This is a genomic window from Pedobacter sp. AC190, from assembly GCF_979258025.1.
This window is the reverse complement of record NZ_OZ409824.1, coordinates 4,325,363-4,440,705: the sequence shown is the minus strand read 5'-3', so window position 1 is coordinate 4,440,705 and position 115,343 is coordinate 4,325,363. Positions and strand designations below refer to the sequence as shown.

General features: G+C 35.0%; 101 protein-coding genes (2 of these 101 running past the window's edge). 49 read left to right on the top strand and 52 right to left on the bottom strand.

Annotation, left to right across the window (positions count from 1 at the left end):
* Window positions 1–2,616 carry the 3' portion of a SusC/RagA family TonB-linked outer membrane protein gene (locus tag ACZZZI_RS19540; RefSeq protein WP_463490851.1) on the top strand. Its footprint begins 552 nt before the window's first position, so only the last 2,616 of its 3,168 coding nucleotides appear in the window; the start codon falls outside the window, past its left edge; the stop codon is at window positions 2,614–2,616.
* 10 nt (window positions 2,617–2,626) lie between these two features.
* Complete coding sequence (locus ACZZZI_RS19535; protein WP_316758222.1) at window positions 2,627–4,060, top strand: SusD/RagB family nutrient-binding outer membrane lipoprotein; 1,434 nt, start codon at window positions 2,627–2,629, stop codon at window positions 4,058–4,060.
* A 439-nt stretch (window positions 4,061–4,499) separates the two neighbouring features.
* Here ACZZZI_RS19535 and ACZZZI_RS19530 read toward each other — a convergent pair whose 3' ends face one another.
* The gene (locus ACZZZI_RS19530; RefSeq protein ID WP_316758225.1) at window positions 4,500–6,584 is read right to left on the bottom strand and encodes an HRDC domain-containing protein; all 2,085 of its coding nucleotides are present in this window, start codon (window positions 6,582–6,584) and stop codon (window positions 4,500–4,502) included.
* Between the two features lie 157 nt (window positions 6,585–6,741).
* On the bottom strand, window positions 6,742–8,190 hold the full coding sequence (locus tag ACZZZI_RS19525; protein WP_316758227.1) for an arabinose isomerase: 1,449 nt from the start codon (window positions 8,188–8,190) through the stop codon (window positions 6,742–6,744).
* A gap of 484 nt (window positions 8,191–8,674) precedes the next feature.
* Here ACZZZI_RS19525 and ACZZZI_RS19520 point away from each other — a divergent pair, with 484 nt between their 5' ends.
* From ACZZZI_RS19520 to ACZZZI_RS19510, 3 genes are all read left to right on the top strand, one after another.
* Window positions 8,675–10,420, top strand: a complete 1,746-nt coding sequence (locus ACZZZI_RS19520) for an alpha-L-rhamnosidase-related protein (protein WP_463490848.1) — start codon at window positions 8,675–8,677, stop codon at window positions 10,418–10,420.
* A 41-nt stretch (window positions 10,421–10,461) separates the two neighbouring features.
* Window positions 10,462–13,134, top strand: coding sequence for an alpha-L-rhamnosidase (locus ACZZZI_RS19515; RefSeq protein ID WP_463490846.1), 2,673 nt, complete (start codon window positions 10,462–10,464; stop codon window positions 13,132–13,134).
* 83 nt (window positions 13,135–13,217) lie between these two features.
* Window positions 13,218–13,406, top strand: a complete 189-nt coding sequence (locus ACZZZI_RS19510; RefSeq protein ID WP_316758234.1) for a cold-shock protein — start codon at window positions 13,218–13,220, stop codon at window positions 13,404–13,406.
* Between the two features lie 171 nt (window positions 13,407–13,577).
* Here the strand turns inward: ACZZZI_RS19510 and ACZZZI_RS19505 are convergent, their stop codons facing one another.
* The 4 genes from ACZZZI_RS19505 to ACZZZI_RS19490 all read right to left on the bottom strand — a co-directional run bounded on the left by ACZZZI_RS19505 (window position 13,578) and on the right by ACZZZI_RS19490 (window position 21,085).
* Window positions 13,578–15,011: a TolC family protein gene (locus ACZZZI_RS19505; protein WP_316758236.1), complete on the bottom strand. Its 1,434-nt coding sequence runs from the start codon at window positions 15,009–15,011 to the stop codon at window positions 13,578–13,580.
* Window positions 15,004–18,174, bottom strand: a complete 3,171-nt coding sequence (locus ACZZZI_RS19500; RefSeq protein ID WP_463490843.1) for an efflux RND transporter permease subunit — start codon at window positions 18,172–18,174, stop codon at window positions 15,004–15,006. The genes ACZZZI_RS19505 and ACZZZI_RS19500 overlap by 8 nt, the downstream gene beginning before the upstream one ends.
* 26 nt (window positions 18,175–18,200) lie before the next feature.
* Window positions 18,201–19,283 (bottom strand): efflux RND transporter periplasmic adaptor subunit, encoded by a 1,083-nt coding sequence (locus ACZZZI_RS19495; RefSeq protein ID WP_316758240.1) that lies wholly within the window; start codon window positions 19,281–19,283, stop codon window positions 18,201–18,203.
* Window positions 19,284–19,597: 314 nt separating this feature from the next.
* Window positions 19,598–21,085 (bottom strand): aminotransferase-like domain-containing protein, encoded by a 1,488-nt coding sequence (locus tag ACZZZI_RS19490; RefSeq protein ID WP_316758243.1) that lies wholly within the window; start codon window positions 21,083–21,085, stop codon window positions 19,598–19,600.
* A 63-nt stretch (window positions 21,086–21,148) separates the two neighbouring features.
* Here ACZZZI_RS19490 and ACZZZI_RS19485 point away from each other — a divergent pair, with 63 nt between their 5' ends.
* Window positions 21,149–23,014, top strand: coding sequence for a TonB-dependent receptor plug domain-containing protein (locus ACZZZI_RS19485; RefSeq protein WP_463490840.1), 1,866 nt, complete (start codon window positions 21,149–21,151; stop codon window positions 23,012–23,014).
* A gap of 141 nt (window positions 23,015–23,155) precedes the next feature.
* Here ACZZZI_RS19485 and ACZZZI_RS19480 read toward each other — a convergent pair whose 3' ends face one another.
* Entirely contained in the window at window positions 23,156–24,637 is a 1,482-nt protein-coding gene (locus tag ACZZZI_RS19480) for a tetratricopeptide repeat protein (RefSeq protein WP_316758247.1), read from the bottom strand.
* A gap of 321 nt (window positions 24,638–24,958) precedes the next feature.
* Here ACZZZI_RS19480 and ACZZZI_RS19475 point away from each other — a divergent pair, with 321 nt between their 5' ends.
* The 4 genes from ACZZZI_RS19475 to ACZZZI_RS19460 all read left to right on the top strand — a co-directional run bounded on the left by ACZZZI_RS19475 (window position 24,959) and on the right by ACZZZI_RS19460 (window position 27,911).
* Complete coding sequence (locus ACZZZI_RS19475) at window positions 24,959–25,324, top strand: response regulator (protein ID WP_316758249.1); 366 nt, start codon at window positions 24,959–24,961, stop codon at window positions 25,322–25,324.
* A 110-nt stretch (window positions 25,325–25,434) separates the two neighbouring features.
* On the top strand, window positions 25,435–25,965 hold the full coding sequence (locus tag ACZZZI_RS19470) for a DinB family protein (RefSeq protein ID WP_316758250.1): 531 nt from the start codon (window positions 25,435–25,437) through the stop codon (window positions 25,963–25,965).
* Between the two features lie 202 nt (window positions 25,966–26,167).
* Window positions 26,168–26,332, top strand: a complete 165-nt coding sequence (locus tag ACZZZI_RS19465; RefSeq protein ID WP_316758252.1) for a histone H1 — start codon at window positions 26,168–26,170, stop codon at window positions 26,330–26,332.
* 607 nt (window positions 26,333–26,939) lie between these two features.
* Window positions 26,940–27,911: a Gfo/Idh/MocA family protein gene (locus ACZZZI_RS19460; RefSeq protein WP_316758254.1), complete on the top strand. Its 972-nt coding sequence runs from the start codon at window positions 26,940–26,942 to the stop codon at window positions 27,909–27,911.
* Here the strand turns inward: ACZZZI_RS19460 and ACZZZI_RS19455 are convergent.
* Window positions 27,901–28,734 (bottom strand): MOSC domain-containing protein, encoded by an 834-nt coding sequence (locus ACZZZI_RS19455; RefSeq protein ID WP_316758256.1) that lies wholly within the window; start codon window positions 28,732–28,734, stop codon window positions 27,901–27,903. The genes ACZZZI_RS19460 and ACZZZI_RS19455 overlap by 11 nt on opposite strands.
* A 251-nt stretch (window positions 28,735–28,985) precedes the next feature.
* Between ACZZZI_RS19455 and msrB the strand changes: the two genes are divergently transcribed.
* Window positions 28,986–29,498 (top strand): peptide-methionine (R)-S-oxide reductase MsrB, encoded by a 513-nt coding sequence (gene msrB / locus ACZZZI_RS19450; RefSeq protein WP_316758258.1) that lies wholly within the window; start codon window positions 28,986–28,988, stop codon window positions 29,496–29,498.
* Between the two features lie 15 nt (window positions 29,499–29,513).
* Window positions 29,514–30,173, top strand: coding sequence for a peptide-methionine (S)-S-oxide reductase MsrA (gene msrA / locus ACZZZI_RS19445; protein WP_463490835.1), 660 nt, complete (start codon window positions 29,514–29,516; stop codon window positions 30,171–30,173).
* A 40-nt stretch (window positions 30,174–30,213) separates the two neighbouring features.
* Here the strand turns inward: msrA and ACZZZI_RS19440 are convergent, their stop codons facing one another.
* From ACZZZI_RS19440 to ACZZZI_RS19430, 3 genes are read right to left on the bottom strand one after another with little or no spacing between them, the layout of a single operon-like run.
* Entirely contained in the window at window positions 30,214–31,005 is a 792-nt protein-coding gene (locus tag ACZZZI_RS19440) for a molybdopterin-dependent oxidoreductase (protein WP_316758262.1), read from the bottom strand.
* Window positions 30,989–31,705, bottom strand: a complete 717-nt coding sequence (locus tag ACZZZI_RS19435; protein ID WP_463490832.1) for a cytochrome b/b6 domain-containing protein — start codon at window positions 31,703–31,705, stop codon at window positions 30,989–30,991. The genes ACZZZI_RS19440 and ACZZZI_RS19435 overlap by 17 nt, the downstream gene beginning before the upstream one ends.
* Before the next feature lie 50 nt (window positions 31,706–31,755).
* Window positions 31,756–32,535 (bottom strand): DUF1223 domain-containing protein, encoded by a 780-nt coding sequence (locus ACZZZI_RS19430; RefSeq protein WP_463490830.1) that lies wholly within the window; start codon window positions 32,533–32,535, stop codon window positions 31,756–31,758.
* Window positions 32,536–32,784: 249 nt separating this feature from the next.
* On the opposite strand from ACZZZI_RS19430, the gene ACZZZI_RS19425 reads away from it, so the two are divergent.
* Window positions 32,785–33,051, top strand: coding sequence for a hypothetical protein (locus ACZZZI_RS19425; protein ID WP_316758268.1), 267 nt, complete (start codon window positions 32,785–32,787; stop codon window positions 33,049–33,051).
* A 138-nt stretch (window positions 33,052–33,189) separates the two neighbouring features.
* Here the strand turns inward: ACZZZI_RS19425 and ACZZZI_RS19420 are convergent, their stop codons facing one another.
* The 14 genes from ACZZZI_RS19420 to ACZZZI_RS19355 form a co-directional block, all read right to left on the bottom strand.
* The gene (locus tag ACZZZI_RS19420) at window positions 33,190–33,678 is read right to left on the bottom strand and encodes a molybdopterin-dependent oxidoreductase (protein WP_316758271.1); all 489 of its coding nucleotides are present in this window, start codon (window positions 33,676–33,678) and stop codon (window positions 33,190–33,192) included.
* Window positions 33,679–33,702: 24 nt separating this feature from the next.
* The gene (locus ACZZZI_RS19415; RefSeq protein ID WP_463490827.1) at window positions 33,703–34,341 is read right to left on the bottom strand and encodes a cytochrome c family protein; all 639 of its coding nucleotides are present in this window, start codon (window positions 34,339–34,341) and stop codon (window positions 33,703–33,705) included.
* On the bottom strand, window positions 34,338–34,811 hold the full coding sequence (locus tag ACZZZI_RS19410; RefSeq protein ID WP_316758275.1) for a (2Fe-2S)-binding protein: 474 nt from the start codon (window positions 34,809–34,811) through the stop codon (window positions 34,338–34,340). Before ACZZZI_RS19410 ends, ACZZZI_RS19415 begins: the two co-directional genes overlap by 4 nt.
* 149 nt (window positions 34,812–34,960) lie before the next feature.
* A complete protein-coding gene (locus tag ACZZZI_RS19405) occupies window positions 34,961–37,111 on the bottom strand; it encodes a xanthine dehydrogenase family protein molybdopterin-binding subunit (RefSeq protein ID WP_316758277.1) in 2,151 nt (716 codons plus the stop codon).
* Window positions 37,112–37,122: 11 nt separating this feature from the next.
* The gene (moaCB, locus tag ACZZZI_RS19400) at window positions 37,123–38,064 is read right to left on the bottom strand and encodes a bifunctional molybdenum cofactor biosynthesis protein MoaC/MoaB (protein WP_316758279.1); all 942 of its coding nucleotides are present in this window, start codon (window positions 38,062–38,064) and stop codon (window positions 37,123–37,125) included.
* Window positions 38,033–38,476, bottom strand: a complete 444-nt coding sequence (locus ACZZZI_RS19395) for a molybdenum cofactor biosynthesis protein MoaE (protein WP_316758281.1) — start codon at window positions 38,474–38,476, stop codon at window positions 38,033–38,035. Before ACZZZI_RS19395 ends, moaCB begins: the two co-directional genes overlap by 32 nt.
* Before the next feature lies 1 nt (window position 38,477).
* On the bottom strand, window positions 38,478–39,584 hold the full coding sequence (locus ACZZZI_RS19390) for a ThiF family adenylyltransferase (RefSeq protein ID WP_463490823.1): 1,107 nt from the start codon (window positions 39,582–39,584) through the stop codon (window positions 38,478–38,480).
* A gap of 2 nt (window positions 39,585–39,586) precedes the next feature.
* Window positions 39,587–39,820, bottom strand: coding sequence for a MoaD/ThiS family protein (locus ACZZZI_RS19385; protein WP_463490821.1), 234 nt, complete (start codon window positions 39,818–39,820; stop codon window positions 39,587–39,589).
* An 11-nt stretch (window positions 39,821–39,831) separates the two neighbouring features.
* Window positions 39,832–40,572, bottom strand: a complete 741-nt coding sequence (locus ACZZZI_RS19380) for a sulfite exporter TauE/SafE family protein (protein ID WP_463490819.1) — start codon at window positions 40,570–40,572, stop codon at window positions 39,832–39,834.
* 3 nt (window positions 40,573–40,575) lie between these two features.
* The gene (locus ACZZZI_RS19375; RefSeq protein WP_316758289.1) at window positions 40,576–41,754 is read right to left on the bottom strand and encodes a molybdopterin molybdotransferase MoeA; all 1,179 of its coding nucleotides are present in this window, start codon (window positions 41,752–41,754) and stop codon (window positions 40,576–40,578) included.
* Between the two features lie 6 nt (window positions 41,755–41,760).
* Window positions 41,761–42,741, bottom strand: a complete 981-nt coding sequence (gene moaA, locus ACZZZI_RS19370; protein WP_316758291.1) for a GTP 3',8-cyclase MoaA — start codon at window positions 42,739–42,741, stop codon at window positions 41,761–41,763.
* Window positions 42,738–43,328 carry a nucleotidyltransferase family protein gene (locus ACZZZI_RS19365; RefSeq protein WP_316758294.1) on the bottom strand — a complete coding sequence of 197 codons (591 nt, stop codon included), beginning with the start codon at window positions 43,326–43,328 and terminating at the stop codon, window positions 42,738–42,740. Before ACZZZI_RS19365 ends, moaA begins: the two co-directional genes overlap by 4 nt.
* Complete coding sequence (locus tag ACZZZI_RS19360; protein WP_463490815.1) at window positions 43,328–44,443, bottom strand: XdhC family protein; 1,116 nt, start codon at window positions 44,441–44,443, stop codon at window positions 43,328–43,330. Before ACZZZI_RS19360 ends, ACZZZI_RS19365 begins: the two co-directional genes overlap by 1 nt.
* Window positions 44,444–44,582: 139 nt before the next feature.
* Entirely contained in the window at window positions 44,583–47,009 is a 2,427-nt protein-coding gene (locus ACZZZI_RS19355) for a glucosidase family protein (RefSeq protein ID WP_463490813.1), read from the bottom strand.
* Between the two features lie 1,343 nt (window positions 47,010–48,352).
* Here ACZZZI_RS19355 and ACZZZI_RS19350 point away from each other — a divergent pair.
* From ACZZZI_RS19350 to ACZZZI_RS19335, 4 genes are all read left to right on the top strand, one after another.
* On the top strand, window positions 48,353–49,240 hold the full coding sequence (locus ACZZZI_RS19350; protein WP_316758300.1) for an AraC family transcriptional regulator: 888 nt from the start codon (window positions 48,353–48,355) through the stop codon (window positions 49,238–49,240).
* A gap of 126 nt (window positions 49,241–49,366) precedes the next feature.
* Window positions 49,367–50,848, top strand: coding sequence for a family 43 glycosylhydrolase (locus tag ACZZZI_RS19345; protein WP_463490810.1), 1,482 nt, complete (start codon window positions 49,367–49,369; stop codon window positions 50,846–50,848).
* 394 nt (window positions 50,849–51,242) lie between these two features.
* Complete coding sequence (locus ACZZZI_RS19340) at window positions 51,243–54,449, top strand: SusC/RagA family TonB-linked outer membrane protein (protein ID WP_463490808.1); 3,207 nt, start codon at window positions 51,243–51,245, stop codon at window positions 54,447–54,449.
* A gap of 16 nt (window positions 54,450–54,465) precedes the next feature.
* Entirely contained in the window at window positions 54,466–55,983 is a 1,518-nt protein-coding gene (locus ACZZZI_RS19335) for a RagB/SusD family nutrient uptake outer membrane protein (RefSeq protein ID WP_463490805.1), read from the top strand.
* Window positions 55,984–56,148: 165 nt separating this feature from the next.
* On the opposite strand, the gene ACZZZI_RS19330 is transcribed toward ACZZZI_RS19335, so the two are convergent.
* A complete protein-coding gene (locus ACZZZI_RS19330; RefSeq protein ID WP_316758308.1) occupies window positions 56,149–56,934 on the bottom strand; it encodes an HAD-IIA family hydrolase in 786 nt (261 codons plus the stop codon).
* 197 nt (window positions 56,935–57,131) lie between these two features.
* Between ACZZZI_RS19330 and ACZZZI_RS19325 the strand changes: the two genes are divergently transcribed.
* Entirely contained in the window at window positions 57,132–58,037 is a 906-nt protein-coding gene (locus ACZZZI_RS19325; RefSeq protein ID WP_316758310.1) for a metallophosphoesterase family protein, read from the top strand.
* 7 nt (window positions 58,038–58,044) lie between these two features.
* Here ACZZZI_RS19325 and ACZZZI_RS19320 read toward each other — a convergent pair whose 3' ends face one another.
* Window positions 58,045–58,773, bottom strand: coding sequence for an esterase family protein (locus ACZZZI_RS19320; protein WP_463490802.1), 729 nt, complete (start codon window positions 58,771–58,773; stop codon window positions 58,045–58,047).
* 41 nt (window positions 58,774–58,814) lie between these two features.
* Window positions 58,815–59,426 (bottom strand): GDSL-type esterase/lipase family protein, encoded by a 612-nt coding sequence (locus ACZZZI_RS19315; protein ID WP_344764279.1) that lies wholly within the window; start codon window positions 59,424–59,426, stop codon window positions 58,815–58,817.
* 171 nt (window positions 59,427–59,597) lie between these two features.
* Here ACZZZI_RS19315 and ACZZZI_RS19310 point away from each other — a divergent pair, with 171 nt between their 5' ends.
* From ACZZZI_RS19310 to ACZZZI_RS19250, 13 genes are all read left to right on the top strand, one after another.
* On the top strand, window positions 59,598–60,941 hold the full coding sequence (locus ACZZZI_RS19310) for a histidine-type phosphatase (RefSeq protein ID WP_463490799.1): 1,344 nt from the start codon (window positions 59,598–59,600) through the stop codon (window positions 60,939–60,941).
* A gap of 119 nt (window positions 60,942–61,060) precedes the next feature.
* Entirely contained in the window at window positions 61,061–63,880 is a 2,820-nt protein-coding gene (locus ACZZZI_RS19305; RefSeq protein ID WP_463490797.1) for a TonB-dependent receptor, read from the top strand.
* 4 nt (window positions 63,881–63,884) lie between these two features.
* Window positions 63,885–65,273 carry a hypothetical protein gene (locus tag ACZZZI_RS19300; protein WP_463490795.1) on the top strand — a complete coding sequence of 463 codons (1,389 nt, stop codon included), beginning with the start codon at window positions 63,885–63,887 and terminating at the stop codon, window positions 65,271–65,273.
* Window positions 65,274–65,422: 149 nt separating this feature from the next.
* Window positions 65,423–66,715, top strand: coding sequence for an esterase-like activity of phytase family protein (locus ACZZZI_RS19295; protein WP_463490793.1), 1,293 nt, complete (start codon window positions 65,423–65,425; stop codon window positions 66,713–66,715).
* A 272-nt stretch (window positions 66,716–66,987) separates the two neighbouring features.
* Entirely contained in the window at window positions 66,988–67,380 is a 393-nt protein-coding gene (locus ACZZZI_RS19290; RefSeq protein ID WP_463490791.1) for a MerC domain-containing protein, read from the top strand.
* Window positions 67,381–67,446: 66 nt separating this feature from the next.
* Window positions 67,447–67,614 (top strand): hypothetical protein, encoded by a 168-nt coding sequence (locus ACZZZI_RS19285; protein ID WP_463490789.1) that lies wholly within the window; start codon window positions 67,447–67,449, stop codon window positions 67,612–67,614.
* Window positions 67,607–68,233 carry an ABC transporter ATP-binding protein gene (locus tag ACZZZI_RS19280; RefSeq protein WP_463490787.1) on the top strand — a complete coding sequence of 209 codons (627 nt, stop codon included), beginning with the start codon at window positions 67,607–67,609 and terminating at the stop codon, window positions 68,231–68,233. Before ACZZZI_RS19285 ends, ACZZZI_RS19280 begins: the two co-directional genes overlap by 8 nt.
* Window positions 68,233–69,444: an ABC transporter permease gene (locus ACZZZI_RS19275; RefSeq protein ID WP_463490785.1), complete on the top strand. Its 1,212-nt coding sequence runs from the start codon at window positions 68,233–68,235 to the stop codon at window positions 69,442–69,444. The genes ACZZZI_RS19280 and ACZZZI_RS19275 overlap by 1 nt, the downstream gene beginning before the upstream one ends.
* A gap of 21 nt (window positions 69,445–69,465) precedes the next feature.
* Complete coding sequence (locus ACZZZI_RS19270) at window positions 69,466–69,906, top strand: hypothetical protein (protein ID WP_463490783.1); 441 nt, start codon at window positions 69,466–69,468, stop codon at window positions 69,904–69,906.
* Window positions 69,907–69,910: 4 nt separating this feature from the next.
* On the top strand, window positions 69,911–70,351 hold the full coding sequence (locus tag ACZZZI_RS19265; protein ID WP_344764266.1) for a hypothetical protein: 441 nt from the start codon (window positions 69,911–69,913) through the stop codon (window positions 70,349–70,351).
* Window positions 70,348–70,797 (top strand): hypothetical protein, encoded by a 450-nt coding sequence (locus ACZZZI_RS19260; RefSeq protein ID WP_344764264.1) that lies wholly within the window; start codon window positions 70,348–70,350, stop codon window positions 70,795–70,797. The genes ACZZZI_RS19265 and ACZZZI_RS19260 overlap by 4 nt, the downstream gene beginning before the upstream one ends.
* A gap of 18 nt (window positions 70,798–70,815) precedes the next feature.
* Entirely contained in the window at window positions 70,816–71,280 is a 465-nt protein-coding gene (locus tag ACZZZI_RS19255; RefSeq protein WP_463490780.1) for a Fur family transcriptional regulator, read from the top strand.
* A 13-nt stretch (window positions 71,281–71,293) separates the two neighbouring features.
* Window positions 71,294–71,740 carry a hypothetical protein gene (locus ACZZZI_RS19250; protein ID WP_463490778.1) on the top strand — a complete coding sequence of 149 codons (447 nt, stop codon included), beginning with the start codon at window positions 71,294–71,296 and terminating at the stop codon, window positions 71,738–71,740.
* 16 nt (window positions 71,741–71,756) lie between these two features.
* Here ACZZZI_RS19250 and ACZZZI_RS19245 read toward each other — a convergent pair whose 3' ends face one another.
* Window positions 71,757–71,927: a hypothetical protein gene (locus ACZZZI_RS19245; protein ID WP_316758342.1), complete on the bottom strand. Its 171-nt coding sequence runs from the start codon at window positions 71,925–71,927 to the stop codon at window positions 71,757–71,759.
* A gap of 223 nt (window positions 71,928–72,150) precedes the next feature.
* Window positions 72,151–73,011: a helix-turn-helix domain-containing protein gene (locus tag ACZZZI_RS19240; RefSeq protein ID WP_316758344.1), complete on the bottom strand. Its 861-nt coding sequence runs from the start codon at window positions 73,009–73,011 to the stop codon at window positions 72,151–72,153.
* A 200-nt stretch (window positions 73,012–73,211) separates the two neighbouring features.
* Between ACZZZI_RS19240 and hxlB the strand changes: the two genes are divergently transcribed.
* Window positions 73,212–73,817, top strand: a complete 606-nt coding sequence (gene hxlB / locus ACZZZI_RS19235) for a 6-phospho-3-hexuloisomerase (protein ID WP_463490775.1) — start codon at window positions 73,212–73,214, stop codon at window positions 73,815–73,817.
* A gap of 37 nt (window positions 73,818–73,854) precedes the next feature.
* Window positions 73,855–74,487: a 3-hexulose-6-phosphate synthase gene (hxlA, locus tag ACZZZI_RS19230; protein WP_316758348.1), complete on the top strand. Its 633-nt coding sequence runs from the start codon at window positions 73,855–73,857 to the stop codon at window positions 74,485–74,487.
* Window positions 74,488–74,655: 168 nt separating this feature from the next.
* On the opposite strand, the gene ACZZZI_RS19225 is transcribed toward hxlA, so the two are convergent.
* From ACZZZI_RS19225 to ACZZZI_RS19170, 12 genes are all read right to left on the bottom strand, one after another.
* A complete protein-coding gene (locus ACZZZI_RS19225; RefSeq protein WP_463490772.1) occupies window positions 74,656–75,354 on the bottom strand; it encodes a sulfite exporter TauE/SafE family protein in 699 nt (232 codons plus the stop codon).
* Window positions 75,354–75,782: a FixH family protein gene (locus tag ACZZZI_RS19220; protein ID WP_463490770.1), complete on the bottom strand. Its 429-nt coding sequence runs from the start codon at window positions 75,780–75,782 to the stop codon at window positions 75,354–75,356. The genes ACZZZI_RS19225 and ACZZZI_RS19220 overlap by 1 nt, the downstream gene beginning before the upstream one ends.
* Window positions 75,783–75,791: 9 nt before the next feature.
* The gene (gene ccoG / locus ACZZZI_RS19215; RefSeq protein WP_463490768.1) at window positions 75,792–77,162 is read right to left on the bottom strand and encodes a cytochrome c oxidase accessory protein CcoG; all 1,371 of its coding nucleotides are present in this window, start codon (window positions 77,160–77,162) and stop codon (window positions 75,792–75,794) included.
* Entirely contained in the window at window positions 77,146–78,093 is a 948-nt protein-coding gene (locus ACZZZI_RS19210; RefSeq protein ID WP_463490766.1) for a cbb3-type cytochrome c oxidase N-terminal domain-containing protein, read from the bottom strand. The genes ccoG and ACZZZI_RS19210 overlap by 17 nt, the downstream gene beginning before the upstream one ends.
* 167 nt (window positions 78,094–78,260) lie before the next feature.
* Window positions 78,261–80,402, bottom strand: a complete 2,142-nt coding sequence (gene ccoN / locus ACZZZI_RS19205; RefSeq protein ID WP_463490764.1) for a cytochrome-c oxidase, cbb3-type subunit I — start codon at window positions 80,400–80,402, stop codon at window positions 78,261–78,263.
* A 63-nt stretch (window positions 80,403–80,465) separates the two neighbouring features.
* Window positions 80,466–80,651, bottom strand: a complete 186-nt coding sequence (gene ccoS / locus ACZZZI_RS19200; protein WP_316758360.1) for a cbb3-type cytochrome oxidase assembly protein CcoS — start codon at window positions 80,649–80,651, stop codon at window positions 80,466–80,468.
* On the bottom strand, window positions 80,648–83,032 hold the full coding sequence (locus tag ACZZZI_RS19195; protein WP_463490761.1) for a heavy metal translocating P-type ATPase: 2,385 nt from the start codon (window positions 83,030–83,032) through the stop codon (window positions 80,648–80,650). Before ACZZZI_RS19195 ends, ccoS begins: the two co-directional genes overlap by 4 nt.
* A gap of 12 nt (window positions 83,033–83,044) precedes the next feature.
* Window positions 83,045–84,391, bottom strand: coding sequence for an oxygen-independent coproporphyrinogen III oxidase (hemN, locus tag ACZZZI_RS19190; protein ID WP_316758364.1), 1,347 nt, complete (start codon window positions 84,389–84,391; stop codon window positions 83,045–83,047).
* Window positions 84,391–84,822: a Rossmann-fold NAD(P)-binding domain-containing protein gene (locus tag ACZZZI_RS19185; RefSeq protein ID WP_424057852.1), complete on the bottom strand. Its 432-nt coding sequence runs from the start codon at window positions 84,820–84,822 to the stop codon at window positions 84,391–84,393. The genes hemN and ACZZZI_RS19185 overlap by 1 nt, the downstream gene beginning before the upstream one ends.
* Window positions 84,823–85,330: 508 nt before the next feature.
* Window positions 85,331–86,362: a response regulator gene (locus tag ACZZZI_RS19180; protein WP_463490758.1), complete on the bottom strand. Its 1,032-nt coding sequence runs from the start codon at window positions 86,360–86,362 to the stop codon at window positions 85,331–85,333.
* A gap of 14 nt (window positions 86,363–86,376) precedes the next feature.
* Entirely contained in the window at window positions 86,377–87,570 is a 1,194-nt protein-coding gene (locus ACZZZI_RS19175; protein ID WP_316758370.1) for a PAS domain-containing sensor histidine kinase, read from the bottom strand.
* A gap of 48 nt (window positions 87,571–87,618) precedes the next feature.
* The gene (locus ACZZZI_RS19170; protein ID WP_463490756.1) at window positions 87,619–89,445 is read right to left on the bottom strand and encodes a hypothetical protein; all 1,827 of its coding nucleotides are present in this window, start codon (window positions 89,443–89,445) and stop codon (window positions 87,619–87,621) included.
* Window positions 89,446–89,719: 274 nt separating this feature from the next.
* On the opposite strand from ACZZZI_RS19170, the gene ACZZZI_RS19165 reads away from it, so the two are divergent.
* The 3 genes from ACZZZI_RS19165 to ACZZZI_RS19155 all read left to right on the top strand — a co-directional run bounded on the left by ACZZZI_RS19165 (window position 89,720) and on the right by ACZZZI_RS19155 (window position 93,569).
* A complete protein-coding gene (locus tag ACZZZI_RS19165) occupies window positions 89,720–92,161 on the top strand; it encodes an outer membrane beta-barrel family protein (RefSeq protein WP_463490754.1) in 2,442 nt (813 codons plus the stop codon).
* 261 nt (window positions 92,162–92,422) lie between these two features.
* On the top strand, window positions 92,423–93,193 hold the full coding sequence (xth, locus tag ACZZZI_RS19160; protein WP_463490752.1) for an exodeoxyribonuclease III: 771 nt from the start codon (window positions 92,423–92,425) through the stop codon (window positions 93,191–93,193).
* 97 nt (window positions 93,194–93,290) lie between these two features.
* Complete coding sequence (locus ACZZZI_RS19155; protein WP_316758378.1) at window positions 93,291–93,569, top strand: hypothetical protein; 279 nt, start codon at window positions 93,291–93,293, stop codon at window positions 93,567–93,569.
* A gap of 543 nt (window positions 93,570–94,112) precedes the next feature.
* Here ACZZZI_RS19155 and ACZZZI_RS19150 read toward each other — a convergent pair.
* Complete coding sequence (locus ACZZZI_RS19150; protein WP_463490749.1) at window positions 94,113–94,409, bottom strand: RNA recognition motif domain-containing protein; 297 nt, start codon at window positions 94,407–94,409, stop codon at window positions 94,113–94,115.
* Between the two features lie 282 nt (window positions 94,410–94,691).
* On the opposite strand from ACZZZI_RS19150, the gene ACZZZI_RS19145 reads away from it, so the two are divergent.
* The 5 genes from ACZZZI_RS19145 (at window position 94,692) to ACZZZI_RS19125 (ending at window position 100,587) form a co-directional block, all read left to right on the top strand.
* Complete coding sequence (locus ACZZZI_RS19145) at window positions 94,692–95,564, top strand: OmpA/MotB family protein (protein ID WP_463490747.1); 873 nt, start codon at window positions 94,692–94,694, stop codon at window positions 95,562–95,564.
* An 846-nt stretch (window positions 95,565–96,410) separates the two neighbouring features.
* Entirely contained in the window at window positions 96,411–96,980 is a 570-nt protein-coding gene (locus ACZZZI_RS19140) for a UbiX family flavin prenyltransferase (protein ID WP_424058259.1), read from the top strand.
* A gap of 97 nt (window positions 96,981–97,077) precedes the next feature.
* Window positions 97,078–98,400 (top strand): tRNA (N(6)-L-threonylcarbamoyladenosine(37)-C(2))-methylthiotransferase MtaB, encoded by a 1,323-nt coding sequence (mtaB, locus tag ACZZZI_RS19135; protein WP_463490745.1) that lies wholly within the window; start codon window positions 97,078–97,080, stop codon window positions 98,398–98,400.
* Window positions 98,401–98,581: 181 nt separating this feature from the next.
* Window positions 98,582–99,736: a prolipoprotein diacylglyceryl transferase gene (locus ACZZZI_RS19130; protein WP_424058261.1), complete on the top strand. Its 1,155-nt coding sequence runs from the start codon at window positions 98,582–98,584 to the stop codon at window positions 99,734–99,736.
* A 59-nt stretch (window positions 99,737–99,795) separates the two neighbouring features.
* Complete coding sequence (locus tag ACZZZI_RS19125) at window positions 99,796–100,587, top strand: inositol monophosphatase family protein (protein WP_463490742.1); 792 nt, start codon at window positions 99,796–99,798, stop codon at window positions 100,585–100,587.
* Between the two features lie 215 nt (window positions 100,588–100,802).
* Here ACZZZI_RS19125 and ACZZZI_RS19120 read toward each other — a convergent pair whose 3' ends face one another.
* The 5 genes from ACZZZI_RS19120 to ACZZZI_RS19100 all read right to left on the bottom strand — a co-directional run bounded on the left by ACZZZI_RS19120 (window position 100,803) and on the right by ACZZZI_RS19100 (window position 103,744).
* Complete coding sequence (locus tag ACZZZI_RS19120) at window positions 100,803–101,354, bottom strand: NifU family protein (RefSeq protein ID WP_316758392.1); 552 nt, start codon at window positions 101,352–101,354, stop codon at window positions 100,803–100,805.
* 87 nt (window positions 101,355–101,441) lie between these two features.
* A complete protein-coding gene (purB, locus tag ACZZZI_RS19115; protein ID WP_316758393.1) occupies window positions 101,442–102,788 on the bottom strand; it encodes an adenylosuccinate lyase in 1,347 nt (448 codons plus the stop codon).
* 133 nt (window positions 102,789–102,921) lie between these two features.
* Entirely contained in the window at window positions 102,922–103,134 is a 213-nt protein-coding gene (locus ACZZZI_RS19110) for a hypothetical protein (RefSeq protein ID WP_316758396.1), read from the bottom strand.
* Window positions 103,135–103,229: 95 nt separating this feature from the next.
* The gene (locus tag ACZZZI_RS19105; RefSeq protein WP_316758398.1) at window positions 103,230–103,430 is read right to left on the bottom strand and encodes a hypothetical protein; all 201 of its coding nucleotides are present in this window, start codon (window positions 103,428–103,430) and stop codon (window positions 103,230–103,232) included.
* A 98-nt stretch (window positions 103,431–103,528) separates the two neighbouring features.
* The gene (locus tag ACZZZI_RS19100; protein ID WP_316758399.1) at window positions 103,529–103,744 is read right to left on the bottom strand and encodes a PG1828 family lipoprotein; all 216 of its coding nucleotides are present in this window, start codon (window positions 103,742–103,744) and stop codon (window positions 103,529–103,531) included.
* A 207-nt stretch (window positions 103,745–103,951) separates the two neighbouring features.
* Between ACZZZI_RS19100 and ACZZZI_RS19095 the strand changes: the two genes are divergently transcribed.
* The 4 genes from ACZZZI_RS19095 to ACZZZI_RS19080 all read left to right on the top strand — a co-directional run bounded on the left by ACZZZI_RS19095 (window position 103,952) and on the right by ACZZZI_RS19080 (window position 106,811).
* On the top strand, window positions 103,952–104,518 hold the full coding sequence (locus tag ACZZZI_RS19095) for an RNA polymerase sigma factor (RefSeq protein WP_316758401.1): 567 nt from the start codon (window positions 103,952–103,954) through the stop codon (window positions 104,516–104,518).
* Window positions 104,519–104,526: 8 nt separating this feature from the next.
* The gene (locus tag ACZZZI_RS19090; protein ID WP_463490738.1) at window positions 104,527–105,621 is read left to right on the top strand and encodes a trypsin-like peptidase domain-containing protein; all 1,095 of its coding nucleotides are present in this window, start codon (window positions 104,527–104,529) and stop codon (window positions 105,619–105,621) included.
* Window positions 105,622–105,781: 160 nt separating this feature from the next.
* The gene (locus ACZZZI_RS19085) at window positions 105,782–106,417 is read left to right on the top strand and encodes a peroxiredoxin (protein WP_316758405.1); all 636 of its coding nucleotides are present in this window, start codon (window positions 105,782–105,784) and stop codon (window positions 106,415–106,417) included.
* A 196-nt stretch (window positions 106,418–106,613) separates the two neighbouring features.
* Entirely contained in the window at window positions 106,614–106,811 is a 198-nt protein-coding gene (locus tag ACZZZI_RS19080) for a cold-shock protein (RefSeq protein ID WP_316758407.1), read from the top strand.
* Between the two features lie 62 nt (window positions 106,812–106,873).
* Here the strand turns inward: ACZZZI_RS19080 and ACZZZI_RS19075 are convergent, their stop codons facing one another.
* From ACZZZI_RS19075 to ACZZZI_RS19060, 4 genes are read right to left on the bottom strand one after another with little or no spacing between them, the layout of a single operon-like run.
* Window positions 106,874–108,058: a THUMP-like domain-containing protein gene (locus ACZZZI_RS19075; RefSeq protein ID WP_316758409.1), complete on the bottom strand. Its 1,185-nt coding sequence runs from the start codon at window positions 108,056–108,058 to the stop codon at window positions 106,874–106,876.
* A 26-nt stretch (window positions 108,059–108,084) separates the two neighbouring features.
* Window positions 108,085–109,350, bottom strand: coding sequence for an aspartate kinase (locus tag ACZZZI_RS19070; RefSeq protein ID WP_316758410.1), 1,266 nt, complete (start codon window positions 109,348–109,350; stop codon window positions 108,085–108,087).
* A gap of 2 nt (window positions 109,351–109,352) precedes the next feature.
* Window positions 109,353–109,820 carry a GNAT family N-acetyltransferase gene (locus ACZZZI_RS19065; protein ID WP_316758411.1) on the bottom strand — a complete coding sequence of 156 codons (468 nt, stop codon included), beginning with the start codon at window positions 109,818–109,820 and terminating at the stop codon, window positions 109,353–109,355.
* Between the two features lie 10 nt (window positions 109,821–109,830).
* Window positions 109,831–110,532: a YggS family pyridoxal phosphate-dependent enzyme gene (locus tag ACZZZI_RS19060; RefSeq protein WP_316758413.1), complete on the bottom strand. Its 702-nt coding sequence runs from the start codon at window positions 110,530–110,532 to the stop codon at window positions 109,831–109,833.
* Between the two features lie 70 nt (window positions 110,533–110,602).
* Here ACZZZI_RS19060 and ACZZZI_RS19055 point away from each other — a divergent pair, with 70 nt between their 5' ends.
* The 4 genes from ACZZZI_RS19055 to ACZZZI_RS19040 all read left to right on the top strand — a co-directional run.
* A complete protein-coding gene (locus ACZZZI_RS19055) occupies window positions 110,603–111,073 on the top strand; it encodes a DUF4296 domain-containing protein (protein ID WP_463490733.1) in 471 nt (156 codons plus the stop codon).
* A 4-nt stretch (window positions 111,074–111,077) separates the two neighbouring features.
* Complete coding sequence (locus ACZZZI_RS19050) at window positions 111,078–113,456, top strand: endonuclease MutS2 (protein WP_463490731.1); 2,379 nt, start codon at window positions 111,078–111,080, stop codon at window positions 113,454–113,456.
* 73 nt (window positions 113,457–113,529) lie between these two features.
* Complete coding sequence (locus ACZZZI_RS19045) at window positions 113,530–114,624, top strand: PQQ-dependent sugar dehydrogenase (RefSeq protein ID WP_463490729.1); 1,095 nt, start codon at window positions 113,530–113,532, stop codon at window positions 114,622–114,624.
* 312 nt (window positions 114,625–114,936) lie between these two features.
* Window positions 114,937–115,343, top strand: partial view of a CoA transferase subunit A gene (locus ACZZZI_RS19040; RefSeq protein ID WP_424059079.1) — the 5' portion only. 295 nt of this gene lie beyond the right edge of the window; only the first 407 of its 702 coding nucleotides appear in the window; its start codon is at window positions 114,937–114,939; its stop codon lies beyond the right edge, outside the window.

Below are 115,343 nucleotides of genomic sequence, written 5' to 3'. Positions count from 1 at the left end.
GGAATTCCAGTAGATAATTCTCAATTAAATTCTGGTGGAGCCAGAGATTATGCAAATACAATTTCTGATATTAATGCAGATAACATTGAATCGATAAGTGTATTAAAAGGTCCAAATGCTGCCGCTTTGTATGGTTCGAGAGCAGCAGCTGGCGTAATCATTATTAAAACAAAAACGGGTAAAAACAAAAAAGGATTAGGGATTACCCTTAATTCGAACATTGTTGCAGAAAGTTTGCTAACACTTCCAGTTTACCAAAATGCTTTCGGACAAGGCTCTGAAGGTAAATTTAGTTACGTTGATGGTAAAGGAGGAGGCATTAATGATGGTGTTGATGAAAGTTGGGGACCAAAATTGGATGGTAGATTAATTCCTCAGTTTTTCTCTAAAGGTGTAGCAGTTCCTTTTGTTGCAAACCCAAATAATGTTCGCGATTTTTTTGAAACGGGATATTCTTTAAGTAATGGCATTGCAATAGCTGATGCATCTGAAAAATTCGATTACCGCTTATCATACAATAATTTACAACAAGGTGGTATTGTTCCAAACTCTGGTCAGGATAAAAATACTTTCTCCCTAAACACAACTTTAAGGGTAACGCCAAAACTAAGTGTTACAGCTAACGCAAATTATAGCAAACTAAACTCCGATAACTTGCCTGGAACTGGTGGTTCAAGATCGACCAGTACGATGTTGCAGTTTACCTGGTTTGGTCGTCAGGTCGATATTAATCAATTAAAAAATTACCTTGATGAAAACGGAAATACCTTTAACTGGAATAATAGCTATTATAGCAATCCATATTGGGTAGCCTACGAAAATACGGTTTCTCAGCAGCGTGGACGTATTATTGGTAGTTTAGGTTTAAACTATAAAATAATTGATGGCTTGGAATTTAACTTCCGCTCGGGAACAGATTATTACAACGATCGCCGTAAAATAAAAATTGCTTATGGTACAAATGGAACACCATTTGGCTCTTATTCGGAAAGTGCATTTACAGTTAGTGAGAATAACACCGATGCAACTTTGAATTTTAACAAACAACTAAATAAAGATTTTAGCTTAGAGGCATTAGCAGGTAGCAACATTCGTACACGTTACATCGAGCAAAACGATCAAAGTGCGCCAAGATTAGCCGTAGCAGGCTTATATTCTTTGAGTAATTCCAGAGACCCGCTTATTTCTTCTAATAATTATAGTAAGCTTAAATCTTATAGTGTTTACGCTTCGGCACAAATCGGTTTTAGAAATTATTTATACGCAAACATTACCGCTCGTAATGATTGGTCGTCTACTTTAGCGGCTCAAAATCGTTCTTATTTCTATCCATCATTTAATGGAAGTTTTATATTAACTGAAGCATTAGATATTAAGAGCGAAGTACTTGATTACGCAAAAATTCGTGGTGGCTGGTCGAAGGTTGGTAAAGATGCAGACCCTTATCGTTCGGTTAATACTTACGTTTTTAGTGCGCCTTTTGGTTCAAATCCACAACTTACGGCATCTACAACAGATTTAAATCCAAATTTAAAACCCGAAACAACAACTTCATCAGAGCTTGGAGCCGAAGCAACCTTCTTTAGTAAAAGAGTACGTTTAGACTTAAGTTTATACAATACCAATAGTTACGATCAGATTTTAAGCGTTGATGTAAGTCCGTCAACAGGTTTCCGTTCAAAACTTTTAAATGCAGGAAAGATTAATAACAAAGGAATTGAGATTCAATTGGGCTTAACACCAATTAAAAAGCAATTTACCTGGGATATCGATGTGAATTATGCGGCAAACAGAAGCAAGGTAATCGAGTTAGATAAAGCTGGTTTGCTGCAGAATTATGTTGTTGCAACAAACTCTGCTCAGGTAATAGCAGCTGTTGGTCAGCCGTATGGAACTTTGTTTGGCAATGCTTTTTTACGTGATGGAAACGGCAATATTGTAGTTAACGCAACTGGTGCGCCCCAAACTGATCCAACTAAAAGGGTTTTAGGTAAATATACGCCCGATTGGATTGGTGGCATTTACAATACATTTAGTTACAAAGGCTTGAGTTTAGGTGTTTTAATTGATGCAAGTTTTGGAGGTTCTATTTACAATGGTACTTATGCAACAGGAACTTACACTGGGGTACTTGCTTCAACACTGCCAGGCAGAGCTGCAGAATATGGAGGTATTTCTTATTACTATCCTGGAAATGGAAAAGCAAACGGTACGGTTAGAGTAAATGGAACAGCTCCAGCAGGCGTAACCGTTTATGATGATGGTATTGTTTTCGATGGTGTAACTGCTGATGGAAAACGCAATGAAAAAATATTACCAGCTCAACAATATTATAAGTCGTTTCGTACTATAGATGAAGCCAATATTTTTGATGCTTCTTATGTAAAACTTCGTGAGGTTAAACTGAGTTACAATTTACCGTCTAAATGGATTCGTTCTCTTAGCCTTCAGGGCGCTTCGGTTTCTTTAGTTGGTCGTAACCTTTGGATTATTCATAGAAATGTAGAAGATATTGACCCGGAAGTTGCCTTTAACACGGGTAACGGACAAGGTTTGGAAAGTCTTTCAAATCCAACAACCCGCAGTTATGGTCTTAACCTTAATATCAAATTTTAATCTTTTTAACATGAAAAATTATAAAATATACTTGTTGTCAATTTTAACATTAGCAGTTTCATCTTGCAGCAAAGAATTAGATAAGGTTAATATTAACCCAAATGCAACCGAAAATGCACAACCCGATTATTTGTTAACAGGTGCAATAAAAAATACAACAGATGCGTATTGGAGTACAACAAATACAATGAATTCAAGTTCGTTGTTTGTACAGCACTGGTCTAAAATTCAATATACCGAAGAAGATCGATTTATCTATTCAAATAGTAGTTTTACAGCACTTTGGTCTACTGGATATTCTCAAAGTATAACTGCTTTCAACAAAATTATTGAATTAGGAAATGCACAGGCAAATCCAAACTATAAAGGTGTGGCTTTGGTGTTACGTTCGTGGGTTTTTTTATTACTTACCGATGCTTATGGCGATATTCCTTACTCGCAGGCTGGCAAAATTAGCGAATTTATAACACCTGCCTACGATAAGCAAAAAGATGTGTATTTTGGTTTATTAGACGATTTAAAAACAGCAAAACTGACTTTAGATCCTGCTTCGAAAGCTATTTTAGGCGATGTAATTTATAATGGTAACATTGCCAGGTGGAAGAAGCTTGCAAACTCTTTAAGACTTAGAATCGCTTTGCGTATTGCCGATAAAGAGCCTGCAAAATCTAAGCAGGTTTTAGATGAAATTAAAGCTGAAGGTGATGCATACATAAGCGATAATGCAGATAATGCACAGCTTGTGTACTTAACTTCTCCACAGCAAAACCCCGTGAGTGCTTTGTTCGAAACCAGAGATGATTATCGTATAAGTAAAACAATTGTTGATAAGCTTTTTGCTTTAAACGATCCGAGGCTTCCTATTTACGCAAGTAAAACCCAAACGGCTACGCCCGAAGAATATATCGGTGTTCCTAATGGATTAACCAACTCCGAAGCTAGTATTCTTGGTTTTGCAAAAACATCTAAACCAGGCGCTTACTTTTTATTGCCTCAGGCGCCAGCTGTAATTTTTAGTTATTCAGAGTTACTTTTCGATAGGGCAGAAGCAGCGGCCAGAGGTTTCACAACAGAAAACGCAGCAGATTTATATCAACAGGCAATTAAAGCATCGTTAAAACAATACAACATTTCTGATGCCTTAGCAAATACCTATGTTGCGCAGCCAGCCGCTCAATACGATGCCGCTAACTATAAAAAATCTATTGGCGAACAAAAATGGCTTGCACTATTTGGTCAAGGTTTGGAAGCTTGGGCAGAGAGAAGAAGATTAGATTATCCACAATTAACTGCATCGGTTAATACGGTGCTAAACGGACAAATTCCTGTTCGCTTTATTTATCCAGGTACCGAGCAATCGCTAAACGGACAGAGTTACAAAAACGCGGTGGGTAGTCAAGGCGCTGATTTATTAACCACCAAACTTTGGTTTGATGCTTTTTAGGTTGATTTCATAACCATCATTTCTAGCGAAACCGAGAAATCTTTGAGTTTAATCTATTGACTCAAAGATTTCTTTTAAAAATTTATATTTTTTTTGAAAAGCAGTTCCAGTAATTCTTCGGTTCAGATAGTCCCGCCATTCGCTTCAATCTTTTTATTATCGGAAATGGGTTTTTTAAAGTATTTGCAACAAAAAGTATTTCCGCTCTACTGGGTTTAAAATACTTCGGTAAGCCTATAAATTATCGATTGTTGTTTTAAGAAAACCGCCATTTCGAACATATTCGAGAATCTTTGAAAAATTTCTCTTTACTACATTGAGCCCTATCGAAATGCCTCACATTAAGTACTTTTCAATAAGCTCAGCATCAAAAAATACCAATTGTAAGAAATTTGCCTTAATGCTATTTAATCGAGAAAAATAGAAAAGGCTTATTTACTTAAAACAACTCGCTTGTACCTAGATAGTTATTTACTGCTTTTAAAATTTCTTTCCCGATTTCTACTGCATTGCCGATGCCAACGCCTTTAATTGCTGCAAGCTGCTCGGTAGTTTTAGGTAATTTGGCTGCGATAGATTGTAGCGCAACATCAGAAAGTACATTGTGCTCTGCAACATTTCTTTGGTCACTTATTGTTTTTCGTAAAGCTGTAAGCTCCAGAAACAATTTTAAATTTGCGATTTCTTTAGCTGAAATAATAACTTTTGGCGCCCGTCCAGTTTGAACGGGTTCATATCTGCTGCCAGCACGATGATAGATTCTCGTATATTCATCAACAGTAAAATCATTCCACTGAATTTTAAATAGAGCGAGTTTAATGGTGAGTTCATTTAATAAATCTGTAATCCTGTTTAAAATCTTTTCCGAGCGCTCGTCGATATAAACATTCAGTTCATTAAATTTATCAATATCGTTTAAAACCGTTTCTAACTTCGGAATAAAATAGGTTGAAGCCTTTGTTAATCGGTCTCTAAACTCTTCTTCTTCATTAACAGATTTGGTTCTCACAACTCCTGTTAACTCTTTTTTAATGAATCTGGCAGCAACACTAATGATTTCTTCTTCCAAAATTTTAGCACTTTTATCAACAATTTCTTGAAATGCGGTGTTGCCGGGGTTATTTCCAAAGCTCGATTTTTTTAAAATTATCCAGTTTCTTCTTATAGATTCAAAATCTAACAAATCACGAATAAGACTCCATTCATATGCTTGAGTTGCATTTTCTAAAGCAACAGCATCAGGTTTTGTAAAAATGGCCTCATTAGTAAACTTGATCACCTTATCATCGGTAATAATGTTTTCTACCTTAATTGGCGATTTCAGAATTAAACCTTCCAAACTTCTGCAACGACTCAAAGCCACATAAGCCTGGCCATGTGTAAAAGACGAACTAACATCAATGATTGCCTTATCAAAAGTTAAACCCTGACTTTTATGAACCGTAATTGCCCATGCCAGTTTGAAAGGGTATTGAGCAAAACTCCCTGTATTTAGTTCATTAATTTTATTATCGGTAGGGTTGAGGTTATATTTTATATTTTGCCATTCTTCTTGATTTACATCCAAATCGCTATGTTCATCATTAAAACGAACCTTTATGCCTTCATTATTAATTTTTGTAATTACAGCGGCCTTACCGTTGTAATAAAGCTTTTTACCCGAAGAATCATTTTTGATAAACATGACTCTTGCACCAACTTTAAGTTCTAAAACTTCATCAACCGGATAAGCATCTTTAGGGAAATCTCCTGTAATTTTTGCATTGAAAAGATGGGTTTCTCCATTAAGTTTTTCTAAATACTCTTGATTGATTTGCGTAACCAGATTATTATGCGTGGTTAAAGTAATGTACTCTTCTTTATTAACCTCATTCATTTCCGAATCGTAGCGTTCATTCAGTTTTTCAAGTAAATTAACACTAAGCGTATTTTCTCTTATCCCGTTTAAAATATCTAAAAATATTGGATCGGATTGACGGTAAACTTTATCAAGTTGAAAAGTAGTAAGCTTGTTTGATTTGATTACCAAACTATCGAAAAAATAAGGACTGGTATAATAATTTCGAAGAATATGCCATGCATCGTGCGCAATAGGCGAAAGCTGGTATAAATCGCCAATCATTAAAACCTGCACACCGCCAAATGGCAATTGAGATGCTTTGGTTTTTCTTAATGCGTGATCAATAAAATCCAAAATATCTGCTCTAACCATACTAATTTCATCAATAATTAGCAGTTCAAGGCACTTTAATAATTTTATTTTATCAGCAGAATATTTTATAGCTTCACCAGCGTCGGGATTTGGAATAAGAGGCCCAAAAGGTATTTGAAAAAAGGAATGTAAGGTAACTCCACCTGCATTTATTGCGGCTACAGCAGTTGGCGCAACAACAGCAAAATTCTTTTTTGTAGTTTCTCTTATGTGTCTAAGCAGGGTTGTTTTTCCAGTTCCTGCTTTTCCCGTAAGAAAAATAGATTGATTGGTCGACTTTAAGAAATCAAGAATAAGCTGGTGTTCGTGCATCAAATGGGAATCTATCGAATTTAAGCATAGATAAAAGCCTATGCAATTGAACCCAAAAGTACAATCTTTCTTTTGTTCTTACTAATTATGTTAGTATTTTGTGGTTAATGAAATGTATTATGATTTAAAGTAATAACCTGCTGCGAAACAGTTTAGATTAACAAACCTGAACCGTTTTGATACTTAAGACTTTACCAAGTTTATGGATTTTTGAGGCGATATTACCTTTACCAATGGCACAATGGTGCGCAGGACCTTCATTATTCCAGGCTTCTACAAAATTACGTGCGCCGAGAGAAAATTTGTATCTGCTATTTGTATTTCCGATTTCTAATATATCGCCCTGAACAGATTCTCCTTCTGCCACTAATAATTTTAAGGCACCATCTCCAGTTTCAACAACCGAAAGTAAGGTAACTGGCCCGTGGCTTACCGACATTTCTACTGAAAGACCATTTCCAACTTTGCCATGGTAAACTTTTAATGGTTTAACCTTTATTTTACCTTCTGCTATTTGGGGGTGGCACGGCCCGTCGTGACCCATTAATACCACATCATCATTAAAATCCATGGCATAATATTCGGTAAAAGAACCACCTGCACCAAAACTATCCATAATTTTCATGGCCTGTGCGTTCTTAATTTCATATTCTCCAGCAACTGGAATATGTTTTCCTGTTAAAATAGAATTGCCTAAAATTACCGAAGTCGCGGTGTTTTCGTTGGCTTCGTTTCCAGTACCCTTGTGATAATAAGCTAAAGAACCAAGGTTATATTTTGCAACAAGTTTATCTAATGCAACCGCAGTTACGGCGGCTCTGTTAAGTTCGTCTTCGGCACAATCTGCCTGTACATCAAATAGATTATGTATTTCCTGAAGTTTTAACTCCGTTTCTCGATTGGTTACCGTAGTACATAAATGCGATAATTCGTCGATTTCTAAAACTTCCATGTGGCCTCCAAATGTTGCAGCTTGTAAAGTTAAATCGGTATAAATATCCATCATGCCGCCATAATAATTGCCCATTATGCCCAATCGGTTGTAGTACATTATTTTAGCAACTCTAGCGGCTTCAACCCATTCTTCGATCTCTTTCCAAACGTGAGGGTCGTTATGTAACATACCCGTAATCTGGAAAAAGGGAATTTTACATCGGTTAAAAACGTTTGCAATTTCAGGAACCGAACAGGCGGAACAATAAGCCAGCCATTCGCCAGTCATCTTTGTTCGGTCTTCGAGCTTATTAAAAGTTTTATAATCAATGCTCGCCTCTGGCGATAAATTTAATACGATAACAGGAACCTTAGCTTTTTTTACAACGGGTAACACTGTTGAAGAGAGTGCATAAGTAGAAACATATAAAAACAAGATATCCACATCTTCCGCTTTAAACTTATTACCCGATTCGAAAGCCGTCTCTGGCGTGTCAATTAAGCCAAGGTTTATGATATCCGCATCAAAGGCTTCTAACCCATTTGCAATAATATTTATATAACCAGCTAACCTATCTTTTAAACCTGAGAATTGTTCCCAGTAAGCCTGAAGACCAATGCCAAATAAACCAACTTTAACTTTTAAGTGTATGCTGGTGTTGTTTTTACTCATATTATTTAATTATTTGGTTTTACTTTGAAATCAAAACTATGGCAATCACTCGAGGCTATAAATAGATAATTTGATAAATGAAATATATATTTTGGACAAGGGGATTTGAAATTCAGCTGCTGATTTAAATATCAAAATGTATAGTCGAATTGCCAAAAAATTAAAACCGAGATTAATAAAATAATCTAATTTTATTTTTTGGAGAAATATATTTTTGAGCTTAGGAAAAAGAATTTTAGTTGATAAGAAACATTAATGCTACAGATGCCAGAAAAATTTAAAATATTATGATATTGAAAACTAATCAGTATTAATTACTTTTCTAGAAATTAAGCCGTGCTTTGCATGTAATTAAACAACATAAAAAATCATTATTATTTACAGTTAACCAAATATGAAATCCGAACACTTGTTTATTTATACAATTTATAAAACGATTTACTTGTTTAATAAATTAAGCTAACTCAAATAATAAAAACAATTTATGAAGTTTTTTCTCATCACTTTTTTCTTAATGTGTGGTATTGCTTATCTAAATCCAGTAGGTGCTCAACAGCGAGCATTTGAAAAAAGCAAACTTATTAGAAATGAAGAAATGGTGAGAAGGTTTGTTACACCAACAAGAATTTTATGGAAAAACGGAGATGTTAAAAATGAAGATAAGCTACTAAAACAAGGAAACGGGCAAGCAGAAATTTCCTCAGATATTATTTGTTCTATGGAAAATAAAGGCGGCTCTCAGTCAGCCATTTTACTAGATTTTGGAAAAGAGATTCATGGAGGCTTACAATTAATTACAGGAATTTATAAAGGAAATAAACCTATAAAGGTTAGAATACGCTTCGGAGAATCTGCTGCCGAAGCTATGTCAGAAATAGATTCTATGTATAACGCAACAAATGACCATGCTATGCGTGATTTTGAAGCCATGTTACCTTGGTTGGGTAAACTCGAAGTTGGAAATACGGGGTTTCGATTTGTTCGTATAGACCTTTTAGAAGCAGGTGTAGCTTTAAAACTTAAAGAAGTTAATGCAATTGCTGTTTTTCGCGATATTCCATATTTGGGTTCTTTTGTAAGTAACGATACTTTGCTAAACAAAATCTGGCAGACGGGGGCTTATACCGCTCATTTGAATATGCAGGAGCACTTATGGGATGGAATAAAAAGAGATAGATTAGTATGGATAGGAGATATGCATCCTGAAACCTCAACAATTGCAGCTGTTTTTGGCAATAATGAGGTTGTACCCAAAAGCCTGGATTTAGTTAGAGATTTAACACCTCTGCCCGATTATATGAATGGTATATCTTCTTATTCGATGTGGTGGGTAATTATTCAGAAAGACTGGTATATGCACAATGGCGATTTAGAATATCTTAAAAAGCAAAAACAATATCTTTCTGGTTTGCTGAATCATTTTGCTGCACAAATCGATGATAAAAATAGCGAAAAGCTAACCAAAGGTTGGCGTTTTTTAGATTGGCCAACAAGTGATAATCCAGAAGCGATACATGGAGGTTTGCAAGCTATGCTTTTAATAACACTCGAAGCTGGCGCAGAATTAAGCATTATTCTAGGTGATCAAAAAACTGCTGAAAACTGTTTAGCAACAGTTAAAAGGCTTAAAACGAATGTTCCAGATTCTAGAGGTTCTAAACAAGTTGCTTCATTATTATCCTTGTCGGGTTTGTTACCTCCTAAAGAAGCAGATAAAATAATATCTGCTGGAGGCGTAAAAGATTTTTCTACATTTTATGGCTTTTACATGCTTAAAGCAAAGGCTAAGGCAGGTAATTATAAGGGTGGAATAGATAACATAAGAGAGTTTTGGGGTGCTATGCTAAACTTAGGTGCAACAAGCTTTTGGGAAGATTTTAATATGGATTGGATCTCAAATGCAGGCAGAATTGATGAGCTTGTACCTAAGGGTAAAATCGATTTACATGCAAAATATGGTTCATATAGCTATAAAGGTTATCGTAATAGTCTTGCACACGGATGGGCATCAGGCCCAACGGCATGGCTTACCGAAAATGTTTTGGGCGTTAAAATCATGGCTCCAGGTTGCAGAATAATTAAAATCGAGCCTCATCTTGGTGATTTAAAATTCGTAGAAGGAAGCTTTCCCACTCCATTAGGAATTGTAAAAATAAAACATACCAAAATAGCAAACGGAACAATACAAAGTGATATTTCTGCACCAAAGGGTATCAAAATAATTAAGTAAAAACACACTATAACCAAATTTATTATTGCTAATACAAGAACATGAACACATTCAAATCAAATTTCTTCAAACTTTTCCTTCTTTCTTTTTTACTTGTTATCAGCGGTAAATCTTCCTGGGCAATTGGTATAACTGGTTTAAAATGCGAACATTTAATCAGGCCAATTGGAATAGATAATCCAAAACCAAGGTTATCGTGGATAATGGATGATGACAGGAAAGGAGCTCTTCAGCTTGCATATCGAATTGTAATTGGTACCGATTCCACTCAGTTATCTGCTAAGCAAGATATTCAATGGGATTCTGGTAAAATTACTTCGGGTGATAATTTGATAACCTATAAAGGCAGGGCATTATTACCGTTTACTAAATATTTCTGGAAGCTTGAACTTTGGGATAAAAACAACAAAAGCATAACTGCTTCTACATCAAGTTTCGAAACGGGGATGATGGGGATGGAGAATTGGAAAGGAACCTGGATTAGCGATAGAAATGATATCAACACTCGACCAGCTCCTTATTTTAGAAAAGTTTTTGAACCCGTAAAACAGATAAAATCTGCCAGAGCTTACGTTGTGGCTGCAGGTTTGTATGAGTTATATTTAAATGGTAAAAAAGTAGGCGACCACCGATTAGACCCAATGTACACTCGTTTCGACAGACGAAACTTGTATGTAAGTTATGATGTAACTGCAAATCTTCAGCAGGGAAAAAATGCAGTAGGTGTTTTACTAGGTAATGGTTGGTATAATCACCAGGCCTTAGCTGTTTGGAACTTCGATAAGGCGCCATGGCGGGCAAGACCCACGTTTTGCTTAGATTTAAGAATTACTTATACCGATGGTTCAACTGAAGTTATTACCTCTGGAGGCGATTGGAAAACAAGTTTAAGTCCCATTGTTTCAAATAATATTTACACTGCCGAACATTATGATGCGAGATTAGAACAAAAAGGCTGGAACAAAGCCGATTTTGACGATTCTAAATGGCGTGGTGTTAGTTTAAGGGCAACACCTTCAACTAATATTGTTTCACAAACCATGCATCCAATACGCAATGTAGAGGAAATAAAGGTTAAGGATATGCGCAAATTTAATGATACAACCTATCTTTTTGATTTGGGTAGAAATATTGCAGGCGTATCTAAAATAAAAGTTGCTGGACCTAAAGGAACTATAATCCGTTTAAAACATACCGAGCGCTTATACGCCAACGGACGTGCAGATTTATCTAATATTGATGTTTATTATCGCCCGAAGGATGATACTGACCCTTTTCAAACCGATATTTTCATTTTAAACGGAAATGGAACAGAAGAGTTTATGCCGCTTTTTAATTACAAAGGATTTAGATATGTTGAAGTAACAACAAGCAATCCGATAAAGCTTGAAGCTCAAAATCTTACTGGATATTTTATGCATAGCGATGTACCAGCTGCAGGGAAAATATCCTCATCAAACCCATTAATTGATAAAATTTGGTCGGCAACGAATAACTCTTATTTATCCAATCTCTTTGGTTTTCCAACAGATTGCCCGCAACGCGAAAAAAATGGTTGGACAGGTGACGGACATTTTGCTGTAGAAACAGGTTTTTACAATTTCGATGGAATAACAGTTTATGAAAAATGGATGGGCGACCACCGTGATGAACAGCAGCCCAATGGAGTATTGCCCGATATTATTCCGACAGGTGGTTGGGGTTATGGAACAGCAAATGGAACAGACTGGACCAGTACAATTGCTATAATTCCATGGAATATTTATATGTTTTATTGCGATACAAAAGCATTGGCAGATAATTACAAAAACATAAAACAATATGTAAATTATGTGAACAGCATAAGCGTAGATGGTTTAACTACTTTTGGTCGCGGAGATTGGGTTCCTGTTAAATCAACTTCTAATTTGGAATATACCTCATCCGTTTATTTCTATGTTGATGCAGATATTCTAGCAAAAACCGCTAAAATATTTGGTAACCAGAACGATTATTTGGTGTACAGTGCTTTAGCTGAAAAAATTAAAAAGGCAATTAATGCTAAATTTTTTCATGCTGAAACTGCTATTTATGGTTCTGGTGTACAAACAGAATTAAGTATGGCCTTACAATGGAATATTGTAGCTGATGAATACAGACAAAAAGTTGCTGAAAATTTAGCAAAACGTGTTGCTGCAGATGGTATGCACATTGATGTTGGAGTTTTGGGTGCAAAAGCGGTATTAAATGCTTTGAGCGATAACGGACAAGCAGAAACAGCTTACAAACTTGCCGCACAAGATACTTACCCAGGATGGGGATGGTGGATTGCAAATGGCGCTACAACTTTGCACGAAAACTGGGATATGGAAGCAAAAAGAGATATTTCTGATAACCACATGATGTTTGGTGAAATTGGCGGATGGTTTTTTAAAGGCATTGGCGGCATCAAAATCGACGAAAAACACCCTGGTTTTAAAAACATTTTGCTGCACCCTCATTTTGTAGCAGGTTTAGATCATTTTGCAGCAAGTCATGATGGTCCGTACGGTAAAATTCTTTCCTCATGGAAAAAGGTAGGAGAAGGAATAAAATATAATGTTAAAATTCCAGCAAACTCTACGGCAAGTTTGGAAATTCCTAATGTGAAAGGCAAAAAGGTTTATCTGAATGGTAAAACGATTCAAAACAAGACTGAAATATCAGCAGGTAGTTATGAATTTGAAATCAAATAATTAACTTTTTTAACTCACTTGCAAGATGTACTTATTTATTCTATCTTGGGAGAAAATTATTAAAAACAAAATCTATCAAAGAAATGGCACAAGGTAAAGTAAAATTTTTCAACAAGGAAAAAGGATTCGGATTTATAACAATCGATAACGGTTCTGAAGTATTCGTTCACGTAACTGGATTAGTAGATGAAATCGCTGAAAACGATACAGTAGAATTCGAAATTTCTCAAGGTAAAAAAGGTCCAACTGCAACAAACGTTAGACTTGCCTAGTAAGATTTTCCTTTTGAATATTTGCTTTAAACTAAATTAACTGCATACTTTACAAAAGAAAAATCAAAAGCTAATTAGCTTATAAAACACAAAAGAAAAGCCTTTTAAGATTACTTAAAAGGCTTTCTTCGTAAAAAGGAATATTAAATCAGTCGGAACGATTGCATTACATTAGTTCCAGCCACCACCCAAAGCATGATAAATGTTTACCACAGCATTTAACTGCTGTTTTTTAGTTTCAATCAATTCTAATTTTGATTGAAGCGCATCACGTTGGGTCATTAAAACTTCAAAGTAATCAGCTCTGGTTGCTTTAAATAAATCATTAGAAATATCAATAGATTGCGTAAGTGCTTCGGCTTGTTTCGCTTTCAAATTGTAACTTTTTTGTAGGTTGCTGATGTTCGATAATTGATTAGCAACCTCAACGTAACCATTTAAAATCGCTTTCTCGTAATTAAAAACAGCTTGTAACTGTTTCGCATTAGCAGTTAAATACTCTGCTTTTATCGCGTTACGATTAATCAGTGGTCCAGCTAAATCTCCAGCCAAAGAATAGGCTAAAGATTCAGGCGTTCTCAATAAGTAAGATGGATTAAAAGCCTGATAACCAATTGTCGCAGAAATGCCTAAAGATGGGTAAAACTGCGCCTTTGCAACTTTAACATCAAGTTTAGCTGCAGTTAAATCAAGCTCAGCTTGTTTAATGTCAGGGCGATTAGCCAATAACTGAGCTGGCAAACCTACCTGAACGGTAGGCGGAACCAGATTGATAAAATTACTTTTATCTCTTGGAATGGGTTGTGGATAACGACCTAACAGGAAATTAATTTTGTTTTCAGTTTCTGTTATATTTTGTTGAATATCAAATTCTAAACTTTTAGAACTTAAGACCTCTGCCTCAAATTTTCTTACTGCTAATTCAGTAGTACGCATAGCCTGCTTCTGAACTTTCATAAGTTCCAAAGCATTACTTTGCAAAGCGATGTTTTTCTTTACAATATCAAACTGATTATCTAAAGCAAGCAATTCATAATAGGAATTGGCAACTTCGGCCACCAGGTTAGTTACAACAAAGTTTTTACCTTCAACTGTAGATAAATAACGTGTTACAGCTGCTTTTTTAGCATTTCTTAACTTATGCCAAATATCGGCTTCCCAATTAGCCTGCAAGCCAAATCTGTAATCTGGTAATATATCTGGTACTTCTTTGCCTGGTGTAATATCGGTAGAAGCATCGCCCGCACCCGAACTGGTATAACGGCCAACTTTTTCGAATCCTGCTCCAGCACCATAACCAACCGTTGGCAAAAGTTCGCCTTTTTTAGCTCTTATGTCGTTTTTGGCAATTTCAATTTCCTGCAAGGTTATATTTAACTCCTGATTATTTTTCAATGCAGTATCAATCAAATTAACCAAATTTGGATCAGTAAAGAAACTACGCCATTTTAAGCTTGCGGTATTTGTGCTATCCTGCGAGTTGTTAAAACTCGCAGGTACATTTTTATTTTCACTACGTTGAGCAAACTCAGGTACTTTACATGCTGAGTATGCAGCGCATATCAACATTAAACCAACGTACTTATAAATATTTTTCTTAAACATTATCTTCTATTTCTTCAGTTAACGGATGTTCTTCTTCGATCTTAATAAGCTTATGTCTGGCAGCTATTGTTCCGAATACATAGTATAATCCCGGGATAATAATTACTCCGAAAATGGTACCGAATAGCATACCACCTGCTGCCGCTGAACCAATAGTCCTGTTACCAATTTTACCTGGTCCACTGGCAATCATTAATGGTATTAAACCAGCAATAAAAGCGAAGGATGTCATTAAAATCGGACGGAAACGTACACTGGCACCTTCCATAGCAGCTGCAAGTATGGTCGCGCCCTGAGCATGTCGTTGCGTTGCAAACTCTACAATTAGAACGGCGTTTTTACCGAGCAAACCAATTAACATGACCATTGCAACCTGTGCATAAATGTTGTTCTCTAAGCCCAAAAGCTTTAAGAATAAGAAGGCCCCGAAAATACCAACCGGTAAAGAAAGGATTACCGATAAAGACAATATAAAACTTTCATATTGGGCTGCAAGCACAAGGTAAACGAAACCTAAACAGATTAAAAAGATATAAATTGCCTCATTGCCTCTTGATACCTCATCTTTAGAAATACCGGCCCAATCGATACCAAAACCTCTTGGTAGTGTTTTCTTAGCTACTTCTGTAATTGCGTTAATTGCTTCACCAGAACTATAACCCTGTGCCGATTGACCGCTGATCTCAGAAGCATTATACATATTGTGTCTGGTAATTTCCGAAAGACCATAAACCTTTTCCATTTTCATAAATGCAGAGAATGGAACCATTTCATCCTTATCGTTTTTAACAGATAATTTTAGAATGTCCTCTGGCAAGGCTCTATATTGTGGCAAGGCTTGTACCATAACTTTATACTGTCGGTCGTATTTAATAAAACTCGTTTCATAATTACTACCTACAAAAGTTGAAAGCGTATTCATCGCATTATCAATTGTTATACCTTTTTGCTGTGCAATATCATTGTCGATCTTCAACATATATTGAGGAAAACTTGCACTGTAGAATGTAAATACCGATGATAACTCTTTTCGTTTGTTAAGTTCTCTAACGAAATCATTAGCTACGGTTTCCATCTTTTTATAATCACCACTACCTGCTTTATCCAAAAGACGAAGTTCGAAACCACCTGCTGCACCATAACCAGGTACTGCCGGTGGTTGGAAAAACTCTATTGTTGCTCCAGGAATTGATTTTGATTTCTCTTCAAGTTCTTTGATAATTTCCTGAGCAGAGTTTTTACGTTCATCCCAATCTTTCAGGTTAATTAAACAAGTTCCGGAGTTTGAGCCTGTACCTTCTGTTAAAATTTCGTAACCTGCTAATGATGATACTGATTTTACGCCATCAATACCTTCGCACATTTTTTGTAGTTTTTCTGCAATCTGGTCAGTACGCTCAAGTGTTGAACCTGGAGGCGTTTGAATAATCGCATAAACCATTCCCTGATCTTCATTAGGAATAAAGCCAGATGGAACGCTACCACTTAATCCCCAAATGCCTAAACAAAATAAAATTAGTACACCAAAAGTCAATATTTTACGGCTTACCACTTTGGTTAATACAATTTCATATTTACCCGAAAGCTTAGCAAAACCATTATTAAAACCATCTAAAAACTTGTCAACTATCGTTTTCTTTTTAGCATGGCCATGATTGTTTTTCAACATAATGGCACATAAAGCAGGAGTAAGGGTTAAGGCCACAATACCCGAAAGAATAATTGCCGTTGCCATTGTAATGGAGAACTGACGGTAGAAAATACCAACCGGGCCTGACATAAAAGTTACTGGGATAAATACCGAAGCCATTAAAAAGGTAATTGCGATAATTGCACCACTAATTTCTTTCATAGCCTCTTGTGTAGCCCTAAGTACGGATAGCTTCGGGTCATTTTCCATCTTGGCGTGTACCGCCTCAATAACCACAATCGCATCATCCACCACGACCCCAATCGCGAGTACGAGCGCAAACAAAGTGATTAGATTCAGGGTAATACCGAAGAATGACATGAAAACAAAGGTTCCAATTAAGGAAACAGGGACGGCGATGGCTGGAATTACTGTTGAACGCCAATCGCCAAGGAAGAGAAATACAACTAAACCTACCAGTATAAATGCCTCTACAAGGGTGTGAATTACTTTTTCGATTGATGCATCCAGGAATTTAGATACGTCGTAACTCACTTCGTAATCTAAACCTTTAGGGAAAGAGGTGGCTTTAATCTCCGCCATTTTTGCCTTTACATCTTTAATTACTTGACTTGCATTACTACCGTAAGATTGTTTCAGAACGATTGCTGCAGATGCTTTTCCATTTAAAGTAGAATATAAGTTGTAAGCTGCGGCACTAAAATCAACATCTGCAACATCTTTTAAACGCAGCATTTCGCCGTTAGCATTTGCTCTTAAAACTATGTTTTCGTAACCTTCTTTTGTATTGAACCGACCAGAATATTTTAAGACATATTCAAATGCCTGAGACCTTTTACCAGAGCTTTCACCTGTTTTACCTGGGGAAGCTTCTAAACTTTGCTCATCAAGTGATTTCATCACTTCATCAACAGAAATTTTATAAGCCTGCATTCTGTCTGGTTTTAACCAGATACGCATTGCATAATCTCTATCACCCAAAATATCGGCAAAACCAACCCCATCAATCCTTTTCAATTCAGAAAGTAAATTGATATCGGCAAAGTTGTATAGGAAGTTTTGGTTCATTTTAGGGTCTTTGCTATACAAGTTGATATACATCAACATGTTAGACTCTTCACGGCTGATTTTTACACCCTCTCGAACAACCAAGGGCGGAAGTTTATTCGTTACAGCAGCTACACGGTTTTGAACGTTTAGTGAAGCTTGATTCGGGTCGGTACCTAAATTAAATACCACCTGAATAGATGCTTCACCGTCGTTACCAGCATCCGAAGCAATATATTTCATGCCAGGTACGCCGTTAAGCGCACGTTCTAGTGGTATTACAACTGATTTAATTAATAGTTCGTTATTTGCTCCAGGGTATTCTGCAGTAATATTTACTTTAGGAGGGGAAATAGAGGGGAATTGTGTTACTGGCAGATAGCTTATGGCTAGCACACCTAAAAACACAATTATAAGCGATATAACTATAGAAAGGACGGGCCTTTGTATGAATTTACTAAACATATAATAAGTATTAGCGGGGATTTAGATTATTCAGTTTTCAATCTTAATTGTTTGATAACATCCTGAGGCTTTTGGAATTTAAAGGCAATCTTATCATCATCTTTAACTTTCTGCACGCCTTCCAGCAATATTTTATCATCTAAGGTTAAACCATCGCTGATTACATATAAATCAGGCAATTCACTGGCAACTGTAATTACTCTAGAATGCACTTTGTTATTCTTGTCAACAACAAAAACATAGGTTTTATCTTGAATATCGTATGTGGCTTTTTGAGGAATAACAATAGCATTTTTCAAAGGGACAACCATTTGAATTTTACCTGTTTCACCATTTCTTAGTAAGTTATCGGCGTTGTTAAATCTGGCACGGAAAGCGATATTCCCTGTTTCATTATCAAATTCACTTTCAATAAGTTCTACTTTACCTTTTGTTTTTAGTAGCTCATTGTTGGCCAGCAATAAACCAACTTCTTGTTGTCCTTTTGCTTTTGTGGCTTGTTGATAATTAAGATATTCTGGTTCAGAAACGTTAAAATAGGCGAAAACCTGGCTGTTGTCAGAAAGACTGGTTAACAATGCACCTTCATCTATTAAACTTCCTAATTTTAAAGGAATACGATCTATAGTTCCATCAAAAGGAGCCCTGATTTCGCTAAATGCCAAATGCATTTTAGCCATCGATGTTTCTGCATTAGCCGCCTGCAATTTAGCTTTAGCCATTGCCAGTTCATTTTTAGAAACCACATTTTTATCGGTAAGCAACTTTGTGTTCTGAAGTTCTATTTCTGCAGATTGTGTTTCTGCTTGTGCTTTTAAAAGCTCGGCTTGTAACATTTTTGGCATAATTCTAAACAGCAGCTGTCCTTTAGTAACGTGCTGACCTTCATCTACATAAATGTTTTGCAAATAGCCTTTCTCTTGTCCGCGAATTTCGATGTTTCGTACAGATTTAATCTGCGAAACATATTCCTTTGTAAAAGATGTATCCATTTTCAACGGTGTGGTAACCGCATAAGTTGCTACTTCTTCTTTTTCTTCTTTTTTGGATGTACAACCTGTTACGTAAAGCAAAGTACCTAAAGCGAGGCACATGACATTTCTCTTCATTTTGTTTTCTTGAATAGTTATCTGATTTGTTTTTTCCTAGTTCTTAGGATACTCGTTTCATCAAGATTATATCTTATTAATTGATACAATTGAACTCAATAATTTAACATACCCTATTGATTTAATACTGGTACGAAATAACTACAGATTTATGAAGTTATAATGAAGTTAAAATTCAGATTTGAATGATGGTGCCATTTGATTAATGTTGATCAAGTGGTATCTTCAATAAACAGACGATTTTAATCATCTCATTTTTGCTTAAAGAAGAAAAAAACTAGGTAAAGAGGTGCCGTAATTATTTGATGAGCAGTTTAACTCAAAATTTTATCGAGCGATTTTTGTAAAATTTCTACAACAATTTCCATCTCAGCTACATTAAAATGCCCAAACCCCAATCGGGTTGCTGTAAAATTTTTATTTTGATGTAAAATTGTTTTTGGTAAAAATAAACCTTGTGAAGCACATTCATCTCTGAATTTAATTAGGCTAAACTGTTCAAGCCATTCTATCCAAACCGCTAAACCCCTTGCTGGAACTTGGAATTTGATCCGTCCTTTTAACTTTTTATTTAGCAATGCGATAAATTCATCTCTTCTTGCGCCGTAAACTTTTCTGTTTTTTTTGAAAAGCCGATGCACTTCACCTTCCTGTATCCAATCGTTTAAGGCTTGTTCCTTAATAACATCTACCTCAGTTTCTAAAATATTTTTATGTTTCTCTAGTTCGGAAATAAATTCGGGTATGGCAGAAATAAAGCCAAAACCGAAACCCGAAGGCAATGACCGACCAAATGAACCAATATAAATAACTCTTTTAAAAATATCGAAAGCCGCTAAGGGTAAAACAGGATTATTATCGTAGTGTAAATCAAAATCATAATCATCTTCGATAATTACAAACTCAAACTCATTAGCCAACTCAAGCACTTCCATTCTTTTCTTTGCGCTTAGCGCAATTGTAGTTGGGTAATGATAATTCGAGGTTAAATACAACGCTTTTATTTGTTGAGCTTTACAAACCGATTTCAAATGTTTGATGCTAATTCCATCTTTTTCAATGGGAATAGAAACAATTTGCGCTCCGCAATCCGACAAAGTCATGTTAGATTTATAATAACTTGGCGAAGCAACAACAACCTTATCTCCAAATTTGATTAGCGATTTCGCAACCAGGTATAAGCTGATTTCGTGGCTGCTGGTTGTGAGTAAACTTGAACTGGATATTTTTAATCCGCGGGTGAGGTTTAGAAAGTTGGAAAAATTATTTCTAATATCAGCATGAGATTGTGCTTTTATCTGTTCCCATGATTTAAATTTAGTTTTGTTCTTTAATTTTGATAGATAGAGTCTTGCCAATACATCAGTTTGTAAAAGCCTTATATCAGGTAATCCATCGTTAAATTGATAAGGTAAATCACTTTCTTCTAATGGGTTTTCCAACACGGTAGAATGGCTAAAAGAAAAGCCTCTATTTTTAGTATTGGCATTTTGGTTAGAACTAATTTTTGATTCAGCCTTATGCTTATGTGTTTGGTTGCTGAGAATAAATGTGCCCTGATTGGGTAAAATCTTAATCCAACCTTGTAATTCTAAATCATGAAAAGCTCTTATTAACGTATTTCTGTTCACATTAAACACCTTACACAAAATCCGTGTTCCAGGAAGTTTAGTGCCTTCGGGAAAATGCCCCAATTGAATACTGTTGATGAACCCAAAAACGATTTGTAAATACAAAGCCGTCTTGTCGTTTGGATCGAGATTGATAAAACTTTTAAAAGGAATTTGAACCGGACTATCCATTATTATAAAACCGGTATAGAATACTGGTACGGCAAGGTAGTATTTTTGCAGAAATTAATCAGAATGAAAAAATATTTATTTGCAATTTTAATACTTAGTTCTACAAAAATTTTCGCTCAAACGAAGATAGATTCGGTTACCGTTATGGATGAGGTGATTATCAATGAAAACCGCCTTAATACGCCTATATCCAAACAAAATAGAAATGTTTACGTAATTGATCGCGCTACCATCGAAAAATTACCTGGTCGCAGTTTACAGGAAATCCTTCAGTATGCAAACGGAGTAGATATCAGGCAGAGAGGACCTTTTGGAAGCCAGGCTGATATTAGTATTGATGGAGGAAGTTTCGAACAGACCGTTCTTTTATTAAACGGTATAAAAATTATTGACTCGCAAACATCGCATAACATGCTCAACATACCTATACCTGTTGAAATGATCGAACGCATTGAAGTAATTAGAGGACCCGCGGCAAGAATTTATGGTATTAACAGCTTAACAGGCGCCATTAACATCGTTACCAAAAAGCCAACTAAAACTGGGTTTCTACTCAATTCTTATGCTGGTTCCAACTTTGAAAAAAATACTGAAGGTTCAGGAAAAACCTTTTACAATGCTGGTACGCAGATTGGCGGTGCTTTGAGTAAAGAAAAACAACAGCATTCTCTTTTTGCATCGCTAGATAAAAGTAACGGTTATCGTTTCAATACTGGTTTTGAAAATAGTAAAATTTTCTATCAGGGAAATATCCAAATTGATAGTTTAAACGAAATTATGGCGTCGGCGGGTTATGTAAATAATGGATTTGGCGCTAACGGTTTTTATGCTGCCCCTGGCGATAAAAATTCTTATGAAGAAGTGCAAACCACTTTAGCCTCAATACAATCGAAACATCGTTTATCACCGAAATGGACATTAATGCCGAGTTTAAGCTATAGATATAATTACGACGACTATCGTTATTTTAGTGAATCTATTTTAGATAAAGGAAGAAGCCAGCATTACACAAATTCGTTCAGCGCAGAAGTTAATACAGCTTACAAAATGGCTACAGGCGAGTTGGGTTTTGGAGCAGAAGGCAGGGTAGAAGCGATTAATTCTTCTAACATCGGCAAGCACCGAAGAGATAACCTTGGCATGTACGCACAATATAGAACATATTTTTTTGAAAAGCTAAATGTTAACATTGGTGCTTATTTAAATTACAACTCGGATTACAATTGGCAAATATATCCTGGCATAGATTTAAGCTATGCATTAACAAACGAACTTGTATTGGTTGGAAACATTGGTACGAGCCAACGTTTACCATCATTTACTGATCTTTATTTGGATCAAAGACCAGGCAATATTGGAAACCCGAATGTTACTCCAGAAAATGCTTTGCAAAGCGAATTTGGAATAAAATTTAACAAAAACGCATTTACCGTAAACGTAAATTATTTTCACAGAAACATAGCCGACTTTATTGATTATACACGTGCTACAACTGCAGAGCCATTTCAAAGTGGTAATTTTGGCGATTTAAATACCTATGGCTTAAATATGCGTTCGGGTTGTTTCACTAAATTATCTGAACAATCTAAAATAAATTTCGTTCTGGCTTACTCTTATCTGGCATCTGAATTTAAAGATGTTAAACAAAATGTAAGCTCAAAGTATCAAATTTCATCATTAAAACATCAGGTAACCAACACTGTTGATTTCAGCTACAAGCATTTTAGTATTCTTTACGCTACGCGATTTAATGAGCGGGCAACTGGAGCATCCTATTGGATTCACGATTTGCGCCTAAGTCAGAAAATTAATAGAGTAACACTTTATATGGATGCACAAAATATTTTCAATGCAACCTATAACGAAGTTGGAGCTGTTGCGTTGCCCTCAAAATGGGTAAATCTTGGTGTAAAACTATCTTATTTATAATTCTACATTCAGTATCGCTAAACAACAATGAAAGGCATTTTTGATTTAAAACTACCTTTTATTGTTGTTTAAATTTTATCAAAGAGTAATTGATAAAGGGATGATTTGGTTTTTATTGTGAATGAAATTCCATAATCTTTTTTACAAATTCACAATCCAGGTTGCTAAATCATCTTCCGCCTTGAAATTTAATTTCTTTCGGATTCGGTATTTTCTACTTTCTACAGATCTTAATGATGAACGGCTGAAGTAAGCAATTTCCTTAGTGTTTAGCCCCAAACGTAGCTTAGCACAAATCGTTAAATCGGTAACCAATATATCGGGCGAAAGCTGGGTTATTTTTTGAATAAAAATAGGATGGTACTCTTTAAACCTAACAAAAAAGGCTGGATCATCTGTTTTAACCATTACGACCAGTTCATTTAATACTTCATCAGTAATTTTATCAGCAACTAAATCATTTAATTGCTTATTTAACAGATTCTGTTCTTCTTTATGATACAGAATTGTCTCAGAATGTTTCTTTCGGAGTTTAACTATTGCAAATATCAATATGAATAGAAAGCAAATAGAACCTGAGATAATTAAGAGGTATCTGTTTTTACTTCTTGAGCTTATTAGATCTTTTTCATTGATCACAAGGCCAGCTGTTACACTGCTTGCTTTTTTATCAGCATTAGCAATGCTATCGGTAATTACAGCATATTTTTGAGTATGCGTTAATGAATTTTTGCTATCACCCATTTTGCTGTATATAGCTGCTAGTAATTCATGACAACGCTTAATGCTAGTTGCCCTTTTTCCTTCCTTTGCATTTCTTAAAGCAGCATTATAATAAAATAATGCGCTGTCGAGTTGGTTTTGTTTCTCCTTGATCTGCCCAAGTCCAATCATCGATTCGCCCATAAGCGTTAATTGATTGATCTTTTTTGCTGTTGTATATGCAATTTGAAAATAACGCTTTGCAGAATCTGTTTTTTTATTATTTAAAAATAAATTTCCAAGATTATATGCATCAATACTCAAACCATTTCTCATTTGAGGATTAACGATTTTATTTTGAATTGTGAAGCTCTTTATTGAATAATAAATAACAGAATCTGGATTATAAGCTTCCTTATTGTTTGCGCCGAAGTTGTTGGATTTTAGTCTGTATATTCTTCCAAAAGCGAAATATTTAAAATCAGGCTCTTTAATTTTCTCTGCGTAATACTGCGACTCCTTTAAGCTCTCATTACTTTTGCTGAAAAAAAATAAACTTTGATAACTATTTGCTCGCAAGGCTAATAAATGCGATATTTTAGGATAAAGCCCGCTCTCCCGAACTTCATCTTCAATAGCGTAAGTAAATTTGATGGTTTCATCAAATTTGCCAGTATTAAATAAGCCAACTGCTTGCAAAAGCAAAAGATTTATTGTGCCTCGGGTATAATTGTTTGCCCTGGTTTCTTTTAAAAGATTATTAATTAATACGGAACTCGAATCCGAATTATTGATCGCCCGAGCAATAACGTATAGGCTATCCATCTTTTTTGTGGTCGTTTGTGCCTCACTTTTGACACATAAAAAGATGAAAATAAATACTGGAAGAAACGAACTGATTTTAAACCTGGCTTTATTCATTTGTTTAGTTAGGGAGTACCAAAACACTTAAAGCTTTCAATTAAACAATTGAAGAGATAAAACAATCAAGGACTTATCTAAATAATGCAAGCGTTAAAAATACAATCTAATCAGCTAAATTTATTAACTTATTGGTTTAATCATTTTTGCAAGCTGAAATGCCGTTTGAATTTTTTATAGCCAATTTGGACATATTATTGGTGCTTATAGTTATTTGGAATATTTACTTGGCAGTTAATCAGTGTTTTGTGTCTTCCATCAAAGATATTTTTCATTAATCTTAATTTTGAATGGTATTTGTTTTTTTGTAATTTGCATGAAATGGCCGTGTCAAAAATTCTCGTTGTTGATGATGATGTAAGTAATGCAGAAGCTATTACTTTGGTTCTGGAAAACCATAATTTTGTGGTCGAAAGCATTCATAAATCCGACCTTTTAAATCCTACAATTAAAAGCTTCCAGCCAGATCTTATTTTAATGGATATAATTCTTGATACGAACGATGGAAGAAAACTATGCAACGAATTAAAAGCAAGTAATTTAACCAAATCAATACCAGTTATATTAATTACAGCAATGCTCGAATCGCAGGTTGATCAAATACCTTGTAATGCTGATGCAATTATGTTTAAGCCGTTTGATTATAACAAATTAGGCCGAAACGTTAAAGATTTATTAAATATTTAAATTTTCCAAGCACGAGTTTTATAAATATATTTTTGTTGATGACAGTAAAACTTAAAAACAAATTATACCACTAAAAAACTTATTTTTGTAGTGAATAAAACTATTTAATTATGAAAAAATTAAAACTAATTATAAGCCTTTTTTTTCTTGTAATGTTGGCTGGAACAGTTAAGGCTCAAAGTACATCAACCGAACTTGTTAAAGATTGGGAAAGAGCAAAAGCTTATACAAAAGAATATCTTGATGTAATGCCAGAAGCTTCGTATTCTTTAAAACCTACGCCGCAAATGCGTTCGTTTGCAGAGCAAATGCTACACCTAGCTGATGCCAACTATTCATTTTCTTCGGCAGCTACAGGAGAAAAAAGTCCTGTAGGAACAGTAGGCCTTGAAAAAGGCACAGATAAAACCAAAGCAACAGTTACTAAAGATGTTTTGGCAAGTTACGACTTTGTAATCGAGGGAATAAAAAAACTTTCACCTGCTCAAATTAAAGAGCAAATAAAGCTATTCGGAAGATTTGAATTAACCAAAGAACAGGCATTGGGTAAAGCATTCGAACACCAAACACATCACAGAGGACAAGCTACAGTTTACATCCGCCTTGCGGGCGCTACTCCACCTCAAGAAAAATTATTTTAAAATCTGGCTAAAAGATAAAAAAGGAACGTTTTAAATGTTTCTTTTTTAATTTAATGGTTTTTGCAAAACCTTTATAAAGCAATTTTTTTAATTTAAAAATGGTTGTGTAGCTTTGAAAAGGGTGAATTATTTAATCGAAGAATGTTAACGCAGCAATTGGAAACTTATAAGGATATTGAATTGATAGACCTTATGAAAGCTGATGACCATACCGCGTTTTCTGAGAGCTGAATCAGATGCATCAAAATTTTACAAGGTAGGAAATGCAACTGCTGGTACCAGATTACGTAAAGCAATGCAAGACCTTAAAACTTTAGCTCAAGAAATAAGAACTGAAGTAACCGAAAAAAAAAATAGCGACAAATAAACGATTGCATTTTGTGTAATACCCTGATATTTTTATATCAGGGCATTTTTTTGACTGAAATTTATCAGATTAAATTAAATGTCGCTTTTTAATCTTTTAAAGCCTTTTCTGGATTTTGCTATGTGATTCTATATCAAACTACAAACAATATTTTTTCTTTAGATAAACAATCATTGCTTAAATTTTGTACCGCAAGTTTGTAAGCGAAATCCCCAGACTGATTGCAAAATATTTGTGACCTAAAGCGAATTAATGTGGCGTTTAAATCAAATTAACATTAGCTTGGCATCTTTACAGCGATAAAGGTCATCAATGGAGCAACATATTAATATAATTAATCGAAGTCATTACCTTGAATTCAAAGAGGACATAAACTCGGAGCAAAGTTTTTTGCTCGACGTTGATGCTGTAGTTGAATTCTCAAAACCTTTAGAATCTTTCGATTATCTAATCCGTTGTCAGAATAATTTTAAACATGCAATCTGTATGTCGGCATTTAGTCAGGCACTAAAGTAAATACTTACAAATCAATAATTTTAAGTTTTAACTACAAAGGCTATATTTAATGCATGAAAGTGCACCTAAACTGCACTGATATAAATTTACTATGCAAGAAATTAAATGGGGCATTATTGGCTGCGGCGATGTTACTGAGGTTAAAAGTGGACCAGCATTCAGTAAAGTGGCAAATTCGAAACTTGTAGCGGTTATGAGGCGTGATGCAGTTAAAGCTGCTGATTATGCCAGAAGGCACAAGGTTGAGAAATGGTACAGCGATGCAAGCGAATTAATTAACGATCCTGAAGTTAATGCGATTTATATTGCAACTCCACCTCTACAACACGAAGCCTATACCATTGAAGCTCTGGCAGCAGGGAAACCTGTATATGTAGAAAAACCAATGACCTTAAATGCTGAAGCTGCAAAGCGAATGATTGAGGCTTCTAATCAATATCGTGTTAAACTTACAGTTGCTCATTATCGTAGGGCGCAACCCATGTTTTTAAAAATTCGGGAACTTTTAAATGATAAAATAATTGGTAATATCAGGTTTGTACAATTGAATATGCTACAACCTTTGAATACCAATATTATTGCCAATACGGATGAAGATTGGCGAAAAAATCCAGCTATTTCTGGTGGAGGTTTGTTTCACGATTTGGCACCTCATCAACTCGATTTAATGAGCTATTTTTTCGGCGCAATTGAAAAGTCGGTAGGTTTTGCAGTAAAGCAACACACTGGAACTCCAGTAGATGACCTGGTAAGTGGGCAAATTTTATTTGAAAATGGGATTATTTTTAATGGAACCTGGTGTTTTACGGTTTCAGAGGCGCAGCAATCAGATATTTGCGAAATCTATGGCTCAAAAGGAAAGATTAGCTTTCCAATGTTTAAAAACAACGTTAGTGTTACAGTAGAAGGACAAAGTAAAGATTATATTTTTGAGCCACTTAAGCATGTAGAGCAGCCTATGATTGAGGAAGTTGTAAAATATTTTTTAAACAAAAGACCAAATCCATGCAGTGGGGAAGAGGCTTTGATTACAATGAAATTGTTAGATGCATTTACTCAGTAATATTAGCCATTGCTTTCCATTCTTCAATACGAAGTTCATCTCCTAAACGAATAATGCCAGAACCTTTATGGATTAAGTTCTGCCCGAATAAAATCTTTTTCCCTGCTGTACGATAACCCGCTAATGTTCTTAGTGGTTCTTGTCCCTTAAGGCCATTTTGCTGATCTATAGTTATAAGTACACATCTGGCACAGGGTTTTACGGCCGAAAACAGAACATCGCCTAAAAAAAATGTGCTAAAATTGTCTTCTACATGCGGTATTCCGCCAGTGAATACAAAGTTAGGACGAAATCTATCCATTCGGATAGGCATTGAAAGTTTTTCATTTAAACCATTTAAAGATGACTGACCAATTAAAAGGCAAGGATAACCATCAGCAAAACTAACGGTTTCATTATTTGATGCATAACGCTGATCAACAAGTCTTCTGTCTGCCGAAGCCATTTTAACAAGCCTTACTTTCATTTTTAAAAACTCAGAAAACCAGTTACTTACTTTCGTATTTACTTCAAATCCAGTCGAACGATCATCCCAAACAGTTACTGATATGCTTTCGCCAGTTTCTTCATCTATAGAAAAAGATATAGCATGGTTTAGATTTTTTTTATGACTTACTGTCATTATATTTTCAGCTATATCAACCTGAAGGAGCGCTAATTCGAAATGCTTTCTTTGCGTTATAAATGTACCTTCTTCATCAATAAGCATCCATCTTCTATCATGCTGAAGGCCTTTTTCTTCTATTTCAGCTTCATTAAGGCTGATGCCTCCAAGTGATTTTATAGGATAGATGTTTATTTCAGAGAGGTAAAACTTATTCATGTTTTAAAGGTAAAAAAAGTGCAACTAAAAGCATCTATTACAAGTAGTAATTATTTTAACTTGATCTCCATCACCATATCACTTGCTTCAATGTTAATGATTTTACACTATAACCACATTGCTTATAGTGAGATTGAGAACTGCTGAAATGATTTATGCGTAAATTAAAACATAATAGAATGAAGAAAACGGAAAGTTTTCCTGGTGATTTTTTATTGTAAGGATTTGTTTCACAACTCGACTAATGAATTATGAAAAAGTTAAAATTATTATTGATACCGTTGATGGCTATAGCATTAAATGCCTGCAGTCAAAATAAATCTTCTAATACAGCAGATAAAATGGAAAATGCTGGTAGAAGTGTAAAATTATATCCAATGGCTAAACCGAATGCATATTGGAAAAATATGCTTTCTGCAAATGCTTATGATATTATGGTAAACAGCGGCACCGAAGTGCCTTACAAAAATCCATATTGGAATAACCATAAAAAAGGAATTTATGTAAGCGCTGCAACTGGAAAACCTTTGTTCAGTTCTGATACTAAGTTTGAATCTGGAACAGGTTGGCCAAGTTTTTTTAAACCAATTGATGCAAAAGCGATTAAAGTTGTTAACGATACTTCTGATGGTATGGTTAGGGATGAAGTGGTAGAAGCTTCTACGGGATTACATTTAGGTCATGTTTTTGATGATGGGCCTGAGCCAACTGGGAAAAGATATTGCATGAATTCGTATGCGTTAAAATTTATTCCTGCTAAATAATCAAATCGAAGAATTATGAAAAAGTATAAAATATTAGTTTTTGGTATTCTATTTCTCGGTGCCTGTGCAAACGGACAGGTTAAAAAGAATGAAAACGCTTTTGCAGTTTTGCCAAAGCCAGAGTTAAATGAAAAGGTGGCAACTTTTGCGGGCGGTTGTTTCTGGAGTTTAAGTGAAGGACTTAGCGAATTAAATGGTGTTGATAAAGTAGTGGCTGGTTATGCAGGTGGTACGGTTAAAAATCCCACTTATGAAGATGTTTGCTCAGATAATACTGGACATGCAGAATCTGTACAAATTTATTACGATCCAAAAGTTATCAGTTATACTCAATTAGCAGAGGCTTTTTTTTACGCTCATGATCCGACCACTTTGAATCGACAAGGGCCAGACGAGGGTGAAGACTATAGGTCGGTTGCTTTTTATAGAACTCCAGAGGAAGAAAAAACACTGAAAGACATCGTCGAAAAAGTAAATAAGAGCCACCATTATGCCGACCCTGTTCTTACTCAGATTGTACCATTCAAAGTGATTTACCCTGCAGAGAATTATCATCAGGGATATTACAAAACTCACCCAGGGAGTTCTTATATTCAAAATGTTTCAGTACCAAAAGTTATGAAATTAAGAGCAAGTATGAATGCATACCTTAAACCAGAATTTAAAAAGAAATAAAAATCAGCTATAATTTGAAGCCACAAATTATAGCTGATTTTTACAATCCTGAATAGTAATCATAGCCTTGTTCGGCCCAATAGTCTTTTGGCCTGCTATTGCTAAACGACATTTTACCAATCCTTTTCAGGTTTTTGATTCCATATTTTACAGGAATAATCAATCTTAAAGGTGCGCCATGATCGTTACTTAATTCAACTCCATTCATTTCATAGGCCAATAAGGTTTGAGGATGAAGCGCACTTTCCATTTCTAAACCAACATAATAGGCTTCGTTTGGCGTTTCTAAACCCATATATTGTTTGTTAGATTGTTCGTGAAGTTTATAATGTAAAAGAAAATCACTAAGTTTTACACCAGCCCAATGTTGTATCTGATCCCAGCCTTCTACACATTTAAAATCATATACAATTTCTGTTTTTGGTAAAGTCTTGATTTCTTGCAAACCTATCTTTAAAGTTTTCCCATTGCCTAAATCAATAATAAGTTTCCATTTCTGAATATCAAAATTTTCATCTTCTTCTATTCCAATTAAGCTATTTACTCGAACAGTTTTTGCAGCTTTTTCTATTGGATATGTTTTTACTAAATGGTTATTGCTGAAGAAATTTCTAAAGAAAAGTTCGGTTTTATTTAATGCTCGTCTAAGTGGAGCTCGGGTTCCTGCTGTAATTCCAGCAGTTTCTTCTGGTGCATTTAAAAGCCATTTCCAACTTGCAACTGCACCGCCACCCAATGCGAAAAAAGTTCCAAACGAAATAAAATTACGTCTTTTTATCTTTTGCTCAATTGTTAATGGCACTTTAACTTTCTTTTTATGCTCGTTTTCCATCGCCTTGATCTGGATTTTTATCTGATGAAGTTTCTTCTATCTTAGGAGCTGTTTCTATAACTTCAAATCCTGAAATTACTGAACGGAAATTGTTCCACCCAGCTAAAATTACCTGCACAATGTGGATTAAAAAAAATAAAACATAGCCTACAGTAAGCGTAAAATGGATTATCCTGGCAAAGTGATAACCGCCACATAACCAGCAAATCCAATAAAACTGAACTGGCTTGTAAATAGCTAAACCTGTAACAACAGAGCCAAATCCCATTAATATTATTGCAGTATAAGCAATACGCTGTGCAGCATTATATTTTTTTTGCGGTGGAATCGTTTTTCGAATATGTAAATCGTGGAGCAAAACGAGCCATGCTTCTTTAAAAGAATTTTTTTGAGGAATTAATTCTCTCCATGCACCTGAAAAAATAGTATAAATAATGTAGATCAATCCATTTATAAAGAAAAACCACATAAACAAAAAATGGAATGCCATGCCTTCGGCAAGACGTTGTGGAATATGAAAATAATCATAAAACCATTCAGGGAAAAATTTAATTATTGAGTATCCAAAAATTGAAATCCCATATGCATCATTTGCCCAATAAATAAATAATCCACTCCATATCATTATAGCCAGAACGGGGAAATTTACCCAATGAGTCCATCGCATTAAAAAGGCGTGCTTTTCTTTAATTGATTTCATGGCTAATTATATATAGCATTAACGGAAAAAGTTTTCATTCGGTTTTGAGGTTAAACATGCATTACTTTATCTTTCAGTTTCGTGGCGGAGATAATTTGTCCAGTACTTTGGTTTTGTAAAAATGCAATTAACGTAATGTCAGTCTGGTTTTTTAATTTCTTTAAGGTAAGCTTAAAAGTTCCGTTAGCTTTATCATTTAAATTTATAGTTTCAAACTGCTCTACAATTTGAACATGAGCAAGCGTTTTTCTTTTGTTTTCTCCTTTTAAAACGCGATTTACAGCATTTGGGATAACTGCGGCAACAATTAAATTATAACCAGTATTTTTTTGATTGGTATTATAAGTTAAAGATAGCTCTTCGCCATTTTGTTTTTGTAAAGTAATATCAAGGCTATTTTCGTTGCCTGATTTTAGTGCGTCTGAAATGGTTTTTCGTAAGGTATTTTCTTCTGAACCAATAAATTCCTTATTTCCGTTTACCACAATTTGCGGTGTATAAATGCTCTTCAAATTAAGCCAGTTAGCATATTGATTTTGTCGATCGGAGAATTTTGAATTACTGAAACTATCCTTCCAACCTAATCGATCCCAGTAATCTACATGGTAAGCAAGTATATAGATTGGTTTGTTAACTATTTCTCTCTGTATTTTTGCAACAAGTGCATCGGCAGGAGGGCAGCTCGAACAGCCTTCTGAAGTAAATAGTTCAATAACTGCGAATCCGTTATCTTTTATGTTCTGTACATTTTTTTGGTTTTTATTTTGAGTAAAAGCTAAAGTTATGTAACACATGGCTAAAATAACTAATGCTGCTATTTTTCTTTTCATTGTTTTATGTGTTTAGTCGTTGCCAACGAGAAATCCTTACAAAATAATTTGATTTTATTCTATGGATATAAAAAGCCAATCTTTTAAAAGAAATACGGTTTTTGTGTATACAATATAGCTTAAATAATTGATCAATAATTAAATAAACAATTGGTAACAAACCTGGAAAGGTGTTCTTGATAATTATTTTAAAAAAAATGTAAGGTTATCAAACCTATTACGACTAAAGGTTAAACAAAACACGATAACATGAAAAACCAGATCTTAAAATCAGCAGGCAAGCTGTTTCTTGCTACTGTATTAGTTAGCAGTCTTTCTTTAGCAACTTTCGCTTCTGTTATTCCTCAACAGGAAAAAGAAAAAATGTCTAAAATGAAACAGGATAAAATGGGCAAGAAAAAAATGGATAAGATGGAGAAATCTAAAATGTCGAAAATGAAAGCCGATTCAATGCAAAAGGGCAAAATGGAGAAATCTAAAATGTCCAAAGACAAAATGTCGAAAAGCAAAATGTAAAAATTAGACTGTATCATTCTTACATTACATGCAAAACTTGTCGAAACGCCATAATCGTAATATAAAAGGTTCTTCGACAAGTTTAAAATGAAAAAACTAGTTATGGTACAGTCTATTTTAAAAACCTTACCTCTTAACTTAAGGTTTTTCTGCCGTAAGTACATCAATACTAATTACCCGCATAATACTTCTTGCTTGTTTCTTATCTAAAGGAACAATTATCCTAAACGGTCCTGCATCATCTGGTAAGTCTTTTCCGTCCATTTTATTTGCCAGGATAATCGTGTTATCCGTAAAATCAGGATCTATTTCGGGTAAAGCAATTACAATTTGATAGCCATCAGTCGCCGATACAAGGATGTATTTTGTTAAAGATTTACCTCTAAGGATATTACCAGGAATGCTTTCTGCTTTCGTAATAATATCATATAAGTTAACCCCCGAATATTCGTGTTCTTTACCATCTTTCGATTTTGCCTTTATCGTTATTTGCTTAAGTGATGCAAAATTTCCTTTGGTTATTTTGAAAGGATTACCAACATCACCGCCAACCGATACTTCTGCATTTTGAGCAAAAGAATTACTGAGAGAGAAAAAAAATAAAAGAAGAAATAGAGAAGATTTCATTTGGAAAAAGTAATTGTTTTTAAGTTATTTTTTCGGTGCATATGCACCAGTTTTGATCCAGGTTATCCACGCTTTTTTAAATGCTGCATGACTTATTGGAGGTAAAGTGCGGCCTTCGCCAGGATTCCAGCCTGATAGCACCAATCCATCATCAGCATGCTCAATTAATTGCTGCATATTTTTGTTGCCGTTTTGTTTTGGATTCACAAGCTGTTTTGCTAATTGGTAAGGCGTTCTACCTTGAAAAATCATTTTCATATCTGCAGGTGGTAAATGCCAGTTAGGATTTCCTGGTGGCGTGTGCAAACCAGGTGTATTTTGTGGCTGATGGCAATTTGCACATTTCATGGCAAATAATCCTTTACCCTCAACTCCACGCTTTGGCGACATGGTATGTGAATGACTATCATCGCCTTGCAAAGGAATATCACCTGATGGATGACAATTCATACAACGCGGACTTTTTAATACCCGATATACTTCTTTAAAAGCTTTAACCGAAGCTAAACTATCTTTTTTAATAATTAGTGGAGTTGTTGACGATGCTACATGATGTGTGGTGTTTAAGCCAAATGCCATAACCATAACTAAGCAAACCAAAACAGTTAGAATAACTGCTGAGCGATAAAATTTGCCTTTTATTTTTAAATTAAAATTCATCATTTTTCGGCACCTTTCTTTTTCTGCATCTCTGCGGCTAAGTGAATGGCCTTTCTTATCCGAGGATAAGTACCACATCTGCAAATGTTACCAGCCATTGCATTGTTAATATCTTCGTCTGTTGGTGTTGGGTTCTCTCTTAGTAAAACAGCGGCCGACATAATTTGTCCAGAATGACAATAGCCGCACTGAGGCACGTTTTCTTCGTTCCAGGCCAGTTGTAAAGGATGGTCGTTATCTTTGGATAAACCTTCAATTGTTGTGATTTTCTGTCCGCTGGCTCTGCTAACCTTCGTAATACACGAGCGTACAGCTTCACCATTTAAGTGAACAACACAAGCGCCGCATTGAGCAACACCGCATCCATATTTTGTACCAGTGAGGCCAACTAAATCTCTGATCACCCATAATAACGGCATTTCAGGATCTGCATCTACCTCATATAACTTCTGGTTAATACTTAACGAGATCATAGTAAAAAAGATTATGTTTTGTTAGTTTTTGTTTGAACACTAAAATATTCAAAGCCTTAACTCAAATATAACTGTGCTTGGATTTGAATTTCTACAGTTTTCAAACAATTTGTTACTATTTTCAAATAAAAAATTTGAACTTATTTACTTTAAAGCGTTTTTAAATCAAATGGCATCTTTCTGAAACGTTTACCTGTTGCGGCAAAAATTGCATTGGCCAAAGCAGGGGCAAAGGGAGGAAGTCCAGGTTCTCCAACGCCTTTAACTTTTCCACCATCCGTTAGTATGTGAATTTCCATTTTTGGCGTTTCATTAATTCTGACTAAAGGATTGTCGTAAAAATTGTGTTCAACAGTTTTACCATTTTTAAAAGTAATTCCAGGTTTTGTTGCAGCTCCTAAAGCCATAATAATTGCACCTTCTACCTGATTATTAACATTATCAGGATTAACAACTTCTCCCAAATCAATAACAGCTATAACTTTATCAATGGTTATGGTTTTATCTTTATTATGTGTTACTTCGACCACTTGCCCAGCAAGCCCTGCAAAGAACTCCCAGATGGCAACGCCTCGTCCTTTTCCCTTTAGTAATTTTTTATCCCAGTTCGAAACCTCTTTTAATTTGAGAAGAACCTTTTTACTATCAGATTGCTTTGATAATAATTCCAAGCGGAAATCCATGGGGTCTTTTTTTGCCTGATACGCAAGTTCATCTATAAAACCCTCATGTGCAAATGCTAATGTAGAACTTGTAACCGAGCGCCAAGCTGCAACAGGAATATGTAAATCGGCCCGTACATAAGTTGTTCTAAGGTTTGGGATTTCATAAGCCTGCTCAGCAATACCCTCAACCATAATACTATCTACCTTCTTTTTATCAAAATCTGGTTGAATGGATTCAAAATAAGATGGACTAATTACCTTGTGTTGAAAAGTGCTTAGTTTTCCATCTTCGGTAAAACCTGCAGTTAATTTTGAAAATGTCATCGGTCGGAAAGGACCTTGTTGAGTAGTTTCTTCTCTCGACCAGATAACTTTCACAGGAACATCAACAAGTTTGGCAACATTTACCGCTTCAACAATATAATCGATATAGAGCCTTCTGCCGAAACCGCCACCAATAAATTTATTATGGAGTTTGATGTTATCGGGACTAAAGCCAACCTGTTTATGCAAGTCGCCAGCAGCACTTCCCGTAATTGAACTGGCTACTTGGGTAGACGTCCAGATTTCGAGTTTATCACCAACAATATGCGCTGTACAATTCATAGGTTCGAGCGGATGATGGGCTATAATTGGAGTTTCGTAAAAGGCTTCGAAAGTGTTTTTAGGAAGAATTTTAACGGAATCGACATTGCCAATATTTTTATCGGTTACTCCAGGTTCTGACGCTAACTTCCTTAAATGATTTTCATAATCGACAGTGTTGAATGTATCATGGCCATTGTTATCCCATTCTACTTTTAGTTTTTTTCGGGCCTGACTAACCGTCCAGTAACTATTTCCAATTATTGCAATACCAGTGTATTTATATATGCCAACAATTCGCTCTACCAGATCTACTTTTTTAATTCCAGGAATTTTTAAAACTTCTGTAGCATCAAAGCTTTTTAAAGTTCCACCGAAAACCGGACTTCTTTCTACAACTGCATAAAGCATGTTTTCTACTTTTGCATCAATTCCGAATTCAGCCTTTCCACACGTTTTTAAAGGAATATCTTGTCTTCTTGAAACTTTACCCAAAATTTTGAAATCTTTTGGATCTTTTAGTTTAGGCTCTTTTGGAAGTTCTAGTTTCGAAGCTTCTTCGATAAGTTCTCCATAAGAAAGCGATTTTTTGCTTGGTCGGTGTATTACTCGTCCGTTTTCTGCATAACAATCGGCAATATTTACTGTCCATCTTTGGCTTGCTGCCATAATTAAAACTTCTCTTGCAGCAGCGCCAACTTTTCGCATTGGTAAATAATTCGATCTTATAGATGAACTACCACCAGCACGCTGTCCATTTCCAAGCGCTTTTTCACCGTTTGATTGCTTTATGATAATCTGATCCATAGAAACTTCCAATTCTTCTGCTATTAATGCAGGGAAAGATTGAAGCGTTCCTTGTCCCATTTCTGGTTTTGTGTTATAAATGGTGATCAATCCATTCGATTCAATAAGGATATAAGGACTGAAATTAGCTGAAGCTATATCCAATGATTTCAGGGGATTTCCTTTTGCAGAAACACCAAGCCAAAGCGCGAAGCCTGCGGTACTTGCGGTTCTTATAAAGTGGCGTCTTGAGATTTCTTCCATATTCTAAACAACTAATGTTTTTGTCCTTTATTTACGCTAAAAAGATGCAACACTTGCGGAAATAAAGCATCCATACTTTCTGCGACTCCATTTTTAGAGCCTGGTAATGTTATTACTAATGTTTCACCAATAAACCCAGCAATCCCTCTCGATAACATCGCATATGGCATTCTTTCCTGGCCGTATCTTCTTGCAGTTTCCATGATGCCATCAATTTTACGTTCAATTAAAGGTAAAATTGCTTCTGGCGTAACATCTCTGGGAGAAAGTCCTGTTCCTCCAGTAAATATAACTAATTGATGTTCAGAGTTGCAAAGTTCTTTTGCCACATTTTGAATAGCTTTTATATCATCTGGAACGATTTCATATTTTAAAGTATTAATCCCCAATTGCTCTAATCTGGAAATAGCCAGCTTTCCAGAATAATCTTCAGCTTTGCTATCAAAAACAGAATCTGAGCATACGACAACTGCGGCTTTAAGTTCGGGGAATTTCTTATGCTTTAAATCAGATTTTCCACCAGATTTTTCAAGAAGCTTTATGTTTTTAATTTCAATGCCTTTGTCAATGGGCTTAAGCATATCATACATAGTTAAAGCCGTAACAGATGCGCCATGCATGGCTTCTACCTCTACACCAGTTTTATAAATGGTATGTACTTCGACCGAAATGATAATGTCTAACCCATTTATTTCGAAAGTGATAGAGGTAAATTCAATGGGCAAAGGGTGGCAATCGGGGATAACATCGCTGGTTTTTTTTACGCCAAATAACCCAGCCGCTCTGGCAAACTCAAAAACATCACCTTTGGGTACTTTTCTTTGCACAACGGCATCTATTGTTTCCTGTTTAGAAACACTTAATATAGCACTTGCAATGGCTTTCCTTAACGTATTCGATTTTTTTGTGATATTTACCATTTTAGCTGTTTTCTTTCCACTGATGGGTATCATCAGCAAATATTTCTTTTCCCCAAATGGGAAGTTCTGTTTTTATTCTTTCAACAAGTTCATTGCAGGAATCAATTGCAGGTTTTCGGTGCTTTGATGAGGTAAATACAAACAAGCAGATTTCGCCAATATTAATTTTGCCCAAACTGTGATGAATATGCAAACAACTTAATGGGTATTTATCGAAAATTTCTTCTCTAATTTCATGCATTTTGGTTAAAGCCAGTTCTTCAAAAGCAGTATATTCAATAGCCAAAACAGATTTTCCATCAATTTGGTCTTGCCTGATCTGTCCTAAAAAAATGCTATGCCCGCCAATATCTGTTTTCGAACTGTGGTTAGCAATACTTTTCGCGATAAAATCGGTACTGATTGGGCCGTTAATAAAAATATTTTTAATTTTCTTTTCGCTCATTTTATGTTGTTAAAAAATGATTTCTCCATTTTGCAATGCCACCTTTTAAGCTATATATGTTTTTAGCTTCTCCGTATTTTTTATGGAGCAATTCTGCCGCTGCATCACTTCTTATTCCATGCTGGCAAAGCAGAATTATAGTTGTTTGCTCAATATCTGATTCGACGAAATCACTAAATTCAGACATAGGTATTTGCTTGTAAATATTTGAGTTAAGTTTAGGGAATTCATGTCTTTCTCTAACATCCACAATTATGCTCGATTCCTTATCATTAAGCTCCAGCATAGCATCAACATCAATTTCTATATAGCCATTAACTTTAATTTTTTCTAAATTGTAATCTCTTTCCATTAAATCAATTTCACTTTTAATCGGTTTGTAAGCATCAGATGGGCTTATATTTATCTCGTATTGTTGCTGATTAAGCAGGTTGTAATGGAGTAATTTATTTGCCAATGTATTTCCAATTCCTGTAATCACTTTAATAATTTCTCCAGCCGCCATTGTACCAATTATGCCAGGAGTTACTCCCAAAATACCATTTTCTGCACAATTAGGAATTTCTTTAGCTTTTGGCTGAATGGGGAATAAATCTCGATAATTGGTAGTTAAGCCTGCATCATCAGGAATATTAAATGCCGCCAACTGCCCTTCATAACCCGAAACAGCTGCAAATATTAAAGGTTTTTTTAGCAAAGCGCAGGCATCGTTAACTAAATACCTGGTTTCGAAATTATCGGTTCCATCAAAAATGATGTCGTAATCATTTAAAGTGCTAATGATGTTTTTTTTATTTATTGAGAAGGGGTAGAGCAACAATCGAACATCTGGATTCATTTGCTGTAAGCGTTTTGAAGCAGCATTTACTTTTAATTCACCTATATCGGCTACTCCAAATAATATCTGTCTTTGTAAATTCGACAGTTCTACTTTATCATCATCAGCAATACCAATGTAGCCAACCCCTGCAGCAACCAGATATTGCAAAGCAGGACAACCTAGTCCACCCGCTCCGATAACCAATACCTTTGCCTTAGATAAACGCAATTGCGCTTCTTCACCAAATCCTGGTAAAATTGTTTGCCTTTGATATCGCTCTTTATCCATCTTTATCCTCCTGAAAACGGTGGCATGATTGCAATTGTATCTCTCTCGTGAATTTCTAAATTATGTTGAACCAGATTTTTATTCAAGGCAAGTTTATATTTCATTCCAACAAGATTTGGAAACAGTTGCTCAAGATATAGTTTTAGTACATCTGTATCATTAATACTGTCAATATCAATATTTTGATTATCAATAAATTCTGATATTTTTCCAAAACTTATAATTTGAATTTCCATTTTGTTAAATATTATGCATGAGTAAATAATAACTTGTAGGCGGCTAATGCAAGTACGCCAGCGAGTACGTTTTTTAACACAGTTTGCGGAAATTTTAAAGCGCCAAAGTAAGCACCGCAAATTCCACCAATAAAAGCAACACCAACATAAGCCAGCATATGGCTATTAAATTCAAATCCTTTTACCAATTGGCCGCCTAAACCTGCAACTGAATTTACAAATATAAAGGCTGCACTGATTGCTGCAGTTTGCTTTTGGTCTGTCCATTTTAGCATCAGTAAAACTGGCGAAAGTATAATGCCACCGCCAATACCGATCATCCCTGAAAGTAAGCCAATTACACCGCCAACAAATAAAGAAAGCGGAATGTTGGTTGGCTTAAAGTCCTTTGGATCGGTATTACTGAAAAAGAAAAACCTTACAACAGGTATAAGAAGCAATACACCTAAAATCTTTTTGTAAATGGAGCTTTCGATTGCCATTGTACCGCCAACAAAAGAGAGTGGGATGGAAGCCAGTGCGAAAGGCCAAAAAGTTTTCCATTTAAAATGCCCGCCACGGTAAAATTGAATGAATGATGTGGAGGATACAAACAAGTTTAAAAGTAATGCAGTTGGTTTCATTATGGCTGGAGAAATAGCGAAAATTGCCATCAACGCCAGATAACCACTTGCACCACCATGCCCAACGGAAGCATATAAAAAAGCGACAATAAAAAGAAGACAGTAAAAAAGAATAAAGCTTTCTTGCATAATTTAGTTTGGTATTAATAAAATATTTACATTTTCTCCAATTTCAAAATCTTCTTGCTCTTGATTTAAACAGATTAAACAATTTGCAACCGCAAACGAACTTAATCGATAAGATTCTTGCGCATTAAGCGGTGTTGCTTTTCCGTTTGAATACTGCCCTTTTAAAAAATGCGTTAAGCCTGCTGGCTTCTTATAACTATGTGTTAATTCTGCGTTTATTTCAATTAGGTTATGTTCTTTTTTTGATAACATTTTTATCGCTGGAAGAACATAATTGTAAAAGCAACTTAAAACTGAAGATGGATTTCCTGGCAACCCAAAAATTAATTGATTTCCTTTTTTGCCAAAGAAAAGAGGTTTACCAGGTTTCTGTTTTACTTTATGAAATATTTGCTCAATTCCGCAGGCATTTGCAGCTTTTATTACGAAATCGTAATCGCCAACACTTACACCGCCATTCAGCAAAACTACATCACTATTTTTTAATGCCGATTCAATTACTTTAGTTAAAGTTTGTAAGTTATCTTCAGCGGTTAAAATTTCTATATCAACTATACCTTCCTTTTGAAGTGCAGCCGAAAGAGAATAGGAATTTGATTCGTAAACCTGCCCGAAATTTAATGGTAAACCTGGTTTTTGGAGTTCGTTTCCTGTTAAAATAATCGAAATTTTTGGCATTGGGTAAACCTCAACTTCGGTAATTCCAATACCAGCCAGGAAACCAATTGCCGCAGGACTAAGCAATGTACCTTTATTCATCGCTAGTTCACCAGATTTAATTTCCGAACCTTTTGCACGCACATTTATGCCAAAAGAAAGTCTTTCATCCTGAACTTTAATATTATTGCCAGTTCTGATAATTTTTTCTTGCATAACCACTGTATCTGCACCTTCGGGAAGCGGTGCGCCAGTAAATATGCGGCTTGCCTGTCCTTTTTTTAAAGTGATAGATTGTTGCGTTCCAGCAGCCATTTCTCCAACCAAAATCAATTCGGCTTCTTTGTCCTCAAACTTAATGGCATAACCATCCATTGATGATTGACGAAATGCAGGAATATCGAAATTTGAATAAATATCAGCAGCTAGAATGTGTTCTGAAGCTTTATTTAAGCTTAATATTACCGGTGTTAACGAAAGAGTATTTTCTTTAATTAATTTTTTTGCTTCTTCAACAGTTATCATTACAGTTTATCCTCCAATGGTTATCATACTTCTGTTGTTAATAGAATCTGCATCCAGCTTTTCGAAATGAGTAAGTAACTGCCCTCCAAGTTCCTTTTTCTTGCTCCAAATAGAAGCCTTAATTAGTGGAAGAATGTCCTCTTGATTACGTAAAGGGGTAAGCAAATCCGTTTCACCGTCTGAGAATAAACAGTTTTTTAGCTTTCCATCGGCTGTAAGTCGCATTCTATTACAAGTACTGCAAAATGGAGCTGTCATGGTACTAATAATTGCAAAAGAACCTTCATGTCCTGGAATCATAAAGCTTTTTGCCGTGTCATGTGGTTGTCCTTTTAACGGCAATACTGTAAAATCCTTTTCAACTACAGCGAGGATTTCATCAAGAGAAAACATTTTATTACTGGTCCATTTATTACCGCTGAAGGGCATAAATTCGATAAATCTGATTTGTATTGGGTTATGTTTAGTCCAGTCTATAAAATCCTTTATTTCAGAATCGTTAAGACCTTTCATTACCACCATATTAATTTTTACCTGAATTTTATGCTGTAATAGCAGTTCGATATTGCTACGGATTTGATGAAAAAGATCTCTTCGGGTTATTAGCAAAAACTTTTCGGGTTGAAGTGTATCTAAACTTATATTTATGGTTTTTATGCCCGCCTCAATTAAAACAGGAAGCATTTCTGCAATTCGCGTTCCGTTGGTTGTAATAACCAATTCTATTGGCAGTTTGCCTAATGCAGCAATAATTTGAGCGGCATCTTTTCTAACAAGTGGTTCACCACCCGTTAATCTTATTTTTTTTACACCTTGCTCAACAAAGATTTTTGCAAGCTCTAAAATTTCTTCAGGCTGCATTAATCTCGATGCAGGTGTAAAATCGTAATCTTCCTCTGGCATACAATAAAAGCATCGAAAATTGCAATTATCGGTTAAAGATATTCGCAAATAATCATGCACCCTTCCAAAAGAATCAGCTATCATTTATTGTTTATTAAATTGTTATAATCGTCAATGGTATCAATATCAACATAACCCTTGTCAAAAGAAATAGTTGCCATGTCGCCCATATTTTCTGCTAATATTTTTTTTGCACCGTTCGCACCACTCAAAGATAGAAGTTGTTCGAAATACTTTTTATTAAATAGCGATGGTGTGCCTATTGTTTTTGCATAAGCACTCGAAATAATACATTTTTTCGAACTGATTTGTTTTTGCATAAGGCTTTCGAAAATTTCAGCAGTAATAAAAACCTGATCAGAAACAGCAATAGTTACGTTTTCTATATCTTTTTGTAAATTAAGCATAGCTGATAAACCTTTAACAATGCTTGATGACATTCCGTTTTCCCAGCTTTCATTTACAATATACGTAATGTCCGAATGATTGTGTTTTAACTCAATTTCTTTAAAATAAGCCCCTAACACAACGATGATTGGCCTATGTTTAGTCTTCAAGGCTTCTAAACTAACCCTTTCCAAAAGTGTTTTTCCTTCATAATTAAGGAGTTGTTTAGGACTGCCAAACCTGCTCGAATTGCCTGCTGCCAATATAATGATGCCAGTTTCCATCAGCCGTTTTTAGTTTCGTAAAAATGAATTGGATTTTTCTTATCCCGCAGTTTTATTGCAGATCCGCCTGTAAAAACCGATTTTATCTCTGCAATAATCGAAATGGCTATTTCTTCTGCAGTTTCAGCACCAATGTCTAAACCAATTGGGCCGTGTACTCTTTCTTCGTTAGCAACATTATTACAACCAAGTTCATCAAGCATTTTTATAAGCTTCTTTTTCGGACCCAGGGTGCCTATGTACGGCGCATTTGTGCTGAGTAAAAAGTTTAAAAGCGCTGTATCGTAATTGTAATTATGTGTCATCAAAACAAAAGCAGTTTTTTCATCTATTTTAATTTGAGATAAAACCCCTTCTGGTTTTGAAACTAAAATTTGATTAGCGCTCGGAAACCGCTGTTGCGTAGAATGGGTTTGTCGCCCGTCAACTACAACAATTTCCCAACCCAGAATATTTGCCATTTCGGCAAGCGGTTGTGCATCATTTCCCGCACCAGCAATAATTAACTGAATAGGGGGTGGAATAAATTCAAGAAAACCTTCTACTTCTATGCTATTGATCGAATAGGTTTCAAATTTGGATATTTTGGACATTAAGGCATCAAATGCATCATTTTTAACCTCTCCCGAAATTTCTGGTGGTAAATTTTCCAGGCATTCATTTTCGCGAAATAACATGATCGAACCAGGTTGACTTTTATCGTTTAACGAAAAAAGTGTTGCAATTACACAATTCTTTCTTTGTTGATTTGCTGCCTGTAATAATTCAATTGGATTCAAGTTCCCATCTTCTTTTATCGGTTCGAAAAGTATATGAATTATGCCATTGCAACCCAGCTGAACACCAAACTTTGCGTCATCTTCATCGTTGGTATCGTATGTAATTAACTTGTTTTCTTGCTGGTGTATAGCCGAAAGCGCTCTTCGTAGAGCGTCGCCTTCTAAACATCCACCACTTATGGCACCTGTTAATTGCCCATCTTCGGTAATGAGCATTCTTGCACCAGGTCTTCTGTAAGATGAACCCTCAACCTTAACTACTGTAGCAAGAGCCGTTTTTCTGTTTTCTTTTTTTGCTTTTTGGTAGGCTTTAAGTATGTCGGCAATTTCTTTCATAACGGGAATAAGATGAATGATGCAATTTAAGCATTATCATTTAGAAAATTTCTCGTTGTTGAAATCGAAATCATCTAATTCCCTTAAGTTTTTGTTGGCAAATACTTATCCTGCTATTTAATTCGTCAAAGTAAACTTTCTATATTTTTATTAAGCTAATATTTTCGGTTGTTTTTGAACTGGTTCTGAAAGAAATATTTCCGAGATTATCGGTGTATAAATATTTAATTTTTCCATTTATGGAAAGATTATAATTTGCGTTTGATACTAAGCCATCAATTTGGTAGCTACAAGGTCCAGAATTGTTCGCCTTGAAAGAGAGCTCTTTTTTATCCCATTTCTTTATTTCGAGATTGATTTTTGCTTTCGAAATTATTTTAATTTTATGCTCTTCTTTATTGCCATGAAAATAAACAAATTGATTTTCGTTTCTATTCGCACCAAAACTTTCATTGCTTTTTATTACAAATGTTTTGGTTTGCATCTGATAATCGCCCACACTTAATTTTAATTTGTAATCTTTTCCCCTTAATGAATAATTAAAAATAGTTCCGTTAAGTTTATTGTTCATATTTGGTTCTAAACCCATTCTATTCCACTTGGGTCTTATGCCGTAAATGTCTCTATATAAAGCGGTAATACTTGTCGATATTCCAGCAAGAATATCATCTCCGAGACCTAATTGTGTACTTCGGCTGTACCTTTGCGAAGAAAGGCCATCTTTATGATATTGCTCTAACAAGTTGTTAATGTATTTTAAAGCAATGTTTTTATCGTATGCTGAATAAGCCCGTATTCCTAAATAACCCCAGGTTGGAAAAATATCGCCATTCTCGTATTTGGGAAATGGCCAGTTACCAGGACTTACTTCTTCTCGTTTGAAAGAATCGAAGCACAGTGGCCAATGGAAAAGTTTTTCTGACGATGTTCGTTGCTCAATTCCATCTAATATTTGTGCAATTTTTGCTTTATCGTCACACAAACCAAAAGCTATTGCAGCAAAATTAACTGGTGTAACCAGGTTATCGCCATGCGTACTTCCATCTTTATCTCTCCAATATATGTACTGTTTTTTTTCTTCAGACCAAAAACCACCTTCTTTGGTCGATTTATTAAAGGCATTTTTAAGTTTTTCGGCAACTTTTAAATAATAATCCGATTGCTCTGTTGCACCAAGTACGCGTTCACAGTTTGCCCAAAGCGTTAAGGCTTCGTACATCTGAGCATTTACAAAAGCATTTTCGTACCCTGCCCAAACTATATCCAGCCAATCGCTGGCTTTTTTTTCTGCGATATTATTATTCATCATTTCGAATATTCCGTTTCCATCAGAATCTCTTTTTATAAGCCAGTTTAACGCGCTTTCGCCACTTTTCTGATGCGATTTTAACCAGCCAATGTCTCCATTTAAATCAAACTGCTCTGACGTATTAATTATATATCCAGTTTGTGAGTCGACGGTATAGCCCCATTTTGCCTCGTAATAACCAGTTTTTGAATTGTATGTGTCTTTAATTTCATCACCAGGAATGTCATGCCACCTAGATAATACTCTTCCATTTTCGAGCATGGCTAAATCCCGCTCTTGATCTAGTGTAGAAGACATATTTTTGGTGTAGTTTGGATCGTTAAGCGCCATGCCAATTTGAGCGAAAAACGGTTCGTGTAAACATTTCCAATTGGTGAGCCATCCATTTGCCCCAACAATATTATTATCTACAACCCCATAACGTCCAGTCGTATTTAAAAGCTCTCTAACCGCAACGCCATCAATTCCAGGTAATATACCCCTCGAATATTCTTTAAAATAATCTACATATTGAAGCTTTAACCGTAAATTAGTTTTGCCTTTTTTTACTTTAAAAGCTGAAAAAACATCAAAATGGCGGGCCTTGAACCTACTTAAATCATAGCGCTGTTCAAGAGGTAAATCTGTAACCATTTGTGTGTAAGTAAATTCTTGATTTTTACTTTGAGAAAATTTTGAAGCAATAAATTTATTGGATTCAGTTTCTGTACTGATTCGAAGTGCATCTCCAGATTCTGCATTCCAAAATGTTACCCCGCCAGTATGAACGCCCCAAGTATCATTAACGTCTTTAAGGTATTTGCTCCAAACCATACCTCCATTATCTAAAATACCACCTTTCCAAACATTCAAATCGGCAAAATTCCATTGTGGAAACGAAGTGTCTTCTAAAACAGCATCATTGTCAAATGTTCTGTTTATATCCCAGATTATACTTTGTCCTTCTATTTTAAAAGTCCAGGATTCAGTTACACTAATGTGCGCTTCGCCGAATTTTATTCCATTAATTATTATGCTATTTGCAGTTTTAGATACGCTGATATCTTTGGAAGAACTGGAAGAGTTAAACTCCTTGTTTTTAAAATTAAAACCTGTATTTACACCATTTTTAGAAAGCTTGTTTGTCCCTTTAATATTTAGCATTTTGATAACGCAACCTTTTTTGTAATCAATTAAAAGCGATAGATTTTTGTCGGGCGATGTGATGGAAATACTTTTGGTGTTTAAATCATGTTTAATTCCATTTTCGATATTCAATGAAAAACTTAAAATTGGAAATAAACTAAGTATAACAGCTATTATGAAAGAAGTTTTTTTATAGTTTAATTTTTTACGTGATTGAAACATAGCTTTTGCGTTATTATTAGAGTTTGCAGATTTATAAGATTATTTAACAGCTATTGCGGGTTTTCCATTAGGTCTGGTTTAAATAAGTCTGGCTCGTCTTTCAAAGGCTAGGCTGCACGGCTGCAGATACTGGTATTCTTATTATATCCAAAAAGCCATTCTGAGCGCTTATTGTCTAACAAGTAGCCAAAAAATCTGTTGGCTCCAATCCCCGTGTTACCCTTTTGTAGCTATTAAAAACATTCGCTGGATATTTCCCATTTGTCATCAGGATTTAGCCAGGGTAAACACAGGCTTTATACAGGGTTACGCACCCTGTCATAACCGAGTCCTGACCGAGTTTACACCCTGTTATCACCCTGTTAACCCTAGCCAAAAAAATCATCAGCCAGCCATTAAGTAAGTAATAATCCAGGTGCTCCCTTTTGTCAATTTGAGAACCCTCAACTAATTAACTTCGAAATTCCCTTTAATCGATGTTATTTAATTTTCTATCTTTCTCGCGAAACCCGCTTAAGTATCTGTAAAAACTATAATTTCAACAGCTGACATCATATATATATGCTACCTAGTATGTAATGTCGTACTAGCAATATTCTATATGTCCAATCTACATGGCCATAAAACCGCAACGTACAACTAAATCCGCCTTTAACTTTGATGTTAAACACCCTAATTTTTAAATTTTCCCGTCCTTTTAGCATAAAAATGCTTTAGATTATACATGGTTAAAGCCTCAAATTTATAATTTGTTTAATCGCGGTGTTAATACGATTTGGCTTTTTTATTATCCTTTTTGATACAAATAATATAATGCCTTCTGCCTTGCCTTTTACACAGAATTTATTTACGATTAGATTGCTACAAATTATAGCCAAAATTCGAAATGCCTCGAAGGTGAAAAATAATTAGTCTATGTAATAAAAATGTTACAAATATTTATGCGATTTTACTTTAGAGATGATAACCACCTAAAACTATAAAAAACCGTCGATTTTCGGCCAACTGTCCTGTAGTGTCCTGTATGGCAATACTGTAAAGGCACTTTTTTTAAATTTGCAAATGAACTTTAATAAATCTATAATTGATTAGGTAACCAAATATAAAACACTTCTGAAACTATTGTAAATCGATTTATTAAATAGTTTTAACTGCTCAAAGTTGAGCATATTTTGTGTTTAATTAAGTCATTCAATCACGAATCTAAAATGGTGTACCATGTTGTTTTGGAGAAGAATTAAAATAAAATAATCATGAATAACTACATCAATTATCTGCCAGCAATTAATGAAGAGGAAAATTGGGGTCTTAGTGTATTAAATGCTGGATATACACACGTAGAAGCAGCAAGTGTTTATCCTGTAAATAATCACCCAAACTCGTATTTTTTTAATTGGAAAACTGGTCGTGTTTTAAGCGAGTATCAGTTAATTTATGTTACAGGTGGTACAGGCGTTTTTGAGTCTGATAGTTTCGAACAAACCACTATTTTTCCAGGCACTATTATTTTACTTTTTCCAGGAGAAAGACATCGGTATAAACCTGCAGAAGAAACGGGATGGGATGAATATTGGATAGGTTTTGAAGGTAAAATTATGGATGATTTGGTGCGTAGAAAAATTTTCACACCAGAAAAACCTTGTATTAATCTTGGATTTAGTGATTACGCATTTAACCTTTTAAATTCAATAATCGATAAAACTAAAAAAGGCGACAATGTTTTTCATCCACAAATATCGGGAGAGATTTTGCACTTATTAGGCTGTATTCATGCTGTTAAGAAAGAAAATGCAACACCTGATAAGGAGAAAGAAACTATTGTGAATAAAGCCAAATTGTTATTCCGCTCTAATGTATCGAAATCGTTTACACCCGAACAGGCAGCCTGCGAACTTATGATTGGTTATTCTTACTTCAGAAAATTATTTAAAGCCCAAACGGGCATGTCACCAGGACAGTTTTATATAAAATTAAAAATCGATAAAGCCAAAGAGCTTTTAAGCGATCATACTATTCCAATCAAAGAAATTGCCTACGAACTTAAGTTTGAATCTTATTTCTATTTCTCGAAATTATTTAAAGAAAAAACGGGTTTGGCACCAAGCGATTTTAGATTAAGTGCCACGGGAAGAATTTGTTAGGCATTAAGTCATAAAGTACAAAAGTATTATCAAATTGTATAACTGCTCCTTTGCAATATCGCTTAATTTTGGTTAAACGTTTTAGTAATTCATTACCGTAATTATTTAACTATATCTAACCAATTTATGATTAAATTTTATTCAACATTAGTGCTTTTGATATGCCTTAATTTTGTGGGCAGAGCACAGGTTAAAAATTTCACAGCTGATGGAAAGCAAATTACGCGTTTTGATAATTTGGGAAATGCAGTAGATGCACACGATGGTGAAATTGCATATTTTGAAGGTACCTATTACCTGTATGGAACAAGCTACGATTGTGGTTTCGAATGGAATAATAAAACAGCGCCATTCTGTGGGTTTAAAACGTATTCTTCGAAAGATATGGTTAATTGGAAAGACGAAGGATTTATGTTTGATGCTAAAACTCCGTTATGGCAATCGAGGTGTGATGGTAAAACTTACGGATGTTTTCGCCCGCACGTTGTATATAATAAGAAGAGCAAAAATTATGTGTTGTGGATAAATGTTTACGATAACGTGAGTGGGTATCGTGTTTTCACTGGAAAATCTCCGATAGGCCCATTTACCGAAGTTGCAGAGCCAAAAATTGCGGTTAACAGCAACATGCCTGCAGCAGGTTTAAATAATGGCGATCACGATCTTTTTATTGATGATGATGGTACTGGTTATCTTGCTTTTACCGATTGGAGAACAAAAGGTACTATCGTTGTAGAGCAGCTAACTAATGATTACTTATCAGGAACAGGAAAGGTTGCAAACTCAATTACTTCTGGTAAAACTGAAGCGCCAGCACTTTTTAAACGCAAAGGCATATACTACATTACTTATTCCGATCCGAATTGTGGCTATTGCGCTGGAACAGGCACCTCTTACAAAACTGCTAAATCTCCTTTAGGTCCCTGGTCGGAAGGAAAAAAGATTAGCGATAATTCTTGCGGCGGACAACCGTCTTTTGTTTCGACAATGAAAGTGAACGCTGAAACTATTTATTTATATGGAAGCGACTTATGGAATAACGCGGCAAAAAATGAAGCGCAAGCTAACTTTTACTGGGCTCCGTTAACTTTTGCCGAAGATGGCTCTATTAAACCAATGGAATGTCTAAGTTCTTTTAGCATGAAAAAAACCAAAATACAACCATCGGATGAATTTACTGCTGGTTGCGATATTGGAAAAGAAAAACAAAGATCTCAGTTCTTTACTGCCGACAAATCTGGTGTTTTAAAATCTTTTACCATTACAACACTTAAAAGCGGTTATCCAAATCAAGATTTTACAATGGATTTTTATGAATCAAAAATGGGTAAAGTTACAGGTAATAAAGCTTTGGTTTCGATAACCGTTCCGCAAGATTCGATAGGATGGTCGGCAAGAAATCAAACCGTAAAACCTATGATTAACCTTAAAAAAGGAAAGCAGTATGTTGTAATTCTTAGCTCGAAAACGAGTCAGGGTTGTTACGGTTTTGCTTCTGGTATTTCCAAAGATAATAATAGTGGTGTTTCGGCCTTAAGCACTGATGGAGGAAAGAATTTCACCGATGAAAAAAATACTCAGCTAAAGTATAATCTGTTAATCGAATAAGCAAAAGAACAAAGTATTAAAGCTGATTAATTAAGTGTCCAATTAATCATAATTGAATTACCAAAAAAGGTTATATGGGATTGTTATGCCTGATTTTTATCATCAATACTCCAAATTTTTAAAGAATAACAAGTATCAACTTGATTAAAAACAAACTATCAATAGCGGTATTGGATAGCTTGATTAGTAATGTTTTCTAGCTGGCAGTTGTCAGCTAGAATTTTTAATCCATCAGTTTCAAAACAAAACCATAAGCCAATGAAATAAAATATACTAAGCATTTAAAATTGAGAATACTTATTGAGAAACAGAATAATTTTTAGGTTTTTCCAAATTCAGCGAAAGGCCAAATTATTAAAAACTACTAAACCAAATAAACGCAACTAATTAAAACATGGAAAAATATACTTCAAACAGAAAAAAAATGCCTTGCGGTAAAGCAAAAGCATCTATCTGGAAGATTTCGGCCTTCCTCTTAACATGTGCATTAACTACTTCCGCAACCGAAATTTTTGCAAGTGAAATGCCGAATTATCTTATTAGTGATAAGGTTTCAAAAAAACTTAAAAGAGCTGATGTTACTGGAAAGGTAGTCGATAAACAAGGACAACCAATTCCAGGCGCTACCGTAAGATTAAAAAGCGGTAAAGCGGCAACAATGACTGATAATGAGGGTAGATTCATTTTAAAGGATGTAGCCTCAACAGATATTATTATAATTTCTTATCAAGGTTACACACAAAAGGAAATTTCAGCCTCAGGGAATTTAGCTGCTATTCAACTAGATGAATCAGAAAATAATTTGAATGATGTAGTTGTTGTAGGTTACGGAACGACCCAGAAGAAAGATTTAACGGGGTCAGTTTCTACAGTATCTGCAGCTCAGATTAAAGATTTGCCTGTAAGTTCTATCGATCAAAAATTGGTAGGCCAGGTTGCAGGTGTGCAAATTAGCGCTCCAACTGGTGCACCAGGCGGTGGCGTAAATATTAAAATTCGTGGTACGGGCTCTATTACAGCGGGTAATAATCCACTATTTGTAGTAGATGGATTTGCGATATCGAATTCAGGCGGACAGGTTTATAATCCTTTAAATGTGATTAGTCCTGATGATATTGAATCGGTTACGATTTTAAAAGATGCATCATCAACAGCTATTTATGGTTCTAGAGGATCTAATGGGGTAGTGGTGATTACCACTAAACGTGGAAAAACTGGTCCTCCGGTAGTTAGTGTAAACTCCTATATCGGTGCACAGCAAGTTCCACAAAAAGGCCGCCCTGATGTACTTAACGGTACAGAATATGCACAATTCAGAAAAGAGATGATTATCGATGATTTCGCATCGAGAGGATTGACGGCTACAGATGCTGATATTCCAGTTCAGTTCAGAAACCCAGCGCAATATGGCGAAGGCACGGATTGGTATGATGCCGTATTAAGAACAGCCATGCAAAACAATGTTGATGCAAGCATTCGTGGCGGATCTGAAAGTACCAGATATTCGGCTTCACTTGGTCGTTTAGAGCAGCAAGGAACAATTAGATACACCGATTACAAACGATACTCTGTTAATTTCAACATCGAATCTGACATCAGTAAAAAAATTAAAGTTGGTTTAAGTATCGCTCCAAGTGGTGGTGTTCAAAATAGAAACGGCTTTGAATCTGGCCAAAGAGATATTTTAACGCGTACATTGTGGCTTAGTCCAATCGTGCCTATCAACGATGCATCTGGCAACAGAACATTCTTTATTACATCTCCAGGAGCAATTGGTGCAGGTAACCCATTAAATACTTTGGAGTATGGTGGCACAAAAGCTAAATATTTTAGAGGACTTGGAACTGCATTTGCCGAATATAGAATTATTGATGGCTTGAAAGCAAAGTATGCTTTCAATTATGACTATACTAACAACAGCTCGTTCTCATTTAATCCAACATTTGTTATCGGAGAAACTGGTAATCAGAATCCAAATCCATCAATTCCATCCTCAAGTACAGCACAGAATACCACATCCAACTGGCTATCGGAGTTAACTTTATCTTATGATAAAAGTTTTGGTAAAGATCATAAAATTAGTGCTGTTGCAGGTTACACGGCTCAGCAAGAAAGGTATGAAGGTTATTCATTCGGTGCAACAAACTATCCAGATAACTTAATTCAAACCATAAATGCATCAACCTTACTTAATGGTACTGCTGCAGGTATAGAGAAATGGTCGTTAATTTCTTATCTGGCAAGGGTAAATTATACTTTTAAAGATAAGTATTTGTTAACTGCAACCGTTAGGTCTGATGGTTCATCGCGTTTTGGATCGAATTATCGTTATGGAACTTTCCCTTCGGCAGCATTTGCATGGAGAGCATCTCAAGAAGAATTTTTAAGGAATGCTCGCTGGTTAAGCGATTTAAAAATCAGGGCAAGTTATGGCCGAACTGGTAATTTTAATATTCCAAATTATCAATATGCATCAAGTATAAGTTCCTCAAACTATTCTTTTGGTGGTGCTTTAGCAAGCGGAAGAGTTTCAGGTTCAATAGCAAACGAGAATTTAACCTGGGAAAAAGCTGATGAACTTGATTTAGGTTTTGACTTATCGGTATTTAAAAGCAGATTGAGCTTAACTTTCGATTTCTATAATAGAATTACAAGTGATTTATTGCTTAATGCTGAATTACCTTCGGCATCTGGATTTTCTTCTTCAACCATCAATCTTGGTAAGGTTAGAAACAGAGGTTTTGAAATCGGTGTGAGTTCTAAAAACTTAACTGGTGAGTTTACATGGAATACCAATGCAAATATTAGTGTTAACCGCAACATCGTTTTAGAACTAAATCCAGGCAATAACAATGCGCCAATCTACAGTGGCAGAAGTGGTGGCGGTTATTCTACCCATAAAACAGAAGTTGGAAAGCCAATTGGTCAATTCTTCGGTTTCCAGTTCGATGGCCTTTATCAAAATGCTGCTGAATTAGCCAGTCAGCCTAAAGACGGTTCGTCTGTAGTTGGTTCGGTAAGATATAAAGATATTGATGGTAATGGCATTATCGAGGCAGTAAAAGATTTTACCGTTATTGGAAATTCGCAGCCCGATTTCACCTTCGGTTTAACCAATACTTTCGGGTATAAAAATTTCGATTTAAATGTGCTTGTAGTTGGTACAGTTGGCGGCCAGATTATGAAAACTGGTAATGAATTTCTAACGAACACAGATGGGGTGTTCAACGTAGATCGTAAAGTATTAGATCGATATCGTTCTCCATCAAATCCAGGTAATGGTTTTGCACCTACAACAGTTGGTGGTAGAACATTATATCGCGAGGTAAGTTCACTATGGATTGAAGATGCGGGTTTTGTTCGTATCCAGAACATATCATTAGGCTATAATTTCAACCAGAAATTTATTAGTTCATCTAGATTTATTAAAGGATTAAGGCTATATGCGAGCGTGCAAAACCTGTATACTTTCACCAATTATAGTGGTGCAAATCCTGAAGCAGGCACAAACGATGGTTTCTCGGCATTAACTCCCGGACGTGACTTTACTGCCTATCCGCTTCCTAGAATTGTTACCGCTGGTATTAACATGACCTTTTAATCAAGAATAAGAAAACATGAAAAATCAATCAAAATACATATCAATTGCTTTGTTAATCCTGGCTTCTTCGATTTCAGGATGTAAGAAAGATTTTTTAAATCAGGCACCTGAATCAAGCTTAACAGATGCTAATTTCTGGAAAACAGAGTCTGATTTAAAACAAGGCGTAAATGGCGCTTATAGTTCACTTCGTGGTTTAGGAACATTCAGTTTCTGGCTTTTTGGCGAAATGCGTTCTGATAATACAACTTTTCAATACAATGCACCTCAAAGAGGTCAAGAGAACAGAGAACAAGTAGATCAGTTTTTAGCAAACTCTGCAAATACATTGTTGCAGGATTTCTGGAGAGATACTTATACTTCTATTTTCAGATGTAATGATGTACTGGATAAAGTGAATAATATTCCAATGTCTGCTGCTTCGAAAGCACAATCGATAGGAGAGGTTAAGTTTTTAAGAGCTTACCACTACTTTAACTTAGTTAGGCAGTTTGGAGGAGTTCCTTTACGTTTGGAAGTAACCAAAGCACCAGCAGATGCACCATCAAAAGGCAGGGCTACGGTTGAGGCTGTTTATACTCAAATTATAGCCGATTTAACCGAAGCTGGAAACAGCTTACCCGATGCAAGTGCTTATCCTGCTGCAGATAAGGGTCGTGTTTCAAAAGGATCTGCAAATGCCTTGTTAGGTGAGGTTTACATGACCTTGAAAAGATTTCCTGAAGCACTTATTGCGCTGAGAAAAGTAACAGGCTACACGTTAATGCCAACTTATTCCAGCATCTTTTTAACAACAAATAAAAATAATTCTGAATCGGTTTTCGAGATTCAATATTATGCAACTGCGGGTACAAACTTATCTAGCAACTTTATGTATCAGTTTGCGCCATTTAATTCTGGTACAGTTGTTACCCAAGATCCCGGAACGAACTTAAGTTTTACAAGTGGCTGGAATACACCAACTACTGATTTAATTTCATCTTACGAGGCTGGAGATTTACGTAAAGATGTTTCGCTTGCTGAAGGATTTACTGGAACTGCAGGTTTTGTAGCCGTACCCTACATCAAAAAATACAATCAAGGTTTTGTTCAGCCAGGGCAAACAAACGTAAATTTTCCTATTATTCGTTATGCTGATGTAATGCTAATGATTGCAGAATGTTTAAATGAACAAGGGTTTACCGCTGGAGGCGAAGCTTTCAATTTGTTAAATGCGATTAGAACACGTGCTGGTCTCCCATCAAAAACTTCTGGAAATCCTGTTGCTACCTTAAATGTGAACTCTCAGGCTGCTTTCCGCGATGCAATTTATCAGGAACGTAAAGTAGAGCTTGCATTCGAAAATCATCGTTGGTTTGATTTAGTACGCACTGGAAAAGCTGTAGAAGTTATGAACGCACACGGACAAAGAGAAATTGCAAAAGCTCCAGCTCAATATCCTTCAGGGGCATATGTATTAACTCAAAATAAAATTCTTTTACCTATCCCTCAAAGGGAAGTGATTTTAGACAATCTGAATCAAAATCCTCAATAGTTTTCGTTAGTTGGTAAATACGAGATTCCCAGGCTATGCCTGGGTTTCTTTTTTTGTAGTGTACTGATGCAACTATTGTTTATATACTACGTCTTTTATTTGTTCGATCTGGCCAGAGCAAAAAGGACGGGGCGGTGCTGGTGATTCTGACCGCCCTTTTTTAATTTAAGATTTTGAATCCCACCATGCAAGTGGAAATGCAATTTCATCAACAGAACTCGAAATTAAATCGGGTTTAAAAGCATAATGTCCTAAGGTATCTTTTGTAGAAATTCCTGATAATACCAATATGGTTTTATAGCCCATTTGCACGCCACCTTGAATATCAGTTTCCATCGTATCACCAATTACTGTAGTTTCACTGGTTTCTAAACCTAAAAATTTTCTCGCCGAACGCATCATAACCGGACTTGGTTTTCCAGTTACAAAAGCCTTTCTGCCCGTTGCTTCCTCAATCATGGCTGTTGTTGCGGCAATGCCCAGGTTATTCCATCCAGGTTTTTTCGGCGATGGATCTCTGTTTGTTGTTATAAATTTAGCGCCGGCCAAAATCATATCGACAGCCCTTTGAACCATTTCTAAAGTGAAATTCCTCCCTTCACCAAGCACAACAAATTCTGGGTCGGTATTTACAAGCGTTATTCCATGCGCATGAAGACTACTTAACAAACCACCTTCGCCCAATACATAAGCTGTTCCGTTAGGACTTTGGTCTGCAAGGAATTTTCCTGTAGCCATTGCACTGGTATAAACATGGCTTTCTTCTACTTTAATGCCTAATCCTTTAAGTTTTCTAACCACTTCTAAGGGTGTTCGCTGACTGTTATTCGTCATGAATGCAAAGGGTATGTCTTCGTCTATAAGTTTCTTGATAAATTTATCAGCACCGAAGATTAATTCTTCACCGCTGTAAATTACGCCATCCATATCTATTAATAAGCCTTGTTTCATATCTTTTTTATCTATAACCAAAAATACTCTTTTCCTATTGATAATCTTTATTTTAACAATTAGATAACGGTAACGAAACGATTTCTTATTGATGGATTTAAGCACTCTTTTTATTATCGCTTCAATATTTAACTTCCTGTTAATATTGTAAAACTAATTTTGGCCTGCATCAGCAAATCTGTTTGATAAATTCACCTATGGAAAGAAGAACCGCATTAAGAAATATTGGAGGCCTGTTTTTGCTTCCTTCAGTTAGTTTAGGCTTTACAGAAGAAACCCAAAAACCAGTTTTAAGAATTGCTCACCTTACCGATGTTCATTTAAAGGATGAGTTGGGTGCACCAGCAAAATTTGCAAAATGTCTCCATCATCTGCAAGAACAAAATCCAAAAGTAGATTTGGTTTTAAACGGCGGGGATGTAGTTTTCGATATGAATAAAGAAAATATTTCGACAATAGATAAGCAATGGCAGTTATTAAACAATACAATGAAAAACGAATGTAGTTTGCCAGTTCGTTATTGTTTGGGTAATCACGATATCTGGTGGAATGAGAATAGCAAGGCCGATACTTTCTATGGGAAAAAATATTCGATGGACAAGTTAAACTTAGTTAAACCTTATTATAGTTTTATTCAAAATGGCTGGAAATTTATTGTTTTAGATAGTGTTCATCTGGATATTGATCATACCTGGTATATTGGCAAATTAGGTGATGAGCAATTTAACTGGCTGGAGTCGGAGCTTAAAACTACTAATCCTGAAATGCCTGTTTTGGTTATGTCTCATATACCAATATTAACGGCATTGTTGATGATTGAAGATGATATTTTAAATAAATGGACGATCCTTGGTGGAGACATGCATACGGACACCTCGAAAATAATTAGCCTTTTTTACAAACACCCAAATGTTAAGTTATGCTTAAGTGGTCACCTTCACATGAAAGATAAGGTTGTGTATAATGGTGTTACTTATTTGTGTAATGGTGCGGTTTCTGGCGCCTGGTGGAATGGGAACAGGAGAGAAACTGCGCCTGGTTATGGACTAATTGATCTTTTTGCCGATGGAAGTTTTGAAGAGAAATATGTAAATTATCTGTAAGAAATTTTTAGATGTAAAGCGGCACCATTTTTCTCCAAAAATAAGGTTTATGTGCGTCGCTTTCCCAAGTGTGAAATTCGTTACCAATGCCTTTTTGCCAAAGTAAACTGCTTAAATATTGATTATTACCTAGAAAAGGATCAGTTTCTCCAACAGCCAGTATAATATGCATTTGTCTAACAGCTTCGAGATGTTCGCTTTCATTTAAATTTGCAATGTATTGCACAGGCATATTGTAGTAAACCTTTTCATCATGAAAGCCATTTAGTAGATCTTTAAAATTTCCTGGTGCATCGGTAAGGTCGTATCTTCCGCTAATACCAACTGCCTTTTTAAATATTTTCGGGTACTTCATAGCCAGATTAATAGCATGATAAGCGCCCATGCTGCAACCAGCAGTCTCAATATAGTTTTCACTGTTTTTTTGCTTGATAAGTGGAATTACTTCCTCTAAAAGATATTGTTCGTATTGTAAATGTCGTTCGATACGAACCGTCGGAAATACATCATCATTATAAAAACTTTCGCCATCAACACTATCTACACAAAATATTTGAAAGGTTCCATTTTCAATTCCTTCGCCTAGCGAATCAATAATTCCCCAGTTTTCATAATCGTAAAATCTGGCCATTCTTGTTGGGAAAAAAAGAACTGCTCTTCCGCCATGTCCAAAAATTAAAAGCTCCATATCTCGTTGGAGATTATTGCTAAACCACTTGTGATATTCTCTTTTCATCTTACGTTATCTGTAGTGGAAAAATAATCAGACGATATTACTTAAGTATTAATTAATGGTAATGATTTAATCAATCGATCGTGAATAATTTCCTTCCATAAACGATAACCTTCTTCGCTCAGATGAAGTCCGTCATGGTCGTAATATATCGGGTTTGGCCTGCCCGATTTATCGAGCATCCTTTTGAAAATATCGATAAATTTCCAGTTGTTATTGAGTTTGATAATTTCGCTTTCAATAAGATTATTTGTGTATCTAAACTGATCGGCCATTTGCCATCTCGAAATACTGGGTTTGAGCGAAACAAAGAAGCAGGGCAAATCGCCAAATTTTAAATTAGCTTTAAACATTAACTGCTGAAAGAAAATAAAAATTTCTTCAGGATTTCTTCCATCGCCCAAATCGTTATCGCCAGCGTAAACAACAAGCGCCTGAGGTTTGAAATCGCTCATAATTCGCTCGAAAAACCAAACGCAAGCTGCAAGTGTAGAACCACCAAAACCAAGGTTTGTTACTTTTAAATCTGAAAAATCATTATTTAAATTGTTCCACAATCTTATTGTAGAACTTCCATAAAAAATAATTCCGCAGTCTGTTCTATCTTTAAGATGTGATCTTTCAAGCTGTTTAACCTCTTCTTCATACCAATACATTAAATTAAAGATAGTAAGAACTATAATCGAAAGAAATAGTTTCAATATTAAGTTTTCGCTTTGCAGAGAAAACAGTTGTAAAAATAACTTTGTGCTAATATTTTCTAAAGATGCCTGGTTATTTAATATTAACTTAATATTGCAACGCATACTTTTGGCGCTATAATGATTATGAAAAAAAACATTCTTTTTCTGCTGCTTTCTACCACAACATTATTTTGCTTTTCGCAAGATAAAATAGCTGAATCTTTGGGTACAAAAACGCTTTATCAACCAAAGCAAACTAAGTACGCTAAAACCCCTGTAGGTTTTGAACCTGTTTATGTTAATTATGTGGGCAGACACGGAGCCAGGCATTTGACAAAAGATATTAAAATTTCTAGTGCTTATAAAAGAATTTCTACAGCCGATAGTTTGAATGAGTTAACTGCTGACGGTAAATACTTAAAACAACTCATACTTAATTTAGGTAAAGAGGAAGAAGGGCATGTTGCATCAATTTCGAAGAGCGGAGAAGATGAACTGAAAGGTATTGCAGAGAGAATGTTTGATCACCACAAATCGATTTTTGTTCCTGCTAAGCCCATTTTAGTTTCAACAACAAAAAAAGGGAGAACTAAAGAAAGTGCAGAAGCATTTTTAGAAGGGTTAAAATCGAGAAACCCAGTTTCAGCCGAAAAAGTAACTTTTAATTTTGCTGATGATGACCATTTGCGTTTTTACGATTTCTCTAAAACTTACGATGAGTTTAAAGAAAAAGGTAACTGGATTGGAGCTTATCAAAAATTAGCCGAATCAAAACAACTAAAAACCATTTCGAATAAGTTTACCTCAAAGTTTTTCAAATCTGGTTACCTATCTAAACTAACCCAGGAAGATAAAATTGCCTTTACTGAAGATATTTATGGTTTTTACACCATTCTTAATGCTGTTGGTGCAGAAATTAAACAGGCAGGGCTTACCGCAAAAGAATTGGACTTTAAATCGCTTTTTTCGATGGAAGATTTAAGCGTTTTAGGTACACTTGGCGATGCTGAGGATTTTTTAACGAAAGGACCAGGTATGAATAATAACGGAATACAGGTACGTATTGCAGCACCCTTACTAGCCGATTTTATTAATACAACTGATGCTTTCTTAAAATCTAAACCAGTTGGTGCGGATTTACGTTTTTCTCATGCCGAAACAATTGCACCATTTGCCGCAATAATGAATATAAAGGGGGCATCAGAATCTGCGAACGATGTAATGAAGTTTAACCAGAATTGGAAAGCAGAAAATGTAATTCCTTTTAGCGCAAATATTCAATGGATTTTTTATCAAAATAAATCTAACGGGAAATATTTAGTTAAGTTTTTACTTAACGAAAAAGAAGCTCTAATTAATGGTCTGCCAACCAATTCATTCCCTTTTTATACGTGGAGTTCGGTACGTGCTTTTTACTTAAAGAGGCTTAAAATGTTAAATTTTGGCCTTCAGGATGATGCTCATAAGTATTTACTAAATGTTAAATAATGCCTTTCGTAACCTATCATTCATTAATAAAATAAAAATAAAAAATTAACATAAGTTTAATACGATTGCGTGTTTATGTTAAACTGTAGGAAGTTCCTTTGCGATAAATAAAATCGTAAATGAAGAAACTTTTACTCACACTATTTAATGTGATTCTTTGCCTTATGGCAATTGCCCAAAATACGGGAACAGTTAAAGGAATTGTAGCAGATAAAGACTCGAAAGAAACTTTAGTTGGTGCAACCGTAACACTAAAAAATGATAATAAAACCTATAAGGTTTCAGTTAGCACCGGGCTTGATGGTAGCTATACTTTTAGAAATGTTCCTAAAGGAAAATATGAAGTAGAAGCGAAATATGTTACCTATAAGGATGAAGATAAAGACTTTGAACTAAAAGTTGGGGAAGTTAAAATTATCAATCTTAATATCGAAAGCAAATCAAGTAACCTGGATGAAGTAAAAATTTCTGGGAAATCTGATGAGGGTAGCGATTATAAATCTCGTTCAATAGAACGTAAATCAGATCAGGTATTGAATGCGGTTTCTGCAAGAGCGATAGAAGTTTCGCCTGATTTAACGATTGCCAATGTTACGCAAAGGGTTTCAGGTGTTTCTATAGAAAGAAGTAATAACGGGGAAGGGCAGTATGCAATTATTCGTGGTATGGATAAACGCTATAATTACACGCTTGTAAATGGTGTAAAAATTCCAAGTCCTGATAATAAAAACCGCTATGTGCCTTTAGATATTTTTCCAGCAGATATTGTAGATCGTATGGAGGTTTACAAATCGCTAACTCCAAATTTAGAAGGTGATGCAATTGGTGGGGGAATTAATTTGGTATTGAAAGATGCTCCAAATCGTTTTACAGTTCGTGCCAATGCTGCTGTTGGTATGGCAGGTTCTTTGTTCGATCAGGATTATACCAAGTTTGATCATTCTGCAAGTTCTAAAAGCTCGCCCAGAATTGCTAATGGAAATGGCTATTCGGCCACTCTTGCCGATTTTCCTAACAATCCATTTAACTACAGCACTAAAAAAGCACCAGTTTCTACCATTTTTGGTTTAAGTGTAGGAGGCAGATCTGCTGATAAAAAATTCGGTGCACTTGCTGCAATCAGTTATCAAAATACCTATCGAGGAACGAAAACAGTTTTTTACGATACCGATGTAGATAGAGCCACAAACGAACCTGCTTTAAAAAGTGTTCAAAGCAGAGCATACAGCATTCAGCAAGAACGTACTGGTTTACATGCAAAATTAGACTACAAATTCAATAAGGCCAACAAGTTAGATCTTTATGCTTCCTATATGAATCTTGCCCAAAATCAGTTCCGCTTTCAAAGCGATACGACATTGAATTTAGGCCGAGTTGGGATGGGAACTGGCCGTGTTAGCAACAACTATAGAAGTAGCAGAGTTGTTCAGCAGATTTTTAGCACAAACTTACATGGCGAACATGAACTGGCTGATAATTTCGATATGAACTGGTCGTTAGTTTATGCAAAAGCAGATGCAAACGAGCCTGATCGTGCAAGTTTAAGCATTGTAACAGGTAGAACAGCAATTTTTGATGCATCTGGAAACAAAACGGGTTCATCGCAAAATCCTATACTTTTTAATTCTACAGGAGCAGCACAATCTCATGTTTGGGCAAAAAATTCTGACGAGGATAAAACAGCTTATTTAAACTTTATTTACAAACCAAAAATTGCAGATACTAAGGTTGAATTTAGTTTTGGTGGAATGTATCGTGATAAAACAAGAACCAGTAGTTATGATGATTATTCTTTAAGATTATCAGGTAGCACTACTCAAACTTATGATGGAAATATCAACAACAACACTTTTATGGTGCAAACAGTTGGTGGCTCGCCAAGCGATCCTTTAAATTATAACTTTAAAGAAAAAATTGCTGCGGCTTATGCGCAGTTTAAATTTAATGTTGGAAAACTACAAACTTTAGGTGGTTTTCGTTACGAAAATACGCAGCAAGATTGGACTACTTCAGCAAATATTAATCAAATTATTGGTGCAATAGGCTCGAAAAAATATGATGACTTTTTACCAAGTTTAAACTTTAAGTATGCGCTTGGTGATAAAGAAAATCTTCGCTTATCTTATTATTCTGCCATAAGCAGACCAGGTTTTTACGAGCTAATTCCACATACAGGTGGCGATCCTGATGCAGATTACCAGGAACTTGGAAATCCGAATTTAAAAAGAATTACATCAGATAACTTCGATTTAAGATATGAGCTTTTTCCTAAACAGCTTGATCAATTATTAGTTGGTGTATTCTATAAAAACATTAAAAATCCGATCGAGTTTGCTTTAGTTAACCAGGCTACAAGTGTTTTTTACACTGCGGCTAACTTTGGTAATGCAACCAATTATGGTTTCGAAGCCGATTTTACCAAGTACATCAGCAAATTTGGTTTCCGTGCCAACTATACTTTTACCAACTCTAAAATTACAACAACCAAAACAGTTTTATATAGAGATGCGGCTACGACAGGTTTAACGCAACGTACCGAAGAGCAAACTCGCCCGCTCCAAGGTCAATCTAAACATATCGGAAACTTATCCTTATTGTTTAAAGATGCTAAATCTGGTATTGATGCACAGCTTGCTGCGGTTTACACCGGACCAAGAATTTTCACCGTTTCGCCTTATCTGGATAACGATATCTGGCAAAAAGGAACCATTACTTTAGATCTTTCTGCAGAAAAGAAAATATCAAAAAACTTTTCAGTTTATATAAAGGTAAACAACCTTTTAAACACACCATCTGAGCTGGAAATTAGAAGACCTTATCAAATTACTGCATCAACAATTAATCAAGATGTGGCTAATCAAACCGTTGGGGAAAACGTTTTCGTTCGAAAAGATGAATACAAACAATTCTATTTACTTGGCTTACGCTATAAACTATAAGAATATGAAAAGTATCTTAAAATCATTATCCTTAATTGCATTGGTTATTTCGTTAGCCGCTTGCCATAAAGAAGAAGTGTTAACTTTATCAGTTCCAGTAATACAGTCTGGATCTTTAATCACATCAGAAAACCTTGCTGGCGGAAGCATTAAAGGTACCATGCAGACTGGTAAAACTTATTATTTTGATAAGGATATTACGGTAAACGACGGCGATACCTTGTTAATGCAAAGCGGTGTTACGCTAATTGCAGTTGGCGATGGTACAAAAGATAAAGCACCACAAATCAGTGTTCACGGAACTTTTATAAGTTTAGGTACAAAAGAAAAACCAAACTTCATTACTGTTCAAAATGCAGCAACTTATCATGCAGAAGCAAGCGCAGCAAAATACGATAACGTTTTTAAAGGGAGTTGGGGCGGTATTGTTGCAACGCCTGCACCAATTACAGCAGCGAAACCAAATCCAAAAGGAGGCGATGTTATTATTAAGTGGACGCACATAGAGTTTCCAGGTGCTGCATCTTACGGAAATGACGCGGCAATTTACAAAGATGGAGATCCTCGTTATGGCATTTATTTCGCAAATATTGAAAAAGATTTTATTCTAGAAGATAGCTGGATATTCGGTACAACCGATGATGGTATCAGAACTGTTGGTGGAAAAATATCGATCATGCGCAATACCTTCGAACTTTGTGGTAAAGCTGGTGGCGAATGCTTTAACATGAAAAGTGGAACCGTTGGTGATTTAGCCTATAATATGTTAATCGGTTCGGCAACAAATGCTTTAAAGGCTTCCAACTCTGGCGGTACAACCGTTCAATGTAATGTAAATATGTATAACAATACAATGGTTAACTGTGGTTTCCGTCAAACTAAAACGGGTCGTGGTGGTTCAATAAATTACGAACAGGGTGCAAGAGGTCTTATCTATAACAACTTAATTGCAAACTGCCGCTTTGGTCTTCGTATGACAACCGATGCAGATTTAACAAATATTGCTTATAACAATCAATATTACTATGGTAGTACAGCTACGATTCTGGCTCAGTTTTTAGCAAGTGATGGTGTCGCTAAAGTGCAAACGGCTGATCTTAAAAGTGCAACAGCTAAAGATAAAAATCCATTGTTTTTCAGTTATAATTTAGATCAATATGATTACGCAGCAAATGCAGGCCCAATAACAGCTTCTTTAATGCCAGCCTATATCACTACAATTGGTAATTCTAATTTTGGTTTGCAAGCAATTTCTCCTGCACATAATAAATCTAAAACTGACTTTGCACCTTTAGCTGTAGTTAAAACAACAGGCAACTTTGGTGCTACGATAACTGCGCCTGGAAATGACATTGGTGCTTTCCAAACTGATGGAACAGGTAATCAACATTAATATAAAGCTTATTAAAACCCACTTATTAGGCCTGTCGTTAGACAGGCCTTTTTTGTTTTAATCCCAAACGCTCTAATGTTGTTTTAATCTTAACAATATGTTCATAGCTAAACAGGTTTTTTGTGAAAACTAAATTAATCTAAAGGTAAATGAATAAACAGGCTTTAATGTTAGCTACAGCACTATCAATTGGCATAGTGTCGTGTAAAAAGAATGCAGATGAAACAACAAGTGCAACATATCCTAATGTCGCGGAAGTTTCAGAATCGACAGTTTTATTTACAACAGCGTCGGGTGTAAAAGTTTACAATGGCGGTTTTGGTTCTGGAGTTGCAGTAGATCCAAATTCTCCCGATGTTTTTTATATGCTTACCGATAGAGGTTCGAATGTAGCTGGTCAGTTAGCAAACTCTATTATTATCGGAAAGCCAGATTTCGCCCCACAAATCGGCAAATTTAGATTAAAAGATGGTAAACTTATTTTGGAGCAAACCATTGAACTCAAAAACGTAGCAGGTGTTAAACTAAATGGTTTACCAAATCCGATTGGTATGGGCGCTTCAGGAGAGACAGCTTACGATCTAAACGGACAAGTAATTACACCAAGTGCCGATGGTATTGATTCTGAAGGGTTGGTTAGAACAGCTGATGGTTCTTTTTGGATTAGTGATGAATACGGACCACATATTGCACATTTTGACGCCACAGGAAAAACAATCGAGCGCATAAATCCTTTTGGAACGGGAACTGGCGGTAGAAAAATCCCTGCAGTTTTTGCAAACAGAAGAGCAAACCGTGGAATGGAAGGATTAGCCATAACGCCAGATGGAAAGACACTGGTGGGTATGATGCAATCTCCAATGTATAATCCATCTAAAAATGCCGTAGCAAATTCTGTAGTATTAAGAATATTAACCTTCGATATTGCAACGGGAGCAACTAAACAGTATGCTTATTTGATGGATAATACCACGCTTACTGGAGTTAGCGATATCGTAGCTGTTAATGCGACAACTTTTTTAACGCTTGAACGCGATGGCCTTTATGGCGGTGCAGCTACTAATCCTGCTGCATTTAAAAAAGTATTCAAAATCGATTTAAGCGCTGCAACCGATATTTCTGATTCAAATAACGGCGCAACAGGAAAACTTTACAATGGTAAAACCGTAGAAGAATTGAACGATCTTGCTGGTCTTACAGCAGCTGGGATTTCTCCAGTTACTAAAACACTTGTTTTAGATTTATTAAAAGATTTACCATCGGTTTATCCACACGACAAAGCAGAAGGACTTGCTTTATTACCTGGAAACATTCTTGTAATCTCGAATGATGATGATTTTGGTGTTGTAGATAATGGCGCCAGCGGATTTGCTCAAAAGATACTTCCACTTACCAATTCGGTAGATAGAAATCGTTTATACTTTGTTAAAATTAAACTTTAATATTAATAAATAAGCATTTAACCAATTCTTAATATTGGCTTAATAGCATCCAATTACCTTTGTATCATTAAATATTTGGTTAGTATTTAAAAAGTTTAGGTTAGTTGATAGAATAAGCGCGGATGGATGTTCGTGCTTATTTCATTTAAAGCAATTACCTATATCCAAGGGGAAATATCTCATTATCATTTTAATGCAATTTAGTTGCAAATAATTATCGCATCTTATAAACGCAACATAATTGCTTTTATATTTGTGTTCAATTATTGATTATGAAAACCTTTAAACTTAACCTCGATCGACTTGGGATAACGGCCTCAACGTTATGTGCTATCCATTGTGCGGCTGTTCCACTTTTGTTAACACTTTTACCTTTATGGGGATTAGGTTTTTTGGCTGATGAAAGGGTAGAAATTTGTATGATTGTGCTTTCTCTTTGCCTGGGCATATGGTCGATGAGTAGTTCTTATCGCAAATTGCATCGAAAACTTATACCATCAATTGTTTTGATAGCGGGCTTCTTTTTAATTGCTGCAGGCCATTTTTTAGGTCTAGAACAATTAGAACCAATATTAATTCCACTTGGTGGTTTTACGATAGCCGCCGCACATTTTATAAATCTAAGGCTAGTTAAAACTTGCCCATCAGCGCATAAGCATAATTAGAAAGGTTTAACGTAATGTTATTAATACAACATTGTTGCATTTATTGTTCATTTATATATTTGCTTTATGACTAAGAAAATTAGGTTATTTTTTTTATCAGCTTTATTAATGATTTGTACACTAAACCCAGCCTGCAAGCATGGAACAAATGATGGTATTGAGCTTTACAGACGGTATGCCATTAAAAATCTAATCATTAAAAAAGTGGTTCAGCGAAATTTAAACAATGATTAAAATAGAAAGAGTACAACATAATTATCCGAAAGGATTAAGCCTGAAATTTCCAGATTGGGAAATAGGAGATATGGAACAATGGCTACTTCTTGGCGCTTCTGGTAGTGGTAAAAGTACTTTGTTGAATCATATTTCTGGCTTGCTCAAACCATCGAAGGGAAAAGTATTTATTGAGGAGACTGATATTTACAACATTGGAAATAAGAAAATGGACCGATTTAGAGGGCAACATATTGGCATTGTTTTCCAGCGGCCGCATCTTATTCGTTCCTTAAGTGTAATAGAGAATTTAGAAATTGCGGCTTCTATGGCTGGAGTCGCTGTAGATAAAGAACGAAATTTAGCCTTGCTTGCAGAGCTTGGGTTAGAAACTAAAGCTAATATTTATCCCGATCAGCTTAGTCAGGGGCAACTGCAAAGGGTTTCTGTAGCTCGTGCTTTAGTAAATAAACCAGATTTGTTAATTGCCGATGAACCAACTTCGAGTCTTGATGATGATAATGCTGAACGTGTTTTAAAAATGTTGAGTTCGCAAGCCAGTAATCATGGTGCTGCGCTGATTATTGCTACGCATGATAACAGAGTTAGGTCGCACATTTCAAAAACATACACGCTGTAATGAACATACTTAAAATCAGTTATAAAAACCTTTCCCGAAACCGCCTAACATCTATACTCAATATAATTTTGGTTGCCTTCGGAATTGGAATTCTTTCTATTTTGTTTTTGGCCTCTACGCAGATCGGTAATAAGCTAGAACGTAATGCTAAAGATATCGATCTTGTGGTTGGGGCAAAAGGCAGTCCTTTGCAATTAATTTTAAGTAGCATTTACCACATCGATTTTCCGACAGGAAATATCCCCGCAAAAGATGCTTACGAACTTATGCGTAACCCGTTGGTAAAGCGGGCAGTACCTTTAGCGCTTGGTGATAATTATGATGGTTATCGCATTGTGGGTACCGATACCACTTTTTTAGGTATGTACGGCTTGCAAATTGATAAAGGTAAATTTTGGAGTAAAGATTTAGAAGCTACTATTGGTAATACGGTAGCAATAGAAGCTAAGCTTAAAGTTGGAGATCGTTTTTTCGGTGCACATGGCCTTAGTGGAAATAGCGATTTGCATAAACAACATGCCTATGTTGTTAGCGGCATATTAAAGCCACAGGGAAATGTAACTGATAATCTTATTTTAACCAATATCGGAAGTGTTTACAAAATGCATGAAGTGGAGGATGAACATAAAGATCATGGTAAAAATGATGAATCAAAGGAAATTAATGATCAAGAACTAACCTCAATACTTATTCAGTACCGCTCTCCAATGTCGGTGGTTCTTTTCCCAAGAATGGTTAATCAAAGTACAAACATGCAAGCTGCATCGCCAGCAATGGAAAGTGCAAGGCTTTTTTCACTAATTGGAGTAGGTGTAGATACCTTACAGTGGTTCGCTATTTTGATTATGGCCATTTCTGCATTAAGTGTTTTCATCAGTTTGTATAATTCTATGAAAGAGAAAAAATATGACCTGGCCATAATGCGATGCCTTGGCGCTTCAAAGTCAAAACTTTTCTTTTTAGTAATGCTCGAAGGACTTTTAATAACTGTAATCGGTACTATTTTAGGCCTTTTAGTCGGTCACTTTGCGCTTGAAGTAATTGGAAGCGGACAAGAATCATCTCAGGCACGATTAACAGGTTTGTTTTTTGTAACGGATGAACTTTATCTGGTATTTGCAGGATTATTAATTGGTGTTGTAGCGGGGTTAATTCCAGCTTTGCAAACTTATCGTGTAGATATTGCCGATACACTAACGAAAGATAGATAATTGATTACTAACTAATTTGTAATGAAAATATCAGGGATTTTATTTGTGCTTTTTATGGCTGTATCTGCAATTTGTTTGGCCCAGGTGAAGGTGCATAAGGATATGCGCAGCGCAACCTGGAACATTATCGGACTTAGGTATGATCAAGAACTTTCGCCTGGTAAGTGGGGTAGTGTTTATCCAGCGGCATTAAAATCTTTAAACAGAAAAATAATCGAATTGCCTGGTTATATCATTCCTACCAAAGTAGGAAGTAAATTTACCGAGTTTATGTTTTCTATCGTACCGATTGAATCTTGTCCGTACTGCGGTACGGCTGATATACCAGCAATGATTGAGGTTAAAATGAGCAGGGCTGTATCCATAACCACCAAAGCCATACGTTTAAAAGGCACTTTTGTTATTAATGATTCGGGAGATGACAGGAGTGAGTTTTTCTTACTTGATGCAAAAGTATTATAAAGTTATGTTAAAGCAATTATCTGTTTTTTTAATCCTGATGTGCCTTTACTTCTGTTTAAAAGCACAGGCCATTGTACATAAAGATATGCGCACTACAAACTGGAATTTAATTGGTTTACGCTATGAAGAACAATACAAGCCACTTCAATGGCGAAGTATTTTTCCGAAAGAACTAAAAGCAATTAATAATAAAGTTATCGAACTTCCAGGTTATATTATTCCAACGAAAGTTGGAAATAAATTCTCGGCATTTATGCTTTCCATTGTGCCAATAGAATCTTGTCCTTTTTGTGGGAGCGGAGATGTTCCTTCGATGGTGGAAGTGAAAATGATAAGCCCAATAACCTGGACTGATAAGGCGATTAAAATTCGTGGTAAACTTATCATCAATGATTCGGGCGATACACGCTCTGAATTTTTTTTAATCGATGCCATACAATTATGAAATATCTAATTCTGTTGTTCTTCGTTGTTCGAGGTTTTTACTGCTCAGCCCAAAATCAAAAACATAACCCAAACGATCAGCTTCGCAGTTTAAACTGGGATATTATTGGTTCGGTTCAATTTGAATTAACGGAAAAGAATCAGTTATTTCCCATTTTCTCTGAATCGATAAAGCGTTTTGAGAATAAGGAGTTTGATTTAAAAGGTTATTTAATTCCAATAAAAAGCGGGCAAAAACAACAAAAATTTTTATTGGCAACTTTGCCCATCAATCAATGTTACTTTTGTGGGCAAAATGGCGTTCCAGTAATGATTATGATTGAAATGAATAATGCAGTAAGCTTTACTGACAAGCCCATACATGTAAAAGGGATTTTAAAACTCGAACACAAAGATGCAAGTTATGCGCCGCCAATATCGATTAAAAATGCCGTAGTAGTAATTTAATTAATTATTTTTGTAGTAATGGATAATAATACAGCATATTTTGAAAAGTTGCTAGCTCAAAACGGACTTAAACGTACAGGAGCAAGACTTCAGGTTCTGGATATTCTTCGCGGGCGAGATTCGGCAACTTCTCAGCCATTTCTGGAGCATGTTGTTGGTAAGGATGTTGATCGGGTTACACTTTATCGAATATTAAGAGTATTTGAAGAAAAAGGAATAATTCATAAAGTACTGGATAGTCAGGGTACTGCAAATTATGCGATATGTTCTGGCGGATGTAGCGAGCACGCCCATCATGACGAACATGTGCATTTCAATTGTGATAATTGCCACCGTATTTTCTGCCTGGAGAAAGTACGAATTCCTGAAATTAAAATTCCTGCAGGTTTTAAGGTTGGTGCATTGAAACTAGTAGCCACTGGAATATGCGAAGATTGCAATAAAACACTCGAAACGTCCGCAAAGAGAGCTGTTAGTAACTAATAACATCTATTAAATGATTAAAAAGCTTTTTTTAATATTTTTTCTGTTTGCAGGTTTTTCTGCTTATGCCCAACATGATCCATCCGATCAAATGGATTCTCTTGAATGGGATCTTATTGGTGGAATTACAATGAAAACTGTAAAACCCACCGAAATTTACGCTGTTTTTAAACCTGATATTAAAAAATATCAAAATAAGCCATTCACCATAGAAGGCTACATCGTGCCGATAAAAGATGGCATGAAACAAACCCGCTTTATGTTTTCCCCTTTACCAATAAATCAATGTTTCTATTGCGGTCAAAAAGGTGTTCCCATTATGCTGCTTGTAGAAATGAACGAAGCGATTAAGTTTACATTTAAACCTGTTCTAATCTCTGGAACTTTAAAACTAAATGCGGGAAATACGTTGAGTAATCCACCAGTTGCAATAACAGGAAGTAAATTGATTACTGAATAGGTTTAATCGATTATTTTTAGCGAAAATCTCGCTGGGGATCTTTCTTTGGTAACAGGAGCCATGCATAAAAAGCCCAAACTAAGGCGGCTGTTGCAAAACCAAGTTCTGGGTCTGATAATCTCGAAGAAGAAAGTACTGCGCTTACGGAAACTAGACACGCAAGCAGAAATAGTAGGATATTTTTCATAATATTCTGTATTGTTAATGCTTGTATGTCAACAATATAGTGAAAAATAATCAATACTTCAAAAAATGATTAAATTTTTCCTGTTCATTTTATGAATAGAATAAAATGTGCTCGCATTTTGCAGCTTTAAAGAAATTATTTTGATTTTTTGGTTGTAATCTGTTTTAATAACGTGAGTTTCTGTCTTTTTTTAAGTCGAATATTCTTTTTGATAATTTTAATATTATACTAAGGTGTTAAACTTCGATTCGATGTGTGCTTTTGCTTTCTTTTGAAACTCTTCTGGTGTTTCTCCAGTTTGTTTTTTAAAAAATCGACTAAAATATGGTCTATCTGTGAAACCTAAGTCGTAAGCAATCTCTTTTATCGTAACATCACTATGAATAATTTTTCGCTTTGCTTCTAAAATAATTCTGTCGTGTATAATTTGAGTGCCTGTTTTATTCAATTTTTCCTTTAAAATTTGATTAAGCCGTTTAGAGCTAATTCCCAATTTACCTGCATAGAAATCGATATTCGTAACCGTTTGGAAATTACCTTCAAGTAGCATTAAAAATTCATATAATCTTTTCTGGTGAATATCATGATTGGTAAATTCATGTTCTTTTACCGTAATTAATTTTAATAAAAAAACTTTTAGCAAAGCTTTAAGCATTACAAAGCTGTTGCTTTCGCGATTATATTCTGTTTCAATAATGTGATAAATTTCGCCCAGCTCCTTTGATGATGCATCATCAAGCCTTAAACATGAAAATTCGCCTTGTACATTAAATATTCTAAAAAGATCAAGTAAAAAATCTTTATCCTCTTCCTCAAGCATCGATCTTTTAAAAGATATAAGCTCGCCGTTTTTTCCTGCTTTATTTAATTGGTGCACCCGATATGGTGGAATTAAATAAATCCAATCTCCTTTTATGCCAAGAGCAGGATCGCTTATGCCGTGAAGTGGATCTTCATTCTTTAACCAAACAACTTCAAAAAAGTCTTTTCGCCCTGGATCGTTTAAATAACTGGGTGGACAATTATTAAGATTTCTGATGTACAGCAATGATTTTTCAAGATTGGAAGTTGGGTTCTGATTCATGGAAAGCAAATATATAACCTACATAATTAGCAGATTGGATAATTGGGACATTAAGGAGGACTATTCGGAAATAGACCTTTTTTTATGATTTGATTATGACTTTTTATAGCCAAGCTGTCCAGATAATCCCACATTATAAGCCAATTGTATAACCTTTCGGCATTAAGTCCTTTCTAACTTCGCTTCATAAAATATTAGGTATGGAAACGCACAATGTAGAGAAAGATATATTGGATAATCAGCAACTGATTTGGGATTTACAACTCAATTTAGATTTGGTATTAAACGAAAACACTCAACTGGCAAAAAAAATAGATTTAGAATCGCTAATCCCATTTATAAATTTTATACAAAAATCAGAACGCATTTTTATAATAGCCACTGGCCGATCGGGATTTGCAATGCGTTGTACTGCTATGCGCTTAATGCATTTGGGGCTTGTAGTTTATTTCGTTGGCGAAACGACTACACCAGCTATTCGAAAAGGCGATCTTTTAATTTCTGCTTCAGGGTCTGGTACTACAGCCACAATTGTTAGATCTGCAGAAAAGGCAATTTTAGCTGGAGCAGAGGTTGTTGCACTCACAACAAATCTATCTTCGTCCTTAGCTAAACTGGCTAATCACGTGGTTTTAATTCCAGCAGCAGAAAAAGAAGATCATGGTGGCGCGAAATCAAAGCAATACGCAGGAAGCTTATTTGAACAATTTTTACTACTGCTGATGGACGCTGTTTTTCAGTCGCTTTGGAAATTAGATGAAACCCCAGCTGAAGAATTATGGAAACGACACGCAAATTTAGAATAACAGAATTTAACTTTTAAAATAATAAATAGATACAATCATGGCAAAATTACAAGTAGCAATAGATTTATTAACAACAGAAGAAGCATTGGCTTTAGCCGCAAAAGTTGCGCCTTATGTTGATATCATTGAGTTAGGAACTCCATTAATTAAAAATATGGGTTCATCAGTTATAACTGCAATGAAAAATGCACATCCAGATAAATTGGTATTTGCTGATTTAAAAACAGCTGATGCAGGTGAATTAGAAGCTGATATTGCTTTCAAAGCTGGTGCAGATTTAGTTACCGTAATGGGTGCTGCAGGTAATGCAACAATAATTGGTGCAGTTAAGGCAGCAAAAGCACATGGAAAAGGCGTGGTTGTAGATACAATTGGCTATCCTGATCGTGTTAAAAGGGCACAAGAAGTTATCGAGTTAGGTGTGGAATTTGTAGAATTACATGCAGGATTAGACGAGCAGTGGACTGCTGGTTATTCCATTCAGGTTTTAATTGATGAAGCTGCAAGAGCTGGTGTTCCAGTATCGATTGCTGGTGGTGTAAACATTGATAATGTTACTGCCGTAATTAAGGCAGGTGCACAAGTTGCCGTAGCTGGGGCAGCAATTTATGGGGCTGAAGATCCAGCGGCAGCTGCAAAAGCACTACGCGAAGCAATTGATGCGGCATAGATAATCATTTAAAATTGCATGGGATTTGTGTTTGATAAATTCCATGCGATTTTTTATTTCTCCTGTTTATTAAGCTTTAATTTATGCTGCAACTTCATCACCTTTTATTGCAGGAGTTCGCAAGCTATTAAAATACTGAATTTATTCAGCATTACCATACTACAATCACTATCTGCAATCAACCGTAGAGCCGAAATGTAAACCGCTATTTGGCGATAGAAAGGGAATGCCAAGTTCTGCTGATCGAAGTAAAAGTAATATCCCCATAAATAGCATAAACCAGGGAATCAGTTTTTTCGTATTAAAACGAATGTATTTCTTTAAGTAAATCCCTCCAAGCGAAATCATCATTAACAGCGGTAAAGTGCCTAGGCCAAAAAGAAACATAAACTGGAAGCCATTTATTGCCGAAGCAGAATTAACTGCCGTAGCCAATGAGAGATAAACCATCCCGCAGGGAATTATTCCATTTAGCATGCCCGCAAAAAACTCCCATAAAGGTAAGCCGAAAAGTTTCCCCATTAATTTACTTATCGGATTTATAAGCTTAAATTGAAATGTACTCAGCTTTTTACTGTAATAAGAACTGAACTGTAATAGGGTAAAAACAATTAATAAAATGCCAATAACTATGCTTAATGTTTTTTGATTGGCAATGAGGCTAAATGTACTGCCAAACCAACCTGCAATACCACCCATTAAAGTATAGCTTACAATTCTGCCAGTTTGATAAAGCAATAAACTTAAACCTGCATTCCAAATGTTTCTTTTTTCAATTGGTAACGATAGCATTAGTGGCCCGCACATTACTGCACAATGCAAACTTCCGAATAAACCCATTAAAAATGCAAGCGGTAAATAATTCATCACAAAGTGATACTTTTTTTAAACTGATAACTTTTGTTGTGGGTTTTCCATTTCAGATCCAACAACCAAATGCCTTTATCTTTTGCTTTTCGTTCCAATAAAATCAAATGGCTTAGGCCTATTGTTTTTCCGCTGAAGTGTTGATCTGCTTTTGCAGTTGATGGCCGCATTAATACCAACGAATAATTTGCACTATCTTTTAATTGAAGAATCAACTGGTTTGGATTGATGGTAATTATAGGTTCAGCGTGTTCTAAAAAAGTATTTTCCCGTGCATCATACTCTTCATCATAAATGAGCCCTTTTTCATAATAATTGCTTTCTACCAAAGTATCGTTGCCTTGTTTACTCAACATATATGCACCCAAGCCTAAAATAAAAAGCATAAATACAGCCATTGTCAATACGATTTTCTTTCCCCAGTTCATATTCATATCTTATTTTGGATTTGCAAAAAAGCTTGTGCTTGCTGTGCTGATAATTTCTCCATCAGCAATAACTTCAAATTTTACTTCGCTCTTATAACTATTAATATTATCTGATTTTCTAATCAGGAAAAATGTTAAGTGGATTGTACCTTCTTTAGGGAGTACTTTTTGGCTTTGGATAAATAAAACGCTATCTGCTTTGTTTTCAGACCTGAACTTAAAGTATATGGCTTTATTTGTTTTGTTGATTAGCTCTGCATTGTATAAATTGCTTACAGTGCCGTCTGGTCTGGTTTGAAATAGAGTTCCGCTGGCCCTTAACACAGTAGTTTCTACATTTTGTCTTTTATAAATGAGCGATGAAAACAATACGACAGCGATAAATAGAACAACAGCGTAACCATAACCTTTTAAACCCGCTTTAAAAGGTTTCCCGTCTTTTATATAATCATTATTGTAAAATCCGATAAGCCTTTTTGGTTTGCTTAACTTTAGCATAACTTCATCACAGGCATCAATACATGCTGTACAATTAACACATTCTAACTGCGTTCCTTTTCTTATATCAATTCCAGTCGGACAAACTTGTACACAAAGTCCACAATCCACACAATCGCCTTTTAAACTATCTTTAAAATCTTTTGAGATTTTACCCCGAGGTTCTCCGCGTTTTTCATCATAAGCAACAATTAAACTTTGATTATCTAGTAAAACACCTTGCAATCTGCCATAAGGACAAATAACTGTACATACTACTTCACGTACGTAAGCAAAAACGATGTAGAAAATTGCAGTAAATATGCAAATGGATATAAAGCCAGAAATGTGTTGGCCTACGGGTTCTGTAATAATTTTGTAAAGGACGTCAGAACCAATCAGGTAGGCTAAAAAAGTATTTGCAATAGCAAACGAGATTAGAATAAATAGGAAATGCTTACTCGATTTTTTAATAAATTTTTCAGCATTCCAACTTTGAGCGTCTAACTTTTTTTGTCTAACCACATTACCTTCAATCCAATATTCAATTCGGCGGAAAATCATTTCCATAAATATGGTTTGCGGGCAAGCCCAACCGCACCAAAGCCTGCCCAAAACCACAGTAAAGCAAATAACAAATAAGATGAAAATCAACATCGCAAAAGCGAAGAGATAAAAATCTTGCGGGGTAAAGATTAATCCGAAGAAAACAAATTTGCGTTCGAGGAAATTAAGCAGAACCAGTTGTTCGCCTTTATACCTTAAAAACGGAGCGCTAAATAAGCTTATTAAAAGGCCATAACTTACCCATTTTCGATAAGCATATAATTTACCAGATGGTTTCTTTGGATAAAGAAAATTATGGCCTTTACTTTTTTGCTCAGTTTTATTTTTTGGTAACATCTTCTTTTACCTCTTGATCTTTCGGGTTTGCAGGCTCGTATTTTACACCTTGTGGCGCCTTTGCACCAGCAGGTTTTGTACCCTGAAGTGAGAGAATATAGTTGGTTACATCACTTATTTGTTTAGGGCTTAAGGTTTTCTCCCAGCTAACCATTCCTTTTTCCGGAACACCATATTTTATAGTTTTAAAAACGTTGTTGATGCCACCGCCATGTAGCCAAAATTCGTCGGTTAAATTTGGCCCAATTAAACCACCACCAGTGGGGCCATGGCAAACCACACAATTTCCTGTAAAAATGCTTTTCCCCGATTCTATAGCTGGGGCAGAATTATCTAGTTTTACGTTGCTTTCATCAACAGCATTTGCCGATTTTTTTAAATAAATGGCTTTATCTTCAATTGATTTAGTTACTTCTGCCTGGTAAAGCTGGTCTTGGTTTAAGCCATAGCCACCTATGTAATAATAAAAAAGGTAGCCAATGCCAAACAGAATCGTTCCATAAAAAAGAAAGTTAAACCAACCAGGAACTGGATTGTTAAGTTCGTGAATGCCGTCATAAGCATGTTCGATAATTAAATCTTTTTCTTCCTCAATTGGTTTTAATCCCAGAAGCTTACTCCAAATTGATGGCTTGGTTTTCTTTGTTTTTAGCCAACTATCATAATCTAAAACTTCTTCCTTTTTAGGGATTATATAAGGTGTTGGATTAATTTGCTCCCTGTACATTACTTTAAAAGCATTTAATAAAGTGATGGATACGAAAAGTAACACTAATACAAATAGAAGTAATATCAGAATTAAAGTTTCTGATTGGCTTGTGCCGAGCAAACTTGGTTCTGAACTTACTATTGGTGAAGCTACTTTTTCATCCGCCGCAAATGCTGTTATCGCTAAGCAAATAAACAGGAGTGTCGTTTTTAATTTTTTCATGATGATCTCCTAGTCTTTTAATGGTAATTCACTCATCACATTTACATGATTTTTGTTGAGTTTGATTAGGTAAATACTTACGATAATGAAAAATATTAGGAACAATAGCAGCGAACTAATCAGGTAATATTCGCGGCCCGCTAAATTTTTAAGTTGTTCGAACATGGCTATTGGTTTGATGGAATTATTTCTTTGTTTGCTTTAATATCAGTCCCCAGTCGTTGTAGATAGGCAATTAGGGCTACAATTTCACGGTCGCTTTTTACGGTTATATTGTTTTGCTTTAACTCTGCGGCAATTTTATTGGCTTGCGATTTTAATTCATCATTAGCCGTTTTATCAAATCCATCTGGATAAGGAACACCTAAGGCTTGCATAGCCCTGATTTTTTTAGGTGTGGTGCTGATGTCAAGCTGCTGATCAATTAACCATGGGTATGGAGGCATAATACTTCCTGGCGACATTGATGTAGGATCTAACATGTGATTAAAGTGCCAGGCGTCAGAATATTTTCCGCCTTCTCGGTGTAAATCTGGTCCTGTACGTTTACTTCCCCATAAAAACGGATGATCGTAAACAAATTCTCCTGCTTTACTATATTCGCCATAACGTTCTGTTTCTGAGCGGAATGGCCTAACCATTTGCGAGTGGCAGTTTACGCAGCCTTCACGAATGTATAAATCACGTCCTTGCAATTCGAGGGCAGAGTATGGTTTTACACTTTTTATGGTAGGCACGTTTGATTTAATAGTAAAAGTTGGCATCATTTCTACCATTCCGCCAATTAGTATGATGATTAGCGAAAGCACCATGAATTTCATTGGCTTGCGTTCTAATACTCTGTGCCATTTTTTATCCATTGGATTGGTTTCTACAATCATCGCTGGCAATGGCATTGCTTCTGCAGCTTCGTTTGCCACTAAACTTCCTTTTATCATGGTCTTAGCCAGATTAAAGGTCATCGCAATTGCGCCTATAAGATAGAAAGCACCACCAACGGCACGGAAAACATGCATTGGAATTATTTGTAGGGTAACCGCTAAAAAGTTAGGGTATTTTAATAAGCCTTCCTCGGTAAATTCTTTCCACATTAAACCTTGGGTAAAACCAGCCCAATACATCGGAATTGCATAAAAAAGAATTCCTAAAGTGCCAATCCAAAAATGGAAACCAGCCAGCTTTTTAGAGTAAAGCTCGGTTTTATAAATTTTAGGAATGATCCAGTATAAAACGCCAAAGGTTAAAAATCCATTCCATCCTAATGCGCCAACATGTACGTGAGCCACGATCCAATCGGTAAAGTGGGCAATACCATTAATTTGTTTTATAGAAAGTAACGGACCTTCGAAAGTAGCCATGCCGTAACAGGTTAAGGCAACAACCATAAATTTTAAGGTAACATCATCGCGGACTTTATCCCATGCACCTCTTAAAGTCAACAAACCATTAATCATCCCGCCCCAACTTGGTGCAATAAGCATGATAGAAAATACAATACCTAAAGATTGTGCCCAACCTGGCAAAGAGGAGTAAAGCAGATGGTGAGGGCCAGCCCAAATGTAAATGAATATTAACGACCAAAAATGCAGAATACTTAATTTATAAGAATAAACAGGCCTGCCTGCCATTTTTGGAAGGAAATAATACATCATTCCTAAATAGGGCGTGGTTAAGAAAAAAGCTACAGCATTATGTCCATACCACCATTGTACCAAAGCATCTTGAACGCCCGCATATACATAATAGCTTTTCATAAAAGATATTGGCAATTCTACCGAATTAACAATGTGTAAAACCGCAATGGTTACAAACGTGGCAATGTAAAACCAAATGGCAACGTATAAATGGCGTTCTCTTCTTTTAAAAATGGTACCAAACATATTAATACCGAAAACTACCCAGATTAATGTTATGGCAATATCAATTGGCCATTCGAGTTCGGCATATTCGTGTGAGGTTGTAAAGCCTAACGGAAGCGTAATTACTGCCGATAAGATTATTAGCTGCCAACCCCAAAAGTGAATAGCACTTAAAACATCGCTAAACATTCGGGCTTTAAGCAAACGCTGAAGCGAATAATAAACCCCCATGAAAATGGCATTTCCAACGAAGGCAAAAATTACAGCATTGGTGTGTAAAGGACGGATACGGCCAAAAGTGGTGTATTGATTACCCATGTTCATCCCTGGTTTAATCAGCTGCATGGCTACGATGAGGCCAACCGTCATACCGATTACACCCCAAACAATGGTTGCAATACCAAAGTTTCGAACAATCTTATTGTCGTAAGTAAATTTCTCTAACTGCATAATAATTAAGAAAAGATTTGTTAGTTTTTGTAAGGCAAATGTATCTCTGGATGCCAGACGTAATTATGATTGTGGTTTGTTTGAAATGTGATTTTCATCACTTTTATTTTCTTCATCATCGAAAAGTATTCTAAATCCAGGTGTGTAAACATCGTCGTGTTGCCCTGTTTTCGAAGCCCAGAAAAATGCTGCAAGAAAAACTAAGGCCATTAATACACTGCAGCCCACTAAAAAATATAAAATGTTCATAGCTTGTTTTTTTTAGCAAAATAATGAGTAGCAATGGAGGTGAAAGAGATAATGGTTATGGTGCTAATAGGCATCAGCACAGCTGCAATTAAAGGATAAAGCGTTCCCTGGACAGCAAAATAAATTCCAACGCAATTGTAGATAATGGCTATGGCGAAACTGATTTTTACAACTTTCAAGCCATCTCGACTTAACGCTATAAAATTTGGAAGCAGATTAAGGCTGTTTCCAGTTAGAATGGCATCGCATCCTGGAGTGAAATTGTTGATGTTATCCGTTATCGCAACACCGAAGTCACTTTGTTTTAAAGCGCCTGCATCGTTTAACCCATCACCAAGCATCATCACCTTGCGGTTTTTTCTTTGCTCCTGAAGTATATAATCTAACTTTTGATGCGGGCTTTGCCTAAAGTTTATTTTGGTTTTAGTCGGAAACATATTTTTTAGTGCTGCATATTCCTGATCGGTATCGCCAGACAAAACATGAAGCTGAAATTTTTTAGCCAGTTTTTGTATGAACTGAGGCAACCCGCTTCGCCATTGCTGTACCGCCTGAAAACTTCCTTTATACTGATTATCGATAACGATATGCGTACCGTTACTTTCTTTAATCGCAGTATTTTTTGGTAGGATAGAACTGTTTCCTAAATAAATTTTTTGATGGTGAATTGTGCCTGATATCCCTTTTCCTGGGATTTCGGAATAGGTTGTAACAGTTAAAAACTCCTCGTAGTGTAAATGCTTTAATATTTGGCGACTTAGTGGATGCGATGAGTTTCTAACCAGAGATGCAACCAGTGTTTGTTCATAATGATCAAGAATGCCAGTATAAGAGAGTGTCGCATTTTCTGTGCAGGTTAGCGTTCCTGTCTTATCAAAAATAATGGTATCGCTGGCTGCCAAGGCTTCAACAGCATCTGTATTCTTTACATAAAATCCTTTTTTATCAAAAATTGATAAAATGGCAGAAAGTGTAAATGGTGTGCTTAAAGACAGAACACATGGGCAAGCTACAATAATAACCGCTGTAAATGCAGCCCAGGCTTTATGATTATCGTTTTGAAACAGCCAATAAATGGTAGCTGAAAATGCAATGATGAACACACCAAGGCTGAAATATTTTGCAATACGATCGTTGAAATTTTGCTTTTTTAAATCGGTTTGATAATTTTCGTGATTCCATAGCCCTGTAAGATAACTTTGTGATACAGGTTTAACCACTTCCAATTCTATTGCTTCGGCGGTTTGACGACCACCAGCGTAAATAATTTCACCCAGTACCTTATGTATAGGTTCTGCTTCGCCAGTTACAAAACTCATATCCATCCATGCATCGCCTTTCATTAAAATTGCGTCGGCAGGAATGATTTCGCCATTTCTAATCCAAAGCCGATCTCCAATAGTAATTTCTTCAATGGCGATTGGTTTTTCTATACCATTATTAATTGTGGTAACTGCAATTGGAAAATAGGAGCGGTAATCCCGATCGAATGAAATGTGGTGATAAGTGCGCTGCTTAACCCATTTGCCCATTAATAAAAGGAAAACAAGTCCTGTTAAGGTGTCGGCAAACCCAGGTTCATTGGTGAAAATTACATCATACGCAGTTCTCGAAAACAACATGGCAATAATTAGTGCCAAAGGTGTATCGAGGTTAATTTGCCTATGTTTTAAACTTGTCGCGGCAGAAATAAAATAATCTTTACCGCAATAAAATGCTGCTGGTATTGAAAATGCAAGATTAAGCCAGCCAAAAAGATGCTGAAATTGTTTTTCTAAACTGTTTAATCCGAAATATTCGGGAAAGCTGAATAACATTACGTTACCCATTAAAAAACCTGCAACGGCAATTTTTTGTATGAGCGATTTATTAATAGAGTGGCTATTTTCTTTAACCACATCCTGCAAGCTGATTAAAGGCTCATAGCCGATATTGCTCAGGATTTCGACTAGTTTACGTAGCGAGATTTCTTCGTGTTTAAAACTAATGGTTACCTGACGTTTAAGAAAGTCTATCCTAGAAGAAAATATGGCTTCGTTTATTTTATATAGGTGTTCTAAAAGCCATATGCAGGAGCTACAATGAATCGCAGGGACGTAAAACGTTACAATACTGGCTTTATCGTGTTTGTAATCCAGCAGCTGATTAATAATTCCAGGTTCATCTAAATATTCAAAATGATTAGCATTTTGGATTCTTTTTCCAGGTGAATCATTGTAACTGTAGTAATTGCATAGATTATTTTCAGATAGAATTTTATAAACACTTTTACAGCCAGTACAACAAAAATCGTAACCATCTAAACTAAGCTTAATATCGTCCAAAGGTTCGCCGCAATGGTAACAAAGTTCTTTTGTAGCAATTTTATTTTGATTTTGCATAGCCCGAAGGTTTTAGATAGAATAGCTGAACATTTGACTTTTTGGCTCCTTTGTCCAAAGGCGGTCATCAAGCGCCATGCAGATGTTTCTTAAAAAGGGTTTCCCTTTGGGATTTACATTCAATAAATTTTCCTTTAGAGAAATCAATCCATCTTCAATTAGAGGAATTAGCTTATGATGTGCCATTTTCGGTATTTGATCGTGAAAAAGGCTTTTACCATCGCACATAATATTTCGAATATGCTGGCGGATTTTTAAATCTTTACGAGATAAAATATGGCCTTTTTCTAAAGGAAAATTGCCTTTTTCTATATATTTTAAATAGGATTCTACAGTTTTAATATTTTGGGCGAATGCCGTATAACTATCACTTATTGAAGAAACACCAAGGCCGATAAGTAATTGCGTATGTTGATGGGTATAACCCATAAAGTTTCTGTGCAGTTCATTTTTTTGAACAGCAGTAAATAGACTATCATGTCTTCTGGCGAAATGATCCATGCCAATATCTTCGTACCCAGCTTCGATTAATGCATTTTTACCCAAGTTGCATAAATTGAATTTGGATTCACTATCGGGCAAATCCTTTTCAGTATAACGGCGTTGTCCTGGTTTTAACCAGGGCACATGTGCATAACTGTAAAATGCAATCCGATCAGGATTCATTTTAATAACTTTTTTTAAGGTTTCTGTTAAACCATCAACCGTTTGAAAAGGAAGGCCGTAAATTAGATCGAAGTTAACTGAAGTATAACCGATGTTTCTTGCTAAAGCAGTAATGTTTTCAACCTGTTGTGGTGTTTGAAAACGATTGATCATTAACTGTACTTTTGGATCAAAATCTTGTATGCCAAAGCTTAATCGGTTAAAACCTAATTGATGAAGCGTAACTAGATGCTCCTTTGTTGTATTATCTGGATGTGCTTCAAAAGAAAACTCGGCATCAGGAGCAATTTCACACTGTTCTAATATTCCATTGATTAGTTTCTGAAGATTAGCAGCGCTGAAAAATGTCGGTGTTCCACCACCAAGATGCAATTCTTTAAGTTTAGGTTTAGTACCCAAAACATTCAGATACATATCCCATTCCTTTAATAAGGCATTTATGTACGGCTGTTCTACCCCATGGTTTTTGGTGATTCGGGTATTGCAGCCACAATAAGTACAAAGATTTTCGCAAAAAGGTAGGTGAATATATAAACTGATACCCTCTGATTTATAATCTTCAAAAGTGTTTTTTACAGAAATTAACCATTGCTCTTGATTAAATTTATCTGTTTCCCAAAAAGGTACGGTAGGGTAACTGGTGTAGCGTGGTGCGGCAACATTATACTTCTTAAGCAGTGCTAAGGTATCCATTATGCTTTGTTTAATGTTTTGGTAACTGAACAGTTATTTTGACAACAGCAAGCGGTTCCAACGCATTTACCAGCTGCCCAATTATCTAAATTTTTAACTACCTGCAACATTCTGTCTAATGCACTTTGCCCATCCTTGAAGGGTACATTTGCAATTTTAAATCCTGCTGTAGCAGCCGATTTTAAATCGAGATGACTGGTTTCGAAAGAGGAGGTTGCAATATATTTTACCCCCAGTTCTTTAAGTTTATTAATGAGCTCCTGGTTTACAGAATCGTTGTTGAAAACAAGTAGAGTTTCTTTGCCTTCAGCAAAAGCAATGGTTTCAGCAGAAAGACTATTAGCAATAATTGTGATATCGTGTTTTTTGTGATTTGCCAGAACCAGGCATTCTTTTTCTTCGGGCTTAATATTGTAGGCAATTGCTTTCATAAACAAATTTTTAGTTCTCAAAACTATAATTTGTTGGTAGTCTGTGTCGTGAGGTTAATCAGTTGAAAAAGTGATTTTCGTCAGAGATCTGTTTCCCCAGCAGATAAACTTGTTTAAACGCTGAGAAAAGTTAATAATGGTTATAACTTAACATTGTTTCCATCAATTTACTGCTCCTAGAGCCTTGTACCTTTTTGAGCATTGCATTCTCTTGAAAAGGAATACTAGCGCAGCAGATTAGGGTCATCGTTTGAACATCCAGCTAGCAAACCTAAAGCGACCATGGATTGCACACGGATTTGAGTCGGACTTGATTATTATCTGGAAATTTCGGAATAGAATATTTTAGCTTAGAATTTTAAGTAATGTATTACTTTGCTTAATCAAATATTGTAATACTGGATAGATTAGCTAATGTAGAGGTGTGACTTTAATTTATTACGGTAATATTATTGGTTATCAATTTCTTAGTGATGCAGATTAAAGTATTTTTTCATGCAAAATCGACTTATTGTTTAATGTTTTTCAGTTTTGAAATTGCACAAATCTTAATTGCATTACCAGTTTTTTCGATAAGTTTTTCTTCCTTAAAATCGGCAAGCATTCTACTCACTGTTTCGCTTGCTGTACCTACCATCGCGGCAAGATCGTCTCGTGAAATTTTTATGGTTGAACTATCATTTTCAATGTTTCCGAATTTTTCTGCAACTTGAACCAAAGCATCGGCTACACGCTTTCTAACGGAGAAGTAGGCCAGTTGAAGCATTTGATTTTCCTTATCTCTTATGCTCCCAGATAATAATCTAATAAAAGCCGCTGATAGCGGTTGATGCTGGTATAGGTAATCGGTAAAATCAGCTTTTGGAATTAAAACCAATTCACAATCTGCCAGTGTTGCAGCATTATCTTCGTAATCAGATTCCGTAAAGAGACTTTCGTAACCAAAAAAATCGCCCGCATGATATAGTGCAGAGGAAAGTTCTCTACCATCTTTAAATCTTTTGTAGGTTTTTACTTGTCCTTTTTTTACATAGTATACATGTGTGGGCTCATCTTCTTCTACATAAATAATTTGCTTATTGGCTAAAACACGACTTTTTCCTTTTTTTACCAACTCTATAAATAAAGATTTTGTGTCAACTTCGTTACCGTTAAAATTACCACTGGTTTTGTTTTTTTTAAGCCTGCCTTCAATAGCGTTAAGTAGTTCTATATCATCAAAAGGTTTAGTTAAATAATCATCAGCACCCATTTCCATTCCCTTACGCATGTCTGCTCTTTCGCTTTTTGCAGTAATGAAAATAAAAGGAATAGTTGCCGTTTGTGGATTTTTATGTAATAAGTAAAGCACTCCATAACCATCAAGTTCTGGCATCATAATATCGCAAAGAATCAAATCAGGATGATGTTTTGTAGCCTGTTCGACTCCAATTTTTCCATTATCGGCTGTAAATGTTTCGTAACCTGCAAGCTCTAAAATTTCGGCAGTGCTTTCTCTAATGTCATCGTTGTCTTCTATAATTAAGATCTTCTTGCTCATGCGAGGTAAGGGGATTAGTTATTGGTAAATGGGAATTTTAAAGTTATGGTTGTACCTATATTTTGTGCACTCTCGCAGGCAACATTTCCGTTCATTAATCTTACGTAACGTTTCACAATATTTAAACCTAATCCTGTTCCAGGAATGCTTCCTGTATTATGTGCTCTGAAAAAGGGCTCAAAAAGATTATGGAGATCGGTTTCTGGTATTCCAATGCCATTATCTTTTATTTCGATTAAAAGTTCATCATCTTTCAAAATGCTGTTAAACTGAATCATTGTGTTTTCGCCAGAGTATTTTATAGCATTAGAAATTAAATTGATTACGCTGTTTTTTAATAAATTAATATCAAGGAAGACTTGTGCAGAAATACCTTTATGTTCGTATATAATATGCTGATCTTGTTTGCTTATAAGCTGCATTTCCTCAACAATTTCTTCAGCAAAATTAATAATGCTAAACCATGTCGGATGAACTTCAACCTTTCCTGCTTCCAGTTTTTCGAGAGAAAGAAAATCGTTTAGTATTGTGGTTAAATTACCAACTGCGTTTTTAATTTTACCAGTATGTTTTTCGATGTTTTCGATATCTTGTTTTGGCGTGTACTTATCGATTAAAGTAGCCGATAGTTGTATCGAACTTAATGGTGTTCTAAATTCGTGTGATGCCATTGAAACAAATCTTGTTTTAAGTTGATTTAGTTCTTTTTCTTTTATGAAAAGTGCATTTACGTGTTCTTTCGCCGATTCTAATTCTGCTACAAGTTTTACCAAATCTCTTGTTCGATCTCTAATTTTATCTTCAAGTTCTTCAGTATAACTTTTAATTCTGGCTTCATCTTCCTTATGTTTACTCAAATCGTGTATAAAACCAGTATAGATCTTTCTATCGCTAAATTTTACTTCACTTACACCAAGTCTGAAAGGGAAGGTTGATCCATCTTTTCTTTGTCCAATAACCTCTCGACCAATTCCTATAATTCTTTTTTGCCCTGTATTATCGTAATTTTTAATGTAGCCATCATGTCGTTCCTTATCTGGCTGCGGCATTAATGCCGAAACATTTTTACCAACAAGTTCTTTAATTTCGAAGCCAAAAAGTTTTAGCGCTGCGGGATTTACATGCTCAATGATGCCTTTATCATCAATAGTGATGATGCCATCTATAGCATTTTCGATAATAGCACTAAGTAATTTTGCTCTTTCCATAACCAGTTACGTAATATTGATCAAATTGAGTAGGGTATTCAACTAATTTTATTTCAATTGGCTCAAATTTAATAATTGTGGGTTTATACCTTTAATATTTAGCACTGCTTTTTCAAAAAGTATGATTTGTTCATCACTCCAGATTTTTAAATTAACATCAACTCCTTTAATATTTGTAAGATAATAATCTATTCCAGTCATCAGCTGATTATAAAATTTATTCAGATAATTCTGTTTCTTCTGATTCAGGTTCTCCACATTTATTTTTAATTCATCGCTGAAATTCTGCAATTCCTTTTTTAGGTAATCAATATAAAGACCAAGTTCTTTTACAAATAAATTAGGACGATTAACACCTTCAAGCAAATTTGTTTTTCCATAAATATGGTCTACCATTTCTTTTAAACTGTACTTTTTTGAAAAATAAGCGAGGTTTGGGCCAGGACAAATGCTAACCGCCATACTTTCTTCAGGTTTTAAAATTTTATCTTTAATATATATTGAGGCACATAAGCCTTCGCAAAGACAAACTTTCTCGGTAACCAAATCAATTTGTTTATTCAGTTCTCCATCAGTTAGTGATAAGGCTTTTAGCGCTTTAATTTTAAGATTTTGATATTGCCTTGAAGCAGTACAAATTGGTTGTTTGGTAAATTCGGTATTGGTGCAAAGGTATTTCTTTGTACAAGGACTTCCAGGTCGGTTTTTCGAAATTCGGTAAAGTCTTTCTTTTTCGGCGGTACTCTTTTTAAAGTTGTTAAAAGGTACACCAAGCGGCGAAGAGTTACTTAGATAAAAGTCAATTTCGGTGGCTTCTGCTAAATTATTTTGTGTCTCTTCGTCAACATTTGTAGCTTCTTCCACCAATAAAAACGGACTTCCCCAGCCAGTTGCATCAAGTCCGTAGGCCTGCATTAGATAATCATGCTCATCAGATGTTCCAATTCCACCTTGTGCTGTTATTTTCTGTTTTGGTTTTGCGTTGATGTTGATGTTTTTTTGTTGCAGGGCTGAAGCATAAATCGACCATAATTCTTCAATTAATAAGCTGCGATTTTCTTTGAATTCCTGCAAAATCGGTCCCAATAAAAAGCCTTCGGTCGCAAAGGCATGGCCGCCACAATTTAAGCCCGATTCGATTCTAAATTCTGAAACCCATAATCCTTTTTTTGCAAGCATTTTTGCCTGTATCAATGCAGAACGGTATTCGCTAACTTTTAAAATTATTTTTTTTGAGAAATTGGAATCTGCATTTGGATAGAAATCTGTAAAATCTTCTATGTAGCTATAAAGCCGTGGATTTAGTCCAGCAGAAATAACTACCGCGGATTGAAGTTCGCTATTTGCAAAACCTCTTAAAGCGGCAAGTGCATCTGTGTTTTCGTTTCCTAAATTGATGTGGTTAGCAAAATTTACTTTATCTACTTTTGCCATAATATTTACATCAATACTTCCAGCTTTTACCTCGTTTCTTAACTGGTTTTCTAAATTTTCTCGCTTTTTGCCGATCGGCAATTTGAGCATATTGTTATAGAATTTTTTTTGAATGGTGTTTTCGTCAAGTAACTCAAAATATTTGGTTAATTCTGTTCCGGCTTCAAAGCTTTGCTTTTTAATAAATTCAATTTGATTATCGATTAGTTTTTTTAAGAGGTTAAGGTAGGCGGTAATTCTTCTTGCTCGGCTATTGGTTTCAGATTTGTGAATGTTAACATAAGGCTCGTTATTTAAGTCTGAATGATATTTTCGCATTCGTTCGCAAAGTTCATCATCAACGATTGATACAACTGATGAAATTCCAAATCTGGCAACTTTTAAAGGTGTATCTATGGAGTAGGCGAGACCCAGAACTGGTATATGGAAAGTATGTGGCATGATATTTTTAGAAACAAAATAACATATAGTCTAAGTTTTAAGATGTGACATCGGTCACTTTTTAGGTTGACAAAAATTACTTTTTCCAGCTTTTTCCTTTATCCTGTTTTTGTTACTTTTCGTTTCTTTTTGATTATCAGGTTTATATAAATTTATTTAGAATTCTTTATTTCATCGTGCAACTAATTCTATAGTTTTTCGTCTTATAGAAAATGAGTGCTACTTATATCTCAATGAAAAACAAAAAATAAATTATTAGCTAATCCTATCTTTTATGAGAAAAACCATCTACTACACGTTCTCAACGCTGTTATTTTTAAGTATTCTTCCATTTATTTCGCTAGCCCAGGTGCCATCAGGCATAATTAAGGGAAGCGTAATTGATTCAGCCTCTAAAAAACCCATCGAATTTATTACTGTTGCGGTGAAAAAGGATGGTGTGGTATTTAAAACCACGATTACACCCGAAAACGGACAATTTACTTTCGAAAAAATTCCTTTTGGTAAGTATACTTTAACAGCAATCGCAGTTGGTTATACCTCGAAAACAATTGCTGCCGAACTTAAGGAGGGGAATGTTGCTGTTAATGTTGGCCAAATTGCACTTGCTTCTCAAACCAATAACTTGGCAGATGTTTCTGTTTCAGCTTTACGACCGATTATAAAGCAAGAAGTTGATCGGATTAGTTATGATATTCAGGCAGATCCTGAAAGCAAAGTTTTAACGGCATTAGATATGATGCGTAAGGTTCCTTTGCTTTCTCTTGATGCTGACGATAATATTAAGCTAAAAGGAAGTGGTAATTACAAAATCTTAATCAATGGAAAACCATCCAGCATGGTTGCCAGAAGTCCAAAAGATGTACTTCGCAGTATGCCTGCTTCATCTATTCAAAAAATTGAAGTAATTACAACGCCACCAGCTAAGTATGATAGCGAAGGACTTGCTGGTATTATCAATATTATTACCAATAAAAAGATTGATAATGGCTATAATGGAAGCTTAAATCTTCGTCATCAATTTCCTATAGGCGGACCAGGTATTGGTGGTTTTGTAACTGTAAAACAGGGTAAATTTGGTGTTACAGCTTACGGAGGGACAGGGTTTTACAGTTCGCCTGAAACTGAAAATATAAACTCCAGATTAACGACTGGTGCAAATCCATCAGAATTATTAAATATAGGCCGCCGAAAATTCGATAATAATTATCGTTATGGTGGTGCTGAATTGAGTTTCGAAATTGATACTTTAAATTTAATTACTGCCGAAATTAACCCTTACAGTGGCTATAATAAATCGACCAATACTCAAATATTTAGGTTGGCAAGTCCTGCTTCAGTTACTGCTTACGATTTACTAAGCCAAAACCGATTTGATTGGAGTGGTTTAGATATGACGCTGAATTACCAGTTGGGCTTTAAAAGTAATAAAGAAAGGTTATTAACTTTCTCTTACAAATATAGTAACGGCAATAATCCTCAAAAAAACGATTTGAGTTTTAGTAATCGCCAAAATTATAACGATCCAAATTACATTCAGCAAAATGATAGCCGATCGAGAGAACAAACCATTCAATTAGATTATGTTCATCCAGTTAAAAAATTAAATATAGAAGGTGGTGTTAAGGGGATTTTAAGAGATAACAATAGTAATTTTGAATATCGTAGGTTCAATAATATTGCTGGGAATTATGAAATAGATCCGACTAGAACAAATATTTTTAACAACAATCAAGATGTGATTAGTGCTTACAATTCATATTCTTACAACTTAACCAATTGGGGATTTAAGGCTGGCGTTAGAATCGAAGAAACTTTTGTAAAAGCCGACTTTATCAGTAACTCGTCAAATGTAAACAACGATTATTTTAATATTATCCCATCATTTTCTGTAAATCGTAAATTTAAAGATCAGAGTAATTTAAACTTTGGTTATACACAACGCATCGAAAGGCCAGGAATTGATAATTTGAACCCTTTTGTAGATCGATCTACTCCAAATTACGAATCAACAGGAAATCCTGACCTGGAAGCTGTTTTAAGCAATAACTTTGAACTTACTTACAGCAAGTTTAAAAAAGGTTCGATTAACGTAGGCGTAAGTTATAATTTTGCGAATAACACGATTCAAAATATTGCAGTTTACAACGATGTAGATAAAATAACCCGAAGCACTTTTGCAAACATTGGTAAAGACAAAACCTTAATAGCCAATTTAAATATTAATTATCCGCTAACGCCAAAATGGAATTTAAGCTTAAGTGGCAATATAGGTTACAAATGGTTGGAAGGAGCAATTAATGGCGCTTTAACCAAAAACGAGGGTGTAACTGGTTACTTTTATGTAAACACAGGCTACAAATTCGAGCACCAGTGGAGGGTAAACGCAAGTTTTAATTATAGTGCTCCAGATGTATTGTTGCAAGGAAAATCGGGCGAGTATTATTTTATGTCGTTTAGCGGAAGTAAAGAAATTATTAAGGATAAGCTGACTTTATCAGCAGGCGTAAATAACCCATTTGCTAAATACAGATATTATGAAACCTTTTTAGAAGGCCCAAATTTTACTCAAACTTACCGAGGACAGAATTATAATCGTTCGATTAATGTGAGCTTAAACTGGAAGTTTGGAAAACTGAAAGATTCCATTAAAAAGAGTCAGAGAAGCATCAGTAACGATGATGTGAAAAGTAGCGGAAGTAAATCGGGAGGATAAAATTAAGGCTTAGTTTTTTAAAAAACTAAGCCTTAATTTTTAAAGGCATGAAAAATTGTAGCAATGATTAATACGCAAACAATTGCCTGAAGTACAAATATGGTTTTCTTTTTCATATTCAGTTTTTTATATAAAACGATACGTAAAGAAATAATGCTACAGCATTAATTGTGTTTTTCTGAAAAATATAACTGGCAATTTCTTTGCATTCTGTTTCGATTTCTTTATCATTATAAGTATTGAATTTTAAAGCTTATTCTAATGAAAATTGCAACTTATAATGTTAATGGAATTAATGGTCGCCTTCCAGTATTACTTCGTTGGTTGGCCGAAACCCAACCCGATGTTGCCTGTTTACAGGAACTTAAAGCGCCAGATGAAAAATTTCCAATAGAAGCAATAAATGCTGCAGGGTATAATGCCATTTGGCATGGGCAGAAAAGCTGGAACGGGGTTGCTATTTTAGCGAAGAACAAAGAAATTAAAGAATTGAAGCGAGGACTTTCTGGCGATGATGAGGATTTACAAAGCAGATATATAGAAGCTATGATTGATGACGTTGTCGTTGCTTGCCTGTATCTGCCGAACGGTAATCCTGCGCCAGGGCCAAAGTTAGAATATAAACTTGCATGGTTTGAGCGTTTAACCGCACACGCCGCCAAACTTTTAACATATAACTTGCCAGTTGTTATTTGTGGCGATTACAATGTAATTCCAACAGAATTGGATGCTTACAAGCCCGAGCGTTGGGTTGATGATGCGCTTTTTCGCCCAGAAGTTAGGGCTGCTTTTAATAGTTTGATTGCTCAAGGTTGGACGGATGCCATTCGAAAAATTTATCCGACAGAAACAATTTACACTTTTTGGGATTACTTCCGCAATGCGTATGGAAGAGATTCTGGTTTACGTATTGATCATTTCTTGTTGAGTCCTTTACTAAAAGATAGATTAGTCTCTGCTGGTGTAGATAAAAACGTTCGTGGTTGGGAGAAAAGCAGCGATCATGGCCCAGTTTGGATAGAAATTAAGTAAATAAGCCATCTGTAAACTTTTTGTATTCTATCTGTTACAGGTTACGCAAGCGCAAAATATTTTGCTAATTTAAAGCGTTAAAAATAACCTAAAGCTTATGGAAAACTTGAAAGACGAAAAGAAAATTACGGCCTTCTTGAATAAAATTAAATCTGAATGGCCAGGGAAAATCGAAAGATTTGAATTTAAAACAGCAACTGTTATTTACATACATCTTAAAGAAGGTATTTCGAGCATCGATTTTTTAGGCAGTTTGTCTAAAAAGGTAGAAAAACTTGTTGATTTTACGATTCCAATTATTCTTTATCATATTGAAAGTGATGGAATGAATTTACGCTCCCATCCAATAAACTGGTACTCTTCTCTAAGCAAATAATAGCAAAATGATATCTGCAGGAAGTATAAAGCTTCCTGTATCTTACGTGCTTATCCTTCGATATAAATTACCTTAAATGTTTTCTTCAAAACATTTTTTTTAATCCCTTACCAAATAATTTTAATGTTTAAAGATCTGAATGATGAATGCCTTTGTCAAGTTTTTTTTTCAATCTAACGTAAACAGTATCCGTTAATATAGCCATATTAGATTGCGGTATTTGCAAAAAAAAATCTGCAGAAACTAATTCATTCTATTTTCTCTAAGTGGAAATTAAGAATACTACTGATAAGGCATAAACAACAAATGCAGGATAAATTAATATCCTGCATTTAACAAACAATTAATCAGAGTCTCTCAACAATAATTAATGAATTGTAAGTTTAGGTATTTATTTACTTACGTCAAAAGTATTTTTAATTTTATTTAAGAGTAGGTAAAAAAAAATCCAGAACAAGTTTTATTCTGAATTTTTATGTTTTATAACTAAATAATTAGATTACAGATGGTTATTGTGTATTTTATATTGTAGCAGATGTAAAATTACTTAGATGTTCTCTTTGTAGCAAATTTTTGGAAGCCAGGTTTTTTGGGAGGTTCTTCTTCCGAAATTTTAATATTTAAAACATTTCCTTTAAATGTTTCGCCATTAAGATTCGAAATAACCTTTTGTGCGTCTTCAACTTTCAGCATTTCTACAAAAGCATATCCTTTACATTTGTGAGTAGCCCGATCACGAACAACTTTTATCGTTTCAATAGTGCAATACAAGCCAATAAGCATTGCCAAGTCCATTTCACTTACATCAGGCCTAAGCCCGCCGACAAAGAGTTTCGTCATTAGAGGTAAATTTGTTTTAGGTTGTAAAATTCTGCAAGTTAATTTTTTTAAGGAGATAAATCAAGCCTATAAATAACTTAATTGTTTTGTAGTTAAGCGTGTTAAGTTTTCAGGCATCATATTAACTTTCTAAATTAGAACCTTTCATAACAATTAACTTTTTTTAACTAATGGATTGATTTAAAGTTAATAATGCTTAATTTTTTAATCAAAACTTTAAAAGGGACCGATTGTTGTAATTGATTATATAAAAATTTATAATCTTAAAATAAATAAGAAGTTATGAAACTTTACAAATCAATCCCATTAATGTTTCTCTCGATACTTTTGATTTCAAGTTGTGTAAGTAATAAAAAATACACAGAACTGCAATCAACATTTGATAAGCAGCGTGAGCGCAATCAGGAACTTAGTAATAAATATCAGGATAGTCAAAGAGAGCTTTCTGGAGCAAACAGCCGTTCTAAAAGTTTAGAAGAGCAAATAGCTTCTGAAAAGGCAAACAGAGTTGCCCTGCAAGAGGCATTAAACAAATGTTTAAGTTCTAGTAATCAAGGAAATGTTAATATATCTAAGTTAGTTGATGAAATTAATAGTTCTAACCAGTACATCAAACAATTAATAAATACCAAAAGCAAAAGCGATTCGCTTAATATGGTGTTAACAAATAATTTAACACGTTCTTTAAGTAGAGAAGAGCTGGGCGATGTTGATGTTCAGGTGCTTAAGGGAGTTGTTTATATTTCATTAGCCGATAATATGCTTTATAAATCAGGTAGTTACGAAGTTTCTGATAAAGCAAATGAAACACTTAACAAAATTGCCAAAATCATTAAAGATTACGATACTTATGATGTATTAATTGAAGGTAATACAGATAATGTTCCAATTACCCAGGTTAATATTAGAAACAACTGGGATTTAAGTGCTTTAAGAGCGTCATCTGTCGTTCAGGCACTGCAATCAAAGTATGGTGTCGATCCGAAAAGATTGACAGCAGGAGGAAGAGGAGAGTTTAATCCAATCGCAGACAATAGTACGCCTGCAGGCAAAACGAAAAACAGAAGAACTCAGATTATCATCACTCCGAAATTAGATCAATTTATGGAATTAATCGGTAAAGCACCTAAAACTACGGATGCTCCGAAACAATAGTTATTATTAATCAAAAAAAAGCCTCGATTTAAATCGAGGCTTTTTTTTGACATTTTTAAAATTATTGGTACAAGATGTCAATTGTAATGATTTTGAAATATATTTTTTGACACAATAAGTATCCAATTTTGTAAATGAGTTTGAATATTTTAATATCCCTTAAAATGAGCGAATTGAGTTAAGTTTGGCTGTAATTTTTCTTATGACGAACGATAGCAAATACAGATTTAAAACATTTAAATATTCTATGCAGTAAATTTGGACTAAAATTTATCAGGATATTATCTTACATGTTTAGCAATTGGCCACCCTTGGCTTTATAATGAGTATGTTAATGGAAGATTACCGACGGAATACGAAAATGATAAGGTGATGAATGATCTGATCGAGTAGTTAATTAGTCAAATCTACAAGAAATAGTTAATTCTAATTTAGTCAGAAAAGCTACTAAAAACCCTCAGTTTTACTTTCAAAGCCCTCAAAAATTAAGTTTATAGATTTCAATATTGATATGATTTTACTTTTAAAGTATATCTACGCAGACTTTTACAAGTGTTTTTAATTACATATACTATACGCTTAGTGTAATTTTAGCTGTTTTACCGCTTAACTATTGTTTGTCTTGGTGTTTTTATAATGCTCATATACAGTGTGTTATAATGTTATTTTGACATTCAATGTGTCTTTTACTCAATTTAACACTTAACAATTATCTTTTTTTAAAAAAATATATATATTTGTTCTTACCCTTTCGAGGGTATGTTTTTCATAGGTAGATGTAGGGTCAGAACTTTGTTCTGGCCCTTTTTTGTTTTGTCTGGTCAATTAATCTTATTTTTGCTTGTTATGATTAAGAAAAAAATAATTGTTGCTATTACAGGTGCCAGCGGCTCGGTTTATGCAAAGGTTTTGTTTGATGAGCTGGTTAAACTTTCTGATCAAATAGAAGCCGTTGGAGTTGTAATGAGCGATAATGCCAAGGAAGTTTGGCAGTTCGAATTGGGTAACCAAAACTATCTCGATTATAATGCCTTTACATTTTACAATAAAAACGATTTTAATGCGCCATTTGCTTCTGGTTCTGCAAAATATGATACTATGATTATTGTGCCTTGTTCTATGGGTACTTTAGGTAGAATTGCCCATGGAATTTCTAACGATTTAATTTCGAGAGCTGCAGATGTTGTTTTGAAAGAACGCAGGAAGTTAATTGCCGTAGTTCGTGATACACCTTTTAGTTTAATTCATATTAATAATATGAAAACGGTAACGGAAGCTGGCGGAATTATTTGTCCTGCTAATCCATCATTTTATAGTTTACCAAAATCGATAGAAGAAGTAGCCAAAACTGTTGTTAGCAGAGTTTTAGATTTAGCAGGTTTTGAACAGGATAGCTATCGCTGGAATGAAAATTAGCGTTTTCGAAAGCGCAATTGTTATCTTACTGTAAGTATATTTTAATCTAAAATCGTAAATCAACAATCTAAAGTGAAAATTGTATCTTTGCAGGCTAATGAAAAAGGTCGCATTTTATACACTTGGTTGTAAATTAAATTTCTCTGAAACATCTACCATTGGTCGTTTATTCACCGATGCAGGTTATGCCGTTGTCGAATTTCAGGATGCTGCAGATGTATATGTTATTAATACATGTTCTGTAACCGACCATGCCGATAAAAAGTGCCGTAAAGTTGTTAAAGAAGCTTTAAAGCATTCTCCAAATGCTTACGTAACCATTGTAGGTTGTTATGCACAATTAAAACCACAAGAAATTGCCGAGATAGAAGGCGTTGATATGGTTTTGGGAGCCGCAGAAAAATTCAGAATTGTTGAGTATATTTCTGATTTAACTAAAAACCCTAAAGCTATTGTTCATCAGCAAAATATAGAAAAGGTTAACCATAATTTTATTGCTTCTTACTCAATTGGAGATAGAACCCGGACTTTCTTAAAAGTTCAAGATGGTTGCGATTATCCGTGTACTTATTGTACCATTCCTTTAGCTCGCGGGGCAAGCCGTAGCGATACAATTGAAAATGTTGTTAATCGGGCTAAAATGATAGCCGAAGGCGGGGTTAAAGAAATTGTGCTAACAGGTGTTAATCTTGGCGATTTCGGTATAAGAAACGGTCAGCGTGAAGATAAATTTTTCGATTTAGTTAAAGCGCTTGATGAGGTGGAAGGTATTGAAAGAATCCGTATTTCATCAATAGAGCCAAATCTTCTAAGTAACGAAATCATTGAATTTATCTCAACTTCAAAAAGATTTGTACCACATTTTCATATTCCTTTACAATCTGGTTCTGATAAAATTCTAGGTTTAATGCGTCGTCGTTACCGCAGAGATTTATATGTAGAGCGTGTTGCCAAAATTAAAGAAGTAATGCCAAATTGCTGCATTGGTGTAGATGTTATTGTGGGTTTCCCTGGCGAAACGAAAGAAGATTTCTTAGATACTTATCAATTCCTAAATCAACTTGATATTTCCTATTTACATGTATTTACTTACTCTGAACGCGAATTAACAGCAGCTGCAGAAATGAAAGGCGTTGTTGCAGGTAGCGAACGCAACGAGCGAAGTAAAATGCTTCATATTTTATCTGATAAAAAACGAAGAGCTTTTTATCAATCACAAATTGGTAGCGAAGCTGAAGTACTTTTCGAAGCTGATCAAAAAATGGGTTATATGCACGGTTTTACTAAAAATTATGTAAAAGTTCGTGCAAAATACGACCCAATTATGGTAAACGAACTTAAAGCAGTTAAGCTTTTAGAGATGACTGCCGATGGAGAGGTTGAGGTAGCTGAATTAGAAACAACTTATGCTCATCATTAATATTTATTATTATTGAGTAATAAGGCGGATTATAAATAAAATTCAAAAGAATTCATTTTGAAATAAAAGAGATTCTGGTTAATCCAATTTACCTAGGGCCTTTTATCTTTAGTCTTCCAGCTTTCACCAAAATGCTTTCTGCTTTACGCTTTCTTTACTATCTTCGCTTCAAATTATTTGTATGTTTCCTACCGTTTCGCACTTTTTAGAATATCTTTTTGGTATTAATTTGCCACTTCCTTTTAATACTTTCGGTGTTTTTGTAGCGCTTGCATTTGTTGCAGGTTACTGGGCATTTACTCAAGAATTAAAACGAAAAGAAGCTTTAGGCATTCTTCATCCTTTTAAGAAAAAAATTATAATTGGGAAGCAAGCAACTACGTCCGAAATGCTGTTAAACGGACTATTTGGTTTTATAATTGGCTACAAATTAATTTATGCGCTTTTAAACTATAAACTTTTTGTAAATGATGCGCAATCCGTTCTAATGTCTGCAAAAGGAAATGTTATTGGCGGTATTTTACTGGGTTGTTTATTTGCTTACTGGGATTACAAAGAAAAGGATAAGCATAAATTAGCATCCCCAAAAGAAACTCTGGTAACTGTTCATCCATATCAATTAATGAGTAACTTAATTGTTTGGGCTGCTGTTTGGGGCTTTTTAGGCGCTAAGTTTTTCGATAATTTAGAATACTGGGATGATTTTGTTCAACATCCAATAGAAAGGCTTTTATCTTTCAGCGGTTTAACCTTTTACGGCGGATTAATTTGTGGAGGCGCGGCAGTATTAATCATTGCTAAACGAAACGGAATTAAGCCATTGCATATGTTAGATGTTGGTGGTCCAGGAATGATGTTAGCGTACGCTGTTGGTCGCATTGGTTGTCATTTATCAGGTGATGGCGATTGGGGAATTGTAAATTCTAATCCGAAACCGTTTTCATGGTTGCCAGATTGGCTTTGGTCTTATAAATATCCTAATAATGTAGTGGGTGAGGGAATTCCTATTCCAGGATGTGGTGCTGGAAAATTTTGTAATGAACTTGCTCAAGGTGTTTATCCAACTCCAATTTATGAAGTTATTGTTTGCTTAATTTTATTCGCTTTCCTTTGGAAGATAAGAGATAGAATTAAAGCGCCAGGATTAATGTTTGGTATTTATATGATCTTAAATGGTGTAGAACGTTTCTGTATCGAATTAATTCGTGTAAACTCTAAATATCACGTTCTTGGCTTACCGCCATTCACACAGGCAGAAATGATTTCTACTTTCCTTGTAGTTGGCGGCATTGCATTGAGTATTTATGCTTTGAGGAATAAAAATAAGTTAGCCTAATTTTTTTAATAAATTCATTTTAAAATGTCAGCAAAAATATATTTTGTTGTTAAATAACCATGAATTACGAATTACTATGCAATAAAGTGATATCAATAGTTAGGCTTACAGGAAATTTTATCCGTAAGGAAGCCATGCAATTTGATGCTAATAAAATCGAGTACAAAGGTTTAAATGATATGGTTTCGTATGTAGATAAAACTGCAGAACTGAAACTTGTTCAAAACCTGGAAAAACTTATCCCTGATGCGGGGTTTTTAACTGAAGAAAAAACGATTAATCGAGAAGGTAAAACCTACAAGTGGATAATTGATCCTTTAGACGGCACAACTAATTTTATTCATGGTTTGCCTACTTATGCAATTAGTGTTGCCTTATACGAGGATGATAAGGCTGTGTTGGGCGTTGTTTATGAGTTAAATCGGGGTGAGATGTTTTATTCTTATAAAGGTGGCCCTGCTTTTATGAATAAGAAAGAGATCCAGGTTTCTGTTAATCCTGATTTGAAATCGAGCTTATTGGCAACTGGTTTTCCTTATTATCAATTTGATAAACAGGATCAATACTTACAATTATTGTCAGAAATGATGCAAAAAACCCATGGTTTACGTAGAATGGGTTCGGCAGCGACCGATTTAGTTTACGTAGCATGCGGGCGCTTTGATGCTTTTTTTGAATATAATTTGCAACCTTGGGATTTTGCAGGAGGTTGTTTTATTGTTCAGCAAGCTGGGGGAGAGGTTTATAACTTCTCTGGTGGTGACGATTTTTTTAATACACGAGAAATTGTTGCAACCAACGGAAAACTTAGTGCCGAATTACTAGAAGCTATTAAAAGGCATTTTGCTTAAATCTCTACCGCATTACATTATCGAATGCAGAAAAACTGACGGCTATTCATTAGCGATGCGGATATAATTTCAGCATAATTATCACCGTTGAGCATGATTATATCTGCGATAATCTCCGTAATTAGCAGGGAGAATTAAATAGCACAAATATCGTAAACGAAAAATGGCCAACCAAATCGGTCAGCCATTTTATATTTAAATTGAAAAATGCGCAATTATAATGCTTCCGAAACTACATCTGTAACTTCAGGAACCATTCTTTGTAATAAATTCTGAATGCCTGATTTTAATGTAATTGTAGAAGAAGGACAACCACTGCAAGAGCCACGAAGCTCAACGGTTACAACGCCTTCATCAAAAGATTTGTAGGTAATCGCACCGCCATCTTGCTCAACTGCAGGACGAACATAGTCGTGAAGTATTTGTTGAATCTTTATTTCAGTCTCAGAACCTTCAAAGTTAGGCGCTTCTTCCGAAGTATCTTCTTTAATTTTTAATTCTGATTCAACAGCACCTTTTACAAATTCCTTCAAAATGGCTTCAATATCTGCCCATTCTGCATCGTCTGTTTTAGTTACTGTAACAAAGTTACTGGCGAAAAATACACCAGAAACAAAATTGAATTTGAATAACTCTTTTGCAAAAGGTGAATGATCTGCACTTTCTTTGGTTGCAAAATCTTCACTTCCATTAATTAACAGCTTGTTAACCATAAATTTCATGGTAGCTGGATTAGGAGTTTGTTCTGTATATACGTTAATGGTCATGTCTTAATCTTTTTGAATAAACAAAATTAACAAATACTGATTAATAAAGCTTTTCTATGCTGTCTGTTTATCGTCAATTTAATTTGATTAAAAAACACCAGTGTAATTAAATGGTGTAATTGTTCTTAATTGAACTTTAACATTTTCTGCAACAGCTAAACCTTCTATAAAATCAGCGATACTAGTTGCATTAATTTTAGTATTTGTTCTGGTTAACTCTTTCAAAGCTTCGTAAGGATTTGGAAAATTTTCTCTACGTAAAACGGTCTGAATTGCTTCTGCAACCACTGCCCAGTTATCATCTAAATCTGCGTGCAAAGCTGCTTCATTTAATAAAATCTTATTCAAGCCACGTAAAGTAGCGTTAATAGCAATTAAAGTATGACCAAACGGAACTCCAACATTTCTTAATACAGTTGAGTCTGTTAAATCTCGCTGTAATCGAGAAATTGGTAATTTAGCTGCAAAAAATTCAAACAAAGCATTTGCAATTCCTGCGTTTCCTTCTGCATTTTCAAAATCGATCGGATTAACTTTATGAGGCATAGCAGAAGAGCCTATTTCACCTGCTTTTATTTTTTGTTTGAAATAATTTTTAGAAATATAGGTCCAGATATCTCTATCTAAATCAATAATAATGTTGTTAATACGTTTTAAAGCATCACATTGAGCCGCAAATTGATCGTAATGTTCAATTTGTGTGGTATGTTGTGCACGTGTTAAGCCTAAGGTTTTATTCACAAATTCGTTAGAGAAATTAATCCAATTAACCTGCGGATAAGCAATATGATGTGCGTTGAAATTTCCAGTTGCACCACCAAATTTAGCACTATTCGGTACAGCTTTTAGTGCTTCAAGCTGGATGCTTAATCGTTCTGCAAATACCAAAAATTCTTTACCCAATTTAGTAGGAGAGGCGGGTTGCCCATGAGTATGCGCTAACATTGGAATATCTTTCCATTCTGTAGCTAAAGCGTTAATTTTTTCGATTAATGATTCAATTGCTGGATAATAGCTCCTGTTGAGCGCCAGTTTGATAGAATAAGGAATTGCGGTATTGTTAATATCCTGAGAGGTTAAACCGAAGTGAATAAATTCCTTATAATCTTGAAGAGATAAAACATCAAATTTATTTTTGATAAAATATTCTACAGCTTTAACATCATGATTGGTTACTTTTTCCGTTTCCTTGATTTCTAAAGCATCTGTTTCCGAGAAATTTTCATGGATTTTTCTTAATTCGGTATAAAGCTTTCTATCAAACTTTTCCAAACCTGGAAGGTTAATTTCGCAAAGCGCAATAAAGTATTCTATTTCAACAAAAACACGGTATTTTATTAATGCTTCTTCTGAAAAATAAGCAGCTAAACTTTCGGTTGTTTTTCTGTAACGACCATCAACAGGAGAAATTGCTTGTAGTGAGGTTAAATTCATTATGCGGAATATATTTTTGCCGCAAATTTACTACAATTGATGGATTTTAAGGACTTTGTTAAGTAAAGAATTGTATGGAAACAAAAAAGGCCTTGAAAATAATTTCAAGGCCTTTTGATTTTTTTAATATTAACTAGTGAGCTTTAGCAGCAGAGTCAACTTTAGCAGCAGCAGAATCAACAGTTTTAGCAGCAGAATCCATAGTTGCAGCAGCAGAATCAGCTGTAGCAGATACTGTAGTATCAACAGCTGTAGAATCAGCACCTTCAGCTTTTTTCTCTGAACAAGCAACAACTGATAAAGATAAAGCTAAAGCTAAAAAGCCTAATTTGAATGCATTTTTCATTTTAAATTTCGTTTTGAGTTTTTTAATTAATTAATTACCTTTTAATACCAGTAATTTAAAAAGGTAACCCAGTTATTTTAAAAATAATTAAAAAATTAATTTAATGATTTTATTGTGGTGTCTTTTTTAACAGAATCGGCAATGTTTGTATCGACTGGTTTTGGAGCTACAGGTGCAATTGTTGACGAATCAACTAATGTAGTATCGATATCGTCTGATTTTTTATCGGAACTACAAGCCATGAATGAAATAGAGATGACCAGGGCCAAAAAACTAAATTTGAATACATTTTTCATAACACAAATTATTTTAATTAATGATTTTAAAAAGTTATAAAATTAAAAAAGGCCTTTGAGAAAACTCAAAAGCCTTTTTTATGTGTCTAAAATATTGACTAGTGAGCTTTAGCAGCAGAATCAACTTTAGCAGCAGCAGAATCAACTTTAGCAGCAGCTGAATCAACAGTTGCAGCAGCAGAATCAGCAGTAGCAGCTAATGTAGTATCAGCAGCTGTTGAATCAGCACCTTCAGCTTTTTTTTCTGAGTTACAAGCAACAACTGATAAAGATAAAGCTAAAGCTAAAAAGCCTAATTTGAATGCATTTTTCATTTTTGAATTTTTTTAAGTATTAATTAATTTACTGTTAATGCCGCAAAGGTAAAAAGGTAACCCGATTATTTTGAAAAAAAATAAAAAATATTTTTTGGCTAATTGGGTTACTGTTTTAATGTGGATAGTATTAATGGATTGTTAATAGCTATAAATATTTTTTTTATCTAATATTGGGTTACTATTTACAGAAAAACGTATTAATTGGTGAATAACGGTTTAAAGAGTTCAGTTACAACAGATAGAGAGTTTATTTTAGGTATTCTAAATAACTCCAGTGATACACTTAATAAGTTATATAAAGAATATTTTGCGATGGTTTTGCAATTTATCCTTAATAATAATGGTAATGAAGATGATGCGAAAGACGTTTATCAAGAAGCTATAATTATTTTATATAATAAAGTTAAAGAAGGAAATTTTGAACTGAGCAGTAAGTTAAAAACGTATATATATTCAGTTTGTCGGCGAATTTGGTTAAAGAAATTAACGCATAACAGTAAGAAGACTGGAAATATAACGGATTATGAAGATATACTTATTGTAGATGAAGATGTAGAGCATCATGAAGAGAAAGATGCAGCGTTTGTTAAAATGCAGTCTGCTTTAGAACATCTCGGAGAGCCATGCAAAACCATTATTCAGGATTTTTATATTAATAATTTATCCATGCAGGATATTTGTGAAAAGTTTGGTTACACCAATACGGATAACGCAAAAACACAAAAATATAAGTGCCTGCAAAGGTTAAAGAAAATATTTTTTCAACACTAATAATTGAAATGAGAAACGATTTGGAGTTAGATGCAATTATTGAAGATTATCTGTTAGGTAAACTTAACCCGCAAGAAAATGAGGCTTTTGAACAGTTACGTCGTAATGATGCAGCTATAGATCATAAAGTGGTATCTCACAAGGTTTTTCTGCACACTATGGAGGAATACGCTCAACAATTGCTTTTAAAAGAGCAGTTAGAAAGTATTCATGCTGAGATAGATGTTGAAACTTTAGCCTCTGAGTTGGGGCCACACCCTTCCCGTGTTGTGCAGTTATGGCGTAGACATAGATCTGCAATCGCTGTAGCGGCTTCATTTATAGTTTTATCGTTTGTATCTATTTATTCGATACAACATAATAGCCAACAGGCCGATAAATTTGTGCAGTTAAGTAAAAACGTAACAAATGCGGTAAAAACACAAAATAATTTAATCAGGAAAATAAGTACCAATAATTTACCATCAAATAAGCAATCTAATCCTGGTAATTTTGGCGGTACGGGTTTTGCTGTTTCTACAAACGGATATATCGCAACCAATTTGCATGTTATTAATGATGCAGATTCTGTATTTATTCAAAATTCTACAGGAGAATCTTTTAAAGTTAAAGTTGTATTGAAAGATCCTGAATATGATATTGCTATTTTGAAAATCGACGACAAGAATTTTAAAAACTTAGCGGCATTACCTTATACAATTAAAAGAAACAGCACTGGTGTGGGCGAAAACGTTTACACTTGGGGTTATCCGAAAGATGATGCTGTTTTAGGTGAAGGTTATGTAAGTTCGAAAAGTGGTTTTATTGGTGATACAACTCAATATCAAGTTGCTATTCCTTTAAACCCAGGTAATAGTGGTGGCCCTTTGCTAGATAATAACGGTAATATAGTTGGGATCATTAGTGGGAAGGAAACTTCTGCAGAAGGTGCTTCGTTCGCTATTAAATCGAAATATATTTTAGAAGCCATGAGAGCAATTCCTCAAGATTCGATGGGTAAGAAATTATCTGTAAATAAGAAAAGTGTTCTCTCAGGTATGAAACGTGCTAAACAAATCGAAAAACTTCAGGATTACGTATTCATGATTAAAGTTTATAATTAATTTACCCAAACAAATTAATATGCTAAAAACCTTGTTGGCCAAAACCTTCAAGGTTTTTTTTATGTTTTTATAATATCTAGGTCTAAATAATATATTGTCTATGTATTTACTATACAATTTATTAAATTTGTTTTAATCAACTTAAATTAGAAATATTATTATGAGCATAAGATTAGGTGATACCGCACCAAATTTCCAGTCGAATACCTCAATTGGCGAGATTGATTTTTATGAATACTTAGGCGATAGCTGGGGTGTACTTTTTTCTCACCCTGCAGATTATACTCCAGTTTGTACAACCGAACTTGGGCGTACAGCTGCGTTAAAAGGCGAATTTGAAAAACGCAATGTAAAAGTATTAGCAATAAGTGTAGATTCTGCTGAATCGCACAAGGGCTGGATAAACGATATTAATGAAACTCAAAACACTTCTGTTGAGTTTCCGATTATTGCAGATCCCGATAAAACTGTTGCAAACCTTTACGATATGATTCATCCAAATGCATCAGAAACATTAACTGTAAGATCTTTGTTCGTGATTAGTCCAGACAAAAAGGTTAAGTTAATTATAACTTATCCAGCCTCAACAGGAAGAAATTTTAACGAAGTGTTAAGGGTTATAGATTCGCTACAATTAACAGCAAACTATAGCGTTGCAACTCCAGCTGATTGGAAAGATGGTGAAGATGTTATCGTTGTAAATAGTATTAAAACTGAAGATATACCTTCGAAATTTCCGAAAGGACATAAAATTATTAAGCCATATTTGAGAACTACTCCTCAGCCGAATAAATAAGTGATAAAAACAAATATATTACAGTAGTTTATGGCTAAATCAATTGTAATATATCTGTAAATTATTATATTTGATAGTTTTGTTTCTGAATTAGCGCTTATTCTGATTGTTTAGTTGATTAAATTTTCAATTGGTTGTAGAAAAGTTAGAAACAGAGCGATAAGGGTTTAATTTTTTATATATTTTTATTTTTTTTATGGCTACGGGAAAAGTTAAGTGGTTTAATACAGAAAAGGGCTTTGGATTTATTGTTCAAGAAGACAATAAAGATTTATTTGTACATTTTAAAGACGTTTTAGGCGGAATTGATAGTCTAAAAGAAAACGATCAGGTTGAATTTGAAGTAGCTGAAGGCAAAAAAGGTTTACAAGCAGTAAACGTTAAGAAAGTTTAAGCGATATTGATATTATTGTACATCCCTAAAAAAGCTTTCTGGTTATATATCAGAAAGCTTTTTTAATAATGCTGCAAAATTTCAGCCCTTATTATAATATTTTCTTCCTTGCTATTTTTAGTGAAAATTAAAAACTGTGTATTATCACTTTTAATTTTAAATTTTTTGACCAGTTCTTCTGCTTTACCAGGATAATTTCTGACGATAACATTACCAACCAAAGATTTTTGTTTCTTCAAATCTCCAGATGATACTATTTCATTAATTTTAAATATTCTCCCAGGAAACTTTACATCAATATTTTCGGAGATATAAAGTTGGGTTTGGTGATGAAGCTTTTGCAAACGATATCTGTTTCCGATTAAATTGAAAGCCCCAGATTTTAATAGCGCTGCATCAGGCTCGTATAAGTAGTTACAGGAATTAATTTCTTGAGCTAAATAAGTGGATGAATTTATTTCTGATTTTAAAAAGCTGAAAAGCTTCGTTTCTTCGTTAATTGCTGCAGCGGTAATTTTAAGTTCTCCAGAAAAATCTTTGTCAATTATCCAAAGTAATTCTTTGCATTCGTTTTTTACACTAACAATATGGATTTCGCTAACAAATTTTAATTCTTGTAAACCAGCAGTTAAATCGAGTAGAGGTGCCGTTTTAATAATAATTCGATCTGATTTATCAAGCAGCTCATCAAGGCTACTAACCACATCAGGCGTACAATCTTTAAGCATGAAAACCTTTCCTTTTGCTGCTCTTCGGGCTGGATCGATGAAAATATTGTCAAATTTAATTTTACTTTTTTTGATATACTCTAAGCCATCTATAGCTTTAAAATCAATATTCTTTGCTTTTAGAACCTGAGCATTTGATCTGGCGATTTCAGACAATTCGGCATTAATTTCGCAATGTATAACCTGATCTAAAACTTTAGCGAAGTAGAAAGAATCTATTCCAAATCCGCCAGTTAAATCGACTAGATTTTTACCTTTAGTTAATTGAGATTTGTATTTTGCTGTAACTTCTGATGAAGTTTGTTCAATAGACAAAGTAGGAGGGAAATAAATTCCTTCTGCGTTATACCAGGTAGGTAGTTTTTTTTCTGATTTCTTTTTAGCTGAAATTTGATTTGCCAATTCAGCGGAGCTTACAGTAGAAAATGGACTTTTAGCCAAAGCAATTTCATTCGAATCGGTATTTAAATGCGTAACAATATAATCTTGTACAGCTTGATCTAAAATACTTTTGTTCATCCTAAAATCTAATTGTATGAAAACTTTTATGCTTTGTTTTTCATCACCATTTGGCAAGTATGTCGGCTTTTTACTTCCAGCAAGATATCTTTATCAACCGTAACTCGATCTATTGTCTGCTGGTTGTAGTAGCGAATTGTTACCAGTTCCAAACCTTTATTGTATTTAACTGTAAACTGATTTGATAATGATTCGATAAGTTTTTTAACTTTTTCTTCATTATCATCCACACTTACTGAAAAACTGATGGCAGAATTTAACATCGTATTGATTTTAATGCGATGCTGATGAAAAAGCTCGAATATATTGCTCAGATTTTCTTCAATAATAAAAGAATAATCTTTTGGGAAAATAGAGATCAGGGCTTGATTAACCTTAAAGATAAATGATGGGACAGGTAATGGATTACTATCTTTGGTAATGGCGGTTCCGCTGCCTTCTGGTTGGATAAAAGAACGTACAAAAAGCGGAATGCCTTTGTTTTGAAGCGGTTTTATTGTTTTTGGATGAATAACCGTTGCACCGTAATAAGTAAGTTCAATAGCATCATGATAAGATAATTGAGGTATTTTTTCAGTTTCATCAAACCATTTTGGGTCTGCGTTTAAAACACCAGGAACATCTTTCCAAATGGTTAAGGCAGCAGCATTTAGGCATGATGCAAATATTGCTGCAGAATAATCAGAGCCTTCTCTTCCTAAAGTTGTAGTGTAGTTCTCACTCGTTCCACCGATAAAACCTTGTGTTACGATAATATTTTTAGCTATTAAAGGCACCATTTCTTTTTGGATAATTTGATTGGTTTTTTCCCAATCTACTTTTCCTTCGCGATACGTGTTATCAGTTTGGATGTAATTTCTTGCATCAACCCAAAGTGCTTTGTTGTTGGTTTCGTTTAGCCAGGCAGCGACAATTTTAGTGGATACAACTTCGCCGATCGAAACAATTTGATCATAAATATAATCTGAGTTACTATCGGGTTCATCTTCAATTAACCAATCAATTTCGACAAAGGTATTAGCAACCTCATTATAAACTGGGTTTGCATTACCTTGAAATAATTCTTCGATAATGTTAAAGTGAAAGTGTTTTATCTCATCGAAAATAGCATGAGTATCATCGCTTTGTGAAAGATATGCTTTTGTAAGCTCTTCTAATTTATTTGTTATTTTGCCCATTGCCGAAATCACAATCAGCAATTCGCCTTTCTTGTAATCACGAACAATATTGGCAAGATTTTTTACCCCATCAGCATCTTTAACAGAAGCACCACCAAACTTAAAAATATCCATATCTAAAATGCCTTAATCTGCTCTTTTGAAAAAGATGCATTTAGCCAGCCTTTTTCTAATTGTGCTTTGTATTTGTTATAAAAGTTAATTGCTGGTTCATTCCAATCCAAAACCTGCCAAACCATACCACTATAATTTCCTTTTTTGGTTTCTTCTATTACTTTTTCGAAAAGTACTTTGCCAACGCCTCTTCCTCTATATTCCTCTGTTACGATGAAATCTTCGAGGTATAATCTACAGCCTTTCCATGTAGAATAACGTGTATAATAAAGCGCAAAACCCACGATATTTTGATCAACTTCTGCTACAAATGCTTTCCAAACGGGATTTTCGCCAAAACCAGCATCAATGAAGTGTGCTAGCGTTACGGTAACTTCTTCTGGAGCACGTTCGTAAACAGCAAGTTCATTAATTAATTCTAATATTCTTGGGCAATCTGCGGCAGTTGCAGTTCTTATTTCTAAGTTCATTTTTTGTTAATTAATTAGCCGTAATATTGGCTTTGAAATGTTTGATAACTCTTTTTCCGAAAATTCCACTACCAATTCTAACCATGGTACTGCCTTCTTCAATCGCCAATTTATAATCAGCGCTCATGCCTGTCGAGATTTCTTTAAAGTTTTCATCGTTAGGGAAAAAACTAGCTTTAATGCCATCGAAAAGAACTTGTAATTCTTTAAATTCGATGGTTATTTGCTTTTCGTTTTTAGTATTTGTAGCTATGGCCATTAAACCTACAATGCGAATATTATTTAACGATTCGTATTCCTCTGAGCGCAAAAGCTCTATCACTTCATCAAAGCCTAATCCAAATTTAGTATCTTCTTCGGCAATATAAACCTGTATTAAACAATCAATAATGCGTTTGTTTTTTGCTGCTTGCTTGTTAATTTCCTGTAGTAATTTCAGGCTATCAACGCCATGAATTAAAGAAACGAAAGGTGCTATATATTTAACTTTATTGGTTTGTAAATGACCAATCATGTGCCATTCGATGTCGTTTGGGAGTTCGGCATGTTTATCAACCAATTCTTGAACATGATTTTCTCCAAAAATTCGTTGTCCTGCGTTATAGGCTTCTAAAATGGCTTCGTTAGTTTGCGTTTTAGAAACCGCAATTAATTTAACTCCATCAGATTCTACTTCGCTTTTATATTGTTTAAGATTATCAGCTATGCTCATTTATAACTATTTTTGCGTAAAATTAATAACCTTGTCGCAATTTGGGCAAAAAATAATATTTTAATTAATAATGAGAAGATTAATATGGGCTTTAGCAGCAACAATAATGTTGTTTGGTTGTAAGCCTAAAATACCTAAAGACATAATTGCACCTGATAAAATGCAGAAAATTTTATACGACATACATGTTGCTGATGGTTATATTTCGACGATATTACTGCCAGATTCATCAAAAAAAGTTGCTGCTGCTTACTATAAAGGTATTTACAAGAAATTTGAAATAGATTCTACTCAATACAATAAGAGTATGGATTACTATTATGCACATCCTAAAGATTTAGATAAGATTTACAAAAACATATCTAAAACATTAGAATCGCAGAAAAAGACGCTTGAAAAAGTTGATTCTCTACAAAAGGCAAAAATAGAAAAAGTTAAAGCAGACAAAGAGAAGTTGAAGAAAACTAAAGATTCATTAAAAAAAAATCCATCAAAATTAAAGCAGGCTCCTGTAGGATTAAAACAAGCTCCTACAATTTAATAATATGTTATATCCCGAAAATTGTTTAGAGCGTTTAGGCTTTATAGAAATCAGGCAGCTAATTAGTAAGCATTGTTTAAGTCCGATGGGGCAAAACATGGTGCAGAAAATGCAGGTGATGAATCGTTTCGATCAGATTGATAAATTTCTTAAACAAACAAATGAGTTTAAGAGTATTATTCAAAATCAGGAACCATTACAAATTAATACTTTTTTTGACCTCAAATCTTTAATTGAAAAAATTAGAGTAGAAGGTACTTATTTATTGGAAGACGAATGGTTTCAGATTTATACTTCTTTACAAACTGTTTTTTCCGTTTTAAGGTTTTTCGAAGAAAGAGCAGAGGTTTATCCAACGCTTGAAGCTTTATTTGAACACTTACCGATTGAAAAAAATATCCTAAGGAAAATTGAAAATGTTATAGATGCTAAAGGTAAAATTAAACCAAACGCATCAAAAGAATTACAAGAAATTACGGCTTCTATTTCAAAAACGGAACAAGATGTACGTAAGCGGATGGATTCTATTTACAAGCAGGCAATTGCAAATAACTGGGTTGCCGATGGTAGCTTAACTATTCGTGATGGAAGGATGTGTATCCCTGTTTTAGCAGAAAATAAGCGTAAACTGAAAGGATTTGTTCATGATGAATCGGCAACTGGCCAAACCGTTTATATAGAGCCAGAAGAAGTTTTTACCTTAAACAATAAGCTTCGCGATTTAGAATTTGATAAACGAAGGGAGATTATTAAAATTCTGATTGCTTTAACGGATGAATTAAGACCATATTCTCCTCTATTATTGTCTTATCACGGTTTCCTTACAAAGTTAGATTTTGTAAGAGCCAAAGCTATGTTTGCGATTGATATCGAGGCAGAAATGCCAGGTTTGCTTAAAGAGCCAAAAACAAAGTTGATTAATGCAAGGCATCCATTATTATTACTTTCATTTGCTGCAGAAAAGAAAACCGTTACGCCATTAAATATTCATATTGATGCTTCAACTAGGGTAGTTTTAGTATCTGGTCCAAATGCTGGTGGTAAATCTGTTTGTATGAAAACAGTTGGTTTACTTCAGATTATGCTACAAACGGGATTATTAATTCCTGTTGATGCAAATAGCGAGGTTGGTATTTTTGAAAATATTTTTGCAGATATCGGCGATGATCAGTCTATTGAGAGCGATTTAAGTACTTACAGTGCACATTTAAAAAAGATGCGATATTTTGTTGAACATGCTTCGCCAAAAACTATGGTTTTAATAGATGAGTTTGGTACTGGAACCGATCCGCAATTTGGTGGCCCCATGGCTGAAGCTGTTTTAGAGGTTTTGAATAACAAAAAAGTTAGAGGTGTAATTACTACGCACTATTCGAACCTTAAGCTTTTTGCCGGTAATACCGAAGGTTTGGAAAATGCCTCTATGCTTTTTGATAACTCGAAAATGAAGCCACTTTACATTTTAGAGATGGGTAAGCCAGGTAGTTCTTATGCTTTTGAAATTGCTCAGAATATTGGTTTGCCTAAAGAAGTTATCGAATTGGCCCGAAAGAAAACTGGCTCTAACCAAAATCGGGTTGATACAATGCTTGTTGATTTAGAACGTGAAAAAAAGACTATTTACGATACTAAAGTTAGTTTGGCAAACCAGCAAAATAAAGCCAAAAATTTGGTTGCTGAAAATGAAAAATTACGAGCCTTTTTAGATGAAAATCGTAGAGTTTTAATAAAGGAAGCTAAGCAAGAAGCACAAGCCATTATAAAAAATGCGAATAAACTGGTAGAAAATACAATTGCAGAAATTAAAGAGAAACAAGCCGATAAAGCAGTTACAAAAGAGCTTAGACAAAATCTTCAGCAAGAATTAGTCAAAAATACAATCCCAAAAGAGAAACCTAAACCAGTACCGGTTGTGGTAGGTAGCGAAATAGCCATTGGCGATTGGGTTAAGTTTACCGATAGCGAAACAACAGCTTTGGTATTGGAAATAAATCGCAATGAGCTGGTTCTGGCAATTGGCGATTTGCGTTCGAATGTGAAAAAGAACCGAGTACAGAAAATCAGTAATAAAGAGGCTAAAAAAGTTGCTCAAAGTACAAGCAGTTCGTTTGCTGGGCGTATGAATGAAGCTGTTTCAGGTTTTAAGGCAGAGCTGGATTTAAGAGGAAAACGTACTGAAGATGCTTTATTTGAAGTGGAAAAATATTTAGACAAAGCCATAATGCTTGGTTTTCCGTCAATAAAATTAATTCATGGTAAGGGCGATGGAATCTTAAGAAAAATGATTCGAGAGTATTTGCGCAAATACAGTCAGGTTAACAGGATGGAAGATGAACATGCAGATCGGGGAGGAGATGGAATAACTTATGTTTATTTGAATTAAAAAAAAGCATAATATTCTCATTCGCTATAAAACTAAATAGCTGAAACATTGTTATTTAGAAAACCTTACGATTATGAAAGCAATTATTACAGGCATTTTTGTGTTGTTAATGTTTACAACCTGCAAGAAAAATAAAAGTGATGATAATGGTGATGGCACAGGAAATTTGCCTGATGTTGAATTAAAGAATAGAGTAGTTGTGGCAGGCTTAACTCTTCCATGGGGAATGGTTTACGGTCCAGATAACTTTATTTGGTTTACCGAAAAGAGTGGAAAAATAAGTCGATTAAATCCAACATCTGGACAAATAACACCTCTTTTAACAATATCAGAAGTACGTGTTAATGGAGAAGGAGGATTATTAGGAATTGCTTTAAATCCTGATTTTTCTGCCAATCCATGGGTTTATGTTGCTTATAATTATGGAAGTAATTACAGAGAAAAAATTGTGCGTTACACTTATTCTGGAGGCACACTAAATAGCCCTATAATAATTTTAGATCAAATAGGTGCATCTTCCGTTCATAATGGCTCGAGATTGCTCATTAGCGGTGGCAAACTTTTTGTTTCAACAGGAGATGCCTCTGATCAAACTACTCCACAGAATATAAATTCTACCTCGGGTAAAATTTTAAGAGTAAATTTAGATGGAACGATTCCTACTGATAACCCATATCCAAATAATCCTTTATGGTCTTACGGACACCGCAATCCGCAAGGATTGGTTCAAGTGGGAAATAAGATTTTTTCCTCAGAACATGGACCAGACTCTGATGACGAAATCAACATTATTGAAAAAGGCAGAAATTACGGCTGGCCAAACATTAAAGGTTTTTGTGATGAAGCTGGTGAACAATCTTTTTGTTCGGCAAATAATATTGCTGTTCCTTTAATTGTTTGGACACCAACAATTGCACCAAGCGGAATGGCCTTTTACAACTCAGATTACATCCCTCAATTTAAAAATTCGTTATTACTTGCTGTATTAAAGAATACTAAATTAATGCAGCTAAAGCTGGATGCTGCACAAACGAAAATTGAGGGAACAAAAGATTTTTATGTAAATACCTACGGCAGAATGAGAGATGTTTGTATTTCGCCCGAAGGTAAAATATATGTTTGTACCAGTAACGGAAGTGACGATAAAATTATAGAGATATCTAAATAGTTATTTTTTACTCCGTCCAGGACATTTTTTACAACGTTTGCCTTTTTTATATTTTTCGCAACATTTTTTGTGTTCTGCTGTACAGCTTAAAATAAAACCCATTCCTTTTTGAAATTCTGGATCTGTTGGAATAATAAAATCCTCGTTATCTCTTTCGTTAAACATCTGATTACAAAGGTAATGTTATTTAGATCAATTTCAAATAAATATTCTTGAAAGGTGTTTTTCAATTAGATAACGCTTAAATCTGGCTAAAGTTTTATAAAGCTATATGCTTTATGTATTTTAGCATCCTAACCAAAAATTCATAAAATGATAAATAAAGTTGTATCAGGAGCCGAAGAAGCTATCCGAGATATATCTGATGGCGCTACAATTATGTTAGGCGGTTTCGGTCTTTGTGGCATTCCCGAAAATTGTATAAATGCTTTGGTTGATAAGAAAACCAAAAATTTAACCTGCATTTCTAATAATGCTGGAGTAGATGATTTTGGTATTGGCTTAATGTTAAAACAACGCCAGGTAAAAAAAATGATTTCTTCTTATGTTGGCGAAAATGCTGAATTTGAAAGACAGCTTTTAAGTGGTGAACTGGAGGTTGATTTAATTCCGCAAGGTACATTAGCAACCCGATGCTTGGCAGCAGGGTATGGAATGCCAGCTATTTTTACACCTGCGGGTGTGGGCACGGAAGTGGCCGAGGGAAAAGAAGTTCGCAA

Coding starts and splice junctions, on each gene's coding strand:
- ACZZZI_RS19535 (WP_316758222.1), top strand. CDS start 2,627: ATGAAAAATTATAAAATATACTTGTTGTCAATTTTAACATTAGCAGTT.
- ACZZZI_RS19530 (WP_316758225.1), bottom strand. CDS start 6,584: ATGCACGAACACCAGCTTATTCTTGATTTCTTAAAGTCGACCAATCAA.
- ACZZZI_RS19525 (WP_316758227.1), bottom strand. CDS start 8,190: ATGAGTAAAAACAACACCAGCATACACTTAAAAGTTAAAGTTGGTTTA.
- ACZZZI_RS19520 (WP_463490848.1), top strand. CDS start 8,675: ATGAAGTTTTTTCTCATCACTTTTTTCTTAATGTGTGGTATTGCTTAT.
- ACZZZI_RS19515 (WP_463490846.1), top strand. CDS start 10,462: ATGAACACATTCAAATCAAATTTCTTCAAACTTTTCCTTCTTTCTTTT.
- ACZZZI_RS19510 (WP_316758234.1), top strand. CDS start 13,218: ATGGCACAAGGTAAAGTAAAATTTTTCAACAAGGAAAAAGGATTCGGA.
- ACZZZI_RS19505 (WP_316758236.1), bottom strand. CDS start 15,011: ATGTTTAAGAAAAATATTTATAAGTACGTTGGTTTAATGTTGATATGC.
- ACZZZI_RS19500 (WP_463490843.1), bottom strand. CDS start 18,174: ATGTTTAGTAAATTCATACAAAGGCCCGTCCTTTCTATAGTTATATCG.
- ACZZZI_RS19495 (WP_316758240.1), bottom strand. CDS start 19,283: ATGAAGAGAAATGTCATGTGCCTCGCTTTAGGTACTTTGCTTTACGTA.
- ACZZZI_RS19490 (WP_316758243.1), bottom strand. CDS start 21,085: ATGGATAGTCCGGTTCAAATTCCTTTTAAAAGTTTTATCAATCTCGAT.
- ACZZZI_RS19485 (WP_463490840.1), top strand. CDS start 21,149: ATGAAAAAATATTTATTTGCAATTTTAATACTTAGTTCTACAAAAATT.
- ACZZZI_RS19480 (WP_316758247.1), bottom strand. CDS start 24,637: ATGAATAAAGCCAGGTTTAAAATCAGTTCGTTTCTTCCAGTATTTATT.
- ACZZZI_RS19475 (WP_316758249.1), top strand. CDS start 24,959: ATGGCCGTGTCAAAAATTCTCGTTGTTGATGATGATGTAAGTAATGCA.
- ACZZZI_RS19470 (WP_316758250.1), top strand. CDS start 25,435: ATGAAAAAATTAAAACTAATTATAAGCCTTTTTTTTCTTGTAATGTTG.
- ACZZZI_RS19465 (WP_316758252.1), top strand. CDS start 26,168: ATGACCATACCGCGTTTTCTGAGAGCTGAATCAGATGCATCAAAATTT.
- ACZZZI_RS19460 (WP_316758254.1), top strand. CDS start 26,940: ATGCAAGAAATTAAATGGGGCATTATTGGCTGCGGCGATGTTACTGAG.
- ACZZZI_RS19455 (WP_316758256.1), bottom strand. CDS start 28,734: ATGAATAAGTTTTACCTCTCTGAAATAAACATCTATCCTATAAAATCA.
- msrB (WP_316758258.1), top strand. CDS start 28,986: ATGAAAAAGTTAAAATTATTATTGATACCGTTGATGGCTATAGCATTA.
- msrA (WP_463490835.1), top strand. CDS start 29,514: ATGAAAAAGTATAAAATATTAGTTTTTGGTATTCTATTTCTCGGTGCC.
- ACZZZI_RS19440 (WP_316758262.1), bottom strand. CDS start 31,005: ATGGAAAACGAGCATAAAAAGAAAGTTAAAGTGCCATTAACAATTGAG.
- ACZZZI_RS19435 (WP_463490832.1), bottom strand. CDS start 31,705: ATGAAATCAATTAAAGAAAAGCACGCCTTTTTAATGCGATGGACTCAT.
- ACZZZI_RS19430 (WP_463490830.1), bottom strand. CDS start 32,535: ATGAAAAGAAAAATAGCAGCATTAGTTATTTTAGCCATGTGTTACATA.
- ACZZZI_RS19425 (WP_316758268.1), top strand. CDS start 32,785: ATGAAAAACCAGATCTTAAAATCAGCAGGCAAGCTGTTTCTTGCTACT.
- ACZZZI_RS19420 (WP_316758271.1), bottom strand. CDS start 33,678: ATGAAATCTTCTCTATTTCTTCTTTTATTTTTTTTCTCTCTCAGTAAT.
- ACZZZI_RS19415 (WP_463490827.1), bottom strand. CDS start 34,341: ATGATGAATTTTAATTTAAAAATAAAAGGCAAATTTTATCGCTCAGCA.
- ACZZZI_RS19410 (WP_316758275.1), bottom strand. CDS start 34,811: ATGATCTCGTTAAGTATTAACCAGAAGTTATATGAGGTAGATGCAGAT.
- ACZZZI_RS19405 (WP_316758277.1), bottom strand. CDS start 37,111: ATGGAAGAAATCTCAAGACGCCACTTTATAAGAACCGCAAGTACCGCA.
- moaCB (WP_316758279.1), bottom strand. CDS start 38,064: ATGATACCCATCAGTGGAAAGAAAACAGCTAAAATGGTAAATATCACA.
- ACZZZI_RS19395 (WP_316758281.1), bottom strand. CDS start 38,476: ATGAGCGAAAAGAAAATTAAAAATATTTTTATTAACGGCCCAATCAGT.
- ACZZZI_RS19390 (WP_463490823.1), bottom strand. CDS start 39,584: ATGGATAAAGAGCGATATCAAAGGCAAACAATTTTACCAGGATTTGGT.
- ACZZZI_RS19385 (WP_463490821.1), bottom strand. CDS start 39,820: ATGGAAATTCAAATTATAAGTTTTGGAAAAATATCAGAATTTATTGAT.
- ACZZZI_RS19380 (WP_463490819.1), bottom strand. CDS start 40,572: ATGCAAGAAAGCTTTATTCTTTTTTACTGTCTTCTTTTTATTGTCGCT.
- ACZZZI_RS19375 (WP_316758289.1), bottom strand. CDS start 41,754: ATGATAACTGTTGAAGAAGCAAAAAAATTAATTAAAGAAAATACTCTT.
- moaA (WP_316758291.1), bottom strand. CDS start 42,741: ATGATAGCTGATTCTTTTGGAAGGGTGCATGATTATTTGCGAATATCT.
- ACZZZI_RS19365 (WP_316758294.1), bottom strand. CDS start 43,328: ATGGAAACTGGCATCATTATATTGGCAGCAGGCAATTCGAGCAGGTTT.
- ACZZZI_RS19360 (WP_463490815.1), bottom strand. CDS start 44,443: ATGAAAGAAATTGCCGACATACTTAAAGCCTACCAAAAAGCAAAAAAA.
- ACZZZI_RS19350 (WP_316758300.1), top strand. CDS start 48,353: ATGAATAACTACATCAATTATCTGCCAGCAATTAATGAAGAGGAAAAT.
- ACZZZI_RS19345 (WP_463490810.1), top strand. CDS start 49,367: ATGATTAAATTTTATTCAACATTAGTGCTTTTGATATGCCTTAATTTT.
- ACZZZI_RS19340 (WP_463490808.1), top strand. CDS start 51,243: ATGGAAAAATATACTTCAAACAGAAAAAAAATGCCTTGCGGTAAAGCA.
- ACZZZI_RS19335 (WP_463490805.1), top strand. CDS start 54,466: ATGAAAAATCAATCAAAATACATATCAATTGCTTTGTTAATCCTGGCT.
- ACZZZI_RS19330 (WP_316758308.1), bottom strand. CDS start 56,934: ATGAAACAAGGCTTATTAATAGATATGGATGGCGTAATTTACAGCGGT.
- ACZZZI_RS19325 (WP_316758310.1), top strand. CDS start 57,132: ATGGAAAGAAGAACCGCATTAAGAAATATTGGAGGCCTGTTTTTGCTT.
- ACZZZI_RS19320 (WP_463490802.1), bottom strand. CDS start 58,773: ATGAAAAGAGAATATCACAAGTGGTTTAGCAATAATCTCCAACGAGAT.
- ACZZZI_RS19315 (WP_344764279.1), bottom strand. CDS start 59,426: ATGTATTGGTATGAAGAAGAGGTTAAACAGCTTGAAAGATCACATCTT.
- ACZZZI_RS19310 (WP_463490799.1), top strand. CDS start 59,598: ATGAAAAAAAACATTCTTTTTCTGCTGCTTTCTACCACAACATTATTT.
- ACZZZI_RS19305 (WP_463490797.1), top strand. CDS start 61,061: ATGAAGAAACTTTTACTCACACTATTTAATGTGATTCTTTGCCTTATG.
- ACZZZI_RS19300 (WP_463490795.1), top strand. CDS start 63,885: ATGAAAAGTATCTTAAAATCATTATCCTTAATTGCATTGGTTATTTCG.
- ACZZZI_RS19295 (WP_463490793.1), top strand. CDS start 65,423: ATGAATAAACAGGCTTTAATGTTAGCTACAGCACTATCAATTGGCATA.
- ACZZZI_RS19290 (WP_463490791.1), top strand. CDS start 66,988: ATGAAAACCTTTAAACTTAACCTCGATCGACTTGGGATAACGGCCTCA.
- ACZZZI_RS19285 (WP_463490789.1), top strand. CDS start 67,447: ATGACTAAGAAAATTAGGTTATTTTTTTTATCAGCTTTATTAATGATT.
- ACZZZI_RS19280 (WP_463490787.1), top strand. CDS start 67,607: ATGATTAAAATAGAAAGAGTACAACATAATTATCCGAAAGGATTAAGC.
- ACZZZI_RS19275 (WP_463490785.1), top strand. CDS start 68,233: ATGAACATACTTAAAATCAGTTATAAAAACCTTTCCCGAAACCGCCTA.
- ACZZZI_RS19270 (WP_463490783.1), top strand. CDS start 69,466: ATGAAAATATCAGGGATTTTATTTGTGCTTTTTATGGCTGTATCTGCA.
- ACZZZI_RS19265 (WP_344764266.1), top strand. CDS start 69,911: ATGTTAAAGCAATTATCTGTTTTTTTAATCCTGATGTGCCTTTACTTC.
- ACZZZI_RS19260 (WP_344764264.1), top strand. CDS start 70,348: ATGAAATATCTAATTCTGTTGTTCTTCGTTGTTCGAGGTTTTTACTGC.
- ACZZZI_RS19255 (WP_463490780.1), top strand. CDS start 70,816: ATGGATAATAATACAGCATATTTTGAAAAGTTGCTAGCTCAAAACGGA.
- ACZZZI_RS19250 (WP_463490778.1), top strand. CDS start 71,294: ATGATTAAAAAGCTTTTTTTAATATTTTTTCTGTTTGCAGGTTTTTCT.
- ACZZZI_RS19245 (WP_316758342.1), bottom strand. CDS start 71,927: ATGAAAAATATCCTACTATTTCTGCTTGCGTGTCTAGTTTCCGTAAGC.
- ACZZZI_RS19240 (WP_316758344.1), bottom strand. CDS start 73,011: ATGAATCAGAACCCAACTTCCAATCTTGAAAAATCATTGCTGTACATC.
- hxlB (WP_463490775.1), top strand. CDS start 73,212: ATGGAAACGCACAATGTAGAGAAAGATATATTGGATAATCAGCAACTG.
- hxlA (WP_316758348.1), top strand. CDS start 73,855: ATGGCAAAATTACAAGTAGCAATAGATTTATTAACAACAGAAGAAGCA.
- ACZZZI_RS19225 (WP_463490772.1), bottom strand. CDS start 75,354: ATGAATTATTTACCGCTTGCATTTTTAATGGGTTTATTCGGAAGTTTG.
- ACZZZI_RS19220 (WP_463490770.1), bottom strand. CDS start 75,782: ATGAACTGGGGAAAGAAAATCGTATTGACAATGGCTGTATTTATGCTT.
- ccoG (WP_463490768.1), bottom strand. CDS start 77,162: ATGTTACCAAAAAATAAAACTGAGCAAAAAAGTAAAGGCCATAATTTT.
- ACZZZI_RS19210 (WP_463490766.1), bottom strand. CDS start 78,093: ATGAAAAAATTAAAAACGACACTCCTGTTTATTTGCTTAGCGATAACA.
- ccoN (WP_463490764.1), bottom strand. CDS start 80,402: ATGCAGTTAGAGAAATTTACTTACGACAATAAGATTGTTCGAAACTTT.
- ccoS (WP_316758360.1), bottom strand. CDS start 80,651: ATGAACATTTTATATTTTTTAGTGGGCTGCAGTGTATTAATGGCCTTA.
- ACZZZI_RS19195 (WP_463490761.1), bottom strand. CDS start 83,032: ATGCAAAATCAAAATAAAATTGCTACAAAAGAACTTTGTTACCATTGC.
- hemN (WP_316758364.1), bottom strand. CDS start 84,391: ATGGATACCTTAGCACTGCTTAAGAAGTATAATGTTGCCGCACCACGC.
- ACZZZI_RS19185 (WP_424057852.1), bottom strand. CDS start 84,822: ATGAAAGCAATTGCCTACAATATTAAGCCCGAAGAAAAAGAATGCCTG.
- ACZZZI_RS19180 (WP_463490758.1), bottom strand. CDS start 86,362: ATGAGCAAGAAGATCTTAATTATAGAAGACAACGATGACATTAGAGAA.
- ACZZZI_RS19175 (WP_316758370.1), bottom strand. CDS start 87,570: ATGGAAAGAGCAAAATTACTTAGTGCTATTATCGAAAATGCTATAGAT.
- ACZZZI_RS19170 (WP_463490756.1), bottom strand. CDS start 89,445: ATGCCACATACTTTCCATATACCAGTTCTGGGTCTCGCCTACTCCATA.
- ACZZZI_RS19165 (WP_463490754.1), top strand. CDS start 89,720: ATGAGAAAAACCATCTACTACACGTTCTCAACGCTGTTATTTTTAAGT.
- xth (WP_463490752.1), top strand. CDS start 92,423: ATGAAAATTGCAACTTATAATGTTAATGGAATTAATGGTCGCCTTCCA.
- ACZZZI_RS19155 (WP_316758378.1), top strand. CDS start 93,291: ATGGAAAACTTGAAAGACGAAAAGAAAATTACGGCCTTCTTGAATAAA.
- ACZZZI_RS19150 (WP_463490749.1), bottom strand. CDS start 94,409: ATGACGAAACTCTTTGTCGGCGGGCTTAGGCCTGATGTAAGTGAAATG.
- ACZZZI_RS19145 (WP_463490747.1), top strand. CDS start 94,692: ATGAAACTTTACAAATCAATCCCATTAATGTTTCTCTCGATACTTTTG.
- ACZZZI_RS19140 (WP_424058259.1), top strand. CDS start 96,411: ATGATTAAGAAAAAAATAATTGTTGCTATTACAGGTGCCAGCGGCTCG.
- mtaB (WP_463490745.1), top strand. CDS start 97,078: ATGAAAAAGGTCGCATTTTATACACTTGGTTGTAAATTAAATTTCTCT.
- ACZZZI_RS19130 (WP_424058261.1), top strand. CDS start 98,582: ATGTTTCCTACCGTTTCGCACTTTTTAGAATATCTTTTTGGTATTAAT.
- ACZZZI_RS19125 (WP_463490742.1), top strand. CDS start 99,796: ATGAATTACGAATTACTATGCAATAAAGTGATATCAATAGTTAGGCTT.
- ACZZZI_RS19120 (WP_316758392.1), bottom strand. CDS start 101,354: ATGACCATTAACGTATATACAGAACAAACTCCTAATCCAGCTACCATG.
- purB (WP_316758393.1), bottom strand. CDS start 102,788: ATGAATTTAACCTCACTACAAGCAATTTCTCCTGTTGATGGTCGTTAC.
- ACZZZI_RS19110 (WP_316758396.1), bottom strand. CDS start 103,134: ATGAAAAATGCATTCAAATTAGGCTTTTTAGCTTTAGCTTTATCTTTA.
- ACZZZI_RS19105 (WP_316758398.1), bottom strand. CDS start 103,430: ATGAAAAATGTATTCAAATTTAGTTTTTTGGCCCTGGTCATCTCTATT.
- ACZZZI_RS19100 (WP_316758399.1), bottom strand. CDS start 103,744: ATGAAAAATGCATTCAAATTAGGCTTTTTAGCTTTAGCTTTATCTTTA.
- ACZZZI_RS19090 (WP_463490738.1), top strand. CDS start 104,527: ATGAGAAACGATTTGGAGTTAGATGCAATTATTGAAGATTATCTGTTA.
- ACZZZI_RS19085 (WP_316758405.1), top strand. CDS start 105,782: ATGAGCATAAGATTAGGTGATACCGCACCAAATTTCCAGTCGAATACC.
- ACZZZI_RS19080 (WP_316758407.1), top strand. CDS start 106,614: ATGGCTACGGGAAAAGTTAAGTGGTTTAATACAGAAAAGGGCTTTGGA.
- ACZZZI_RS19075 (WP_316758409.1), bottom strand. CDS start 108,058: ATGAACAAAAGTATTTTAGATCAAGCTGTACAAGATTATATTGTTACG.
- ACZZZI_RS19070 (WP_316758410.1), bottom strand. CDS start 109,350: ATGGATATTTTTAAGTTTGGTGGTGCTTCTGTTAAAGATGCTGATGGG.
- ACZZZI_RS19065 (WP_316758411.1), bottom strand. CDS start 109,820: ATGAACTTAGAAATAAGAACTGCAACTGCCGCAGATTGCCCAAGAATA.
- ACZZZI_RS19060 (WP_316758413.1), bottom strand. CDS start 110,532: ATGAGCATAGCTGATAATCTTAAACAATATAAAAGCGAAGTAGAATCT.
- ACZZZI_RS19055 (WP_463490733.1), top strand. CDS start 110,603: ATGAGAAGATTAATATGGGCTTTAGCAGCAACAATAATGTTGTTTGGT.
- ACZZZI_RS19050 (WP_463490731.1), top strand. CDS start 111,078: ATGTTATATCCCGAAAATTGTTTAGAGCGTTTAGGCTTTATAGAAATC.
- ACZZZI_RS19045 (WP_463490729.1), top strand. CDS start 113,530: ATGAAAGCAATTATTACAGGCATTTTTGTGTTGTTAATGTTTACAACC.